Annotated in this window: 113 protein-coding genes, 1 tRNA gene and 4 pseudogenes (1 of these 118 running past the window's edge); 68 read left to right on the top strand and 50 right to left on the bottom strand. The window is 63.4% G+C overall.

The features are described 5' to 3' along the window. Positions 1-817, top strand: partial view of a GMC family oxidoreductase gene (locus tag LB558_RS24900; protein ID WP_224699978.1) — the 3' portion only. Its footprint begins 746 nt before the window's first position; the window shows 817 of its 1563 coding nt (coding positions 747-1563); the start codon falls outside the window, past its left edge; the stop codon is at positions 815-817. A 177-nt stretch (positions 818-994) separates the two neighbouring features. Here LB558_RS24900 and LB558_RS24895 read toward each other — a convergent pair whose 3' ends face one another. From LB558_RS24895 to LB558_RS24860, 8 genes are all read right to left on the bottom strand, one after another. After that, positions 995-2521 (bottom strand): aldehyde dehydrogenase family protein, encoded by a 1527-nt coding sequence (locus tag LB558_RS24895; protein ID WP_224699977.1) that lies wholly within the window; start codon positions 2519-2521, stop codon positions 995-997. After that, the gene (locus LB558_RS24890) at positions 2521-3327 is read right to left on the bottom strand and encodes a creatininase family protein (RefSeq protein WP_224699976.1); all 807 of its coding nucleotides are present in this window, start codon (positions 3325-3327) and stop codon (positions 2521-2523) included. Before LB558_RS24890 ends, LB558_RS24895 begins: the two co-directional genes overlap by 1 nt. After that, a complete protein-coding gene (locus LB558_RS24885; protein WP_224699975.1) occupies positions 3324-4298 on the bottom strand; it encodes an ABC transporter permease in 975 nt (324 codons plus the stop codon). The genes LB558_RS24890 and LB558_RS24885 overlap by 4 nt, the downstream gene beginning before the upstream one ends. Positions 4299-4308: 10 nt before the next feature. After that, the gene (locus LB558_RS24880) at positions 4309-5331 is read right to left on the bottom strand and encodes a Gfo/Idh/MocA family protein (RefSeq protein WP_224699974.1); all 1023 of its coding nucleotides are present in this window, start codon (positions 5329-5331) and stop codon (positions 4309-4311) included. Between the two features lie 11 nt (positions 5332-5342). After that, positions 5343-7886 carry an ATP-binding cassette domain-containing protein gene (locus LB558_RS24875; protein ID WP_224699973.1) on the bottom strand — a complete coding sequence of 848 codons (2544 nt, stop codon included), beginning with the start codon at positions 7884-7886 and terminating at the stop codon, positions 5343-5345. A 116-nt stretch (positions 7887-8002) separates the two neighbouring features. Next, the gene (locus LB558_RS24870; RefSeq protein WP_013530435.1) at positions 8003-9022 is read right to left on the bottom strand and encodes a sugar ABC transporter substrate-binding protein; all 1020 of its coding nucleotides are present in this window, start codon (positions 9020-9022) and stop codon (positions 8003-8005) included. 153 nt (positions 9023-9175) lie between these two features. Next, positions 9176-10120, bottom strand: coding sequence for a threonine/serine dehydratase (locus LB558_RS24865; protein WP_224699972.1), 945 nt, complete (start codon positions 10118-10120; stop codon positions 9176-9178). Then, positions 10110-11177: a succinylglutamate desuccinylase/aspartoacylase family protein gene (locus tag LB558_RS24860; RefSeq protein WP_224699971.1), complete on the bottom strand. Its 1068-nt coding sequence runs from the start codon at positions 11175-11177 to the stop codon at positions 10110-10112. Before LB558_RS24860 ends, LB558_RS24865 begins: the two co-directional genes overlap by 11 nt. Before the next feature lie 130 nt (positions 11178-11307). Between LB558_RS24860 and LB558_RS24855 the strand changes: the two genes are divergently transcribed. From LB558_RS24855 to LB558_RS24830, 6 genes are all read left to right on the top strand, one after another. Next, the gene (locus tag LB558_RS24855) at positions 11308-12093 is read left to right on the top strand and encodes an IclR family transcriptional regulator (RefSeq protein ID WP_224699970.1); all 786 of its coding nucleotides are present in this window, start codon (positions 11308-11310) and stop codon (positions 12091-12093) included. 128 nt (positions 12094-12221) lie between these two features. Next, entirely contained in the window at positions 12222-12971 is a 750-nt protein-coding gene (locus LB558_RS24850) for a GntR family transcriptional regulator (protein ID WP_127256098.1), read from the top strand. Between the two features lie 68 nt (positions 12972-13039). Further along, a complete protein-coding gene (locus LB558_RS24845; protein ID WP_224699969.1) occupies positions 13040-14602 on the top strand; it encodes a putative N-acetylmannosamine-6-phosphate 2-epimerase in 1563 nt (520 codons plus the stop codon). Between the two features lie 52 nt (positions 14603-14654). Beyond that, positions 14655-15980 (top strand): ABC transporter substrate-binding protein, encoded by a 1326-nt coding sequence (locus LB558_RS24840; protein ID WP_412033499.1) that lies wholly within the window; start codon positions 14655-14657, stop codon positions 15978-15980. A 56-nt stretch (positions 15981-16036) separates the two neighbouring features. Beyond that, positions 16037-16903 (top strand): carbohydrate ABC transporter permease, encoded by an 867-nt coding sequence (locus LB558_RS24835; protein WP_224699967.1) that lies wholly within the window; start codon positions 16037-16039, stop codon positions 16901-16903. Positions 16904-16905: 2 nt separating this feature from the next. Then, the gene (locus tag LB558_RS24830; RefSeq protein ID WP_224699966.1) at positions 16906-17727 is read left to right on the top strand and encodes a carbohydrate ABC transporter permease; all 822 of its coding nucleotides are present in this window, start codon (positions 16906-16908) and stop codon (positions 17725-17727) included. Here the strand turns inward: LB558_RS24830 and LB558_RS24825 are convergent. Beyond that, positions 17724-18851, bottom strand: coding sequence for an NAD(P)/FAD-dependent oxidoreductase (locus LB558_RS24825; protein WP_224699965.1), 1128 nt, complete (start codon positions 18849-18851; stop codon positions 17724-17726). The two genes, LB558_RS24830 and LB558_RS24825, sit on opposite strands and share 4 nt — an antisense overlap. A 565-nt stretch (positions 18852-19416) precedes the next feature. After that, positions 19417-19542, bottom strand: a pseudogene (locus tag LB558_RS33255) (acetylornithine deacetylase); the annotation flags it as partial. Here LB558_RS33255 and LB558_RS24815 point away from each other — a divergent pair. The 10 genes from LB558_RS24815 to LB558_RS24770 all read left to right on the top strand — a co-directional run bounded on the left by LB558_RS24815 (position 19541) and on the right by LB558_RS24770 (position 33024). Next, the gene (locus LB558_RS24815; protein ID WP_224699963.1) at positions 19541-21610 is read left to right on the top strand and encodes an NAD(P)-binding protein; all 2070 of its coding nucleotides are present in this window, start codon (positions 19541-19543) and stop codon (positions 21608-21610) included. The pseudogene LB558_RS33255 and the gene LB558_RS24815 sit on opposite strands and share 2 nt — an antisense overlap. An 80-nt stretch (positions 21611-21690) precedes the next feature. Next, positions 21691-22293: an ANTAR domain-containing response regulator gene (locus LB558_RS24810; RefSeq protein WP_224699962.1), complete on the top strand. Its 603-nt coding sequence runs from the start codon at positions 21691-21693 to the stop codon at positions 22291-22293. A 2-nt stretch (positions 22294-22295) separates the two neighbouring features. Continuing rightward, entirely contained in the window at positions 22296-23534 is a 1239-nt protein-coding gene (locus LB558_RS24805; protein WP_224700046.1) for a CmpA/NrtA family ABC transporter substrate-binding protein, read from the top strand. A gap of 356 nt (positions 23535-23890) precedes the next feature. Continuing rightward, positions 23891-25207: a CmpA/NrtA family ABC transporter substrate-binding protein gene (locus LB558_RS24800; protein WP_224699961.1), complete on the top strand. Its 1317-nt coding sequence runs from the start codon at positions 23891-23893 to the stop codon at positions 25205-25207. Between the two features lie 66 nt (positions 25208-25273). Beyond that, positions 25274-26164 (top strand): nitrate ABC transporter permease, encoded by an 891-nt coding sequence (gene ntrB / locus LB558_RS24795; RefSeq protein ID WP_224699960.1) that lies wholly within the window; start codon positions 25274-25276, stop codon positions 26162-26164. An 11-nt stretch (positions 26165-26175) separates the two neighbouring features. Then, positions 26176-26973: an ABC transporter ATP-binding protein gene (locus LB558_RS24790; protein ID WP_224699959.1), complete on the top strand. Its 798-nt coding sequence runs from the start codon at positions 26176-26178 to the stop codon at positions 26971-26973. Between the two features lie 4 nt (positions 26974-26977). After that, the gene (gene nirB / locus LB558_RS24785) at positions 26978-29428 is read left to right on the top strand and encodes a nitrite reductase large subunit NirB (protein ID WP_224699958.1); all 2451 of its coding nucleotides are present in this window, start codon (positions 26978-26980) and stop codon (positions 29426-29428) included. A 64-nt stretch (positions 29429-29492) separates the two neighbouring features. Continuing rightward, the gene (gene nirD, locus LB558_RS24780; protein WP_224699957.1) at positions 29493-29822 is read left to right on the top strand and encodes a nitrite reductase small subunit NirD; all 330 of its coding nucleotides are present in this window, start codon (positions 29493-29495) and stop codon (positions 29820-29822) included. 4 nt (positions 29823-29826) lie between these two features. After that, complete coding sequence (locus tag LB558_RS24775; RefSeq protein WP_224699956.1) at positions 29827-32661, top strand: nitrate reductase; 2835 nt, start codon at positions 29827-29829, stop codon at positions 32659-32661. Positions 32662-32757: 96 nt separating this feature from the next. Next, positions 32758-33024: a BrnA antitoxin family protein gene (locus tag LB558_RS24770; RefSeq protein ID WP_224699955.1), complete on the top strand. Its 267-nt coding sequence runs from the start codon at positions 32758-32760 to the stop codon at positions 33022-33024. 17 nt (positions 33025-33041) lie between these two features. Here LB558_RS24770 and LB558_RS24765 read toward each other — a convergent pair whose 3' ends face one another. The 9 genes from LB558_RS24765 to LB558_RS24725 form a co-directional block, all read right to left on the bottom strand. Next, a complete protein-coding gene (locus LB558_RS24765) occupies positions 33042-33398 on the bottom strand; it encodes a cupin domain-containing protein (protein ID WP_224699954.1) in 357 nt (118 codons plus the stop codon). Between the two features lie 55 nt (positions 33399-33453). Continuing rightward, positions 33454-34836, bottom strand: a complete 1383-nt coding sequence (locus tag LB558_RS24760) for an NAD(P)/FAD-dependent oxidoreductase (protein WP_224699953.1) — start codon at positions 34834-34836, stop codon at positions 33454-33456. 29 nt (positions 34837-34865) lie between these two features. Next, positions 34866-35975 (bottom strand): ABC transporter ATP-binding protein, encoded by a 1110-nt coding sequence (locus LB558_RS24755; RefSeq protein WP_224699952.1) that lies wholly within the window; start codon positions 35973-35975, stop codon positions 34866-34868. 1 nt (position 35976) lies between these two features. After that, the gene (locus tag LB558_RS24750) at positions 35977-36765 is read right to left on the bottom strand and encodes an ABC transporter permease (RefSeq protein ID WP_127256040.1); all 789 of its coding nucleotides are present in this window, start codon (positions 36763-36765) and stop codon (positions 35977-35979) included. Continuing rightward, positions 36762-37670, bottom strand: a complete 909-nt coding sequence (locus tag LB558_RS24745; protein ID WP_224699951.1) for an ABC transporter permease — start codon at positions 37668-37670, stop codon at positions 36762-36764. Before LB558_RS24745 ends, LB558_RS24750 begins: the two co-directional genes overlap by 4 nt. 24 nt (positions 37671-37694) lie before the next feature. Next, positions 37695-38774: an extracellular solute-binding protein gene (locus LB558_RS24740; protein ID WP_224699950.1), complete on the bottom strand. Its 1080-nt coding sequence runs from the start codon at positions 38772-38774 to the stop codon at positions 37695-37697. Positions 38775-38777: 3 nt separating this feature from the next. Continuing rightward, the gene (locus tag LB558_RS24735; RefSeq protein WP_224699949.1) at positions 38778-39470 is read right to left on the bottom strand and encodes a helix-turn-helix domain-containing protein; all 693 of its coding nucleotides are present in this window, start codon (positions 39468-39470) and stop codon (positions 38778-38780) included. Positions 39471-39600: 130 nt separating this feature from the next. Then, a complete protein-coding gene (locus LB558_RS24730; RefSeq protein ID WP_224700045.1) occupies positions 39601-40695 on the bottom strand; it encodes an ROK family transcriptional regulator in 1095 nt (364 codons plus the stop codon). A 57-nt stretch (positions 40696-40752) separates the two neighbouring features. Then, a complete protein-coding gene (locus tag LB558_RS24725; RefSeq protein WP_224699948.1) occupies positions 40753-41403 on the bottom strand; it encodes an SGNH/GDSL hydrolase family protein in 651 nt (216 codons plus the stop codon). Positions 41404-41747: 344 nt separating this feature from the next. Between LB558_RS24725 and LB558_RS24720 the strand changes: the two genes are divergently transcribed. From LB558_RS24720 to LB558_RS24700, 5 genes are all read left to right on the top strand, one after another. Continuing rightward, entirely contained in the window at positions 41748-42827 is a 1080-nt protein-coding gene (locus LB558_RS24720; RefSeq protein ID WP_224699947.1) for a substrate-binding domain-containing protein, read from the top strand. 80 nt (positions 42828-42907) lie between these two features. Beyond that, positions 42908-44419: a sugar ABC transporter ATP-binding protein gene (locus tag LB558_RS24715; RefSeq protein ID WP_224699946.1), complete on the top strand. Its 1512-nt coding sequence runs from the start codon at positions 42908-42910 to the stop codon at positions 44417-44419. An 8-nt stretch (positions 44420-44427) separates the two neighbouring features. Next, positions 44428-45390: an ABC transporter permease gene (locus LB558_RS24710; protein ID WP_224699945.1), complete on the top strand. Its 963-nt coding sequence runs from the start codon at positions 44428-44430 to the stop codon at positions 45388-45390. A 3-nt stretch (positions 45391-45393) separates the two neighbouring features. Further along, positions 45394-46347, top strand: coding sequence for an ABC transporter permease (locus LB558_RS24705; protein WP_224699944.1), 954 nt, complete (start codon positions 45394-45396; stop codon positions 46345-46347). Between the two features lie 64 nt (positions 46348-46411). Continuing rightward, on the top strand, positions 46412-47095 hold the full coding sequence (locus tag LB558_RS24700) for an SGNH/GDSL hydrolase family protein (protein ID WP_224699943.1): 684 nt from the start codon (positions 46412-46414) through the stop codon (positions 47093-47095). 146 nt (positions 47096-47241) lie between these two features. On the opposite strand, the gene LB558_RS24695 is transcribed toward LB558_RS24700, so the two are convergent. Further along, the gene (locus tag LB558_RS24695; RefSeq protein ID WP_224699942.1) at positions 47242-47595 is read right to left on the bottom strand and encodes a hypothetical protein; all 354 of its coding nucleotides are present in this window, start codon (positions 47593-47595) and stop codon (positions 47242-47244) included. A gap of 85 nt (positions 47596-47680) precedes the next feature. Beyond that, positions 47681-48796, bottom strand: coding sequence for a histidinol-phosphate transaminase (locus tag LB558_RS24690; protein WP_412033498.1), 1116 nt, complete (start codon positions 48794-48796; stop codon positions 47681-47683). Between the two features lie 130 nt (positions 48797-48926). Here LB558_RS24690 and LB558_RS24685 point away from each other — a divergent pair, with 130 nt between their 5' ends. From LB558_RS24685 to LB558_RS24650, 8 genes are all read left to right on the top strand, one after another. Further along, positions 48927-49700: an SDR family NAD(P)-dependent oxidoreductase gene (locus LB558_RS24685; RefSeq protein ID WP_224699940.1), complete on the top strand. Its 774-nt coding sequence runs from the start codon at positions 48927-48929 to the stop codon at positions 49698-49700. Positions 49701-49900: 200 nt separating this feature from the next. After that, entirely contained in the window at positions 49901-51223 is a 1323-nt protein-coding gene (gene hisD, locus LB558_RS24680; RefSeq protein ID WP_224699939.1) for a histidinol dehydrogenase, read from the top strand. A 15-nt stretch (positions 51224-51238) separates the two neighbouring features. Then, a complete protein-coding gene (locus LB558_RS24675; protein ID WP_224699938.1) occupies positions 51239-52261 on the top strand; it encodes a zinc-dependent alcohol dehydrogenase in 1023 nt (340 codons plus the stop codon). Positions 52262-52293: 32 nt separating this feature from the next. Continuing rightward, positions 52294-53025: a histidine utilization repressor gene (gene hutC / locus LB558_RS24670; protein WP_224699937.1), complete on the top strand. Its 732-nt coding sequence runs from the start codon at positions 52294-52296 to the stop codon at positions 53023-53025. Positions 53026-53134: 109 nt separating this feature from the next. Beyond that, positions 53135-54433: a hypothetical protein gene (locus tag LB558_RS24665; protein ID WP_224699936.1), complete on the top strand. Its 1299-nt coding sequence runs from the start codon at positions 53135-53137 to the stop codon at positions 54431-54433. 199 nt (positions 54434-54632) lie between these two features. Next, entirely contained in the window at positions 54633-55640 is a 1008-nt protein-coding gene (locus LB558_RS24660; RefSeq protein WP_224700044.1) for an ABC transporter substrate-binding protein, read from the top strand. 100 nt (positions 55641-55740) lie between these two features. Beyond that, a complete protein-coding gene (locus tag LB558_RS24655) occupies positions 55741-56508 on the top strand; it encodes an ABC transporter permease (RefSeq protein ID WP_224699935.1) in 768 nt (255 codons plus the stop codon). A gap of 10 nt (positions 56509-56518) precedes the next feature. Beyond that, a complete protein-coding gene (locus LB558_RS24650; protein ID WP_224699934.1) occupies positions 56519-57310 on the top strand; it encodes an ABC transporter ATP-binding protein in 792 nt (263 codons plus the stop codon). A gap of 158 nt (positions 57311-57468) precedes the next feature. Here the strand turns inward: LB558_RS24650 and LB558_RS24645 are convergent, their stop codons facing one another. Both LB558_RS24645 and LB558_RS32965 read right to left on the bottom strand, forming a co-directional pair. Continuing rightward, positions 57469-58326, bottom strand: coding sequence for an alpha/beta fold hydrolase (locus LB558_RS24645; RefSeq protein ID WP_224700043.1), 858 nt, complete (start codon positions 58324-58326; stop codon positions 57469-57471). A gap of 117 nt (positions 58327-58443) precedes the next feature. Beyond that, positions 58444-58623: pseudogene (locus LB558_RS32965) on the bottom strand (ATP-binding cassette domain-containing protein); the annotation flags it as partial. Positions 58624-58668: 45 nt separating this feature from the next. Here LB558_RS32965 and LB558_RS24635 point away from each other — a divergent pair. The 4 genes from LB558_RS24635 (at position 58669) to LB558_RS24620 (ending at position 60922) form a co-directional block, all read left to right on the top strand. Continuing rightward, a complete protein-coding gene (locus tag LB558_RS24635) occupies positions 58669-59691 on the top strand; it encodes an LLM class flavin-dependent oxidoreductase (RefSeq protein ID WP_224700042.1) in 1023 nt (340 codons plus the stop codon). 43 nt (positions 59692-59734) lie between these two features. Continuing rightward, positions 59735-60382 carry a ThuA domain-containing protein gene (locus LB558_RS24630; RefSeq protein WP_224699933.1) on the top strand — a complete coding sequence of 216 codons (648 nt, stop codon included), beginning with the start codon at positions 59735-59737 and terminating at the stop codon, positions 60380-60382. Positions 60383-60512: 130 nt separating this feature from the next. Beyond that, entirely contained in the window at positions 60513-60758 is a 246-nt protein-coding gene (locus tag LB558_RS24625) for a hypothetical protein (RefSeq protein WP_224699932.1), read from the top strand. Next, positions 60755-60922: a hypothetical protein gene (locus tag LB558_RS24620; RefSeq protein ID WP_224699931.1), complete on the top strand. Its 168-nt coding sequence runs from the start codon at positions 60755-60757 to the stop codon at positions 60920-60922. Before LB558_RS24625 ends, LB558_RS24620 begins: the two co-directional genes overlap by 4 nt. A gap of 10 nt (positions 60923-60932) precedes the next feature. Here LB558_RS24620 and LB558_RS24615 read toward each other — a convergent pair whose 3' ends face one another. Beyond that, positions 60933-62954 (bottom strand): amidase, encoded by a 2022-nt coding sequence (locus LB558_RS24615; protein ID WP_224699930.1) that lies wholly within the window; start codon positions 62952-62954, stop codon positions 60933-60935. Between the two features lie 142 nt (positions 62955-63096). Here LB558_RS24615 and LB558_RS24610 point away from each other — a divergent pair, with 142 nt between their 5' ends. Then, complete coding sequence (locus LB558_RS24610) at positions 63097-63372, top strand: hypothetical protein (RefSeq protein ID WP_224699929.1); 276 nt, start codon at positions 63097-63099, stop codon at positions 63370-63372. Between the two features lie 35 nt (positions 63373-63407). Here LB558_RS24610 and LB558_RS24605 read toward each other — a convergent pair whose 3' ends face one another. Further along, positions 63408-63551 carry a hypothetical protein gene (locus LB558_RS24605; RefSeq protein WP_224699928.1) on the bottom strand — a complete coding sequence of 48 codons (144 nt, stop codon included), beginning with the start codon at positions 63549-63551 and terminating at the stop codon, positions 63408-63410. 618 nt (positions 63552-64169) lie between these two features. Between LB558_RS24605 and LB558_RS24600 the strand changes: the two genes are divergently transcribed. The 3 genes from LB558_RS24600 to LB558_RS24590 all read left to right on the top strand — a co-directional run bounded on the left by LB558_RS24600 (position 64170) and on the right by LB558_RS24590 (position 67082). Then, complete coding sequence (locus tag LB558_RS24600; protein WP_224699927.1) at positions 64170-64367, top strand: hypothetical protein; 198 nt, start codon at positions 64170-64172, stop codon at positions 64365-64367. A 398-nt stretch (positions 64368-64765) separates the two neighbouring features. Further along, positions 64766-65509, top strand: a complete 744-nt coding sequence (locus LB558_RS24595; protein ID WP_224699926.1) for a hypothetical protein — start codon at positions 64766-64768, stop codon at positions 65507-65509. Then, positions 65499-67082, top strand: coding sequence for a GH3 auxin-responsive promoter family protein (locus LB558_RS24590; RefSeq protein ID WP_224699925.1), 1584 nt, complete (start codon positions 65499-65501; stop codon positions 67080-67082). Before LB558_RS24595 ends, LB558_RS24590 begins: the two co-directional genes overlap by 11 nt. A 78-nt stretch (positions 67083-67160) precedes the next feature. On the opposite strand, the gene LB558_RS24585 is transcribed toward LB558_RS24590, so the two are convergent. Further along, positions 67161-68363, bottom strand: a complete 1203-nt coding sequence (locus LB558_RS24585; RefSeq protein ID WP_224699924.1) for a cytochrome P450 — start codon at positions 68361-68363, stop codon at positions 67161-67163. Positions 68364-68437: 74 nt separating this feature from the next. Between LB558_RS24585 and LB558_RS24580 the strand changes: the two genes are divergently transcribed. From LB558_RS24580 to LB558_RS24570, 3 genes and pseudogenes are all read left to right on the top strand, one after another. Continuing rightward, positions 68438-69499 (top strand): hypothetical protein, encoded by a 1062-nt coding sequence (locus tag LB558_RS24580; RefSeq protein WP_224699923.1) that lies wholly within the window; start codon positions 68438-68440, stop codon positions 69497-69499. A gap of 222 nt (positions 69500-69721) precedes the next feature. After that, positions 69722-69826 (top strand): annotated as a pseudogene (locus LB558_RS24575) (short-chain dehydrogenase); the annotation flags it as partial. Further along, a pseudogene (locus LB558_RS24570) lies at positions 69826-70590 on the top strand (sigma factor-like helix-turn-helix DNA-binding protein); the annotation flags it as partial. The pseudogenes LB558_RS24575 and LB558_RS24570, both read left to right, overlap by 1 nt. A 57-nt stretch (positions 70591-70647) precedes the next feature. Here LB558_RS24570 and LB558_RS24565 read toward each other — a convergent pair. Beyond that, complete coding sequence (locus LB558_RS24565; protein WP_224699922.1) at positions 70648-71211, bottom strand: TetR/AcrR family transcriptional regulator; 564 nt, start codon at positions 71209-71211, stop codon at positions 70648-70650. 102 nt (positions 71212-71313) lie between these two features. Between LB558_RS24565 and LB558_RS24560 the strand changes: the two genes are divergently transcribed. Further along, positions 71314-72129, top strand: a complete 816-nt coding sequence (locus LB558_RS24560) for an oxidoreductase (RefSeq protein WP_224699921.1) — start codon at positions 71314-71316, stop codon at positions 72127-72129. A 66-nt stretch (positions 72130-72195) separates the two neighbouring features. Next, positions 72196-73197, top strand: a complete 1002-nt coding sequence (locus tag LB558_RS24555; protein ID WP_224699920.1) for an NADP-dependent oxidoreductase — start codon at positions 72196-72198, stop codon at positions 73195-73197. A 20-nt stretch (positions 73198-73217) separates the two neighbouring features. Here LB558_RS24555 and LB558_RS24550 read toward each other — a convergent pair whose 3' ends face one another. From LB558_RS24550 to LB558_RS24540, 3 genes are all read right to left on the bottom strand, one after another. Then, complete coding sequence (locus tag LB558_RS24550; protein WP_224700041.1) at positions 73218-73691, bottom strand: VOC family protein; 474 nt, start codon at positions 73689-73691, stop codon at positions 73218-73220. A gap of 41 nt (positions 73692-73732) precedes the next feature. Further along, positions 73733-74881: an amidohydrolase gene (locus LB558_RS24545; protein ID WP_224699919.1), complete on the bottom strand. Its 1149-nt coding sequence runs from the start codon at positions 74879-74881 to the stop codon at positions 73733-73735. A gap of 157 nt (positions 74882-75038) precedes the next feature. After that, positions 75039-75482, bottom strand: a complete 444-nt coding sequence (locus LB558_RS24540; protein WP_224699918.1) for an SRPBCC family protein — start codon at positions 75480-75482, stop codon at positions 75039-75041. 391 nt (positions 75483-75873) lie between these two features. On the opposite strand from LB558_RS24540, the gene LB558_RS24535 reads away from it, so the two are divergent. Next, complete coding sequence (locus LB558_RS24535) at positions 75874-76017, top strand: hypothetical protein (RefSeq protein WP_224699917.1); 144 nt, start codon at positions 75874-75876, stop codon at positions 76015-76017. 31 nt (positions 76018-76048) lie between these two features. Here LB558_RS24535 and LB558_RS24530 read toward each other — a convergent pair whose 3' ends face one another. Both LB558_RS24530 and LB558_RS24525 read right to left on the bottom strand, forming a co-directional pair. Next, positions 76049-78256, bottom strand: coding sequence for a cation:proton antiporter (locus LB558_RS24530; protein WP_412033500.1), 2208 nt, complete (start codon positions 78254-78256; stop codon positions 76049-76051). A gap of 207 nt (positions 78257-78463) precedes the next feature. Continuing rightward, complete coding sequence (locus tag LB558_RS24525) at positions 78464-79156, bottom strand: DUF2270 domain-containing protein (RefSeq protein ID WP_224699915.1); 693 nt, start codon at positions 79154-79156, stop codon at positions 78464-78466. Positions 79157-79312: 156 nt separating this feature from the next. Between LB558_RS24525 and LB558_RS24520 the strand changes: the two genes are divergently transcribed. From LB558_RS24520 to LB558_RS24510, 3 genes are all read left to right on the top strand, one after another. Beyond that, on the top strand, positions 79313-80041 hold the full coding sequence (locus tag LB558_RS24520; protein ID WP_224699914.1) for a gamma-glutamylcyclotransferase: 729 nt from the start codon (positions 79313-79315) through the stop codon (positions 80039-80041). Between the two features lie 285 nt (positions 80042-80326). Continuing rightward, complete coding sequence (locus tag LB558_RS24515) at positions 80327-80620, top strand: hypothetical protein (RefSeq protein WP_224699913.1); 294 nt, start codon at positions 80327-80329, stop codon at positions 80618-80620. Continuing rightward, a complete protein-coding gene (locus LB558_RS24510; RefSeq protein WP_224699912.1) occupies positions 80620-81369 on the top strand; it encodes an acyltransferase family protein in 750 nt (249 codons plus the stop codon). The genes LB558_RS24515 and LB558_RS24510 overlap by 1 nt, the downstream gene beginning before the upstream one ends. On the opposite strand, the gene LB558_RS24505 is transcribed toward LB558_RS24510, so the two are convergent. The 5 genes from LB558_RS24505 to LB558_RS24485 form a co-directional block, all read right to left on the bottom strand. After that, entirely contained in the window at positions 81356-83335 is a 1980-nt protein-coding gene (locus LB558_RS24505) for a glycoside hydrolase family 127 protein (RefSeq protein WP_224699911.1), read from the bottom strand. The genes LB558_RS24510 and LB558_RS24505 overlap by 14 nt on opposite strands. A 14-nt stretch (positions 83336-83349) precedes the next feature. Continuing rightward, positions 83350-84207, bottom strand: coding sequence for a carbohydrate ABC transporter permease (locus LB558_RS24500; protein ID WP_224699910.1), 858 nt, complete (start codon positions 84205-84207; stop codon positions 83350-83352). After that, on the bottom strand, positions 84207-85133 hold the full coding sequence (locus LB558_RS24495) for a carbohydrate ABC transporter permease (RefSeq protein ID WP_224699909.1): 927 nt from the start codon (positions 85131-85133) through the stop codon (positions 84207-84209). The genes LB558_RS24500 and LB558_RS24495 overlap by 1 nt, the downstream gene beginning before the upstream one ends. A 191-nt stretch (positions 85134-85324) precedes the next feature. Continuing rightward, positions 85325-86572, bottom strand: a complete 1248-nt coding sequence (locus LB558_RS24490) for an ABC transporter substrate-binding protein (protein ID WP_224699908.1) — start codon at positions 86570-86572, stop codon at positions 85325-85327. A gap of 63 nt (positions 86573-86635) precedes the next feature. Next, positions 86636-87679 (bottom strand): LacI family DNA-binding transcriptional regulator, encoded by a 1044-nt coding sequence (locus tag LB558_RS24485; protein WP_224699907.1) that lies wholly within the window; start codon positions 87677-87679, stop codon positions 86636-86638. A gap of 455 nt (positions 87680-88134) precedes the next feature. Between LB558_RS24485 and LB558_RS24480 the strand changes: the two genes are divergently transcribed. From LB558_RS24480 to LB558_RS24470, 3 genes are all read left to right on the top strand, one after another. Next, positions 88135-88210: transfer RNA gene (locus tag LB558_RS24480), tRNA-Cys, on the top strand. A 201-nt stretch (positions 88211-88411) separates the two neighbouring features. Beyond that, complete coding sequence (locus LB558_RS24475; protein ID WP_224699906.1) at positions 88412-88615, top strand: hypothetical protein; 204 nt, start codon at positions 88412-88414, stop codon at positions 88613-88615. A gap of 5 nt (positions 88616-88620) precedes the next feature. Continuing rightward, positions 88621-88812 carry a hypothetical protein gene (locus LB558_RS24470; protein WP_024503908.1) on the top strand — a complete coding sequence of 64 codons (192 nt, stop codon included), beginning with the start codon at positions 88621-88623 and terminating at the stop codon, positions 88810-88812. Positions 88813-88840: 28 nt separating this feature from the next. On the opposite strand, the gene LB558_RS24465 is transcribed toward LB558_RS24470, so the two are convergent. Both LB558_RS24465 and LB558_RS24460 read right to left on the bottom strand, forming a co-directional pair. Beyond that, complete coding sequence (locus LB558_RS24465) at positions 88841-89107, bottom strand: DUF1488 domain-containing protein (protein WP_024503907.1); 267 nt, start codon at positions 89105-89107, stop codon at positions 88841-88843. Continuing rightward, the gene (locus tag LB558_RS24460; RefSeq protein ID WP_013530532.1) at positions 89104-89352 is read right to left on the bottom strand and encodes a hypothetical protein; all 249 of its coding nucleotides are present in this window, start codon (positions 89350-89352) and stop codon (positions 89104-89106) included. Before LB558_RS24460 ends, LB558_RS24465 begins: the two co-directional genes overlap by 4 nt. A gap of 250 nt (positions 89353-89602) precedes the next feature. Here LB558_RS24460 and groES point away from each other — a divergent pair, with 250 nt between their 5' ends. The 3 genes from groES (at position 89603) to LB558_RS24445 (ending at position 92359) form a co-directional block, all read left to right on the top strand. Then, complete coding sequence (groES, locus tag LB558_RS24455; RefSeq protein ID WP_127255946.1) at positions 89603-89941, top strand: co-chaperone GroES; 339 nt, start codon at positions 89603-89605, stop codon at positions 89939-89941. Positions 89942-89974: 33 nt separating this feature from the next. After that, a complete protein-coding gene (groL, locus tag LB558_RS24450) occupies positions 89975-91600 on the top strand; it encodes a chaperonin GroEL (protein WP_224699905.1) in 1626 nt (541 codons plus the stop codon). A 261-nt stretch (positions 91601-91861) separates the two neighbouring features. Next, complete coding sequence (locus LB558_RS24445; protein ID WP_224699904.1) at positions 91862-92359, top strand: GAF domain-containing protein; 498 nt, start codon at positions 91862-91864, stop codon at positions 92357-92359. Between the two features lie 65 nt (positions 92360-92424). Here LB558_RS24445 and LB558_RS24440 read toward each other — a convergent pair whose 3' ends face one another. The 3 genes from LB558_RS24440 to LB558_RS24430 form a co-directional block, all read right to left on the bottom strand. Beyond that, positions 92425-93480 (bottom strand): YeiH family protein, encoded by a 1056-nt coding sequence (locus tag LB558_RS24440; protein ID WP_224699903.1) that lies wholly within the window; start codon positions 93478-93480, stop codon positions 92425-92427. A 143-nt stretch (positions 93481-93623) separates the two neighbouring features. After that, entirely contained in the window at positions 93624-94001 is a 378-nt protein-coding gene (locus LB558_RS24435) for an ester cyclase (protein ID WP_224699902.1), read from the bottom strand. A 149-nt stretch (positions 94002-94150) separates the two neighbouring features. Continuing rightward, positions 94151-95044, bottom strand: a complete 894-nt coding sequence (locus tag LB558_RS24430) for a LysR family transcriptional regulator (RefSeq protein ID WP_224699901.1) — start codon at positions 95042-95044, stop codon at positions 94151-94153. A gap of 140 nt (positions 95045-95184) precedes the next feature. On the opposite strand from LB558_RS24430, the gene LB558_RS24425 reads away from it, so the two are divergent. The 15 genes from LB558_RS24425 to arsK all read left to right on the top strand — a co-directional run bounded on the left by LB558_RS24425 (position 95185) and on the right by arsK (position 106270). Continuing rightward, positions 95185-95580, top strand: a complete 396-nt coding sequence (locus LB558_RS24425; protein WP_224699900.1) for a cupin domain-containing protein — start codon at positions 95185-95187, stop codon at positions 95578-95580. A gap of 57 nt (positions 95581-95637) precedes the next feature. Next, a complete protein-coding gene (locus LB558_RS24420; RefSeq protein WP_224699899.1) occupies positions 95638-95973 on the top strand; it encodes a carboxymuconolactone decarboxylase family protein in 336 nt (111 codons plus the stop codon). A 5-nt stretch (positions 95974-95978) separates the two neighbouring features. After that, positions 95979-96968, top strand: coding sequence for an aldo/keto reductase (locus tag LB558_RS24415; RefSeq protein WP_224699898.1), 990 nt, complete (start codon positions 95979-95981; stop codon positions 96966-96968). Between the two features lie 41 nt (positions 96969-97009). Further along, entirely contained in the window at positions 97010-97150 is a 141-nt protein-coding gene (locus tag LB558_RS33075) for a hypothetical protein (RefSeq protein WP_318011673.1), read from the top strand. A gap of 294 nt (positions 97151-97444) precedes the next feature. After that, the gene (locus LB558_RS24405) at positions 97445-97924 is read left to right on the top strand and encodes a GNAT family N-acetyltransferase (RefSeq protein ID WP_224699897.1); all 480 of its coding nucleotides are present in this window, start codon (positions 97445-97447) and stop codon (positions 97922-97924) included. 15 nt (positions 97925-97939) lie between these two features. Next, positions 97940-98323: an ACT domain-containing protein gene (locus LB558_RS24400; RefSeq protein WP_224699896.1), complete on the top strand. Its 384-nt coding sequence runs from the start codon at positions 97940-97942 to the stop codon at positions 98321-98323. A gap of 159 nt (positions 98324-98482) precedes the next feature. Continuing rightward, entirely contained in the window at positions 98483-99916 is a 1434-nt protein-coding gene (locus tag LB558_RS24395; protein ID WP_224699895.1) for an aldehyde dehydrogenase family protein, read from the top strand. A 146-nt stretch (positions 99917-100062) separates the two neighbouring features. Beyond that, positions 100063-100491 (top strand): MbcA/ParS/Xre antitoxin family protein, encoded by a 429-nt coding sequence (locus tag LB558_RS24390; protein ID WP_224699894.1) that lies wholly within the window; start codon positions 100063-100065, stop codon positions 100489-100491. Further along, complete coding sequence (locus LB558_RS24385; protein ID WP_224699893.1) at positions 100485-101183, top strand: RES family NAD+ phosphorylase; 699 nt, start codon at positions 100485-100487, stop codon at positions 101181-101183. Before LB558_RS24390 ends, LB558_RS24385 begins: the two co-directional genes overlap by 7 nt. A gap of 74 nt (positions 101184-101257) precedes the next feature. Further along, positions 101258-101590 (top strand): ArsR/SmtB family transcription factor, encoded by a 333-nt coding sequence (locus LB558_RS24380; protein ID WP_224699892.1) that lies wholly within the window; start codon positions 101258-101260, stop codon positions 101588-101590. A 61-nt stretch (positions 101591-101651) separates the two neighbouring features. After that, positions 101652-102761, top strand: coding sequence for an ACR3 family arsenite efflux transporter (gene arsB, locus LB558_RS24375; RefSeq protein WP_263495397.1), 1110 nt, complete (start codon positions 101652-101654; stop codon positions 102759-102761). Continuing rightward, positions 102758-103180 (top strand): arsenate reductase (glutaredoxin), encoded by a 423-nt coding sequence (gene arsC, locus LB558_RS24370; RefSeq protein ID WP_224699891.1) that lies wholly within the window; start codon positions 102758-102760, stop codon positions 103178-103180. The genes arsB and arsC overlap by 4 nt, the downstream gene beginning before the upstream one ends. A gap of 63 nt (positions 103181-103243) precedes the next feature. Beyond that, positions 103244-103564 carry an ArsR/SmtB family transcription factor gene (locus LB558_RS24365; RefSeq protein ID WP_224699890.1) on the top strand — a complete coding sequence of 107 codons (321 nt, stop codon included), beginning with the start codon at positions 103244-103246 and terminating at the stop codon, positions 103562-103564. Positions 103565-103608: 44 nt separating this feature from the next. Further along, entirely contained in the window at positions 103609-105036 is a 1428-nt protein-coding gene (locus LB558_RS24360) for an NAD(P)-binding domain-containing protein (RefSeq protein WP_224699889.1), read from the top strand. Next, a complete protein-coding gene (gene arsK, locus LB558_RS24355) occupies positions 105029-106270 on the top strand; it encodes an arsenite efflux MFS transporter ArsK (protein WP_224699888.1) in 1242 nt (413 codons plus the stop codon). Before LB558_RS24360 ends, arsK begins: the two co-directional genes overlap by 8 nt. A gap of 11 nt (positions 106271-106281) precedes the next feature. On the opposite strand, the gene LB558_RS24350 is transcribed toward arsK, so the two are convergent. The 8 genes from LB558_RS24350 to LB558_RS24315 form a co-directional block, all read right to left on the bottom strand. Then, positions 106282-107025 carry an amino acid ABC transporter ATP-binding protein gene (locus LB558_RS24350; protein WP_318011672.1) on the bottom strand — a complete coding sequence of 248 codons (744 nt, stop codon included), beginning with the start codon at positions 107023-107025 and terminating at the stop codon, positions 106282-106284. Positions 107026-107051: 26 nt separating this feature from the next. Further along, positions 107052-107726, bottom strand: a complete 675-nt coding sequence (locus LB558_RS24345) for an amino acid ABC transporter permease (RefSeq protein WP_224699887.1) — start codon at positions 107724-107726, stop codon at positions 107052-107054. Next, positions 107723-108394 carry an amino acid ABC transporter permease gene (locus LB558_RS24340; RefSeq protein WP_224699886.1) on the bottom strand — a complete coding sequence of 224 codons (672 nt, stop codon included), beginning with the start codon at positions 108392-108394 and terminating at the stop codon, positions 107723-107725. Before LB558_RS24340 ends, LB558_RS24345 begins: the two co-directional genes overlap by 4 nt. Positions 108395-108508: 114 nt before the next feature. Then, on the bottom strand, positions 108509-109315 hold the full coding sequence (locus tag LB558_RS24335; RefSeq protein ID WP_224699885.1) for an ABC transporter substrate-binding protein: 807 nt from the start codon (positions 109313-109315) through the stop codon (positions 108509-108511). Positions 109316-109425: 110 nt separating this feature from the next. Continuing rightward, positions 109426-110589 carry a saccharopine dehydrogenase family protein gene (locus LB558_RS24330; RefSeq protein ID WP_224699884.1) on the bottom strand — a complete coding sequence of 388 codons (1164 nt, stop codon included), beginning with the start codon at positions 110587-110589 and terminating at the stop codon, positions 109426-109428. Beyond that, entirely contained in the window at positions 110586-111086 is a 501-nt protein-coding gene (locus LB558_RS24325; RefSeq protein WP_224699883.1) for an Lrp/AsnC family transcriptional regulator, read from the bottom strand. The genes LB558_RS24330 and LB558_RS24325 overlap by 4 nt, the downstream gene beginning before the upstream one ends. Positions 111087-111216: 130 nt before the next feature. Continuing rightward, positions 111217-112089: a LysR substrate-binding domain-containing protein gene (locus LB558_RS24320; protein WP_224699882.1), complete on the bottom strand. Its 873-nt coding sequence runs from the start codon at positions 112087-112089 to the stop codon at positions 111217-111219. Positions 112090-112109: 20 nt separating this feature from the next. After that, a partial coding sequence (locus LB558_RS24315) for a hypothetical protein (RefSeq protein ID WP_224699881.1) occupies positions 112110-112391 on the bottom strand: 282 nt, incomplete at its 5' end.

The raw sequence follows: 112391 nt of genomic DNA, 5'->3' as shown, positions 1-112391 counted from the left end.
GGCGCCGCTGGTTATCGTCTCGGCCGGCGCCATCCACTCTCCGGCCATCCTGCAGCGCTCGGGCATCGGTCCGGCGGCTCTCTTGAATCGAAAGGACATCGAGGTGCTTGCCGACCTGCCAGTCGGCGAAGGTTTCTTCGACCATCCTTATTGCCGCATCGAACTGAAGCTGAAGCCGGAATTCAAGGCGACCGATGTCGACACGCGGCATACCAACTGCTGTGTGCGGATGAGTTCCGGCGTGCCGGGTGCCGAGCGCGACGACATTCTGTACGTCGCCATGAACCATGGCGGTATCGGCGTGGAATCCGACAGCGCCCAATTCGGCGAGGCCATGGTCAATCTGATCCTGATGGAGGCCAAAAGCCGCGGCACCGTGCAACTGCGTTCCGCCAATCCCTTCGACCAGCCGATCGTAGAAGAGAACATGCTGGACGATCCAATGGACCTTCAGCGCATGCGTATCGCCTATCGCCACCTCGGCGAGATTGCCCGGCAGACGCCGATCCAGGCGATCGCCGAGCGCGTGCTGCTGGGGGATTCCAATCTGCCTTTGTCATGGCTCGAAACGGCAAGTGACGAAGAGGTCGACAATTTCCTGCTGGCGCAGTCTTCCGATGCGCAGCATGGGATCGGCGGCTGTTGCATGGGCCGGCCCGGCGAGGCCGTGGTCGATCCGGAATGCCGGGTCTACGGTTTGGAAGGACTGCGAGTTATCGATGCATCGATCATGCCACTCGATTGCCAGGCAAACACCAATCTCACCTCGATCATGATTGGCGAGAAAATGGCTGACAGCCTGCGCCGGTCCATCTGACAGGTCGCTGCCGAACGGCATACGGTCGCGCGGGGAGGCCCGCGCACAAGAGCATGATGCCGAAAAGTGTGAAGCGGTTTTCGGACGGCATCATGCTCTATGTCTTTGAGTTAGAGCCGGATAATTTCAGGTCGTATCGACCTGAAATTATCCGGCTCTGGGCGCGGGCCTTGAATGTCAGCGAGTGACATCCACGGTAATCGTCTTCAGGTCGCACATTTCCATCAGCGTGTGCCGACCCCCGGTGCGACCGAGGCCGCTCTGCGTACCGGCGGCGCCGCCGGCAGGGATGTGCGGCTCCCAATAGCAGCTCATCTCGTTGATGTTGACGATGCCGACCTTCAGGCTTTCAGCAAAGGCAAAGGCGTTCTTGATGGTGCTCGTGAAGACCGCGGCCGACAGTCCGTAGGGGCTGGACGCCGCAAGTTCCATCGCCTCCTCGTCGGTCTCGAAGGTCAGCACGGGTGCAATTGGCCCGAAGGATTCCTCGACATTGAGCAGGCTTTCCCGGGTCAGTCCTGTGACGATCGACGGCTCGAAATAGAGATTGGTGGCAAAACCCGACGCCACATTGCCGCCGGTGACGATATCGGCCCCACGGGCACGGGCGTCCGCGATGTGGCTGAGCACCTTGTCGACGGCCACCGCATTGTTGATCGGACCCATCGTCGTCGCCGGATCGAAAGGGTCGCCCATTTTCACCTTCGAAGCCGCTTTCACGAGACCTTCGATGAAACGGTCGTGGATGGATTTGTGCACCAGCACGCGTTCGGTGGCCGTACAGATCTGCCCGGCATTGGCAAAGCAGCCGGCTCCCACCTGGGCGGCAGCCATGTCGATATCGGCATCGGCCAGGACGATGGTCGGACCGTTGCCGCCCATTTCGAGCAGAAGTGGCTTGCCCGCGCCACGCCGGGCGATCGTCGCGCCGGTGGCGGAACTGCCGGTGAAGCCGATGGCATGGGTGCCCGGATGAACGACCGCCTCGTCGCCTACCTCCGCACCGTCACCCAGAACGAGATTGATGACGCCATCCGGCAGTCCCGCCTCGATGAAGCATTCGACGAGTGCCGTTGCAATCAGCGATGTCGTCGGCGCGGGCACCCAGACGACGGTGTTGCCCGTTGCGACGGCCGGTCCGAGATAATAGAGACAGGGCAGGGCGAGCGGGAAATTCCAGGGTGTGATGATGGCAAAGACGCCCTTCGGCTGCAGGAAGCTGAAGGCGCGCTTGTTGGCATCGGCAAGCGGAAACGCCGCCGTCTCCAGCCACTTCATCTGCTCTGCTGCATTGCGGAACCCGAGAGCTGCTGCCGACGCTTCGGCCTTTGCCTCGCTGTGGAAGGGCTTGCCCTGTTCCAGGCAGAGCAGGCGCGCAAGCTCCTCGGCGCGCCTGTCGATCGCGTCGGCAATGCGCATGCATAGCTGAGCGCGCGCGAAGGTTCCCATCTTGCGCATGGCCTCGCGTGCGCCTTCGGCTGCTTTCACCGCGCGGCCGACATCGGCGCGGGTGGAAAGGGAGAGATAGCCGAGATGCTCGCCCGTCGAAGGACTGTCGATTTTCAGGAACTTGCCGGAACTGCCCGCGATCCACTCACCGCCGATGCGGTTGATGCCGATGCGGGCGGCCGCCTCCGGCTCCGAGACGATCGCCATGCCGCGCAGGTTGGGGCCTTCGAGAGAAGATTTGAAATGGACTGTCATCATGCGTTCCTTTGGCCGAATTCGGATTGGATGTTCAAAATGGCGGCGCGGCTGCGCTCCACGGCTGCGATGAAAAGTCTGCTGCCGGCCTCCGCGCTCGCCTCCGACGGCGTACCGATGACGCCGTTGTCGCGGATGGCTTCGAAACGGCGCCAGACGGTGACAGCCGGCGCGGCGTAAAGGTGAGGATCCGGCCAGGATGGCGGGGTGCCGCCTGGCGGGATGAGATCGCGGCGAACGCTGTCGCCAAGCACATGCATCATCAACGAGGTTTCAAGCGCGCAAGCGTGACCGGTGCCCCTGGCGGCATCGGGCAGGGCCTGCGCCGCCACGTCGGCGATGAGATCGAAATACGAGAACCCCGCCGTGACGATGCCGCGCTGGCCAAGGGTGGTGATCGCCACCTGGATGGCGGCGCGGTTTCCGCCGTGGCCGTTCAGCATGACCGGTAAATAGCCGTCTTCGGCAAGGCAGCTGCAGAGATCGACGAGAACGGCGATGAAGGTCTGTGGGCTGAGGCTCATCGTGCCGGAGAAGGAGCGATGATGCTCGGACGAACCATAGGCGAAAGGTTCGGCAACACGGATGGAGGCCTGTCCTTCCGCCGCGGCGAGAGCAACCGCTTCCGCAAGCCAGCAATCGACGCCGAGCGGCAGATGGGGGCCATGTTGCTCGACGGCGCCGAGCGGCAGAATGACGACGGGTTTGTGCACGCCGGCTGCCGCGTGTCTTTCCGTATCCGGCGAGGTCATCAACGCAAAGCTGGACCTGGGCGGGATCGGCAAGGCCGGAACTGGCTCGCTCATCGTGCTGCCTCCACAAGCCGGGCCTTGACGTAGGTCATGCCGGAATCGGCCAGGAGAGCGACCATGATGATTGCCCCCTTGTAGAGTTCGAGGCTGGACGGGTCAGTGCCGAACACCCGAAGCGCCGTCGTCAGCAGGCTGACGATCAGGGCTCCGACGACCGCGCCCCACACCGTTCCCCGTCCGCCGAAAATACTGGTGCCGCCAAGCACGGCAGCGGCGATCGCGTCCAGAAGCAGCGAGGTACCGCCGATATTGGGCGTCACGACCGGCACCCGGCTGATCATGATCACAGCCGTCAGGAAGACGAAGATACTGGAGGCGCAATAGACGAGGATCGTGTGTTTCGTCACCGGGATGCCGGCAAGTTCCGCGGCTCCGGCATCCGACCCGAGCGCATAGGTACGCAGCCCGAAACGGCTGTGCCGCATCAGGATTGCTGCTACGGCAACGATCAGGAGCGTTGCGAAGATGACATTGGGAATGCCGAAGCTGCGCTCGATACCGACCGCGCGAAGCGTCGGATCCTTCAGCATCAGGACGCCTTTGGAGGCAACAGCAAGCGTTGCGCCTTGCAGCGCGACCATTGTGGCCAGTGTTGTCACGAAGGGCGGTATCTTCAACAGTGCGATAACGGCGCCGTTCGCGAGGCCGATCACCACCATCACGGCAAAGCCGACAAGCAGGGCAAGCGGCAGACCGGCGCCGCCGTCGATCAGGCTGGCGATGAAGACGGCACAGAAGGCGACGCCGACGCCGGCGGACAGGTCGATGCCTGCCGTCAGCAGAACGATCAGGGCGCCAAGCGCCAGTATGGCGATCGGGGTCGCCTGGGCGACGATGTTGATGAGGCTGGCGGTTGAAACGATGCGGGCGTCGATGAGCGCGAAGATCGCCAGCAGGATGACCAGCAGGATCAACGGCGAGAGATCGAGAAAGCGCCTGCACCAGATGTTCTGTTGGCGGGTCATGAGGGTTCTCTCATCGGATGTGCCAATCTTCGACCGGTTCGCGCAAACCTGATTTGACGCTGCGCAGGATTGCGTCATTGACGGCGACGGCGCGCAGGGCGTCGCCGAGCGGCATCACGAAGGGGGTGTCGTCGCGAACCGCCGTTATGAAATGGTGGACTTCCTCGAAGAGATCCCCGGTGATACGACCATTGACGGTCGGCCAGTGCAGGGCGTCGGGTTGCGACCACTGTCCACGCGACAGGATGCGTAGCCCGTGGTCGCGCACGTCGAGGTCGATCATGCCTTCGGTGCCGATGATTTCTGTGCGTGCCCAGATGCCGGTCGGAACGGTCGGTGGCAGTGTCCAGCCGAAGTAGAGCTGTCCGCTCATTCCGTTCGCCAGCTCGACGGTGGAGAAGATCGCATCTTCGGAGCGAACCCCGAGCGAAGGCATGAGCTTGGCGACGGGCCGGGAGTAGACGGCGGTGATGTCCGAACCCGAGATCCATTGCAGCGCATCCACGTCGTGCACGCCGAGGTAGAAGCAGACGCTCGAGTTTCCGTTCATGCGAAGACCGACTTCGCGATTGGTGAAACGGCCGCTGCTGCCGTGGATCGGCTCACCGATCCGCCCGGATTTCACCGCTGCCGCGGCCTCGCAATAGCGCGGGTCGAACCGCAGGATGTGGCCGACCAACAGGCGTGCGCCGCTTCTTTCAGCTGCTTTCGCGATCGCCTTGGCGGCGGAAAGATCATGAGCCATCGGTTTTTCGAGCAGCACCGGCTTGCCGGCATCGAGCAGCGTGCGGCAAACGTCTTCATGCAGCGTGTCGGGTGCCGCCACTATGAAGGCGTCGGCGGCATTGGCGGTCAGCGCGGCGGCGGCATCGGTGAAATGCCGGACGCCGAAATCGGACGCGGCCTTGCTTCCCGTGGCAGCATTCGGATCAACGAATGCTGACAGTTCCGCGACAGGGCTGGCGGCAACCACCTGCGCATGCAGGAGGCCCATGTAGCCGGCACCGACGATGGCGATCTTCAGCTTGCTCAAAGGGTTTCTCCTTACAGGCATGGTGCAAGGTTGGATGCTGGCCGGGGTGCGCAGGCTGGCGGTGTGATCGTGCGATCACCGAAGGCCAGCGTCATCACGTCTTCTTCCGTCGCCCCACGCGCCAGCGTGCCGACAGAGTGGCCTTCGCGCATGACGACGATGCGGTCGGCCACGCCGAGGACTTCGGGCAACTCGCTCGACACCATGAGGATCGCCGCGCCCTCGGCCTTCAATCTTGCGATCAGGTGATGGAGTTCGGACTTTGCGCCGACGTCGACGCCGCGTGTCGGCTCGTCGAGCAGGATGATCTTCGGCTTGGTGGCAAGCCATTTGCCGATGACGACCTTCTGCTGATTGCCGCCCGAAAGCTCGATGGTCATCTTGTCGGGCTGGGCTGGCCGCACGCCTAGCGAGCCGATGAGATCGCGCGCGAGAGCCAGGATGCGGCGAGGTCTCAGCAGGCCGAAGCGACTGTTGTCGCGAATCCAGGCGAGGGACAGGTTATCCCTGATCGACATCGTGCCGACGAAGCCTTCCAGATGCCGATCTTCCGGTATGTAGACGATGCCGGCGCGATTGGCGGCCTTGGTGTCGCCGCCGGTCTGCTGCCCGCCGAAAATTCTGAGCGTGCCGCCGTGCATGGTCTCGAGGCCGGCAATCAGCCTGAGCACTTCGGAGCGGCCGCTGCCCATCAGGCCGGCGAGCGCGACGATTTCGCCCCTGCACACGCTGAGTGTCGCCGACTTCAAGAGCTTGCCATCGGAGATGTTGCTGATCTCGATCGCGGTTTCGCCGACTTGCGCTTCGAGATAGGGGAAGATGTCGCCGACATCGCGCCCGACCATCATGGAGACGATCTCGGCCTCGTTGGTCTGGCGGGTCTGGCGCTCGCCGATGAAGCGTCCGTCACGCAGAACGACGACGCGGTCGCACTGGCTGAAGATCTCTTCCATCTTGTGGGAGATGTAGAGAATGCCGGCGCCGCGAGCTCTCAGTCTGTCGATCAGGTCGTAGAGCTGGTCGCGCTCGCGGTTGGAGAGCGCGCTGGTCGGCTCGTCCATGATGAAGAACCAGGCATCGGACAGAACGGCACGGGCAATTTCCACCATCTGCCGGTGCCCGACCGAAAGCGTTCGCAGCTCCGCGCCAATGTCGATATCAAGCGACAGCTCGTCCATGATGGTTTTCGCATCGCGCCGCATTCGGGTCCGGTCGAGAAATCCCAGGCGGGTGTGCGGTTCGCGGCCGATGAAAAGATTCTCAGTCACCGTGAGGTCCGGCGAAAGGCTGAAATGCTGATGGATGACGCTGATGCCCTTGGCGTCGCTGGGGGAGTGGAACTGGACGGCGTTGCCGTCGATGACGATCTCACCCTCGTCCGGGCGATGCAGACCGGAAATGCACTTCACCAGCGTCGATTTCCCGGCCCCGTTCTCGCCGGCAAGTCCCACCACCTCGCCGGCCGAGACGGCAAAGCTGACACCGTCGAGTGCCTTGACGCCCGGAAAAGACTTGCCAAGCCCGCGCAGCGCTATGCTGTGTTTGCCGGCCGGTGTTGTGGCGGCGTTGCGGGGCGACGGGGTGGACCCGCGGCCACCGGTCTTGAACAAGGCGGCGACACTCTCCGGCTGGCTGGTGAGAACGGCCACCAGAATGAGGCTCGCGGTGACGAAATAGATCAGGATCTGCGGCACCTGGAGGAAGGACAGGCCGGTGTTGATGACGCCCAGCAGCAGCGCCCCGATGGCCGTTCCCCAGATGGAGCCCTGGCCGCCGGACAGTTTCGTGCCGCCGATGATCGCGGCTGTGATGGCCGTAAATTCAAGGCCGGTTCCGGCAAGCGGCTGGGCCGAACCAAGTCGGCCGATGGTGAGGATTGCGCCGAGCCCGGCAGTCGCGCCGGCAATCAGGTAGACGGAGATGCGCACGAGGTCGACGGGAACCAGAGAGGCCCGCGCCGCTCCCGCATTGCCGCCGATCGCATAGATCCAGCGCCCATACACCGTGCGATTGAGCACGAACCACCAGAGACCCAGACAGATGGCGGCGATGATGACGGAGACCGGCAGGAGGCCGATCGTCTCGCGTCCCGCGAAAAGCAGGACCGGATCGGCGACCGCGATGCTGGATGCGCCGGAGAGACTGAGCGCCAGGCCGCGTGCAAACGCCATGGTGGCGAGCGTTGCGATGAAGGGAGAGATGCCGGCAAAGCCGATCAGCGCTCCATTGAGCAGACCGATTGCGGCACCGCCGCCGATCGCGGCGACAAGGCTCAGGCTCGCCGAGCCGGTTGCCGTGTAGGCAAGACCCGCGGCGATGCCGGAACAGGCGAGGTTGCTGCCGACGGAAATATCGATGCCGCGTGCAATGATCACGGCCGTCATGGCAAAAGAGACGAGGGCGATGACCGCACTCTGCTGCGCGATGCTGACAAGATTGCCGGTCGACAGAAAACGCGGATCGATCCAGCCAAAGACGGCGATGGCGACCAGCAGCACCGCGATGAGAACCGGTTCGTTGCGCCGCAGTAACGGAGAGGTCCAGGACTGGAACATGGGTCGGTCCTCTTGTCGAGCATCATGCGCGGCCACCACGGAAGCGGCGACGGCGATCGTCAGGAAAAGGGGACGCCGGATGATATGTCATCCGGCGCTTGAGCCGCTTTAGGCTGTTACTTTGCCAGGGTCATGGCGGTCGCCGGAACCTTGGGACCGAGTTGCTCGGTATAGTTCTTGGCTTCCACCGCCTCTTTGTCGGTGTTGATGTATTCGAAGGTGAGGCCATCCGCCTTGAGCTTCGCCGCCGTCGCATCCGAGGTCACGAAATAGGTCGGCATGTAGAGATCCTGCGGCAGCTTTTCGCCGTTGGCCAGGCGAGCGGCAACGGCGATGTTCCAGTAGCCGACACGATAGGCGCCGGTCAGCACGTCCATCACCATCTTGCCGTCATCGATCAGCGGCTTCATCTCGGCGTCGCCGTCGTAGCCGCCGTAGAGCAACTGGGTTCCCATCGAGCTGGCAACGGAATCGGCTGCCAGGCAGAGGCTGTCGGAGATGCAGCCGATGGCCTTCAGGTCCGGATAGGTGGTGAGCCATGTCTGGGCGGCATTGGTTGCCTTGGCTGCGTCCCAGCCGGTCGGCTCGATCCCGACCACCTTGATGTCCGGAAACTCCTTTTTCAGGGTCTCGACAAAGCCTTTTTCGCGCGTGTCGGACACGAAGTTGCCACGCGACCCGACAAGCAGGGCGACTTCGCCCTTGCCGCCAAGCGACTTGCCGAGCGCGCGAGCAACCATCGACATGTTGTCGTAGTCGGGATAGAGCGTCGAATAATTCGAGCCGGCCTCGACCTTGTTGCCCATGGTGATCACCGGAATGCCGGCGGCAGTGGCTTTCTGGATGACCGGAATGACCGCATTCTTGTCGATCGGATCGATCAGGATCGCACTGACGCCCTGATTGATGAAATTCTCGATGATGCTGACCTGTTTTTCCAGACTGCCCTCGGCGCTCTGCCAGGTGGATTTCACCCCATAGTCGGCGGCAGCCACGTCGCCCGCTTCCTTCATGCGGACGAAGAAGGAGTTCTGCAGGTCGATTGCCGCAAGCCCAAGAACCTTTTCCGCGGCAAGCGAGGGCGTTGCGATGGCGAGTGCGAGCAGAGCAATGGATGCTTTCAAGGAAATGCGCATGTTTCAATTCTCCTCTTGTTGCGGCAGGGCGATTCTTCGCCTCTTTTTCATGTTCCGCACGACGACCGTCCCAGCGACAGGCATTCCGGCGGTATTCCGCGGCACTCGTGCCGTATCCATGTCAGGGCCGCGTCCTGCGTGGACCGGCCTTTCTCAAGCTCGGCCGTTCAGGCCTTCGACACCGGCGCCACAGACAAGCCCGGCGATGCGGGCGCCGCGCGGTGGCTTGAAAGCTCCGCTCATCAACGCGGCCAGCGATGCCGCGCCGCTGAGGTCGGCGGCGATGCCGAACTCGAACCAGAGCAATTCAGCGGCCTTCTCCATGTCGGCATCCTCGACAAGGACGATGTCGTCGACGTGCTTGGCGACGATCGCATAGATGCTTTCGTCCGTTCGGCCGCAGGCCATGGTCGCCACCTTCGTCGTTATTTCGGGCAAGCGAACGACATGGCCGGCAGCCAGGGAGGCGTGAAGGGTCGGTGAACCGGTCGGCTCGACACCAATGATCCTGGCGTCGGGTTTGACGTGCTTCAGGACTTCGGACATGCCGCTGATGAGGCCGCCCCCGCCGATCGCGACGATGTAGATGTCGGCATCGGGAATCTGATCAACCATCTCCAGCGCCACAGTGCCCTGACCGGACACGATCTGCGCATCGGCGAAGGGATGCATGTAGAAGGCGCCGCACGCCTTTGCCTCGGCCAATGCCGTCTCATGCGCTTCATCCCAGACATTGCCTGCAAAGCGAACGTCAGCGCCCCATTTGCGCAGTTTTTCCGCCTTCAGCGGGCTTGCATTGTTCGGCAGGTAGATGGTGGCGGGAACGCCGGCCTGGGCGGCCACATAGGCGGTGGCCAGGCCGTGATTGCCACCGGATGCGGCGACCAGTCCGTTTTCGATCCGGTTCGGCTCGAGCGTTTTCACCCGATTCGTGGCGCCCCGGATCTTGAAGGAGCCGCTCACCTGGAGGCATTCGAGTTTCAAATAAACGTCATTTTGAAGGTCTGCGCCCGTGGCATGATCGAGCTTGACGACCGGGGTGCGCCGTATGAAGGGGGCAATGCGCCGGGCAGCCGCCATGATGTCTTCATGGCTCATCGGTCAGTGCCTCCGGATATTCGTTGGCAAGCACGAAGCAGCAATTCCCCGGGCGCACGCGGCCGGGCTGACGCTTGGCGAAAACGATGCCGTCGATGGGGTGAAGGAGATCGATTGGCGCGCGTGACGGCGTGTGGAGGAAGTGAATGCGTCCGGCAAGGTCGCCCTTGCTGACGGCACCGCCGAGCGGGCTCAAGGGTTCGAAGACACCGTCCTCCTCGGAAAGCAGATAGCCTTCGCTTCCTGGCACCTTGAGCACGCGTGCGTTGGCGCCAGGGGCAATGTCAGGCGCGCCTTTCAGGACGCCTGCATGTTTCAGCACATTGCGGATGCCCCTGCGGCAGATGCCCAGCGCATCCTGACTGACAAGGCCGCCGCCGGCCATCTCACTGCCGATGACGATCAGCCCCTGGTGGTTGGCGGACGCGGTCGAGGTCCGGGTTTCACCGAGATTGTCGACCATGACAACGGTCGGCGCCCCGAAGGCGAGCGTCGCCTTGATGTTCTTGCGATGCCCTTGCGCGGTGGGGGAGGGCTCGATGATCGCGCTCGGCAGGATCATCAGGGACGAACCGCCGGAGTGGAGATCCAGGAAGTAGTCGGCCTTCGGGAACAGGATGTCATGCACATAGGCCGCGATCTGGCTTGTCAGCGTGCCGTTGAAATCGCCCGGAAAACTGCGGTTGAAATTCAACCCGTCGACCGGGGAGGTGCGGGTGCCGGCCTCGACGGCCCGAATGTTGATGGCCGGAATCGCAATGATACGACCGGCAATATCCCGTGGATCGATCTCGCGCAAAAGCTCGCCGAGCGCGATCGGCCCCTCATATTCGTCGCCGTGGTTGCCACCCTCGATCAGGACCGTCGGACCGTCGCCGTTCTTGATGACGGCGAGCGGAACGCGGACCGTGCCCCAGGCATCGTCGTGCGGCGATTGGGGCACATGGAAGAAGCCGATCTGCTTGCCCTCGCGATCGAAATCGACCGACGTGTAAACACTGTTGTTCCGGGGAGTGATGGTCGCGCGGACAGTGTTTGCAGGTCTCTGTACGGTCATCGGGTTGGCCTCGAAATTCATTGTCCCGTCATCATGTCAGTTTTATATATGGTGTCAAGTTTGGATATAAAACCAATGGCAATTCCGATTTCTTGTCTCTATCGTGCGTGGACCACCGGGGATTCTTTGAATGGCAGACGACGCAAAAGAGAGTGGCAAGCCGACCTATTCGGCCCCGGCGCTGACCAAGGGACTGGATGTCCTGGAGCTGCTGGCGGAGGCGCGGGCGCCCTTGACGATGAAGGAGATCGCGGAAGGCCTCGGCCGTTCGAAGAATGAAATATTCCGGATGCTGATCGCGCTGCAGGAGCGACAATATATCGAGCGCAACGCCGAGACCGACGCCTATTCGTTGACCGACAGGCTTTTCAAGCTGGGACTGCACACGCCGAGCGCTCAGGATCTCATGTCCGCCGCCATGCCCGAGCTGACGCAGATTGCCGAGGACTCAAATCAGTCGCCGCACCTGGTCGTCTTCAATCATGGCTTGACCGTTGTGACCGCGGCCGTTCCCGGCGGCGAGGACATGGCGTTCACGCTGCGCCTCGGCTACGGCCGCCTGGCTACGGACGCGACTTCCGGCCATGTGATTCTTGCCTTCCAGCCGCCAAAGGTCGCGGCGCGGATGATCGATGAATGTGCGGTGCATTCGCCGGCGCCGCTGGATCGTGACGCGCTGGAAAAGCAGCTTTGTATCATCCGCGCGGACGGCTACTGGATGCGCGAGAGCCGTGACTTCGTCGGCATCACCGATATCTGCTGTCCGGTCATCGGACCGGACGGCAGCGCCGTCGCCTCCATTATCGTCGCCTATATCAATCGCCATACGCGTGAAAGCCGCCATGCCTATACTCTGGAGGTCCTGCGTGCTGCCTGCGATCGCATCTCAATGAAGCTGTCGCCGCGGGTTCGCTGAGGGATCGTGGTGCGCTGAGGGCGGACGAGGCACCGTCCGCGGGCCGTTTGCACCGGATTGATAATACCAGTATAGGTCCAGTCGGGAATGTTTTGATCCTGGGTGCTTCTCGCGCGGGAGGAAAGGCAATGACAACCGTGAACCTGATCGGGCTTGTCAGTCGGGAAATGGAAGCGACAGCGTCCGATGTGCCGCTTTACAGACGGTTGAAATCGGCGATCGAGGCAGCGATCCGCTCCAATGCGTTGAAGGCCGGCGCGGTTCTGCCGGGCGAACGGGTTCTGGCGGAAGCCCTGTCGATCTCGCGTGTCACTGTGAGAAAAGCTCTGGCGCTGCTCGAAGAGGAAGGGCAGCTCAATCGCCGGCATGGTTCCAAAACCGAGATCGGGTCGCGGGTCGAAAAATCGCTTTCGACGCTGACGAGTTTTTCGGAGGATATTCTGGCGCGCGGCCTGAAGCCTGGATGTCTATGGCTTTCCAAGCAGATAAGCCGTCCATCCCCAGCCGAAATGATGGCTTTGGGTATTGCGGGCAATACCAATGTGGTTCGCATGCGTCGTGTGCGGACAGCCGATGGCGCGCCAATCGCCGTCGAGGTCTCGGCCGTGCCGGTTCGCTTCCTTCCTTCGCCCGAGATGGTTCAGGACTCCCTTTATGAAGCGCTTGATGCACGCGGCCTCCTGCCTCAGAGGGCAATCCAGCGCATGCGCTCGCGCGGCGCATCGCTGGAGGATGCAAAACACCTTCACTGCGAGGCGGGGGCACCGCTGCTGATGACCGAGCGCCGCTGCTTTCTCGCCGACGGACAGATCGTCGAATACTGCGAGACACGATACAAGGGCGACGTCTACGATTTCGTCTTCGAGCTGCAAAGGTAATACCAGTTCTGAACTGGTTGTAATCTGGTATTTTCCATTTATCGTGATGGCGACAGGGGAGTGCCGACGTGCAGCGACAAGACATCGCCAACAGTCTCATCGTGTCCTGCCAGCCGGTTCCCGGCGGCCCGATGGACAGTGCGCAATTTGTGACAGGTTTTGCCAGGGCCGCTCTTGAAGCCGGAGCCAAGGCCCTGCGCATCGAATCCGTGCCCTATGTCGCGGCCACCCGCCTGGCCGTCCGCGTGCCGATCATCGGTATCGTCAAGCGCGATCTCACCGACAGCCCCGTGCGCATCACACCCTATCTGGCCGATGTCGAGGCCCTGGCCGAGGCGGGCGCCGATATCATCGCTTTCGATGCGACGGACCGTGTCCGTCCCGTTCCTGTCGAAGCGCTTGTGAAAGCCGTCAAGGCCAGGAACAAGCTGGCCATGGCCGATTGCTCTTGCCTTGACGACGCGCGCCGGGCCCTTGCCGCAGGTGTCGATTTCGTCGGCACGACGCTTTCCGGCTATGTCGGCGGGCCGGAGCCGAAAGATCCGGACATCGCCCTCATCGCTCAAATGCGAACCCTGACCCCCTACGTCATCGCCGAAGGGCGTATCCGGTCGCCGGAGCAGGCGGCTGCCGCCGCGCGCGCCGGCGCCTGTGCCGTGGTTGTCGGCTCGGCGATCACCCGTACCGAGCATGTCACCTCATGGTTCCACCAGGCGATTTCCGACGCCTATGCGGCAAGAGGCGCGCAAACCGTTCTTGGCCCAACCGTGCTGGCCCCAACAGTGCTGGGCCCAACCGTGCTGGGCATCGACATCGGTGGAACCAAGACCATGGCCGCGCTGGTCAGCGGCGGCAAGGTGACCGAGGACATGATCGTGCCGACCGCGCGAGAGGCTGGGCCCGATACCTGGCTGGCTTCCCTGGCGGAAAGCACGTCGGCATGGTCCGGCCGCTTCCGTCGCGTCGGCATCGCGGTGACCGGACTGGTGCAGGATGGACGTTGGTCGGCGTTGAACCCGGCGACGCTTGGCATTCCCGATGACTACCCGCTGGTCGAAAGGGCATCAGCTGTTTTCGGCAAGCCGGTCTGTGCGTTCAACGATGCCCAGGCAGCTGCCTGGGGCGAACACAAATTCGGCGCCGGGCAAGGCCGCGACATCGTCTTTCTGACCATCTCGACCGGAATTGGCGGCGGCATCGTTTGCAACGGCCGATTGCTGTCCGGTCTAGCCGGTCACTTCGGTCTGATCCGTGGCCTGTCTGAAGACCGGGCTCCGCTCGAAGACGGCACCTCCGGCCGCTGGATCGCCTCGCAAGCCCTCAAGGCCGGCTTCAAGGCCGATGCCGCCGATGTGTTCGGGCATGCGCTGAAGGGGGAGGCCTGGGCCGGCGCCATCGTCTCGCAGAGCGCCTCGCGGGTCGCAACGCTGTGCCGGGACATTCAGATGATGTTCGATCCGAAATCGATCGTCATCGGCGGCAGTATCGGTCTTGCCGAGGGTTATCTCGACCGGGTGCGCGCGCATCTGGGCGAGGTTCCACCGCGCCTTTCCTCCGATCTCGTTGCGGCGAAGCTCGCAGGCCACGCCGGCGTCATCGGCGTGGCCGACCTTGCCGAATGGGCAAGGTAACGGCGCCCCCGGTCATGCCATGTAAAGATCATCAAAAAAGAAGGGAACGATCATGAAATTGAGCAGGACGTCTTTTGCGCTTATGGCCACCCTCCTTGCGGGGACGGCTTTGCCGACCTTTGCCAACGCAACCGTGACCGTGCTCGGCTGGCCTGGCGGCTCCGAGGAAACCGCACTGCGGGCAACTGTGGAAACCTACAACAAGCAGGCAAGCGATGCCGACAAGGTGGAGCTGCTGTTCTTCAACCGCGAAGGCTTTTACGACAAGCTGCAGGCCGACATGGCGGCCGGATCCAGTGCCTTCGACGTGAACCTCGTCGCCACCTACTCCCTCGGTCGCTACGCGCCCTATATGGAGCCGGTCGATCTTGGCGCGGACGCGGCCAAGGTTTTCGGCGAATCCGTTCTCAAGACGATGCAGTTCGACGGCAAGCAATACGGCGTGCCGACAGACCTTTCGTTGCACTTCATGTACTACCGCAGGGATCTCATCGACGCCTTGATGAAGGATGATGCCGCAAAGAAGACCTATGGTGAAATCGCCCAGAAATATCTCGGCAAGCCGCTGCAGCCGAAAGACCCGGACAGCTGGACCTGGGACGACTGGGCGGCCACCGCCCTGTATTTCACCAAGCAGGTGAATCCCGACAGCCCGGTGCGTTACGGCACGGTCCTGCAGATGAAGAACCTGCTGTTCAACATGATGGTCTTCCAGTCGCTGCCGCGCTCCTACGGCGGCGACTGGATGGACAAGGACGGCAATGTCACGGTGGATTCCGATGCCTACAAGACCGGCCTCGAGCTCTACAAGAAACTCTATGATGCCGGGTCTTCGCCCAAGGATTCGCTGAGCTACGAATATGCTGAAACCAACGCGGCCTTCGCATCCGGTCAGGCGGCGACGGCGCTGCAGTGGAATGCCGCGGCGGCGGATCTGACCAGCACCGAAAAATCCCCGGCCGTCGCCGAGGCGACGGGGATCGTCGCGCCGCCGGCAGGTCCCGACGGACGCGCTGATCATATCCACGGCCTTGGTTTGGGCCTCAACAAGAACGCCAAGAACAAGGAAGGCGCCGTCAAGTTCCTGAAGTGGCTCGCCACCGAGGATGCGGCCTTGCTCTATGCGCGCAGCGGCGGTTCGCCGGCATTGTCTCCCGATGTCGTCGCCAAGGTTGCGAAGGAACGTCCCGACCTCGTCAAGCTCGGCGAATTCGCCAGCAAGTACGGCTATGTCATGACCGGAGCGACGTCCGCGGGTGCGCTTCCAGTCTATGAGCTGCAGGCAAAGGAGTTTACCGGCTACTGGTCCGGCCAGCAGAGCCTCGAGGATGCGCTCGCCCACACCAAGGCGGGCATGCAGGACCTTCTGAAAAAATGAACCATTTGCCGGACGCCGGGTCGAGGCTCGGTGTCCGGCGCGTTTGGCGGATCGACATGGCCCTTGTGACACGTGCCGAAGGCAGGATGTATCTGACGCCGCTGGTCGGCTTCCTGCTGCTGTTCCTCGGCTTTCCGGCGATCGTCAATCTGATCTATTCCGTTTCGACCGTCACATTCGAGACGCTGCGCAGTCCGGTGTTGAGCGGCTTCGGCAACTATGTCGCGGTGTTGAACGACCGCGAATTCTGGAGCTCGGCCTGGTTCTCTCTGCGCTTCGGTATTCTTACCGCATCGGCGGAATGTCTGATCGGTCTTTTCCTTGCCATCTTCCTGGCGCCGCTTCTGAGCAAGCGCCCAGTCCTGATGGCGCCGTTGATGCTGCCGCTGATGGTCGCGCCGGCCATGGTCGGTCTCATGTACCGGCTGGTGCTGCATGAATTCGCGGGGCCCGTCCCCCACTATCTCTTCGAATGGTTCGGCGACAGCCCGGCCTTCCTCGATATCAACAATGCCTTCCGCACCCTTGTCGTCGTGGAGACGCTGCAATGGACGCCTTTCGCCTTCCTGCTCTTCTACATGGCCTATTCGGCCATACCGCTCGACGTGCGCGAAGCCTCCTCGCTCGATGGCGCATCACCGTTTGAGATCGTCCGCTGGATCGACCTGCCGTTGATGAAGCCGACGCTGGTCATCGCGTTTTTCATCCGTTTCATCGACGGTTTCCGAGTGTTCGACAATGTCTACGCACTGACAGGCAGTGGTGCAGGCGGCTCGACAACCTCCTTGTCGATCTACATCTACCAGGCCTTCTTCAAGGAAGGGGCAATCGGCAAGGCGGTCGCCGCCTCGGTTGTCCTGTTTGTGGCGTCGTTCATCGTTCTCCACGGGCTCAACCGGCTTGCCGGCCGCGGGAAGCTTTGACGATGGTCAGGGTACTGCGCTGGATCGTTTTTGCCATCGCCGTGCTGGCGATGAATTTCCCCATTATCGTGACGCTGATCACATCGCTCAAAAGCCAGCGCGAGCTTTCGACGAACCCGGGTTTGTGGATCAGCCAGCCGACGCTCGACAACTATCTGGAGGTTCTGACGCAGACCGGCCGCTTCAACATCTATGCCTATCTGCTGAACAGCACAGTGGCGGCGCTGATCGGAACCGGTCTTGCGATCGTGCTCGCGTTCCCGGCTGCCTATGCGATCGCGCGTAGCGAGGCGGGAAAGCGCTTGGTCCTGCCGATCGTCATCAACCTTCGCGCCGTGCCGCTGATCATCTTCGCGATCCCGCTCTACATGATGTACCAGTGGCTGGGTCTGCTCGATACGCGGATCGGGCTCGGGCTCATCCTGACCATCGTCAACGCGCCGCTTGCGCTCGTCATCCTGGTGAACGCGATTTCAGATGTGCCGGTCGAACTCGACGAGGCGGCGAAAGTCGATGGCGCAAGTTCCTTGCAGGTGATGATGATGATCGTCCGGCCCGTCATCCGACCGGCGCTGGTCACAACCTTCATCTTCGGCTTCATCACCGCCTGGAACGAATTCCTCTTCGGCCTCATGCTGACAACCAGCCGTGCCGTGCCGATGACGGTCGGCGCATCCTTCTTCTTCGCCGCGAGCGGCGGTGGCGTAAAATGGGGAACCGCTTCCGCCGTCATGATGCTGGGCGCTTTGCCGCCGGCCTTGCTGGGGCTTGTGATGTATCGGCAGATATCGGGATCCATGACCGCTGGAGCGGTCAAAGGCTAAAGCAAGAAGAAGTTCGTCTTTCTGACAAGCTGGACAACCCTATCCGACAGCGCGAGCGCACTCGTCAGGCCAGGTGACTCGATTCCGAAAAGACTGATCAGCCGTCCGGACGGATCTGCCAGAATGTCGAAATCACCGAACTGCAACCCGTTCGTTTTAGGCCGCAGCCCGCAATAGCTCGGCTCCAGTTCCCCGTCTCTCAGCCCCGGCCAATAGCGTCGGATGGCCGCGTAAAATGGTGTGGCCCGAGTTGGGTCGACCGCGTAGCCGATCTCATCGACGGGCTCGACGTCCGGCCCGAAACGGACGGATCCGGCCATATCCAGCGTCAGGTGAACTCCGAGGCCGCCTGGTTCCGGAACCGGATAGACAAGATGGTTGATGGACGGGCGGCGTCCAAGCGCAAAGTAATTGCCTTTGACGTAGGTGACATCTGGGATTTTGCCGCCATGACCGCCCGCAAAGCCCCGGGCAATGAGATGGGCTGACAATCCCGCCGCGTTGATGACGAGATTCGCAGCAATCCGATAGCCTTCCATATCGCCACCAAACTGGAGTTCGCAGCCCGTTTCGGCGACGCTGCCGCCGAGAACCGGCGCGCGAAACGCAAAGGTGGCACCGGCATTCTCGGCATCACCCTGTAACCCCAGCATCAGCGCGCGGCTGTCGACGATCCCCGTGCTGGGGGACAAAAGCGCGCCGGCGACATCGAGTTCAGGCTCAAGCCGTTCGACATCCGTGCGGCTGAGCATCTCCAGGTCCGCAACACCATTGTCCGCAGCCTTGGTCCGGATCCCCTCCAGGATCGGCAATTCCGCGTCGCCGGCAGCGACAATCAGCTTGCCGATGCGTTTGTGCGGAATCCCGCGCGCTTCGCAATAGCGGTAAAGCGCGTTCTTTCCTTCGACACATAGCTGCGCTTTCAAGCTGCCCTTCGGATAGTAGATCCCGGCATGGATGACCTCGCTGTTGCGGCTCGACGTGCCCAGCCCGGGGCTGGCCTCGGCCTCCACGACAAGAACCTCGCGTCCGTCGAGCGCCAGCCGCCGCGCAATCGCCAGGCCGACGACGCCGGCGCCGATGACGATGCAATCGACTTTCTCGTCGGGGATTCCCATCGTCATTCGCCAGGTCCCAGGGAACAATGCAGGACGTGCAAGCAGGCCTCACCAGAATTGCGGGCCCACCGAAGGAGCCACGAGCGTGACATGTCACTCCACCGGCGAGCAATGTCCAGGCCATTGAGCGACAAGCACGAAGGCCCACGATCAGGCTGCCCAATATATCCGCACCAGGGCTGATGGGAAAATTGCCGAGGCTCCCACCCCTTTCACCGTTACCAACACCGGCGCGGTGGAAGGCACTGAGACCCGCCAGCTCTATGCCCGTTACGGCAAGCCCCGCCTCAAGCGGCGTCAAAGTTGCGCTGCTCTTTCCCGGAGTTGCACAGCAGATATCGGGGTCCATGATCGCCGGGCGCGGTCCAAGGCTGGAGTCTGGAATAGATCCGCGGTGCTCCCAAGCTGACCGAGCAAGAAATGGTGCGGCTTGCTGATGGCGAGATCGCGATGGCGCAGACGCAGCGCGGGCTGGTTAGGTCCAGCCTAAGCCGAACTACTGAAAATCATAATTTGTGCAGCGCACCCAACGTGCTTTGCTCCGACATCGGCTGAAAGAGAACAAGAAAAGAACGATGTCGATCAGGCTGCGCACACCGATGCAGCCGATCTCCTCGTCGTAGGAGAGTGCCAGGTGCAGCGGTGTCCGCAGCGTCACTTTCGAGGCCTTGAGGCAGGCCGCAAGCGCGCAGGCCATGCGCGATCCGCGCTATGACATTCTGTTCGAGCCCGTGAAGATCGGTCCGGTGACCGCCAAGAACCGCTTCTACCAGGTGCCGCATTGCAATGGCGGCGGCTATCGCGATCCTTCGGCCGCGGCCGAGATGCGCCGCATCAAGTCGGAAGGCGGCTGGGGCGTCATCTTCACCGAGCAGACCGAGATGCACCACACTTCGGAGATCACGCCCTTCATCGAGCTCAGACTGTGGGACGATGCCGATATCCCGGCCCTGGCGAAGATGGCCAAGGCCATGCACCAGCATGGCGCGCTGGCCGGCATCCAGCTGGCCTATTCAGGCATCAACGGGCCGAACCTCTACACCAAGGAAGTGCCGCGCGGGCCGTCGGCTTTGCCGATCCGGACCTTCACCAACGATCCGGTGCAGGCGCGCGCCATGGACAAGCAGGATATTCGCGACCTGCGCCGCTGGCACCGCAATGCGTTCAAACGCGCCAGGCTGGCGGGCTTCGACCTGGTCTGCCTCTACGGCGCGCATGGCTTCGGCATTATCCAGCACTTTCTGTCCACGGCCACCAACCAGCGCAGCGACGAATATGGCGGCTCGCTGGAAAATCGCTCGCGGCTGATGCGCGAGCTGATCGAGGAGGGCAGGGATGCCATCGGCGACACGTGCGGCCTGACGCTGCGGCTGTCGCTGGACGAGATGATCGGCGAGCTCGGCTTTGCCAATTCCGAAGTGCGCGACATGATCGAGATGCATGCCGACCTGCCCGACCTCTGGGATCTGGCGCATGGCGCCTGGGAGGACTGCTCCGGGCCGTCGCGGTTCAAGGAGGAGGGCGCGCAGGAGAGCCTGGTGTCCGGCATCAAGAAGCTGACCTCGAAGCCGGTCGTCGGCGTCGGGCGGTTCACGTCGCCTGACGTGATGGTGAAGATGATCAAGTCCGGTGCGCTCGATTTCATCGGCTGCGCGCGGCCGTCGATTGCCGATCCCTTCCTGCCGAAGAAGGTGGAGGAAGGGCGGATCGAGGACATTCGCGAATGCATCGGCTGCAACATCTGCATCACCGGCGACATGACCATGTCAATCTCGCGCTGCACGCAGAACCCGACCTTCATGGAGGAGTGGCGCAAGGGCTGGCATCCCGAACGCATGCAGGCCAAGGGCGACAGCGACAGCGTGCTGATCGTCGGCGCCGGCCCGGCCGGGCTGGAGGCCGCCCGCGCGCTTGGCCTGCGCGGCTATCAGGTGGCCATCGCCGAAGCCGGCACCGAACTTGGCGGCCGGGTGGCGCGCGAATGCCGCTTGCCCGGCCTCTCCGCATGGGGTCGCGTCCGCGACTACCGCCAGTACCAGATCAGCCAGATGTCCAATGTCGACGTCTATTTCGAAAGCCGATTGTCGGCCGACGACATACTCGCCTTCGGCTTTCAAAACATTGCCATCGCCACCGGCTCGACATGGCGCCGCGACGGCGTGGCGCGCGCGCATGTCGTGCAGATGCCGGTGGACCCGGCCATGCCGGTGTACACGCCGGACGATCTGATGGGCGGCAATGTGCCGACCGGCAGTGTCGTGCTGTTCGACGACGACCACTATTACATGGGCGGTGTTCTGGCCGAGCTGATGGCGCGCCAGGGCGCAAGGATCACGCTGGTGACGCCTTCGGCCTATGTGTCCGACTGGACCCGCAACACGCTGGAGCAGGGCGCCATCCACCGCCGGCTGGCAGAACTCGGCGTCGAGATCGTGCTGAACCGGACTGTGACGCGCATCGTGGCTGGTGGGGTTGTCACTGCCTGCGCCTATACGGGCAGCCAGCGTGACATCGCCGCGGATGCCGTGGTGCTGGTGACGTCGCGCCAACAGGATGACGGCGTCTGGCATGAGCTCAAGGCGCGGCGGGACGAATGGGCCGACAGTGGAATCCGCTCGATCAAGGTCATCGGTGACGCCGAAGCTCCGGGTCCGGCCGCCTGGGCAACCTATGCCGGCCACCGCTTCGCGCGCGAGCTGGACGAAGCCGATATCGGCGACGCACTGCCCTTCCGCCGCGAGGTGACGGCGCTGGCGGCGGATTAGGCTCCTGCGGCGGTCAGCGAATATCGGGTTGTTCAACCATACCGCATTGCACAATTCCTTCGCTTGGTCACAATGCTGGCATGGTTCGAACCACACTCGCCGTCCTGGTGATCGATGAAAACCGCATCCGCGCCGCGATCATCGAGGCGGGGCTGCGCGAGGCCGGTCATGAGCGGGTCACCGTCATCCATGACGTGACCGGCATTGCACGGCGGATCGCCGAGATCGAGCCCGATGTCATCGTCATCGATCTCGAAAACCCGAATCGCGACATGCTGGAAAACATGTTCCAGCTTTCGCGTGCCGTAAAACGGCCGATCGCCATGTTCGTCGACCGCTCCGACCAGGCCTCGATCGAGGCAGCGGTCGATGCCGGCGTTTCAGCCTATGTCGTCGACGGTCTGCGGCAAGAGCGCGTCAAGCCGATCCTCGACATGGCGGTCAGCCGCTTCAACGCCTTTTCGCGCATGGCGCGCGAACTGGAAGAGGTTCGCGGCGAGCTCGAGAGCCGCAAGGTGATCGACCGTGCCAAGGGCATCCTGATGAAATCGCGCGGCCTCTCCGAAGAGGCAGCCTACACGCTGCTGCGCAAGACGGCGATGAACCAGAACCGCAAGATCGGCGACATCGCCCAGAGCCTGGTGACTGCCGCCGGGCTGCTCGGACCGGCGGAGGACGAATGAGCATGACTGCCGCGCACCAGGTCACCGCCGGCTTCATGCCGCTTTTCGACAGCGCAGTGCTGGTCGCGGCCGGCGAGCTCGGCTTCGCGGCACGGGAAGGCATCGATCTCACCCTGCACCGCGAGACGTCCTGGGCCAACATCCGCGACCGCATCGCCATCGGTCACTTCCATCTCGCGCATATGCTGGGACCGATGCCGCTCGCCTGCAATCTCGGGCTGACGCCGCTCGCTTCGGAAACCATCGTGCCGTTCTCGCTCGGGCTCGGCGGCAATTGCGTCACCGTCTCCAACGCCGTTTGGGCTGGGATGGCGGCGCATGGCGCAGAGGCCGACCTCGATCCGGCGCGCGCCGGCGCCGCCCTTGGCGCGCTCATCCGCGAGCGCGCCGCGGCCGGTGGCGATCCGCTGCGTTTTGCCGTGGTGCATCCCCATTCCGGGCATAATTACGAATTGCGCTATTGGCTCGCCGCCTGCGGCATCGATCCGACGCGCGAAATCGAGATCGTCATCGTGCCGCCGCCCTTCATGGCGGATGCGCTGGCCACGGGCCGCATCGACGGCTACTGCGTCGGCGAACCCTGGAACAGTGCTGCGGTTGCCGCCGGCACCGGGCATATCGTCACCGTCAAGGCGCGGATATGGCGCAACAGCCCGGAGAAGGTGATCGGCGTGCGCAAGGCCTGGGCGGATGAGAATCCCGAGGCCTTGGCGGCGCTGCTGCGCGCGCTGCATCATTCGGCGCGCTGGTGCCAGGATCCGGCCAACCATGGGGAATTGGCTGCCGTCATGGCGCAGCCCGGCTTCCTCGGCCTGCCGCAGGCCGTCCAGATGCCGATCCTGACCGGCCATCTCCGACTGGGCGGCGGCGCGGAGCGGACCATCGACGACTTTTTCCTCCCCTTCGACAAGGCGGCGAACTTTCCGTGGAAGAGCCATGCGCTGTGGTTCTACACGCAGATGGTGCGCTGGGGGCATGTGGCGCACACGCCGGAAAACCTTGCCATCGCCCGCGACTGCTACCGTCCCGACCTCTACCGCTCGGCCCTGGGGCCGCTTGGCGTGGCACTTCCCGGCGCCAATTCGAAAGTCGAGGGCGCGCTCAAGGTTGCAACCGCGGTCGGCGCGACAGGGGCTGGCCTCGTGCTTGGCCCGGACGGGTTCTTCGACGGCCAGATCTTCGATCCCGACGAGATCGACGCCTACATCGCCAGCCAGAAATCGGCCCGCGGGGAAGCCTGATCATTTTCGCGTCATTCTTGTGCATTGCACAAAAATTGTGCGCCCGATTGCCCTAATGAACAATCTTTGGCCCGCCAGCCATAGGGCCCGACGTGTCGGTGACCGGCATGCATTGGTGATTTCATTGATCTTTTTCATCTCTGTCGAAACTGGCACGGTTCCTGCTTTGAAATAGACAGGCCCTTCGCGGGTCACGGAACAGGCGTCCAATGGCGGGCGCCACAGGCAAAGCTGCCGCTCAGGTTAATGCGCGCTCCCGGTCACCCGGACGCGAAGACCTGGCTGGCGGCTTTTTTGTTTTGATCAACACGCAATCGACGACGCGGATCCCAAGCCGCGCCCAACCGGAGACGACGATGACGAAACGGATCAGGACTGGAACGACTCTCAAAGACATGACGCGCCGCGATTTTCTGGTCAGCAGCGCGATGACGGCGGCACTGTTCGTGGCGGCCCGCAAGCTTTTCCCTTCCGGCGCCTATGCTGCGACCGCTACTCCGGAGGTCACCGGCGCCAAGCTCGGCTTCATTGCGCTCACCGATGCGGCACCGCTGATGATCGCCAAGGAGAAGGGGCTGTTCGCCAAGTTCGGCATGCCCGATGTCGAGGTGCTCAAGCAGGCCTCCTGGGGTGCGACACGCGACAATCTGATGCTCGGCGGTGCGGCCAACGGCATCGACGGCGCCCATATCCTGACGCCGCTGCCTTACCTCATGCACACCGGCAAGGTGACGCAGAACAACCAGCCGATGCCGATGGCGATCGTGGCGCGGCTCAACTACGACTGCCAAGGCATTTCGGTCGCCCAGGAATATGCCGGCACCGGTGTCGGCCTCGATGCCTCCAAGCTGAAAGACGCCTTCGCCGCCAAGAAGGCGGCCGGTAAGGAAATCAAGGCCGCCATGACTTTCCCGGGCGGCACCCATGATCTGTGGCTGCGCTACTGGCTGGCCGCCGGCGGCATCGACCCCGACAAGGACGTCTCGACCATCGTCGTGCCACCGCCGCAGATGGTGGCCAACATGAAGGTCAGCAACATGGACGTGTTCTGCGTCGGCGAGCCGTGGAACGAGCAACTCGTCCACCAGGGCGTCGGCTTCACCGCCGCCACGACGGGCGAGTTGTGGAAGGGTCATCCGGAAAAGGCGCTCGGCCTGCGCGCCGAATTCATCGAGAAATACCCGAACGCCACCAAGGCGATCCTGATGGCCGTCATGGAAGCGCAGCAATGGTGCGAGGCTGCTGAGAACAAGGACGAGATGGCCGCCATCATCGGCAAGCGGCAATGGATGAACGTGCCCGTCGCCGACATCATCGGTCGCCTCAAGGGCGACATCAACTACGGCAATGGCCGCGTCGCCAACGGCACCGATCTCTACATGAAGTTCTGGAAGGGCGGCGTCTCCTATCCGTTCAAGAGCCACGATACGTGGTTCCTCGCCGAGAACATCCGCTGGGGAAAGTTCGCGGCGACCACCGACATCAAGGCGCTGGTCGACCAGGTCAACCGCGAGGATCTGTGGCGCGAGGCGGCCAAGGATCTCGGCGTCGCGGCAGCCGACGTTCCGGCGTCGTCGTCGCGCGGCGTCGAGACCTTCTTCGACGGCAAGATCTTCGATCCGGCCAACCCGTCCGCCTATCTCGACAGCCTGAAGATCAAGGCCTCGGCGTAGCCTAACAGCAAGCGGCGCCCTGCGCCGCTTGCGATCACTACCTGCCCCAAGGAGTTTTCCCCAGACATGTCGATCCAGACTATCGAGGACACCAAGGTGAAGGCCTTTCCTGCGAAGCCGGCAGCGGTCATCGCCTTCACCGCCAGGGCGCGGCGGCGCTTCGATCCGCTCGCCATCGCCGGCAAACTGGCGAGCGCGCTGATGCCGCCCATCGTCGTCATCGCGCTGATGCTGGTCGTCTGGCAGATCGCCTGTTCGTCGCCGACATCAAGCCTGCCGCCGCCGACCCAGGTGTGGAACGAGGCCTACGATCTGATCGCGCATCCGTTCTTCGACAATGGTCCGCAGGATATCGGGCTGGCATGGCGCGTGCTGATCTCGCTGCAGCGCGTTGCCATCGGTTTCGGCCTGGCGGCGGTCGTCGGCGTCGCTCTCGGCGCGCTGGTCGGCCAGTCGATCTGGGCGATGCGCGGCCTCGACCCGGTGTTCCAGATCCTGCGCACGGTGCCGCCGCTGGCCTGGCTGCCGCTGTCGCTAGCGGCGTTCCGCGATTCCAGCCCGTCAGCGATCTTCGTCATCTTCATTACGTCGATCTGGCCAATCATCATCAACACCGCGGTCGGCGTGCGCAACATTCCCGAGGACTACCGGAACGTCTCGCGCATCCTGCGGCTCAACCAGTTCGAATTCTTCGTCAAAATCATGGTGCCGGCCGCCGCGCCTTACATCTTCACCGGCTTGAGGATCGGCATCGGCTTGTCCTGGCTCGCCATCGTCGCCGCCGAAATGCTGACCGGCGGCGTCGGCATCGGCTTCTTCATCTGGGATGCGTGGAACTCGTCGCGGCTGCCCGACATCATCGTCGCGCTTGCCTATATCGGCGTCACCGGCTTCTGCCTCGACCGGCTGGTCGCGGCAGTCGGCGCCTTCGTCACCCGCGGCACGGCGGCAAAGTGAGGAGAGGGGCGATGACGGCCTATCTGAAGCTCGACCATATCGACAAATCCTTCACGCGTGGTGCCCAGGTCAGCGAGGTGTTGAAGGACATCCGGCTGACCATCGACAAGGGCGAATTCGTCTCCATCATCGGCCATTCCGGTTGCGGCAAGTCGACCTTGCTCAACCTGATCGCCGGGCTGACCAAGGTGTCCGCCGGCGCCGTGCTGCTCGAGGACAAGGAGGTCGACAGCCCCGGTCCCGAACGCGCCGTGGTGTTCCAGAACCATTCGCTGCTGCCGTGGCTGACCGTCTACGAAAACATCAATCTGGCGGTGTCGAAGGTCTTCGGCCGGACCAAGAGCAAGGCTGAGCGGCATGACTGGATCATGCGCAATCTCGACCTCGTGCAGATGGCGCATGCCAAGGATAAACGCCCGGCTGAAATATCGGGCGGCATGAAGCAGCGCGTCGGCATCGCCCGGGCGCTGGCGATGGAGCCGAAGATCCTGCTGCTCGACGAGCCGTTCGGTGCGCTCGATGCGCTGACGCGTGCCCATCTGCAGGACGCGGTGATGGACATCCATTCCAGGCTCGGCTCAACGACGATCATGATCACCCATGATGTCGACGAGGCGGTGCTGCTGTCCGACCGCATCGTCATGATGACCAACGGCCCGGCGGCGACCATCGGCGAGGTGCTTGCCGTGCCGCTGGCGCGGCCGCGCCGGCGCGTCGAACTCTCTTCCGACCGGACCTTCCTGCGCTGCCGCGAGGCGGTGCTGAAGTTCCTCTACGAACGCCACCGCTTCGTTGAAGCCGCGGAGTAGCACCATGAGCGAAAGACTTGTCATCATCGGCAATGGCATGGCCCCCGGGCGCATGCTGGAGCACCTGCTGGAACAGGCTCCGGGCCGCTACACCGTCACCATCTTCAACGCCGAGCCGCGCGTCAATTACGACCGCATCATGCTGTCGCCGGTGCTGTCGGGCGAGAAGGCCTATGAGGAGATCATCATCCACGGCGACGGCTGGTACATCGCCAACGACATAACCCTCTACAAGGGCCACAAGATCGTCGCCATCGACCGGGCGGCGAAGACCGTCACCTCCGATCATGGCGTCACCGAACCCTACGACAAGCTCGTCATCGCCACCGGCTCGGTACCGTTCATCATTCCGGTGCCCGGCCATGACCTGCCGGGCGTGCTGACCTATCGCGATCTCGACGATGTGCAGGCGATGATGCTCGCCGCGCAGTCGCGGGCCAAGGCGGTGGTCATCGGCGGCGGCCTGCTCGGTCTGGAGGCGGCAGCGGGCCTCAACGCGCAAGGCATGGACGTCACCGTGCTGCATGTCATGCCGACGCTCATGGAGCGCCAACTCGATCCGGCCGCCGGTTATCTGCTGCAGCGTGCAGTGGAGCAGCGCGGCATCAAGGTCATCACCAAGGCCAACACACAGGCGATCACTGGCAACGGCAAGGTGGGGCAGGTGGAACTGGCCGACGGCACCATCATCCCGGCGACGCTGGTGGTCATGGCCGTCGGCATCAGGCCGAATTCGGCTTTGGCCAAACAGGCCGGCATTGCCGCTAACAGGGGCATCGTCGTCGACGCCGGCATGCGCAGCAACGATCCCGACATTTACGCGCTCGGCGAATGTGCCGAGGTCAACGGCCAGGTCTATGGCCTCGTCGCGCCGCTCTACGAGATGGCGCGCGTTACAGCCAGCCAGCTTGCCGGCAACGAAGCGGCGGCCTTCGTCCATATGGACACGCCGACCAAGCTCAAGGTCACCGGCATCGACCTGTTCTCGCTCGGCGACTTCGCCGAGGGCGAGGACCGCCAGGAAATCGTGCTGCGCGATGCGGCGGCCGGCGTCTACAAGCGCCTTGTCCTGAAGGACGACCGCATCATCGGCACCGTGCTCTACGGCGAGACGGCCGACGGCGCCTGGTTCAACGACCTGAAGAAGAAGCAGACCGATATTTCCGAAATGCGCGATACGCTCATCTTCGGCCAGTCCTACCAGGGGGGTGCCCCGCTGGACCCTATGGCGGCCGTTGCAGCCTTGCCGGATGATGCGGAAATCTGCGGCTGCAACGGCGTTTGCAAGGGAAAGATCACTGGCGCGATTACGGGGAAGGGCCTGACCTCGCTGGACGATGTGCGCGCCCATACCAAGGCGTCCGCCTCCTGCGGCTCCTGCACGGGCCTGGTCGAGAAACTGATGGTGCTGACCCTCGGCGACACGTACAATCCCGCCGCCGTGCAGCCGATGTGCTCCTGCACCACCCTCGGCCATGACGAGGTGCGCCGGCTGATCAAGGCCAAGAGCCTGAAGACTATTCCCGCCGTCATGCAGGAACTGGAGTGGACGACCTCCTGCGGCTGCGCCAAATGCCGGCCGGCGCTGAACTACTATCTCGTCTGCGACTGGCCGGACGACTACGCCGACGACTACCAGTCGCGCTTCATCAACGAGCGCGTTCATGCCAACATCCAGAAGGATGGCACCTATTCGGTGGTGCCGCGCATGTGGGGCGGCGTCACCAATGCCGCCGAACTGCGCGCCATCGCCGATGTCGTCGACAAGTTCGAGATCCCAATGGTCAAGGTCACCGGCGGCCAGCGCATCGACATGCTCGGCATCCGCAAGGAGGACCTGCCGGCGGTGTGGGCCGATCTCGGCCAAGCCGGCTTCGTCTCCGGCCACGCCTATGCCAAGGGCCTGCGCACGGTGAAGACCTGCGTCGGCTCGGACTGGTGCCGCTTCGGCACGCAAGATTCGACGGGCTTCGGCGTCCGCATCGAAAAATTCATGTGGGGCTCGTGGACGCCGGCCAAGGTCAAGATGGCGGTGTCGGGCTGTCCCCGCAACTGCGCCGAGGCGACCTGCAAGGATGTCGGTGTCATCTGCGTCGACTCCGGCTACGAGATCCATTTCGCGGGGGCAGCCGGCCTCGACATCAAGGGCACCGAGGTGCTCGGCCTGGTCAGGACCGAGGACGAGGCGCTGGAGCATATCGTGGCGCTGACGCAGATGTACCGCGAGCAGGGCCGCTATCTCGAGCGCATCTACAAATGGGCCAAGCGCATCGGCATCCCCGAGATCAAGCGCCAGATCATGGAGGATGGCGAGAAGCGCAAGGCCTTCTACGAGCGCTTCGTCTTCAGCCAAAAATTCGCCCAGGTCGACCCGTGGTCGGAACGCGTTTCCGGCAAGGACAAGCACGAATTCCGGCCGATGGCCTCGGTCGGGTTTGCGCAGGCGGCGGAGTGAGCGCGTGTTCCCGAAAAGTGGAAACCGGTTTTCGGTCAAGAACACGCGCAAAAAGGAAATCTAGATGAACTGGGTATCAATCGGCTCCATCTCCGACATCCCCCGCCGCGGCGCGCGCTGCGTCGCAACGCCCGAGGGGAAAATCGCGGTCTTCCGCACCCAGGACGATCAGGTCTACGCCATCGACGACCAATGCCCGCACAGAGGCGGACCGCTCAGCCAGGGCATCGTGCACGGCACGGCGGTGACCTGCCCCTTGCACAATTGGGTGATTTCGCTGGAGACGGGCAAGGCGCTCGGCGCCGACGAGGGCGCGGTGCGCACCATTCCGGTGCGGGTCGAAAGCGAGCGTCTGTTCATTGCGCTGGAAGCGCTGGCCAGCCGCGCGGCCTGAACTCATGGAGATCGACGAAGCGCGCGAGGTGAGGACCACCTGCCCCTATTGCGGGGTGGGCTGCGGCGTGCTGGCGAAGGTCGCCGCGGACGGGCAGGTGTCCGTCCGCGCCCCCCCCGACCACCCGGCCAATTTCGGCCGGCTCTGCTCCAAGGGCTCGGCACTGGCCGAGACCATTGACCTCGACGGCAGGCTGCTCCATCCGGAGATCCACGGCCGCCGCGCCGGCTGGGACGAGGCGCTCGACCTCGTCGCCTCGACCTTCTCGCAAACCATCGCCGAGCACGGCCCGGATGCGGTCGCCTTCTACGTCTCCGGCCAGTTGCTGACCGAGGACTATTACGTCGCCAACAAGCTGATGAAGGGCTTTGTCGGCTCAGCCAACATCGACACCAATTCGCGGCTGTGCATGGCCTCCTCGGTCGCTGGCCACCGCCGCGCCTTCGGCGCCGACACCGTGCCGGGAAATTACGAAGACCTGGAGCTTGCCGACCTGATCGTGCTGGTCGGCTCCAATCTCGCCTGGTGCCATCCCGTGCTCTACCAGCGCATCGCCGCGGCCCGGGAAAAGCGGCCTGACATGAAGATCGTGCTGGTCGATCCGCGCCGCCCCATGACCGCTGACATTGCCGACATGCACCTGGCGATCGCGCCGGATGGCGATGTCGCTTTGTTCACCGGCCTGCTCGCCTGGCTCGGCCAGCACAATGCGGTCGACCGTGCCTACATCACGACGCACACCACCGGCTTCGGGCAGGCGCTTTTCGCTGCATCGGCGCTCGACCTGGCCAGCGTTGCCGCCGCCACAGGCCTGAGCGAGGACGAGCTTGGCCGTTTCTACAGCCTGTTTGCGGCGACGGCCAAGACAGTGACCGTCTACAGCCAGGGGGTGAACCAATCGTCTTCGGGCACCGACAAGGTCAACGCCGTCATCAACTGCCATCTGGCCACAGGCCGCATTGGCAAGCCCGGGGCAGGGCCGTTCTCGGTGACAGGCCAGCCAAACGCCATGGGCGGACGCGAGGTCGGCGGCATGGCCAACATGCTGGCCGCCCATATGGAGATCGAAAACCCCGACCATCGCGACCGTGTGCAGCGCTTCTGGAACGCACCTGGTATCGCGCAGAAGCCCGGCCTGAAGGCAGTCGAGATGTTCCAGGCGTTGGCCGACGGCCGCATCAAGGCGCTGTGGATCATGGCCACCAACCCGGTCGATTCGATGCCGGATGCCGGCGCCGTCGAAGCGGCGATCAAGGCGTGCCCGTTCGTCGTGGTGTCAGACGTGTTGGCCCAGACCGACACCGTCCGCCACGCCCATGTCCGGCTGCCCGCCGCCGCCTGGGGCGAGAAGGACGGCACCGTCACCAATTCCGAGCGCCGTATCTCACGCCAGCGCGCTTTTTTGCCCGTGCCCGGCGAGGCAAGGCCCGACTGGCGGATTGTCGCCGAGGTGGGCAAGCGGATGGGGTTTGGCGAGGCGTTTTCCTATGCGTCGCCGGCGGAGGTGTTCGCCGAGCACGCCGCGCTGTCGGGGTTCGAGAATGACGGCGTGCGGGATTTCGATATTGGTGCTTATGCTCGGATTGTTGGAGAAGACTACGACGCATTGAGGCCTTTCCAATGGCCGGCGCCGAGCCCAGTCACCCCCCTCTGGCCTGCCGGCCATCTCCCCCGCAAGGGGGGAGATCGGCTGTCATCACGGCCTTCGCCAGGCACCAACGGTAGAAGCGAGGTGTCGTCGCCAAAATTGCCGATCTCCCCCCTTGCGGGGGAGATGGCCGGCAGGCCAGAGGGGGGTGTCCAGGCTGGGCGTCAACCGGTTCGCTTCTTCGCCAACGGTAATTTCTACACGCCCGACCGCAAAGCGCGCTTCATCGCCATCCGCCCGACCACGGAAGTTCGCACCAGCCCCGACTATCCGCTGATCCTCAACACCGGCCGTATCCGCGACCATTGGCACACCATGACGCGGACGGGGAAAAGCCCGCGGCTTTCGCAGCACATCGCCGAACCCTTCGTCGAAATCCACCCGGCGGATGCGCAGCGCTTCGGCATCGGCGACGCCGACATCGCACGCGTTTCCAGTCCGCGCGGCGACGTGCTGGTGCGTGCGTTGGTGACGGCGCGCCAGCGCCAGGGCAGCCTGTTTGCGCCGATGCATTGGACCGATCAGTTTGCGGCAAGGGGCCGGCTCGACACGCTGACCGCGCCGCTCACCGATCCGATTTCCGGCCAGCCGGCGCTGAAACATGTCGCTGCCCGTATTGAGAAATTCACCGCAAAGGCCTTCGGTTTTGCTGTGACGCGGCAGAGACCGGCGCCTGATACCGCAGCCTACTGGGCCGTGGCCAAATGCAAGGGCGGCTGGCGGGTCGAACTGGCCTTTGCCGACGACCAGATCGACTGGGCCAGCTTTGCCGGGTCGCTGTCCGGCGCGTCACCGGGCGCGGAAATGCTTGCCTATCACGACCGCGACGCCGGCCAGCATCGCATCGCCGCCTTCCACGGGGATCAACTGTCCGCGGCCTTGTTCGTCGCACCCGGCCCGGTGGCCGTGTCGCGCGGCTGGGCGGCGGAACAGTTGAGCGCCGATCATGTCGACCGGCGCGGCAGGCTGGCGATTGTGGCCGGGCGGCCGGGCGGGATCGACGTCGATCGCGGCGCCATCGTCTGCTCCTGCTTCGGCGTCGGCGCTAACCAGATCGCGGAAGCGGTGCGCGGCGGCTGCGGCAGCGTCGCGGCAATCGGCGCGGCCCTGCATGCCGGCACGAATTGCGGCTCCTGCCGCGCCGAGATCAGGATCATCGTCGACGCACAGAGCCTTCAAGCAGCCGAGTGATTGCCCATCAAAGGGCCTGCGCGACGGCGCTGGTTGGGCTATGGTGGTGCAAGCTTGCAGTGTCGAGCACGAATCGTCTTCAGTCAGGGTCACCCAATGGCAAATCCTCCCCGCCGACCGACAAATCCGATGACGGCCGCCGAGGCGGCTTTCAAGCCGGTGAAGAAGCCGGCGGCTCCAGTTCGTGAGCCCTCCGCCGCTCCAGGCGTCAGGGAGCTTGTTTCGATCCGGATCGACCGCGCCGTGCTGGACCACTTCCAAGAGGATGGACCCGGCTGGCAGGATCGCATCAACGACGCCTTGCGGCAGGTGATAGAAGGCAAGCCTGTTGTCACTGAGGGCAATCGTTCAGACGACGAGTAGCGGCTGTTCCAGCCAGATCACGCCTCGAAGTGCATGATATAGAGCTTCCGCGTCTTCTCGTGGATCGTCCATTCGCCTTTCCAGCCTTTCGGCAGCACCAGCATTTCGCCCGGGCCGACGTCCTCGCTGCGGCCATCGGGACCATGCAGCGAGACGCGGCCCGAGACGATGTGGCAGGTTTCGGAATTGCTGTCGCGCGAGGCCGTGAAGCGGCCTGATGTGCACTCCCAGACGCCAACTTCCAGCGTGCCGTCCGGCGAGGTCCACAGCGTCTTCGACGCTTCGAGCTGATCGCCGCTGATGGAGGTCGGCTTGGGCTCGGGCTCGCCGAGATCGATGGAGGCGAGGTGGGCGAAGGTCTGGAAGTCGGTCATGGCGGTCTCCGGGCAGGCACTGAAAATGCAGAAGGATTTGGAATCGCTCCGAGGCTCAATGCCCGGTGATGCGGTCGGCGATCGCGGCCAGTTTCGACGTGTGCTGGAGGCCGGCTTCCTCGCGCTCGTCGGCGACGCGGTAGAGCTGATACATCGAGTGGACACCGAGCCAGCGCATGGGCTCTGGTTCCCACTTGCTGACCTTTCGGTTGACCCAGGGCAGGCGGGTCAGTTCGGTGTCGCGGCGCAGGATGAGGTCGCGCAGCGTGCGGCCTGAAAGGTTCGAACTCGAGACGCCGAGCCCGACATAGCCGCCGGCCCAGCCGATGCCGGTTTCAAGGTCGAGGCCTGATGTCGTGCACCAGTCGCGCGGCACGCCAAGCACGCCGCACCAGGCGTGGTCGATGCGAAGCCTGGCTGTCTGCGGCAGCAGCCGGGTGAGGATGGCATGCAGGCTCTCGATGGTCGCCTGCTGCGTCTGGCCGCGCACATCCGTTTGCGATCCGTAGCGATAGGGTACGCCGCGTCCGCCCATGGTGATGCGGCCTTCCCTCGTGCGCTGGGCATAGCAATAGGCATGCGCTGCATCGCCCAGAAGCTCATGGCCTTGCCAGCCGATCTCGTCCCATAAGGATTGCGGCAGCGGCTCGGTGATGATCTGCGCGCTGTTGAGCGGCAACCAGAGCCGCTCATTGCCTGATATGCCGGCCGTGAACCCTTCGGTGGCACGGATGATGATCGGCGCGCGCACGGTGCCGCGGTTCGTCGTGACCTTGCCCTTCTCGATGCCGGTCACGGTGGTCTGTTCGTAGATCGGCACGCCAAGCCGTTCGACGGCTTCGGACAGGCCGCGCACCAGCTTGGCCGGCTGCACGCGCGCGGTGCCGTGGTGGATGTAACCGCCAAGCACATTTTTGATGTTGATGCGGGCCTTGGCCTCTGCCCGGCCGATCAGGCTGACGCGGTCCTGCGGCACGCTCCAACCGATCGCATCGGCATAGGCGGCCTTGATCCGTTCGAGCTGCGGCGGGTTGGTGGCAACCGTCAGATTGTCGACACGGCGGATGTCGGCATCGATGCCTTCGGCCTCGGTCACCGCGATCACTTCGTCGACCGTGCCATGCATGGCGGTTTCCATGTCGATGACGGCGCCGCGCGTCGAGGTCTGCAGATATTTCTCGCGCGACCAGCTGAAGCCGCCGGACAGCCAGCCGCCATTGCGGCCCGACGCGCCGAAGCCGGCGAACTCCCGCTCGACGATGGCGATGCGGATCGATGGATCGGCCTGCTTGAGATAGTAGGCCGTCCACAGCCCGGTGTAGCCGGCGCCGACGATGCAGACATCGGCTTCGAGGTCGCCCGGGAGCGGGGCGCGATAGGCCGGCAGACCAATGTCTGCATACCAGAACGAGACGTTGCCGTTGACTTTGGCGTCCATGTCTAAAAATCCTGCGGGGAAAGGAGCGATCAGGTCATCGTCATGTCGGCGCGATCGTCGTCGGCAAGAAGTTTTGCATCGACGACCGACCAGCGCAGATCGACCGTGTCACCAATCGAGAACGGTGTGGCTTCCAGCGACGAGCGCACGATGGCGACCGAGCCATCGCGAAGCGTCACCTGGTATTTCGAACCCGATCCCAGATAGATCGCTTCGCTGACCTCACCGGTGAGGCTGTTCTGTCCGGCAGCGGGCGGCGTGTTGGTCCCGGCAAGCGAAAGCTTTTCCGGGCGCAGCAGGAGCACCGGATTGCAGCCGCCGGCAAGCTTGCCGTTGGCCACGATCTTCTGACCGGCGATCGTCAGGCTGGTCTCGTTTCCGGACGTCTGGGCCTCCCCGCGCAGGCTGGTCGATTCGCCGATGAACTTGGCTACGAACAAGGTCGTCGGCTCGTCGTAGAGCTGGCGGCCGGTTCCGACCTGTTCGATGCGTCCCTGGTTGAAGACGGCGATGCGGTCGGACAGGACCAGCGCCTCTTCCTGGTCATGCGTGACATAGACAAAAGTGGTGCCGAGTTCGCGGTGGATGCGCTTGATTTCCAGCTGCAGCCATTCGCGCAGTTTCTTGTCGAGCGCGCCGAGCGGCTCGTCCATCAACAGCAGCGGCGGATCGAACACGATGGCGCGCGCCAGCGCCACGCGCTGCTGCTGGCCGCCTGAGAGCTCTGAGGGATAGCGATGCGCGAAGTCGGCCATCTTGACCATGTCCAGCGCGCGTACGACGAGACGGTCGCGCGCCTGCTTGTCCATGCCGCGCAAGGTGAGGGGATAGGCGACGTTCTTGCCGACAGTCATGTGCGGAAACAGCGCGTAGTGCTGGAAGACGACGCCGATGTTGCGCTTGTGCGCCGGCAGGGCGACGATGCTTTTGCCGCCGACGGCAAGATCGCCTGATGTGAGGTCGGTGAAGCCCGCAACGACGTTGAGCGTGGTGGTCTTGCCGGAGCCGCTAGGCCCCAGCAGCGTCATGAACTCGCCCGGCTCGATATGCAGGCTGACATCGGCGAGCGCGGTGAAATTGCCGTAGCGCTTGATTGCCCCCTTGATGTCGATGGCCGCGCCACGTTCCCTCGCAGTCATCTCAACTCCTCGTCGATTTCGAGCTGATGATCAGCCCCGCGCTGATGATCAGCGTCGTGGCAATGAAGATGATGGTTCCGACGGCCGTCACCGTCGGGTCTGCGTCGCGGGTGATGCTGGTGAAGATCTGCACGGGCAAGGTCTTCAAATACGGGCTGGTGATGAACAGCGCGACGATGATTTCATCGAAGGAGGTGACGAAGGCAAACAAAAGCCCGGACAGGATGCCGGGCGCGATCAGCGGCAAGGTCACGGTGCGGAAGGCGGTGAAGCGATCGGCGCCGAGGCTAGCCGCCGCCGTCTCCAGCCGCACGTCGAAGACTTCGAGGCTTGCCGATACGGCGATGATGACGAAAGGGATCGCCAGCATCGTGTGCGCGATGACGAAGCCGGTGGTGGTGCCGACCAGCTGGTAGTCGAGGTAGACGGCATAGATGCCGATCGCCAGCACCACGCCGGGCACGATCATCGGCGTGATCAGGATGGCACGCAGCAGGCCGGCGCCGGAGTGTTTCATGCGGCTCAGGCCGAGTGCGGCCAGCGTGCCGATCAGCGTGGCGGCGACGGCGACGAGGCCCGCGACCCTGAGCGAATTGAAGAAGCTCGACAGCCAATCTGGGTTGGTGAAGAAATTCTCGTACCATTGCCAGGAGAAGCCGGAGGGCGGGAAGGCAAGCGACTTCTTCTCGTTGAACGACATCGGGATGATGACCAGCGTCGGCATCACCAGCCACACGGCGACCAGCAGGCAGAACAGGCCGAGCAGAATGCGGAATGGTGCCAGTCTCATGATCTGGACGCCTGCTTGTGGCGCTGGCGCATCAGCGGGGCGGCGAGCGCCAGAAGCACGAAGGTCGCGACCAGCAGCACGACGCCCATAGCGCCGCCGCGGCCCCAGTTGAGCAGGCTGAGTACCTGGCTCTGCACCAGCGTCGACAGCATGGTGCTGCGCGGGCCGCCGAGCAGGGCCGGCGTAATGTAGAAGCCGAGCGACAGGATGAAGACGATGATGGCGCCGGCGAAAACGCCGGGCAGCGACAGCGGCAGATAGATCTGCAGGAAGGCGCGTGCCGGGCGCGCACCGAGGCTGCGCGCCGCCTGCACGAGGCGCAGATCGATGCCGCGCATGACCGAATAGAGCGGCAGGATCATGAACGGCAGCAGCACCTGCGCCATGCCGATGACCACGCCGGTCTGCGTGCGGATCAGCTTCACGCCGTCAAAGCCGAACAGCCTGATGACCGAATTGATTATGCCGGAATCCTGCAGCAGGATGACCCAGGCCAGGGTGCGCACCACGCCGCTGACCCAGAATGGCACCAAAACGCACAGGATGAGGACCAGCCGCAGGCGCGGCCCGACGGCCGTCATGAGATAGGCATAGGGATAGGCTGCGATCACGCAGACGATGGTGACCCAGGCGGCGATAGAAAAGGTGCGCCACAGGACGGTGACGTTCACCGGCGTGGAAAAGAACCAGACATAGTTCTGCAGGCCCCAGGCCGGGTCCGAAAAACTGCGCAGCGTGACGGTCAGCAAGGGATAGCCCATAGCCGCGATAAGCAGGAGCAGGGCCGGCATCGCCAGCAGCGATGGATAGGCGGCAAGGCGCAGGCGCCGCTGCGGCCTCTGCACGGCACCTGACGGCCGGGGATGATCACCCCCGGCCGTCGGCGTATGCGATGTCTGGCTCACGCCGTCACCTCTGTGGTAGCCGGCTCAATTGCCGGCCATCAGCGCCGTCCACTTGTCGGACGCGGCGGCGAAGTTGGCGACCCAGAACTTGATGTTCTGCTGGTAGCCGAGCTTGGCGTGGTCCGGCGTGTTGGTCAGGAAGGCGGCGACGGATGCGTCGACATTCGGCTGTGCCTCGTTGTTGATCGGCGAGTAGGAAGTCTGCTCGGTCAGGATTTCCTGTGATTTCTTGCCGAGATAGGCGTTGATGAGCGCGTAGGAGGCGTCGGTGTCCTTGGCGCCGACCGGGATGGTCAGTTGGTCCATGACGACCAGCCAGTCCTTCCACACCGGCGTGTAGGCAGCGCCATTCTTGACCGCCGTCATGGCGCGGCCGGTCCACATGATGATCATGTCGGCCTCGCCGGATTCGGCAAGCTGCTGGGATTCTGCGCCGGTCTTCCAAAAGATGGTGTCGGGACCGATCGCCTTGATCTTGGCGATGCCCTTGTCGATGTCGGCGGGCGTCATGGCGTCGACCTTGCCGCCGTCGGCCAGGATGGCCTGTTCGATCAAGCCGCCGAGCGGGCTGCCGCTGCCGTCGATGGCGCGGGTGCCGGGGAATTTCGCGGTGTCGAAGAAATCCTTCCAGTCCTTCGGCGGATTGTCCTTGTACTTGTCGTTCTTGTACATCAGGACCATGCCGTAGTTCATCGCCGGCACGCTGCACTCACCGACCTGGCCCGCCGGGATGTGCGAGATGTCGAGCTTGGTCAGGTCGAGTTTCTGGAACAGTTTGCCACAATGCACGAAGGGCGGAAAATCGTCCGTATCGACGACATCCCAGGTAACATTGCCCGATTCGACCTGCGCCTGGAGCTTGGCGATTTCGGTCGGCCCGTCGTTCAGCAGCTTGACGCCACTCTTGTCGACGAATTCCTTGAGGGCGGCGACCTGGCCGTCCTGGTAGATGCCGCCATAGGAGACGAAGGTCAGCGTCTTGCCCTTCAGCGACCCGTCCACCACGGTCCCGGCCGGCGGTGCGTTCTGCGCGTGAGCGGCTGCTGTAAGCAAGGCCAGTGCGGCGGCGCCGACGAACCCGGCCAATCTTGATCTGCTTCCCATTTTCTAACCCTCCGATGGCTCGCTGTTTGATTTTGGCAGACCGGTCGCGAGCGTTTTCCGGGCTACATATTGGTCGAGGTCGACGGCGCCGCTTGTCGGCGGCGCAATGATCCACAGCACTTCGGCCACCGTATCGCCGACATTGATCGTCCGGTGGGGCGTCGAGGTCGAATATTCGATGCTGTCGCCCTCTTCGAGGGTGAAGCTCTCGTCGCCGAGCGTCAATTGCACGCGTCCGCGCAGCACAAGGAACATTTCGCTCGCGTTGCCGTGCGTGTAGGGCACGTCGCCGGTCGAGCCGCCGACGGCGAACTCGCCGCAATAGACTTCCATCTCGCGGATCGGCCGGCGCGACAGCAGCGTCTTGCGGTAGCCCTCGCTGGTCGGCAGCGCCGGCCGCTCGGCGCTTGTCAGCACCGCGTGCGGCGACACTTCGCATTCGTCGAAAAGATCGGCGAGGCTGATGCCGAGCGCGTTGGCGATGAGCATCAGCGTACTGGTGTTGGCTCCCGAAAGGCCGCGCTCGAGTTGGCTCAGGAAACTGGCGGTGGTGCCGATCATGTCGCCGAGCTGGCGCAGCGTCAGGCGTCGCGTGGTGCGATAGGCCTTGATGCGATTGCCCAACACCGTCGAGCGGCGTGCTTCGGCGCTGGACGCGGCATTGTCGTTGAGAGCGTGATCCGCAGCGATTTTCATGGCGATCTCAGGGCTCACTTAACATGCTATTAAGTGATGCCTCCTGGCAAGCGGAATCGCTCGGTCACCTGAAAATCATCGATGGACCTGCAGGGGGCATGGTCGGACCGGCAATCCCGGTTCGGCTCGATCACTGGATCATGAAGCGCGAACTGAATGGCAGGCTTGCCGCGCCGACGGCCTTCGGGCTGATGGTGACGCGCGCCGGCAGCGCTTCGATGGCGGGGAATTCCCGGCCGATGTCGTCGCACAGGGCCTCGGCGATCTTTTGCGGGGCATAGCTGGACAGGACGACCGTCCTGAATTCGACAAACTGGGTCAGCGCGGAGATCGACGCTTTCAGGCGATTGGAGCATTCCCCCAGCCATGCGCCGTAGGCCTCGCCAAGGTCGGGCCATTCAGGGCTGCTGCTCCAGATGATTTCGGACGGTCGCCCGCGCATGGCCAGTTCGCTCTCCAGGCGCATCAGGCCGTGATCGAAGCTGGCGCTGGAGTTTCCCTTGTAGATCTGGTGGTTGAGGATGAGCCTGCTCTGCAGCCGTGCACCGAGATAGAAGAACAGATAGTCGTTGAGCGGCTTTGCGACGCCGAACATGCTCTCGCCGCCGGCTGCCGCGGTGATGTCGTTCTGCACGAAAACCGGCAGCTTGATCTGTTCCTCGATCTCAGCCTGCAGGGTCTTCAGCGAGGTGCTCGATCCGTTGCGGGTTGCAGCCATCGTGTCGACATCGTCGGGGACGGCCAGCCCGATGCCGGCGACCCGGCTGCGCGCCTCGACCGGCAGGCTGGTCATGGCTTGCCTGATCGCACCCAGCAGATCGCTGCTTTGCGGAAAGGGATTGGCTTCATCCGCCGGCAACTGCGTGTGGAAGCGCACGGTGCCGATGAAATCGATGAGCGCGATGTCGATCCTGCGCCGGCTGAAGCCGACGCCAACCGCATAGGCGCCTTCCGGGTTGAGTGAAAGCGGGATGGTGGGCGGTCCGACGCGGCCACGCTGCGCCTCGCCCTGCGAGACCAGGCCTTCCTGTTCCAGCGAGCGGACGATGACCGAGGCCGTCTGCGCCGAGAGGCCGGTCTTCTCGCCGATTTCCATTCGCGAAATGCCTTCGTTCTGAAGCAGCAGGGACAGCACCAGCCGCTCATTGTAGCTGCGGACGCTCAACGCATTCAGCCCGCTCGCACGATCGGCGATGCGCAAGGGATTGGGTGGTGCGAATCTCATGTCAGGCAAGGGTCGCCCCGTCGGTAAGAGCGCGTTGCCTGGCGGCGCTATGGTCGCTCATGTCGAGCGGCTCCAGCCGATGGCATCGACCGCGCGGGCAAGTGCGGTGCCCAGCAATCTGTGCGCCTCGGCATCGATGTGAAAGCCGTCCGCTTCGCTGCAGGACACCACCGAGCCGGCATCGAAAAAATGCAGTTCGAGCGAATCCGCCAGGACCTCGAACTCGAGCGCCAGCAGGCGCGATTTCTCCGGCGCGCCGGCGAAGATGGACTTCCATTCCTTGACGTCGTCCTGCATCGGCGGCGGCGCCACGATCATGATCTCGGGCGTCGAGCCGCCCGGCCCGGGCGCCAGCTCCTTGATGTCGTAGACGAGGCAGCCTATGCCCATGGCCACTTCCGACGGCGGTTTGTTGAAGCGGACCTTCAGGTCGTTGGTGCCGAGCATGATGATGACGAGGTCGAGCGTCGCATGGCTCTGCAGGCATGGGCGAAGATAGGTTCGGCCGTTCTTGTGTGCGCCCTCGATCGGGTCGTCGTGGACGGTGGTCCGGCCGCTCAATCCCTCCTCGATGACATACCAGTCGGGACCTAGCTGAGAACGCAATATGCCCGGCCAGCGCTCACCTGGACCATAGCGCTCGAGCGGCCCCCTGCCAGGGATCTGGCCGTGTGTGTTGGAGTCGCCGTAGCACAAGACTGATCGCATGGTTTTCCCGCCGGGACTGACAGCGCGCCGATGCCGGCGAGCGCCATTCATGATGGATAGAGGAGCGGTGAAAGGCAAGCAAGGGGATAGTCATTCAACATGACTAACTATTGACAGGTCGAATCCACTGTGCTTCTAAGGTGGCCGGAGGAGTTCTCAACCGTCATCATCGTCCAGCCCGGGTTGGGCCTCGCCACGCATGTGTTCGGGGGCGGGAGAATTGCGTGCATCGGTCGGTTTGCGACGACGAGCATGCATTGGGAGAGCGTCTCGCGGCCCGTACGCATTCGTACCGCCGGCCATACGAATTCGTAGGCCGGGGCAACCACAAGGAGGAGAGTTCAATGTTAGGATTGCTGAAAACCGTCGGTCTGGGAGTGCTCGTCGCATCAGCGCTCGCCGCTACGTCCCTGGCGCATGCGGAAGACATCAAGCTGATGGACGGCGTCGCGCCGCGCCCCGACGACACGCGCATGACCGCGGCCGGCGCGTTCAAGAAGGATCCGCCCTGGATCATTGGCATGAGCGACTTCGGCGTCAACGCAAACACCTGGACGGTGCAGGTGGCGCATGAGGCGGAGAACGCCGCGGCCAAGGACAAGCGCATCTCGAAATTCATCCTGCTCGATGCCGGCTTCGACCAGAAGAAACAGGTGGCCGACATCGAGGACCTGATCGCACAGCATGTCGACGCGATCATCGTTCAGCCGGTGACCAGCACGTCGGCCAATGCCAGCATCGCCAAGGCGGTCGCCGCCGGCATCCCGGTCATCCTTCACACCGGCCGCATCGATTCCGACGCCTACACCACAGAAATCCAGGGCGGCGCCGAGCATTTCGGCAAGGTGATGGGCGACTGGCTGGTGAAGACCGTCGGCGACAACGGCAAGATCTGGGTCCTGCGTGGCCTTGCCGGCCATCCGGAAGACACCAACCGCTACAACGGCCTGCTGGAATCGCTCAAGGGCACGCATGTGCAGATCCTCGCCGAGGAGCATGGCGACTGGCAGTACGACAAGGCCAAGAAGCTGTGCGAGACGCTCTATCTGAACAATCCGCAGGTCGATGGCATCTGGTCGTCCGGCGCCGACATGACGCGCGCCTGCGTCGATGTCTTCAAGCAGTTCGGCACGCCCATTCCGCCGATTTCGGGCGAGGGCAACAATGGCTACTTCGGCCAGTGGATCACGGATGGGTTCAAGTCGATCTCGCCCGAATACAGCCCCGCCCAGGGCGCTGCCGGCGTGCGCGCCGCTGTCGCTTTGCTCGAGGGTCAGCAGCTCTACAAGCGCTATGTCTACAATCCCGACGGATGGGACCAAGACAAGGCCAAAAAATACTATCGCGACGACCTGACCGCCAACGTCTGGTGGCCGAGCGAATTGCCCGAGGACAAGCTCAAGGAATATTACGGCAAGAAGTGACGGCGCCGTGGCTGGCGTGGAGTGCACAAGCCTTCCCGTAGGCCGTTCCATCTGTTGAATCCGGTTCGTTCGAGGGCTTCGTGACCAATCTTATCGAGATGTCCCACATTTCGAAGGCGTTCGGAGGGAGCAAGGCGCTCCATTCCGTTTCCCTCGATCTCAAGGCGGGCAGTGTTCACGCCCTGATGGGGGAGAACGGCGCCGGCAAATCGACGTTGATGAAGATCCTGGCGGGCGTGCATCAGCCCGATTCCGGCGAGATCTTCATGAACGGGGAGAAGCTCGATCTGAAATCGCCGCGCGCCGCGCTCGATGCCGGCATTTCGACCGTTTTCCAGGAGCATTCGCTGCTGCCCAATCTGTCGATCGCCGAGAACATGTTTCTCGGCCGGGAGCCGACGACACGGTTCGGCTCGATCGACTATCCCGCGATGTACATCCAGACCGCCAGGGCGCTTGGCGAACTCGGCCTTACGCTCGACCCGTCGCAGCTCGTTTCCAACCTGACCATAGCCGAGCGGCAATTCGTCGAGATCGCGCACTGCATCCAGGCGGACGCCGGCGTGCTCATCCTCGACGAGCCGACGGCGGCGCTCAACGCGGCCGATGTCGATGTGCTCAACCGCAACATCCGCCGCCTGCGCGATAAGGGAAAGGCCATCGTCTACATCTCGCATCGCATGGAGGAGATCTTCGAGCTGTGCGACACGGTGACGGTGCTGAAGGACGGCGCACTGGTCGGTACCAGGATGGTGCCCGAAATCACCACCGACGAACTCATCGCCATGATGGTCGGACGCGAACTCCAGGACCTTTTTCCCGATCGCACGGGCGAAAAGGGCGACGAGATCCTGCGCGTCGAGAACCTCAGGATCACCGAGACATCGCAGCCGCTGTCGCTGACTTTGCACAAGGGCGAGATCGTCGCCCTGGCCGGGCTGGAGGGGCAGGGCCAGCAGCGCTTCCTGAGATCGCTGATCGGCCGCTATCATCCCTTCGCCGGGACGATTTCCATCAACGGCAAGGCGCTGAAGATGCCGCTCCCGGCATCATCGGGCGTTCGCCATTTGCAGCAGCTGAAGGTCGGCTTCGTTCCCGAGGACCGCAAGGAAGAGGGGCTCTTTCTCGCTTTGCCGATCGCCCACAACATCGCCATCGGACTGCATTCGAGGCGACCCGAACTTGCGCCGGCGCGGCCGTATCGAAACGTCATCGCCCGCATGATGGAGGTCATGAATATCAAGGCGGCAGGGCCATCGGCGCCAGTCGGCTCCCTGTCGGGCGGCAACCAGCAAAAGGTTCTGCTCGGCCGGTATCTGGCCGCCGATCTCGATCTTCTGCTGGTGGAGGAGCCGACGCGCGGCGTCGACATCGGCGCCAAGTCCGAAATCTACCATCTGCTGCGCGACTTCACCCGCAAGGGCGGCGCCGTGCTGGTGCTGTCGCGCGAGACGATCGAATTGATCGGGCTCTGCGACCGCATCTACGTCGTCCATCACGACACGATCGTTGCCGAAATGCCGGCAGCGCAGGCGACGGAGCACAATATCCTCGACGCGGCCCTGATGGGCGGCTCCACGCGCCAGCATTAGGGGCCTCCATGCATCGTTCGCTTTTCAACATCCTGAGTGGCCGGAATACGCGGCAGGGCCTGTGGGGCCTGCCGCTGCTGGTCGCCTTGCTCATCTCGCTGTGGCTGACCGTCGAGACGACACAGTTCGCCACGGCCGAAAATCTCTTCAACCTGGTTGCCCAGGCGATGCCGCTGATCATCGCGGCCATCGGACAGCTCGTCGTCGTGCTCATTGGCGGGCTCGATCTATCGGTCGGCTCGGTCATCAGCTTCACCACCGCGGTGCTGGCGCTCGACCAGCCGGCGATCGTGTTGATCCCGGCGGTCTTCGTGCTGGCGGCACTCATCGGGCTGATCAACGGCCTGGCGATCACCCGCTTCAACGTCCATCCGATCATCGCGACGCTGTCGACGCAGTACATCGTGCTCGGCATCACGCGCATCTTGCGGCCTGTCTCCGGCGGCACGGTGCCGGAGATCGTCATCAATGCCGTCTCCGGCAGTTTCCTCGGCATTCCCTATCCGGTTTTCTGGGGCATCATCGTGATCCTGGCAGCGTGGAAACTGCTCTACGGATCCCGGTACGGGCTGCATCTGTTTGCGATCGGCGGCGGCATCTCGTCCGGCGCCGAGAGTGCTGCCCGCAACTTCGGCGTCTCCGACCGTCGCAACATCATCCTCGCCTATGTGGTCTGTTCCTGTTTCGCGGCCGTTGCCGGCGTCTTCCTGGCCGGGCGCATCGTGTCGGGCGATCCGAATGTCGGGCTGCTTTTCGAACTCGACACCGTCACCGCCGTCGCCCTTGGAGGCACCCAGCTCTCCGGCGGCATAGGCAGCCTGCACGGCACGGTGATCGGCGCGCTGGTCATGGCGCTGCTGGCCAATGGCATGAACCTCGCCAACGTCTCGCCCTTTGTCCAGACGGCGATCAAAGGCGGCATCCTGCTGGCGGTGGTCGGGCTGCAATCCCGCAAGAAGATGGGGCTCTGAAAGATGGCTGCCGTTCTCGCAAATCCGATCGCCCGGCGCCTGCTGCGCATACCGCCGTCCTATTTTGTCTTTCTCGTGCTGCTGGCGACGCTGTGGATCGCGCGGCCGAACATGCTCAACCTCAACATCATGGGTATCTTCGTCAGGCAGATCGTTCCGCTCGGCATCCTGGTGCTGGGGCAGCTTGTCGTCATGCGGGTGAAGTCGATCGACCTCTCCGGCGGCGGCATCATCCTGCTCATCAACTATTTCATCTCGTCGGGCACTTTCCCCGGCGCGTCGATGCCTTTCTTCGTCGTGCTGGCGCTCGCCACCGGCCTCGTCATCGGCCTGTTCAACGGCTTCATGATAGGGAGCCGGCGCGTGTCGGCGGTCATCGTCACGCTGGCGGTCAGCATCATCCTGGTCGGGCTGGTGCAGTTCCTGTCCAGCGGCAATCCGCCCGGCGATGTGCCGAAGCTGTTCAACGACCTCTACAACACGAAATTCCTGTCGGTTCCGACGCCGGTTCTGTTCTGGGTCCTGCTGACCGCTTTGGTGTGGCTGCTTCTGTCGCGGACCGTCTTTGGCCGCTACGTCGCCTCGGTCGGGGAGAATGCCGAAGCCGCGCATTTTTCCGGCGTGCCGGTCCAGCGCACGGTGATCCTTGCGCATACGCTGGCCGGCCTGATCGCGGCGATCGCGGCCTTGGTGCAGACCGGTTCAATCGCCGTCGGCAGCGTCCGTGTCGGTCTCGACCTGCCGATCCTGGCGGTCGCGGCAACCATCCTCGGCGGCGTCGTCTTCGGTCGTGGCGACGGCGGCGTCTGGGGGCCTTTCTTCGGGGCGCTGTGCTTTGCGCTGCTGTTCGTGGTGATGACGGTGCTCGGCATCGACGAGCCCGGCAAGCTCATCGCGCAGGGCGTCATCATTCTCGGCGCGGCAATCTTCTACGGAGTGCGCGTGCGAAACCCCTGACTTGAGACGGCGAAAAGCAAGTGCGCCAGCGTTCAGACAATTGCAAACAGATGGAGAAACATGGATGTCACCGCCAAAAAACATCATGTGCTACGGCGACTCGCTGACCTGGGGCTGGGTTCCGGTCAAGGAGGGGTCGCCGACCTACCGCTACCCCTATGACCAGCGCTGGACCGGTGTGATGGCGGCGGCGCTGGGGGAGGGGTACCACATCATCGAGGAAGGCCTGAGCGCGCGTACGACCTCTCTTGACGACCCCAACGATCCGCGCCTGAACGGCGCCAATTACCTGCCGTCGGCCATCGCCAGCCATCTGCCGCTGGACCTGGTCATCGTCATGCTCGGCACCAACGACACCAAGTCTTATTTCCGCCGGACGCCTTATGAGATCGCCAATGGAATGGCGAAACTGGTCGGGCAGATCTTGACCAGTGCCGGCGGCATCGGCACCCCTTATCCGGCCCCCAAGGCGCTGGTTATTGCGCCGCCGCCGCTGACCCCGATGCCCGATCCGTGGTTCGAGGGCATGTTCGGCGGCGGGCACGAAAAATCCAGGGATCTTGCCAGGCAGTACAAGGCGATGGCGGATTTTATGAAGATCGATTTCCTCAATGCCGGCGATTACCTCACCACGGACGGTGTCGACGGAATTCATTTCACCGCCGCAAACAACGCCGATCTGGGACGCGCGGTGGCCGGCAAGGTCAAGTCGATCCTCGAACCGGGCCAGGTCAGCACCGCCGCCTGAATCCGCCACGCCCGTAGGCTTGCGGCACACAGGCCCACGGCGCAGGTGTATCGCAGGTTCCTCCGGCGATACAAATCGATGCGGGGCCGAACGATGCGTTTGGCCCCGTATTGATGTGGCCAAGCCTCCGGCGGATGTGCGTCGATCTAGGGCTTTGGCGCCAGAGGGATATCATCGGCGGACGCTTTGGTTTGGCGATCGAAAACGACCGCCAGCCCGTTCTTGACGGCAAGCGAGGCGACCATGTTGTCGAGTTCGCGATCGGGAATGGCAGGTTTGAGGACGTGCCGGATGGCCTGATAGGCCTGCTCGGTCGACACATAGTCGTGGCGCTTTTTGCGCGCTTCCATATATTGCTCGATGAGAATGCCCAATCGGCGGGCGGCGATGTCATCTGGTTGCTGCAAGAGAGCCTCCTCAAGCGTCGATCGTTTGCAGACCCCAAAGATGTAAAAACCCACGCTACGAAAGTTAAGACCTGCGGTCGGCTTGAAGCTCAAAAAGATCCACCGCCTTCGTTGGACCAACCACGCCGCAGAGTGACTGGGGTGTCCGGACTGGTACAGCGCAGCCGCAAGGGGCAGGTCAATTGGTCAGTCCGTCCCGAATCCCGAGGGCGGCCATGAAGTGGTCGTTCTCCGAAGCCGAGCCGATGCTGACGCGCACATAGGTGTCGAAGCCTTGCTGCTTCCACGGTTTGACGATGACGCCTTGGCGCAGCAGGCTCTCGACGAAGACGGAAGCATCTTGCCGGCAGTTGAAGAACAGGAAATTGCCCCTGGAGGCGGCGACGTCGAGCCCCTTGCTCCTGAGGAAAGTCTTGACACGTGCTCTCTCCGCCGTGGCCAGCGCGACGACCCTGGCAAGATGATCCTCATCGGCCAATGCCGCCAGTGCGGCGGCCTGGGCCATGGCGTTGGCGTTGAAAGGTGTTCGGACACGGTCGAGCAGCGCGCGCAGTTCCGGGTCGCCGACGATGCCGAAGCCGATCCGCAATCCGGCCAGGCCGAATGCCTTGGAAAAGGTCCGTAGCACGATCCATGGCCGGTCGCATCGGCGTAGGTAAGGCAGGGACGACGTATAGTCGTCGCCCACGGCATATTCGGCATAGGCTTCATCGATGACGATCAGCGTCTCGTCGCTCGTCGCATCCAGAGCCCTCGACAGATCGCCGCCGGAGAGCCAGCTGCCGACCGGGTTCATCGGGTTCGAGAACAGCAGCATGCGCGGCCGTTCGCGCACCGCCTCGACCAGCGCATCGACATTGATGGTGAGATCGTCGTTGACGACAACGCGCTTGACGGTCGCCCCCATCAGCGTCGCGTAGTCCTCATGCAGCGGGAACGACGGATAGAGCGTGACGACGGCGTCGCCCGGCCGCAACACGGCACGGCTGATGATGGAGAGAAGGTCTTCGGAACCGTTGCCCAGGATAATCTGGTCCTCGGTGACGGCATATTTGTCGCCGATCGCCTGGCGCAGCTTGCGCCCGGCAGGGTCCGGATAGAGGCGGAACATCTCGGAGCCGGCATGCATCATCGTGGCAAGGGTCGGGCTGGGTCCGAGCGGATTTTCGTTCGAGCCCAGTTTGGCAATCCTGGCCGGCGCGTATCGTTGTTGCACCTCGTCAATGGTCAGCCCCGAATTGTAAGGCGACAGGCGGTTGACTTCGGTGCGGACCATATCCGAGGCTTTCGACACGGGCGGGCTCCTCTGCGGTGGATTCGTCATCCCGTACCCTAGCTGAGATAGTTTGTATATGCTTGTATATGTAACCTGATCTGGTAGTCTCGACGTTGAAGCGGAAATCGACACCGGCAAGGAGGATCACATGCGCAATGCTTCTCTCTTCGATCTCTCCGGCAGGAAGGCGCTTGTCACCGGCGCAAGCCGCGGCATCGGGCGCAGCATCGCCGAAGCGCTGAGTGCTGCAGGCGCCGACGTCGCGGTCACGGCGCGCAGCCTGGCCTCATTGCAGGACACAACGACAGCCATCCGCGCCGCCGGCGGGGTGGCGCACGCCATCGCTCTCGATGTCACCGATGTCGGCCGCTGCCGCGCAGCCACCGACGAGGCGGCCGGCCTGCTTGGCGGCCTCGACATTCTCGTCAACAATGCCGGGATGGAAGAGGTGCGGCCCTCGCTCGATGTCGACGAGGCGCTGTGGGACAGGATCGTCGACACCAATCTGAAGGGAGCGTTCTTCTGCGCCCAGGCCGCCGCGCGGCAGATGCGCGACGCCGGCCGGCCTGGCGCCATCATCAACCTGTGCTCGCTGACATCCGAAGTCGGCATTCCGACCGCGGTGCCGTATGGCTCGTCGAAGTCGGGCCTGCTCGGCATGACGCGGGCGCTGGCGGCGGAGTGGGCGGAGCTTGGCATAAGGGTCAACGCCATCGCGCCGGGCTATTTCAGGACCGCGATGACTGACGTTTTCTACAGCAACGAGGCATGGCAGCAGTCGATGCTGGCCAAGATCCCGCAGCGCCGTTTCGGCGATCTCTCCGATCTGCACGGCATCGCGGTGTTCCTCGCTTCGGATGCGGCGGCCTACATAACCGGCCAGTCCATTCCGGTCGATGGCGGCTTTCTCGCCTCGATCTGATGACGCGGTTTGTCTCCGCAGTTTCGACGGGAAGGACGATGGAAAAATTGCTGGCGACCGTCATACATACATGTATATACTTTTACCCCAGTGAAGCCTCTCGACGGCTTTGATCCTTGTCCGGGTCGGCCTGTCGGCCGATATGGCCGACCTGCGCCAACCGTCCTTGCGTTCCAAGAGTTCCAGGAGAACGAGCAGCCATGTCCGACATCAGTTTCCACGATTTGTCATCCGTCGATGCCGACCAGCGCGCCGGTCTGCTGAAGCGCGCCGAGGCCGATCTGACGGTCTTCGTCGAGAAGGTCCGGCCGATCATCCAGGCCGTCAAGGACGAAGGCGACGCCGCCTTGATCCGCTTCGCCAGGGAACTCGACAAGGCCAATGTCGCCGAGGGCGAACTGCAGGTGTCGGAAGCCGAGTTCGACGCGGCGTTCGACAAGGTGGAAAAAGACGTCGTCGAGAGCATCCAGTTCGGCATCGACAATATCAGGCATTTCCACGAAGAGCAGAAGCCGGAAACGATGTGGCTCAAGGAAGTCCGGCCGGGCGCCTATGCCGGCGACCGGTACACGCCGATCGCGTCCGTTGCGCTTTACGTTCCGCGCGGCAAGGGCGCTTTCCCGTCGGTGACGATGATGACGTCGGTGCCGGCGGTGATTGCCGGCGTGCCGCAGATCGCCATCGTGACGCCGCCGACATCGGATGGGTCAGTGGATGCTGCAACGCTCGTCGCCGCGCGCCTCGCCGGCGTCGGGACTGTCTACAAATGCGGGGGCGCGCAAGCCGTCGCCGCCGTCGCCTACGGCACGGAGACGGTGAAGCCCGCGCTCAAGATCGTCGGCCCCGGCAGCCCGTGGGTGGTGGCGGCCAAGAGCGTCCTGTCCTCGGTAATCAACACAGGCCTTCCGGCCGGCCCGTCGGAAGCGATCATCTTTGCCGATGACAGCGTCGACGGCGGCCTTGCCGCGCTTGATCTTCTCATTGAAGCAGAGCACGGGCCGGATTCCTCGGCCTATCTGGTGACGCACAGCCGCAAGGTCGCCGAAGCCGCCTTGGCTGCACTTCCGGAGCACTGGTCGCGGATGACCGAGCAACGTGTGGAGTTCTCGCGGGCGGTGCTGACCGGGAAGCGTGGCGGCATCGTGCTGACGGCGTCGCTGGAAGACAGCTACCGCTTCATCAACGATTATGCGCCCGAACATCTCGAGATCCTGTCGAAGGAGCCGTTTGCGCACCTTGGGCGCATCACCGACGCGGCCGAGATCCTGATGGGTCCGCACACGCCGGTGACGCTGGCCAACTTCGTGCTTGGACCCAATGCCGTGCTGCCGACCAGCCGCTGGGCGCGAACCTACGGGCCGCTTTCGGTGACGGATTTCGTCAAGCGCTCGTCGGTCGGCTATGTCACCTCGACTGCCTATCCGGAACTTGCCCTGCACGCCCGCAGGCTCGCCCGCTACGAGGGCTTCAGCTCGCATGAGAACGCGGTCTCGGAAATCCGCGACCGCTATCTCGCCGGCTGAGCGGAAACGATCGCGATGAAGGCCGCTCGACTTTATGGACCCGGCGATCTGCGCGTCGAGGAGATCGCCGCGCCGGGCGCGCCGGATGCGGGCTGGGTGAAACTCAGGGTCGACGCCGCCGGCATCTGCGGTTCGGACCTGCACAATTTCCGCACGGGCCAGTGGATAAGCCGGTCGCCTTCGACGGCCGGCCATGAGCTGACCGGCACGGTGACTGCCATCGGCGCGGGCGTCGATACCGTCGCCATCGGCGACAGGGTGGTTGCCGATTCCCGGTTCTGGTGCGGAGACTGCGCGCAATGCCATGCCGGCAGGCGGCATCTCTGCGCGTCACTGGGCTTCGTGGGAGAGATCTGCGACGGCGGCTTTGCCGAACAGGCGGTGCTGCCCGCACGGCTTTTGCATGTCATCGATGCCGCGCTCGACGAGCGGGTAGCGGCGATGGCCGAGCCGCTGGCGGTGGCGCTGCACGCAGTGCGGCGGCTACCGAAAATGGCAGGCGCCGTGCTTGTCGTCGGTTGCGGGCCTATCGGCGGTCTCGCCGCTCTGCTGCTGTCGCGGACCTTTGCCCCCGTGCTCGTCGCCGACCGCAACCAGGCTCGCAGCGCCCGCGTGGCGCGGGTGACGGGTGCCACGATTGTCGATCTGAACCGGGATGCCATTGCCGCCGCAACCGCCAATGCCCCGCTGCTCGCGTCCATTGAGGCGACGGGCAGCGTCGCGGCCCTCAATCAGCTGCTCGGCGTTCTCGATCCCGGCGGCACGGTCGCCATGGTCGGAATCTTCCATGACCGGCTCGACATCGATCCCAATAGTCTGGTCGAACGCGAGATCGGGTTGCTGGGATGCCACGCCTTTGCCGACGAACTGCCCGAGGCCGTTCGGATGCTGGGTGAATTGAGCGGGCCGCTGCTGGCGCTGATCGACCAGGAGATCAGCCTGGACGACATTCCGACTGCCTATGAGCGGCTGTTGGCGGGGCGCAGCGACGGATTGAAAACAATCATCCGCATGCGGCAACCTGTCGAGCAGTCGTGATTTCCGATGAATCGCCGGAAAGGACTTTTGACATGATCACTTTGCCCGACACGGCCAGCCCTCTCTACGAGAAGGTAAAGGACTACATCCTGGCGAACATCGGAACGGGCCGGTGGGGCAAGGATCGCAAGCTGCCGTCCGAGAATGAGTTGGTGGCTTCACTCGGCGTGTCGCGGATGACGGTCCATCGGGCTCTCAGAGAGTTGACCTCGGCGGGGTTCCTGATCCGTCTGCAAGGTGTGGGAACCTTCATCGCGCCGCCGCGGCCGCAGTCGACGCTGATCGAGATCAACAACATCGCAGCCGAGATCGTCGAGCGCGGCAACAGGCATCGTTCCGAAGTCCTCGTCCTCGAAACCATCATGCCGACAAAGGAGCTGGCGCTGTCGTTCGAGTTCGCAAAGCGTGTCTCGATCTATCATTCCGTCGTCGTCAATTTCGAGAATGATTTGCCGGTGCAGCTCGAAGAGCGCTTCGTCAATCCGAGCCTCATCCCCGACTATGACAAGCAGGATTTTTCGAAGACTGCGACCTATGACTACCTCATGCAGAAAACTCCGGTGACCGAGGTCGAGCATATCATCTCGGCAATCCCGGCCGACGCCGAGACGGCGCGGCATCTGGGCATCGATGTCGGCGCCTGCTGCCTTTTCCTGCACCGCCGGACATGGACGGGCGCGGTGGTGGCGACGATCAGCAAGCTGACTTATGCCGGCAGCCGCTATTCGCTCGGCAGCCGCTATTCCCCTTCAAAAAGCAGCTAGCGGAAGCAGGTCGAATGCAAGTCGGAGCGGTTTCGCTGCTAGTGTATATACATGTACTGATGAGAACGGCTCCGCCCTCGGCGGACGAACTGGCCGGAAGGAGCGACAGATGACGCCGACACCGAGCCGCACGGCGCGGATCCGGGCACTCGCGCAGCATGATGTTACCGAAGCACAAAGCGCGCTGGCGGCATTGCTGGGCGACCTGTTCGCGATGCGCCCCCGCAATGTCCGCATCAACTTCGATAAATACAGCCTCAATTCGTTGAACGGCTTCTTCGAAGACGACGGCAACCCCTACTTCTTCAAGTTCCATCAGGAGGAGCGGGAAGAGGCGATGACGGGCGAGTATTACCGCGCCGAGATTCTGTCGCGCGCCGGCCTGCCGGTCGACCAACCCGTGCATATGTCGGCCCAGCCTGGCGAGCAGATCCTTGTCTATCGCCGCCGCACGGATCCGAGATTTTCGGATGTGCTGTTCGCGCTGGATGCGCAGGACGATGCCGGCAAGCGGCAAGAAGCCGTTCTTGCCGAGCGCGACCTGTCAGCCAGGCTGCTCAAAGTCTATCTCGAGACGCTGCACCCGGTGACTGTCGAAGACGTAGCGGCGGAGCCGATCCACAGGCTGTTTCATGAGCGGCTGATCGATGCCGGGACACGCTTGTCGCCAGGCGGCCGGCTGGCCGATTTCTACGTCGGCAAGCCGTTCGTCTTTCCCGGTGCGGAACTGGATTGGGATCGGTTTTCCCGGCTGAAATTCGTCATCAACGGCCAGCAGTACACCGATAGCGTTGGTGAGCTTTTCGATGGCGCGGCGGTGCGCTTGCGGCCGGACCGGCTTGCCGATGCAGGCGGCGTGGTCGCGCATGGCGACGCCCACAACGCCAATGTCTGGTACACGGCGAAGGCGGGGAGGGCGGAGCTGTCCTTCTTCGATCCGGCCTTTGCAGGCTCGCATATCCCGACGCTGCTGGCGGAGGTGAAGGCGACGTTCCACAACATCTTCGCCCATCCGTTCTGGCTCTATGATCCGGCGACCGCGACAGAGGCTTTTCGCGCCCAGGCGCGGCTGGACGGAAACCTGCTACATGTCGACACGGACTGGGACCTGAGCCCGGTTCGTCGCGATCTGCTGGAAGTCAAGGCGATCGCGCTGTGGCTGCCATTGCTGCTGGAACTCAAACGGCGCGGCATGCTGCCGGCCGATTGGCGCTCAGTGCTGCGGGCAGGGCTTTTCCTGTCGCCGACGCTGGTCATGAACTTGCGCGCCGGTGCGCGCAGCCACACGCCGGTCTCTTCCCTCATTGCCTTCTCAGTCGCGGTCATGGTCGGCAGCGAACCCGTTGCCGGGGCCGATCGGGTGACAAGTTTCCTCGACCGGATCGATCCGGAAAAGGGCGAAAATTGAGTCCTTCCAACTTGTATATGCATGTATGTATTTTAGCCTTGACATCCGCGCCCGCTGACGCTGAAATATGTCAGCACTTCACCATGAAGTGGCAGGTAAGACGCCGAGGCACAGTGCCGCAAGAGCAGAAACCCGCAGTCTCACCAGACCGGCTACCTCAGTTGGAAAAGCGGTCTGATCATCAAGGGGAACAAAGATGATGCGTAACCTAACAGGACAATTTCGCGCGCTCGTGATGGCCGCCGCCATCGGGCTCGCCGCCGCCCCGGCAGCCTACGCGGCCGATGCGGCCATTCCCACCACGCCCGAGGCAGGAGCGTTCAAGATCGGCATCGAGCCCTGGCTCGGCTATGGCCAGTGGCATGTCGCCGAGGCCAAGGGCCTGTTCAAGACAAACGGGCTGAACGACGTCCAGATCGTCAACTTCGCCGAGGACAAGGACATCAATGCCGCACTTGCAAGCGGCCAACTCGACGCCGCCAACATCGCCACCCACACGGCGATGGGCATGGTTGCGGCCGGCCTGCCGGTGAAGATCGTGCTGCTGCTCGACGTCTCCATGACGGCCGACGCCATCATCGCCGGCAAGGACGTCACCTCCATCGCGGACCTCAAGGGCAAGCAGGTCGCCTTCGAGGAAGGCACGACGAGCGACATCCTGCTCAAATACGCGCTCGCCAGGAACGGCATGTCGATCGACGACGTGAAGCCGGTTCCGATGCCGGCTTCCGATGCCGGCAGCGCCTTGATCGCCGGCCAGGTACCGGTCGCGGTGACCTATGAACCGTACCTCACCGTCGCCATGGCGCAGAACAAGGACCTCAAGCTGCTGTTCACCGCCGGCGAGGATCCCGGCCTGATCAGCGACGTGCTGGTTGTGCGTGACGAGGTGATCAAGTCGCGGCCCGGCCAGGTGCTGGCCATGATCAAGAGCTGGGACGCGGCGCTCAAGGATTACAATGCTGATACGCCCGGCGGGCGCGCCATCATCGCCAAGGCTGTCGGTTCGGACGTCAAGGACCTCAACACCGCCTTTGACGGCGTGCGCTACTACTCACTCGCCGAAAACAAGACGGCGCTGATAGGCGACTTCACCACCAAGACCTTCGCCGATGTCGAAGCCGCCGCCAAGAACGCCAAGCTGCTGCAGGCCGATGTGACGCCGGAGCAGATGATCGACCCGGCCTTCGTCAAGGCGGCGGAATGATCAAGGCCGGATCGCGGTGGTGACGCGGATGCCCGGGGAGCGACCGGCGCCAGGACCGATCGCGAAACCGGCGAGGCGCCGCCGATCCTCCGGGATCGGCGTGCCCATCGCCAGGTCGCGCTTCCTGACGATCGCGGTGGCCGTGTTCGTTGGGCTGGGCCTTGCCTGGTGGGCGGCGACCGGACTGGGGTTGGTAAAGCCGATCTTCCTGCCTTCGCCGGGCAGCGTCGCGACGCAGATGGCCAAGCTCGCTGCCGACGGCACGTTGTGGCTGGACCTCAAAGCCTCGATGTATCGCATCTCCATCGGCTTCCTCATCGCCTCGGCACTGTCGATACCGATCGGCGTGCTGATCGGCAGTTTCCGTTCCTGGGAAGCGGCCATCGAGCCGCTGGTGGATTTCATCCGCTACATGCCGGTCGTCGCTTTCGTGCCGCTCTCCATCCTTTGGGCCGGCACAGGCGATTCGCAGAAATTCCTGATCATCTTCATCGGCACCTTCTTCCAGCAGGTGCTGATGATCATGGACAATGTGAAACGGGTTCCCGCCGATTTCATCGGCCTTGGGCGCACGCTCGGCCTGCCGGATCGCAAGATCCTGACGCGCATCGTCGTGCCCAGCGCCTTGCCGGGCATCTGGGATACGCTGCGCATCAGCCTGGGTTGGGCATGGACGTGGCTGGTGCTGGCCGAACTCGTCGCCGCGACTTCGGGGCTTGGCTATCGCATCACCGTGTCGCAGCGCTATTTCCAGACCAACACCATCATCGGCTACATCCTGCTGCTTGGCTTGCTCGGCCTCATCACCGACCAGGTGATGAAGGCACTGGAAAAGGTGCTGTTCAAGCAAGAGGGCCGCTCGCAATGAGGTCCAGCCGATGAGCCCCCCCAAATTGCGGATCGCCGGTCTCCACAAGAGCTTCGGCACCGGCGAGCGGCGCGCGGAAGTGCTGCGCGACATCAACCTCGATCTTGCCGACAATGAGTTTGTCTCCCTGGTCGGCACGTCGGGTTGCGGCAAGAGCACGCTGCTGTCGATCGTGGCCGGACTGCAGGACTTCGATGCCGGCGATCTCAGCATCGATGGCGCGCCGATCCTGCAGCCTGGTCTCGACCGTGGCGTCGTCTTCCAGTCCTACACGCTGCTTCCCTGGCTGACGGCGCGGCAGAACATCGAATTTGCCCTCAAGGCCGCCGGCTACGATCGCGCGACCTGCCGCAGGATCGCGCTGGAACATCTCGAACTCGTCAAGCTGTCGGACAGCGCCGACCGCTATCCGGCCGAACTCTCGGGCGGCATGAAACAGCGCGTCGCCATCGCGCGTGCGCTCTCCTATCGCCCCAAGATGCTGTTGATGGACGAGCCCTTCGGCGCGCTCGATGCCTTGACCCGGCATCAGATGCAGGAACTGCTCACCCAGATCTGGGAGGAACACAGGTTGACCGTCCTGTTTGTCACCCATGACGTGGAGGAGGCCGTCTATCTGTCGGACCGCATCGTCGTCATGGGGATCGGCCCGGGACGCATCACGCGGACCTTCAACGTCGATATCGAGCGCCCGCGCCGCGAAGAGGTGATGGAAAGCCCGGTATTCATGGATCTGCAGCGCGGCGTGCACAAGGCCATCCGCGAAGGGTCAAAACGCCCCGAAATGGCATCGGTGGGGTGACGCATCCGCGCCCCGGAACGATTGCGTGCCTGTGATGACTCGGGACGTCGTGTCTATGGCGCGGAGTTCTCAGGTCGGATAGGCTGCAGATTGATTGCGCCAAGGGCGGGAGCATGCTTTCCAGCTGACCGAGGCCGGGGCCGCCCTCGGAGTCGGCTTTAAGGACGCAAGAAAGCCAGGATTTCTGTCGCGAGCGCATCTGGCGCCTCCTCAGCCATATGGTGTCCACAGGCGATGCCTTTCCCCTGCAAGCTTGTCGTCCACGGGCGCCATACGCCGAGAACATCGCCATAGAGTCGTTCCAGATCATCGCGCATCGACCATAGAACCATGGTGGGACATTGGACCCGTCGGCCGGCCGTTCGGTCATCCGCGTCGTGCAGATGGTCGATCGAGAGGCCGGCCCTATAATCCTCGATCATCCCATGGATGACACGAGCGTCGAGAATTGCGGCTGTGTAGTCAGCACACGCCTCCGCGCCCATCTGATCGCCGGAACCGCCATACCAGGCTTGCGGGTTGGCCATGATCGCCTGTTCCGGCTTGTCGGGCTGTGCAAAGAAGAACCAGTGCCACCACTCGGCAGCGAAGCGGGCGTCGCATCGCTCAAGCGCCTCCAGGATAGGAACGCCGTCCAGAACGATGAGATGCGTTATCGCGGCCGGGTGATCCATTGCCGTGCGGAAAGCGGTGTAACTTCCGCGATCGTGCCCGGCGACGGCAAAGCGGTCAAAACCGAGATGGCGCATGAGCGCGACACAGTCTCTCGCCTTGGCGCGCTTGGATGAGCCTGCATGGTCATCAGTGTCCTCGGGAATCGAGGACTGCCCGAAACCGCGGAGATCGGGGCAAACCACCGTATGGTTTTGCGCGAGCAGCGGCGCAACCCGGTGCCAGGTGGCATGTGTACGCGGGTGACCATGCAGAAGCAGGATCGGCGGTCCGGACCCGCCGTGCCTGACCCGAAGCGCCGCTTCGGGCAACTGAATTGTCTCAAGTCGAAAACCGTCGAACATCAAGGTGTTAAACCGTGGCCGTTGTCGGAAGTTCCAGTGTCCTGAGAACGGGCGACATCCATCAGGCAGGTAACCAGACGGGGCCTCTGGTCATGTCGCCTTGCCGGCCGCCGCGTCCGTGGCCTCGTCGAGCACCAGGATCTTGGCGTCGGCCACCAATGCGCGCGCAAAACTGATCAGCTGGCGCTGGCCGAGCGAGAGATTGCCGCCGCGCTGCTCGAGTTCGGTATCGATGGCACAAGGCATCGGCGCCTTCGAGAACATCGATGCATGAGCCTTATCGGGCGCGTCGAAAATCTCTTTTCCATTGAAGCCTGACGCGCATCCTTATATCGCATGGCTATGAAGAAAATCGGTTTCCTGTCATTCGGGCACTGGACGCCCTCGTCGCAATCGCAAGTGCGCTCGGCTTCGGACGCGCTTTTGCAATCCATCGACCTCGCCGTCGCCGCCGAGCAACTGGGCGCGGACGGGGCGTATTTCCGCGTGCATCACTTCGCCCGCCAGCTCGCTTCGCCATTCCCGCTGCTGGCAGCCGTCGGCGCCAAGACCAACCGCATCGAAATCGGCACCGCCGTCATCGACATGCGCTACGAGAACCCGCTCTACATGGCCGAGGATGCAGGTGCGGCCGACATCATCGCTGGCGGGCGCCTGCAGCTTGGCATCAGCCGTGGCTCGCCCGAGCAGGTGATCGATGGCTGGCGCCATTTCGGCTACGCGCCGCTGGAAGGCAAAAGCGACGCCGACATGGCGCGGCATCATGCCGAGGTCTTTCTCGAGACGCTGCGGGGCGAGGGGTTTGCCCAGCCCAATCCGCGGCCGATGTTCCCCAACCCGCCCGGCTTGCTGCGGCTGGAGCCGCATTCGGAGGGTTTGCGCGAGCGGATCTGGTGGGGCGCGGCCACCAACGCCACGTCGGAATGGGCGGCGAAGCTCGGCATGAACCTGCAGAGTTCGACGCTCAAATTCGACGAGAGCGGCAAGCCGTTCCACATCCAGCAGGCCGAGCAGATCCGCATCTATCGCGAGGCCTGGAAAGCCGCCGGCCACAAGCGTCAGCCGCGCGTCTCGGTCAGCCGCAGCATCTTCGCGCTGGTCGACGATCGCGACCGTGCCTATTTCGGGGGCGGCAACGAAAGCCGCGACCAGATCGGCTTCATCGAGGAGAACACCAAGGCGATCTTCGGGCGCAGCTACGCGGCCGAGCCGGATGTGCTGATCAAGGAATTGGCGCAGGACGAGGCGATCGCCGAGGCCGACACGCTGCTGCTCACCGTTCCGAACCAGCTCGGCGTCGACTACAATGCGCATGTCATCGAGGCGATCCTGACCCATGTCGCTCCGGCGCTGGGCTGGCGCTGACGCCGGATCGATCGAAGCGGAGTGCTACCAAGGGAGGTACACCATGCCAAGGAAGGCCTTGATCGCCTGGGGCGGCTGGGAGGGCCATACGCCGGGGCAGAGCGCGAAGATCGTTCGCACCTTGCTTGAGCGAAACGGCTTCGACGTCACGCTGGGCGAGGGCACGGCGATGTTCGCCGATCCGGAGCTTGCTTCCTTCGATCTCATCGTGCCTGTCATCACGATGTCAAAGATCGAAAAGACCGAACTGCAGAACCTGATGCATGCGGTTCGCGGGGGAAGCGGGCTCGGCGGTTTCCACGGGACGATGGGCGACAGTTTCCGCAACGAGCCCGACTATCAGTTCATGACCGGCGGCCAATGGGTCGCGCATCCCGGCAACATCATCGACTATCACGTCGCCATCACCCGGCCGGACGACCCGATCACTAAAGGCATCAGCGATTTCGCCTACCGGTCGGAGCAATATTACATGCATGTCGACCCAAGCAACGAGGTGCTGGCGATCACCACCTTCACCGACGCGCATTTTCCTGGGATAGGCGGCGTCGTCATGCCGGTCGTCTGGAAACGGCGCTATGGGGCGGGGAAGGTTTTCTACAGTTCCCTTGGTCACACGGCAGGTGAGTTCGCGGTGCCGGAAATGGCGCTCATGGTGGAGCGCGGTTTGCTTTGGGCGGCGCGGGACTAGCCTTTGTCAGTCACCAAATTGCGAAAGGCGAGCGGCGAACCGTGGAGGCAGCGGTGTCTGAGTCCCTGCAATGGCTAGAAAGCCGGCCGCTGTCGAACTACCATTCGGTGAACAACAAAGGGGGGATGGAATGGATCATCAGCGGACAGTATTTTTGGTCGGAGGGGGCACGGGCGGAGACGAGGAAGCCGTGTTTACACTGCATGTAGAGGGCGCCGTCTGCAGCCTGACATGCGGCTACCGGGACAAGGTGATCAGGGCCGAAGAGGAAGACTTTTTCGAAGCTCTGTTCCAGATTCGTCAGGGCCTCGAAGCCGATGGTTTGCTGCCCTCTGCTACGGGGCGAGTGCCAATGTCTATCCCGAAAATACAGTGATGGAGAAGAGTCGCGGATTGATGGCCTGCAAGGTGAAAATGGGACAATTTCCCCAAGAGACGGATCTGGTCGATATATTTGACGACGGCGTCGACGTGGTTCCGGTTTTCGTCAAGATGCAGCAGGAATTTTGGGAAGAATGGCTGGCATCTCTGCCCTCCTAGTGCCCAGCACTCACTTTATCCCGCCGGTGACCGCAAAGGCGCCAGTGGTGCGCCCATCCTCCAACCGCACCACCGCCGTCACGATCGAACCGTACGAGCCGCGCCAGGCGCTGTGCAGCCGCTGATGCTCTGCGGCCGGGACGAGTGCGCGGCCGCTGAAGCGCGCACCGCTTCGATGCAGCGCAACGGCCTCTCCGTTGACATGCACCCTGACGCTAGCCGTTTCGGCGGCCTCGCCGGGCAGGTTTAGCGTGATGACGATCTCGTCCTGATCGCCGGAAGCTTGCGTCTCGGCAGCAAGCACTATTGCAAGCGGAGGCGCCTTGCTGTCGCCGGCTCGGGCGGGGCGGCCTGAAAATATATCGTCGGCAAGTTCTGGCGTGCGCGGCGGGCTGGCGCGGCGCTGCGTGGCACGTTCGAAATCACCGGCCATGCGCAACAACCTGACATCATCATAGGCCTTGCCGGCGAAAGTCAGGCCGACCGGCATGCCGATATCGGCCATGGTGCCCATCGGCACGGTGACGGTGGGGATGCCGAAATGGCGCCAGACCAGATTGCCGTTGGCGACCCAGGTGCCATTGCGCCAGGCAAGGGCGGCGGACGCCTCGTCGATGTCTGCATCGGCCGGTCCGACATCAGCGGCGGCGGGCAGCACCACGGCGTCGATGCCTTGCGCGTCCAGCCAGTCCTCGAAATCGATCCGCCTTGTTGCTTCGAGGCCCTTCAGGCCTTCTTCAATCGTCGGGATTTCCGTGATGGGCGTGACGCCGGACCGCGCCCGCTCAACATACTCCGCCAGGTCGAAGCCGCCCTCATAGCGGTCGGCCAGCGTGCCTGGCGGCTGCGGAAAGATCTTTGGGCCATCGACCGAAACGAGATCGGGCAGCGCCGGGTCGGCATTGGCGCGCAGGAAATCGTCCCAGCCCCAGATGCAGAGATCCCAGAGTTCGCGCTCGGCGAAGTCCTGCGGCACCAGCCCGCGCTCGACCATGGTGCGCGCGCCGGGGCGGTCGCGCTCGTAGTTGGAGACGACGGGGAAATCGACCTCGATCACCTCGGCGCCAAGCCGCGTGAGATCGGCCGCCGCCTGTTCCCACAGGGCAAGCACCGACGCGCGGGTTTCGATCGTCGCATCCGCCTCGCTGTCGTGGCCGATATACATTCTGGGCACGCCCAGGCGCTTGCCTTTCAGCGATCCTGCCAGCGTGAGATCGGTATAGCGCGGCGGCCGCACGTCGGAGCTTTTCGGTAGCTTGATCCAGGGCTGCGCGCGCCAGAAATCGCCTCGCGTCTCGGGGTCGTCGGCGACGATGATGTCGAGCAGTTCGAGCACGTCGGGTACGCTGCGCGTATGCGGCACGACGACATCCATGGTCGGCACCAGGGGCCAGTTGCCGCGCACCGAAATGACGCCGCGCGACGGCGTGTAGGCGACCAGCGCGTTGTTGGTGGCCGGCGCGCGCCCGGACGACCATGTTTCCTCGCCAAGCCCGAAGGCGCAGAAGCTGGCCGCTGTCGCCGTGCCGGAGCCATTGGACGAGCCCGATGCGAAGGCGGCGGTGAGATAGTCGCCATTGTACGGACTTTCGGCGCGGCCATAGACGCCGCGCTGCATGCCGCCATTGGCCATCGGCGGCATGTTGGTCAGCCCGATCAGCACGGCGCCACCGGCCCGCAGCCGGGCGATGGTGAAGGCGTCCTCATTGGCAATGAGATGCTCGAAGGCCGGCGAGCCGGCGGCCACCGTCAGGCCTGATACCTTGTAGCTGTCCTTGGCGGTGTAGGGGATGCCGTCGAGCGGCCCGAGCACGGTGCCGTTGCGGCGGCGCTGGTCGGAGGCCGCCGCCTCCTCAAACATGTGGGGGTTGAGCACTGGGACGGCATTGAGGCTGATGCCGTGCCGGTCGAAATGCGCGATGCGCCTAAGATACGCCCCGACCAGTTCGACGCTGGTGACGGTGCCGCCATCGAGCGCGAGGCGCAGTTGGTCGATCGTCGCCTCGACGAGATGAAGGCTGGCATCGGTCATCACGGATCCCACATTTCCACGCGCCATGGATGAGCGAGGCCGCTGGCTTAGGCAAGAGGCTATCGCGGTCTTCTCCGGAACTTTTGTCCGGCTGGCGGTTTTGGATGTATGGTGTGATTCCGATGGCCAGGAGGGTGTGCCGATGACCACGAAATGCGTTGCGATCCTAGCTCTCGCGGTTGCCACGGGCGCGAGCCTTTGCGCCCCGGCCTTGGCTGGCGACCGGCATCCCGACCGCCGGGTCCACTCCGAACGCTACGTTCCCGCCGAAGGCGATCTCATTGACATCCTGTTCGGCGGCCCGCGCTACTACGATCAGCAGTTGGTGACGACGGCGGCCGGCGCGTGCTCCTATCATCGCGTCGGACCCGACGCGAATGCGGTGAACAAGATCAACGATCATCACTGTGGGAAGTAGGCGGCAGGCAGCGCCTCAGAGCCCGCCACTCTCCTTCATCTTTCGGCCATCAGCGCCAGGTCGCGGTGTGAATCGGCGAGGTCGGTCAACGGCTTTGTGCCTTCGGTGATGTTGCGGTGGGAAATGTCGAGTTCATTCGAGAAAGCATCGCCGTAGAGAGGCCCGAAGGTTTTCGTCACCGGGCCAAGCGGGCCGGCATCGGTGACCTCCAGCCGCGTCGGCAGCGGATATAGGGCGTGTCGTAGATGATGCGCACGCGCCTGGTGTTGGAGCGCACCTCGATCATGGCGTCGAACAGGCCGAGATTTTGACTGTGCGCCCTGCGGGCATGACTGTCCTGCCGGCATGCGCTACAACCAAGGCGGGAAAAAAGTGCCGGCCTCAGGGAACCGCTTGGGGGATGTCCGCGTTGGTCGCTACTTTTGTGCAGAGGGAGGTTTCGGGTGGAGCGTTTCGAAATCGTGAAAGAACCAACGGGTACGTTTTCGATTTTCGACACAATCACGGAATAGCCGGCAACGGTCGAAGGGGGCGTGTGCATTGGGCTTTATCGGCACGAAGTGCCGCTGGCGCTGCTTGCAGCGGTTGAAACGATCCAGCCCGGCCATTTTTCGCTGCTGCCCTGCTTGTCGGTGTTGAACGACTGGCGGGCTCATCGAGACGATCTGCTGGCATGAGCAAAGCTGCCCGATGTCGCATCGAAAATCATACCGTATGGAAAATCATGCCCTGTTGTCGAAAGCGGCGGTGAGGCATGGAAAGCAAGGGGAGGTTGCAGTGCGTCCGGAGGTGAAGCAATGTCTGATCAGGACGACCTGATCCGAGATGCCATCGGACGGCTGCTCGCCGAGAAGACAGGCGCCGCCGTCATATCGATGAGAGAGAGCATCACCGAGCTTCTGGCGCTGACCGGTGCCGCGCTGGATGAAAGACTGCAGGACCTGCTGCTGGAAATGGCCGAAGTCCGAGGCATGATGGTCGCTCTCGACGTCTGAGCAATATCGGCTGGGATGCCGCTGCATGCACCGGCATGCGCTTTCATCGCCTGCAGCCTCTAACCTTAATGCGTCTCCGATATCGGGCGTAGCATTTAGGCCGAAAGAGGCAGCTTTGGACCTCTGATGAAGATAGCAGACCAAAGCCGAGAGTAGCGGTCGAACAATTTCGTGGGCGACCGGCAGTGTGATCGCCGGCCGCCGTCCAACGCACTATGCCATGGCGGCCGAATGCGGCCGCTTTGACCGACAGTGTCGGGTTGGGACGGCGACCCTCTCAAGGGGCATTGCCCGGAATGCCGAGACAAATGTTCATAAGATTCGAGTTGGTGCGGGTTGAACTACTGAGCCCATGACTGATATTCGATTTGCTGGGGTGACATAGGCGGCAAGACTGCGTGCAAAGTGCTGCGGATGAGATCGGTTCCATTGACTCGACAACCACGCCGGTGCGGGAACTGACGCCTGACGATCGCGACCGGATGTTTGCCTTGTACGAGACCTACTACGAGGCAGTCGATCGCAATGTCTTCGAACGCGATCTCGCCGAAAAGAATGCTGTCGTGATCATCCGGTGCGACCGGGAGATTATCGGCTTTTCAACTTATCTTGTCAGGCCGCAGACCGTCGGCGGGGAGACCGTCCACTATCTCTTCTCCGGCGATACCGTTCTCCATTCCGCGCGTTGGGGCGACCCCGTGTTGCTGCGTGGTTTCTTTCGCGCGGCCGGCGCCGCCAAGGCCGCGGTGGCAGGCCGGTTGTTCTGGTTCTCCATCATCGGAGGGCATAGGACGTTCCGCATTCTCCCCAATTTTTTCTGCGACTTCGTTCCAGCCGTCGATGGCCCGGTTTCAGCCCGCCTGCAGACGATCCGCGATGCTATCGCAACTGCCCGGTACGGGCGTCAATTCGAGCCGTCGACCGGACTGATAGACTTCGGCCTGTCGCAAGGCCACTTGCGGGAGCAGTGGGCAAATGTCGAGGAAACAGCATTCCGCAACCGTTTTGCAGCCTTCTTTCTTCGGGCCAATCCCTTCTACTTCCGAGGTGTCGAACTTGCCTGCCTCGCGGAATTCGAACTCGGCAATCTGAAGCGCTATGCTGCCGCGAGTTTTGCCGAAGGGCTGCAAGATGGGCGCTGAAGCCTGGGCACGGATTGCCGGCGCGACCGCGGCCGGGGATGCCGGTTTTCGGGCGCGGCTCGGTCAGCTCGAGGCCACGCAGCGCTCCCTCTTGCGGCGGCTTGTAGAAGCCAATCCTGGGACTGTGTTTGGTGGTGACCACAACTTTGCCAACGTCGCTTCGGCCGAGTCCTTTCGGGATCTCGTGCCGGTCTGCGGCTACGAAGCCTTGTCGCCATACATCAATCGCGTCATCGCCGGGGAGGAGAATGTGCTGACTGCCGAGCCGGTCCGGTTTATCGAGCAAACCGGCGGCAGTTCCGGTGGCGCGAAATACATCCCTTATACCGACACGGGCCTGCAGGCCTACACCGATTGTCTCTATCCTTGGATGTCGGAACTGATACGGCGCCGGCCGGGCGTTGCGCAAGGGCACAGCTATTTCGCGCTAAGCCCGGTAGGCCGCGGCGCAAGCGAGCGCGTCGGTGCGCGCAGGTTGGGCAGTCCCGTTCCCTTTGCCTATTTCGGGGCCTTGCGCGATAGCCTGATCCAACTTTCGGCGGTGCCGATGGATTTGAGGCTGCTCAGCGATTTCGCCGAGTGGCAAAGGCAGACCTGCCTGCTCCTGCTGGCGGCCGAGGACCTGAGTCTGATCTGGGTCTGGAGCCCGACCTATCTTACCGAAATCCTGCGCGCGATGCAGCGCGATGCCGGGAGCCTGTTGCCGGAGCTCGCGGACAGGCTGGGCGCCGTGCGGCCGGCGGACGTGGTGCGCCGCCGCATTGCTGCCCTGGAGGGCGCGCTTGGAAGTTCGCAGTTGTCGGCGATCTGGCCTCGCCTCGACACGATCAGCTGCTGGACAGACGCCTCCAGCAGTGGCTTTGCCGCCGCATTGCAAGCGCAATTTCCGCATGTCTTCATCCAGTCCAAAGGGCTGATGTCTACCGAAGCTGCCGTTTCGTTTCCCTATGGCGACGGGTCCGGGTGCATCCTGGCATCGCAAAGCGGGTTCTTTGAATTTGTCGATGAAGGCGGTGCCAATCTTTTCGCGTGGCAGTTGGAAACAGGCCTGACCTACCGGCTTATCGTGACCACAGGCTCCGGCCTCTATCGCTACGATACGCAAGACATGGTCGAAGTCACCGGGTTCACCGGCGACACGCCGCGCCTGCGCTTCTGCGGGCGTGCCGGCATGGTGTCCGATCTCTGTGGCGAAAAACTCACGGAAGCCTTTGTTGTGCGCTCGCTGGCCGAGGCCGGTCTCGACCATCGTACCTATTCGCTGCTGGTGGCGGTCGCAACGCCGCACCCGCACTACCGGCTTTTCGTCGAGACCGGTCCGGGGCGGGCCGTTGAGGTGCTTGGCGGCGGCCTCGACCATGCGCTCAGGGCTAATCCGCAATATGAGTATGCCCGCCGCATCGGCCAGTTGGGACCGCTGAGGACGACCGGCGTGGACGACCTCTATGGCAGGCTCAAGCGCCACCGCATGAAGGGCGGCACGAGCATTGCCGGAATGAAGGCGCCGGTTCTGCTCACTCGATCGGACGCAGCGCTTCTCGCGGCACTCGGGGCGGACAAGGAGGACGCTTAGGATGATGCGGCATCCCCTTGTCGCGAAAAATCCCGGCTTGCCACGTAAAGGCATGGAAACGGATAGGCGACCATCCGGTCAGGCTGTCAGCCGCAACGTCAGCGCATCCAGGCCGCGGATCGAGGAATTGTCCATCCAACGTGCAGCAACAGGCTCGACGGTTCTCCATTGGGTGAGTGCGGCTTCCAGCACCGCGACACCTTCCATTTCGGCCAGCGCCCTGCCGATGCAGACATGCGCGCCCCGGCCGAAGGCCAGGTTCGGCCTGCCGGCCCGGTCGAGGTCGAAACGCGATGCGTCGGCAAACTGGGCCGGGTCGCGATTGGCGGCGCCGACAAGCAGCACCATCAGCCGGTTCTTTTCGATTTCCTGGCCGCCGATGATTACAGGCTCGAGTGGCCAGCGGCAGATTTTCTGCACTGGGCTTTCCAGCCGCAGCGTTTCGGCAACGGCCCTGGCAGCAAGCCGGCGGTCGGCCCGCAGGGCCGCCCACTGGGCGGGCTGGTGAGCAAGATGGAACAGCATGTTGCCGATGAGGTGCACCGTGGTCTCGTGACCGGCGAAGGCCAGGAAGGCGATGTTGCGACCGGCAGCCGTCAGCCCCATCGCATCGACCAGGCCGGCCAGCCCGGTCAGCAGCGGTGGCATTCGCCCAGTGGCAAGCAGATGGCGCAGATGCTCGACGAAGTAGCAGGACATCTCGTCGGCGGAGTTGGCGCCGCCGAAGGCATCATCGAAACCAGTATCGAGAAGGGCGCGGATCGAACCCGACCATGCCCGGACCATCGGCATGTCCTGGTCCGGTACGCCAAGCAGGCGGCAGATGACACGTTCGGGCACGGCGCGCGTGAAGGCGGCCACGACTTCGGTCGTCCCGGACAAGCCGGAATCGCCCATGAGATCTTCGATCGTTTCAGCTACAATGGGACGCAAAGCCGGCATGCCCTTGCCGACAAAGGGCTGCTGCAGAGCCTGGCGCAGGGCGGCGTGGGCGCTGCCCTCCTGGTAGATCAGCCAGTCGTGTATCGCGCAATGCGGATCCGCCATTACATCGGCTGGCGGCACGTGCGAAAGCTTGCGATTGGCGAGGCTGCTCGAAACGAGATCGTAGCCGGTGAGATAGACATCGCCCCACGGCGCCTGCCAGACTGGAGCGCGCCGTCGCATTTCATCGTGGATAGCATAGGTGTCCGCGGCACCTTCGAAAGCACCGGCGCGAATCCCTTGCCAGGGATGCCGGCCGGATTTGAACAGAGCATTGGAGGGGGATTCGGTATGCATTGCCTTGCGGGAAGTCCAATCTTATCGGCTAAGACAGTCGTGTGCCGTGCACGCCCGGATATCAACACCCGGCCATGACCAACAATCAGGGGCCGGTCTACTATTTCTGCACGCGCCAACACGCTTACACGATGGGCGTACTGCTTGGCTATTACCAGCATGGGCTTGGTGATCTTGTCCGGATCATTCCCTACGAGTTGGCCGCGAGGCTCGGCCCCCTCGCTCCAGGCACCTTTATCTTTACGGATTTTGAAAGGCTGGCGCCGGCGCAATTGCAGGCGGCGGTCTCCCTCCATGAGCACATCGCCTCGCTCAACCCAGGCCTGTTGCTGCTCAACGATCCAGCAATCGTGCCACGCCGCTTTGACTTGCTGAAACGCCTGAAGGCCGCGGGCCTGAACCATTTCGATGTGCATCGGCTGGGTGAGCGCAAGTCTGTACGCCGGTTTCCAGTTTTCGTGCGCTGGGAAAGCCAGCATGAGCCGCCGCTGACAGGGCTGGTCGACGGCGCGGATGCGCTGGAAGCAGCGATTGCCCGTCTGCCGGGCCATGTCCGTCAAGACCCGGACCTGATGATCGTCGAATACGGCGCGGCTCCCTCGGCCGATGGGCGGTTCCGCAAATACTCGGCTTATAAGGTCGGCCCAACCGTCTATCCGCAGCACTGCTTCATCAATGAGAACTGGTACATCAAGTTTCCGAGCACCCGCTTTACCGAGGCCGACAGGGCCGAAAGCCGCGCTTACGTGGACGACAATCCGCATGCCGAGCAGATCGGGCGTGTCTTCGCACTGGCCGGCATCGACTATGGGCGCATTGATTACGGCATCGTCGACGGCCAGGTCCAGACCTTCGAAATTAATAACAACCCGTCCGTCCTGACGCGACCGCCCGGCTGGGAGGCAGGGGTGGATTACAGCCGCTACGCCGAGATGCATGAGCGGGCTCTGCGTGGCATCATGCGCCCGGTCTCGGGCCCCGACCTTCTGCTTGGCGACGGCACCATGAGCGTCGATGCCATCCACGCCGATGCCATGCATGCGGTGCGGCAGAGGATCGCGGGATTCTCCCGGCGTCGGCGCCTGTCCCTGCGACCGCTCAAGAAGCGGTTGGCGCGGCTCTTGGGCTGGGGGTGACATGAGCGCAAGTGGGCTTCACACTTCAAGTGGGACACTTAATGCAATGCAGCCCCTAATCGCTCCACTGCCCACGCGGCGCGGCATGATGCTTCTTCCGCCTTATCGCCAGCATTGCCGGCATGTCGCGGATCGCCGCCGCGACAGCGCGCCTCGCCGAACCCTGGCTCTTTTTCCGACCCTCAAACGTCTTAGCTACAGTTAAGCTGTGGAGCAGGGTCAATGAGCCTTAGGGACAAGAAAATCGTGGTCACCGGTGGCAGCCGTGGGCTTGGCCTCGGATTGGTCGAGGCGCTGGTCGAACAGGGCGCCAGCGTGACCGTCGTCTGGACGAGCTGTGCGAGGTGCCGCAGCTCAGGCCCTGGCTGTTCCGCATCGCCCACAACCGCGCGCTGGACCTGCTGCGCAGCCGGGCAATCCGCGGGGCGGAGCCTATCGAGGCGGTGCTTGAAATTGCCGACGACACCAAAGCCGACCCGGTGGAGACGCTGATGCGCAGGCAAGCTGTACAGACCGCCGTGTCGCGCTTTGCAGAGCTTCCTGTGCTCCAGCGCAGTGTCGTCATCCTCAGCGATGTGCTCGACGAGCCGCTGGCCGAGATCGCCACCCTGCTTGGCACCACGGTCAATGCGGTGAAGGGGCATTTGGCGCGTGGTCGTGCCCGGTTGAGGGAGATCAACGCCACTGCGCCCGCACTTCCCGGTGCGCGCATCGCGTCGGCCGCCGTGGTCCGTTATGCGACCCTGTTCAATCAGCGCGACTGGAACGGTCTGCGCGCGTTGCTTGCCGACGACGTCAGGCTTCATCAGTCCTTGCACCAGCCGCGCTCGGGTGCGGCGGATGTCGGCATGTTCTTCACGATCTACGCCAAAAGCGACCGCGTGTGGCTGACGCCGGCCTGGCTCGATGGCCGCGAGGTGGTCGCTGTGTTCGAAAGCCAGGCCGACCAAAAGCCGCATCACTTCATGTGGCTGGAGTGGCGGGAAGGGCGGATCAGCTTCATCCGGGACTACCGCTATGTTAGCTATATCACCGACGACGCTGAGCTGGTGCTGGCCAGGGATGGTGGATCTTTCGGTCGCGGACCCTGACCATCCCACAGCGAGTCGTCGTTTGATCGAAGCGGAACCGCTTTGCACACTGCCGCGCTAACGCTGCTCGACCAGCGTCTTCGCCGCGTCTTTCCCCGCCGCGAGGATGCGATCGGACAATTCCGTTCCGCCCACGGCGCGGGCCATTTGCAGCGTGCCGAGGAGCGTTGCAAAGACAGCCAGCGCCACGCCCTCCGGATCCTTGGCCTGCGGTAGCGCTTGCGCCAACCGGCGCACCAAAGCCAGCAGGTGATCTGTATAGGCTTCACGCGTTTCAGGCGGCTGACGGGCGAGCTCCGGCAGCAGCGCAGCTGACGCGCAGCCCTTTCCGGGATTGTCCCGGTGCTCGGCCGACAGATACGTGTCGATGGCCGTCTCCACGCCCGAAGCCAATGCTTCCGCCAGTTGCTGCGCCTGAAGCTCCATCGCCGCCGCCACGCTTTCGCGGACAAGCTGCGCCTTGGATTGAAAGTGCGGATAGAAGGCGCCGTTCGTCAGCCCGGCGTCGCTCATGATGGTCGCCAATCCGGACGCGGCTATGCCGTCGCCGCGAAAGCGTTCCGCTGCGACCTCCATGATCCGTTCGCGCGAGGCGTCCTTCCGGCCCTTTTCGTAGCGCATGGCTGCTATTCCTTTTTGCTATTGAATTATGATCATAATCTGATATTACGACTGTAATTCAACGAATGCAAAAAAGCCAGCCCCCATAAGTTTGGAGCACGAATGAAAACGAATTCCGGAAAAACCGCTGTTGTGACCGGAGCCTCTTCGGGCATCGGCCGCGCCAGCGCCGAGGCTCTGGCGCGGGCTGGGTTCACCGTCTTCGGAACCAGCCGGCGCAAGGCCGGCAAGGATCCGGACGGGGTGACCATGCTGGCTTGCGATGTGACCGACGGTGAAGCCGTTGCCGCACTCGTTTCGACGGTGCTGTCGCAGACCGGCCGGATCGACCTCCTGGTCAACAATGCCGGCGTCGGCCTGCTTGGAGGCGCCGAGGAATTTTCGATTGCACAGGTGCAGGCCCTGTTCGACGTCAATCTGTTCGGCGTCATCCGCATGACCAATGCGGTGTTGCCGTCGATGCGGCGGCGTGGCGAAGGGCGCATCGTCAATATCGGCTCGGTGCTCGGCCTGGTGCCGGCGCCGTATTCAGCGCACTATTCGGCGGTCAAGCACGCGCTCGAGGGCTATTCGGAATCGCTCGACCACGAGGTTCGTGCCTTCAATATCCGCGTCTCGGTCATCGAGCCGGCATTCGTTCGTACTGTCTTCGACCAGAACGGGATCCAGCCGGATTCGCCGTTGCAGGAATACGATCAGGCCCGAGCTACGCTGGAAGCGCTGCTTCGCGACGTGATGCCCGTAGCCGACCGGCCGGAAGTGGTGGCGCAAGTGGTCGTCAAAGCAGCGACCGATGCCCGTCCGCAACGGCGCTACACCGTCGGCAAGGCTGCGCGCCAGGTTAGCCTGCTGCGCCGCTTTGCCCCTGCGGGGATATTCGACAAGAGCCTGCGCAAACAGTTCCGCCTGCCGGTCTGAACAACAGCGAGCAGAGGATTTCACGCACATGCGACACACCAAAATCACTTTCAGAAAGTCACTGCCATGAAGGCATTCGTCGTCGACAAATACAGCAAGAACGGCACTCTGCGGCTGGCCGAAATGCCGGAGCCGAAACTCGGGGACAGCGATGTCCTGGTCGAGGTCCACGCCGCGGCGGTGAACCTGCTCGATTCCAAGGTCAAAACCGGAGAGTTCAAGCTTATCCTGCCCTATCGCCGGCCCTTCATCCTGGGTCACGACGTGGCCGGGAGGGTTGTCCGCGTGGGATCGAAAGTCCGCAAATTCAAACCCGGCGACGACGTCTATGCGCGGCCGCGCGATGGCCGGATCGGGACGTTCGCCGAGTTCATAGCCATGGATGAAGCCGACGTGGCCCTGAAGCCCGGGAACCTCAGCATGGAGGAGGCGGCCTCGATCCCGCTGGTCGGCCTAACTGCCTGGCAGGCGCTCATCGAAAGGGCCAACCTGAAGAAGGGACAGAAGATCTTCATTCAAGCCGGCTCCGGCGGCGTGGGGACATTCGCCATCCAACTAGCGAAGCATCTCGGCGCGACCATTGCGACCACCGCCAGCGCGGCGAGTGCCGGTCTGGTCAAGGGACTCGGCGCCGATGTCGTCGTCGACTACAGGAAAGACGATTTCGAGAAAGTCCTTTCGGGCTACGACGTCGTCTTGAACAGCCAGGACGCCAGGACACTTGAAAAATCACTGAATGTGCTGAAACCAGGTGGCAAGCTGATCTCCATCTCCGGCCCCCCGGATCCGGAATTTACCAGGGAAAAGGGACTGAACTTGGTGCTGAAGCTGGTGCTTCGCCTGCTGAGTCGCGGTATTCGAGCGAAAGCCAAGCGGCGTGGCGTGACGTTCTCGTTCCTTTTCATGTGGGCGCAGGGCGAGCAGTTGAGCAAGATCGCATCGCTCATCGAGGCCGGTGCGATCCGCCCGGTCGTCGACCGGATATTTCCCTTCGAGGCGACCAATGAGGCGCTGGCGTATGTCGAAAAAGGACGCGCCAAGGGCAAGGTGGTCGTCAAGGTCAGATAGCAACTCAGCTGCGATCGAGGTCAGCCGCGCCGGGCTGCGTCGATCGCCGCGACGTCGATCTTCGTCATCTCCATCATCGCATCAAAGGCGCGTTTGGCTTCGTCGCCGCCGGCCGCCATCGCCTCGGTCAGCGTGCGCGGCGTGATTTGCCAGGACACGCCCCATTTGTCCTTGCACCAGCCGCACACGCTCTCCTGGCCGCCATTGCCGACGATGGCGTTCCAGTAGCGGTCGGTTTCCTGCTGATCGTCGGTGGCGATCTGGAACGAGAAGGCCTCGCTCTGCTTGAATGTGGAGCCGCCGTTCAATCCGATGCAGGGAATGCCGGCAACGGTAAATTCGACCGTCAACACGTCGCCTTTCTTGCCGGACGGAAAGTCGCTCGGCGCACGGTGAACGGCGCCCACGCTGGTGTCGGGAAAGGTCTCCGCGTAGAAGCGCGCCGCAGCCTCGGCGTCCTTGTCGAACCAGAGGCAAATCGTGTTCTTTGGCATCTTTGGCATTGCGTGTTCCTTTCGGGGTCGGAGTTGATCTGTCAGCCCAGAAGATTGCGTGCCGTGCGCATGAAGATCCTCGACCCGATCGGGATCAGGTCGTCGGGAAAGTCATAGTCGGGATTGTGCAAGGCAGGGTGCCGCTCGCCTGCACCGAGGAAGAACATTGCCGACGAAGCACTGTGGCCGAACAGGCCGAAATCTTCCGAGGCGCGCATCGGCAGGGCCTCTTCGCCGTGCGATACGCCCTCCTCATCGAGCGCGCGCCGCAGATGCTCCACCGCGTCCGGCGCGTTGACGCTGGCGACGAAGATCTCGTGATAGTCCCAGCGGGCGGAAAGGCGATGCTCGCCCGCGATCCTGGCGACCAGTGCTTCGGCAGCAACGCAAAGGTTTGCCATGCGCTCGTCACGCCGGGTGCGCAGCGTTGCCCACACCTCGGCGTGAGCCGGCGCAATGCCGAACACGGCTTCGCCCATCGCGGCGTGGGTGACGGTGACCATTGAGAACTCGTCATCGGCGAAGGTTCCGCGCCCGAGCGCAGGCAGCGCCGGCATCAGCTCACTGATCGCCAGCATCGGCGAGATGCCGGTCTCCGGCATGGACGAATGGGCGGTCTTGCCCTCCAGCATGATGCGCATGCCGCGTGAAGCACAGTTGACCACGCCGGGCTTGAGCCGCACCTCGCCGAACGGCACGCCAGGCAGGTTGTGCAGCGAGAAAGCGAAATCCGGCGCGATCTCGCCGAAGCGGGGATCGGCGACGACGCCAGCCGCACCATTGCCGGTTTCCTCCGCCGGCTGGAACATCAGCACGACGCGGCCGCTTGCAGGCCGCTCGCGCCCCAACTGCCGGCCGAGGGACGCCAGGATCGCGGTGTGTCCGTCATGGCCACACATATGCGACTTGCCCGGCACGTGCGACGAATGCGGCACGCCTGAGAGCTCTTCGATAGGCAAGGCATCGAGTTCCGAGCGGAACAGCACCGTCGGCCCCGCTTTGCCGCTGTCATATATGGCCGCGACCCCGTGCCCGCCGAGCTGTGTCAGCACCTTGTCCGGCCCCGTATCGGCGAGGAAGGCGACGACCTCCTTTGCCGTCTTCTCCTCTTCATTCGAGATTTCCGGATTCTGGTGCAGCTGGCGCCGCCACGCCGTCAACTCGACGATGTCTCGGTTGGTCAGAGTCATGCTTTTTCAGCCTCCGCTGCATTCTTCATCGACACGTCCAGTCACAGGGGGTGTCAAACGCAATGATGAATTGCTAGCGATAAAGGGCAGTTTCCGCCACAGTCCAGGTTTCAGGCTTCGGCGGGCCAGAAACGACCGTTCTCCCAGCCCTTCCCGCCTATTGATTGATCTCGGGCTCGACGAGCTTTGCCAAGTTTCTGAGCGACTCCTGCCAGCCGAGATAGCAGGCCTCGACCGGAATGACGTCCGGAATGCCGGCCTGGGTGATGTCGATTTCTGTGCCGACCGACACTTTTTTCAAGACCACGGTCACCCGTATCTCGCCGGGCAGGTTGGGATCGTCGAACCTGTCGGTGTAGAGCAGGCGCTCGCCCGGAACGAGTTCGAGATACTCGCCGCCGAAGGAGTGGCTGTCGCCGGTGGTGAAATTGCGGAACGACATCTTGAACGTGCCTCCGACCTTTGCCTCGAAATCATGGACCGTGCAGGTGAAGCCGTTTGGCGGAAGCCACTTGGCCAGCGCGTCCGCTTCAACGAAGGCGCGATAGACCTTTTCCGGGCTGGTCGTCAGAACGCGGTGCAAACGTACGGTGCCGGGCATATGCTGGATCCTTTCATAAATGCCTGTTCGATACCCCAAGGACGAACGAGGCGTAACCGGTCCGACATTGGTTTGCGAATTTTTTGACGGGATGCGCGGCCTGCCTGCGCCGCGGGCCTGCCGTTCGACCCCGCGCCTATCAACACGAAGCTCGGGCGGCCCTTCGCGCCGATCGGTAAAACCGCGCCTGAACAACAAGATGGCTCAGGAGCAGGTGAACGCCAGCTTCAGAGCCGGTGCGGTTCGTCCGCCGCCTCCAGCGCGTGTTTGCCGTCCATGTGCCGATCATTAGAATTTGCATCTGATCAGAGTTAATTTCCTATCAGGCCGTTAATGCGGCCATGCTGTTAATCAGCATTTGCTAATGAGTCTTTCGAACCTGAGGCAAGCAATGACCAAGAATCTCGGCAATGCACGCTATACGCCGGCGAAGGACCAGCAGGCCTCCCTTCTAGGCAAGGCCGCGCCGGCGCTGTTTCCGCTGGTCGTGGCGGCACTGGGTTACATGATTGGCAAGCAGTTCTTCGGTATCTAGGCCGAAAATCGGTCTCCTGTGAAAGGGCAGATCAGGCGCCGATCACCGTCTCTGCGCTGGCCTCCGCGGAACGGATACGCTCGCTTGCCAGCAGCACGACGGGGCAGGTAACGACGTCAAGCACTGCCGTCGCGGTATCGCCGAAGAACAGCTCTTCGCCCGGCCTTTGCGTGACACCCATCACCACCATGGCAGCGCCCTTGGCGACCTCCCTGGCGATCGCCTTGTCCGGCGTGGCGCGGGTGCGGATGGCGGTGTCGACCTGCACGCCATAACGAACCGCCAGATCGGCAATGTCCTTCAGCATGGCTTCCTCGCGCCGATGCGAGACCGAGGTGGTCTTGCCGCCTTGCCGTGCCGCCTGCGACACGTAGAAGACCTTGACCCGCGCCCGGTGCGGGCGCGCCAGCGCCAGGGCCAGATCGGCGGCGCGGCGTGACACTTCGGTGCCGTTGACCGGAACCAGTATGGTGGTTCCCGTCCGTAGCACCGGCATCTTGCCGGTGGACCTGGCGCCATTCAGCACCAGGCATAGTGGACCGTCGAACCCCTCGGTGATGTCGTTCAGCGCCGGTGTGAACGACCCCTTCGCCGTGAACGCGTTCTCCAGGCCAAGCAGCAGCAGGCCGTAGCCCTTGCGGGCTTCCACAGCGATCATCGCAGCGGTGGCCTCGGATTCGGTGCGGGTGGTCAGATGGACTTTCTCGACCAACGTGTCCTCGGCCTTGCTGACGGCTTTTGCGCTCTTCTGCGCACCCTTTTTCACTTCCTTCACTGACCGCTCCGGGCCCTTGTCACGGGTCGGGCCGGCGAGCTTGCCATCCTTGAGATGGAGCAGAGTGGTCGGCATGCCGCTGCCGCCGCCAACCAGTCCGGCGAGATAGGCGGTGAATTTGCCGACCGGGCTGTCGTCGACCAGCAGCAACAACCGCTCCAGCTTCGAGACGAAACCGCGCTCGTCGAGCAGTTCGCGGTCGACGCGCTGCTTCTCGCCATCGTTGACAGGCAGGCGGCCGAGCGCCCAGCGCAGCATTGGCGGCATGGCGAGCGTGGTGATGACGGCCATGGTGACGATCATGGTGAAGAGGTTGTGGGAGAGGATGTTCATCGACAGGCCGATGCTGGCGACGATGACCTCGGTCGAGCCGCGCGCGTTCATGGCGCTGCCGACGGCGGTCGCCTCCTTCAGCGACATGCCGGCAATTCTGCCGCCGAGGAAGGCGCCGGCGAACTTGCCGATGCTGGCGATGACCACCAGCTCCAGTGTCAGCAGCGCCAAGGCCGGATCCGCGAGCACGGTGAGGTCGGCCGACAGACCGGCCATGCCGAAGAAGATCGGCATGAACAGTGCTGTGATGACGCCGCGCAACTGGCCCTCGATGTGGGCGGACAGGATCGGCGATTCGCCGACAAGAATGCCGGCAACGAAGGCGCCGAGCACGGTGTGGACGCCGATCAGATTGGTGATCAGGGCCATCACGCCCATGATGATGAGGATGACTGATATGACGGCGTATTCGCTGCGGAAAGAATCGTTGCTCCAGCGGATCAGCGTGAACACCAGGCGGCGACCGATGGTGAAGGAGACCACCATGAACAGCGCCACCTCGGCGACCGTGGTGAGCAGCGGCAGCAGCTGCAGGCTGCCATTGGTGGCGATGCCGAAGGTGACAGCGATGATGAGCCAGCCGATCGTGTCCTCGATGATCGCCGAGGAGATGATGACCTGGCCGAGATTGCGGCGCATGAAGTTCATCTCGCGCACCACCATGGCGACGATCTTGACCGAGGAGATCGACAGCGCGGTGCCGAGAAACAGCCCGGCGACGATGCGCTGCGCCGGATCGGGCAGCAGCGCGTCGGGCAGGAACTGCGCCAGTGCGAAGCCGCAGACGAAAGGCACGACGACGCCGGTGATCGAGATCGAAAAGCAGGCAGCACCGACCCGGCGTACGAGGCGCAGGTCGGTCTCCATGCCGGTCAAGAGCAGAAGCAGCAGAATGCCGAGCTGCGAGACCGCGTCGATCATGCTTTTTTGCGCCGGGTCGGTCGAGAAGATCAGGTGCTGCGCCTCGGGCCATAGCCAGCCGAACAGAGAAGGCCCGAGCAAGATGCCGCCGATGAGCTGGCCCATGATCGCCGGCTGGCCACAACGCTGGAAGATCTCACCCAGGCCGCGGCCGACCAGAAGCAACAAGACGATCTCGGCGACGAACAGCCCCTCCGCCGAGCCGCCCATGCCAGAGGCGTGGCCGACCGGCTGCGCGGCTAGGGCCTGGCCTGCCGACGCCATGCCGAACACGGCCAGCATAAGGGCCAGCGCAATGTTGCGTGACGTCGTTGCCGATCGACAGGTCATGGGTTCCCTCAAACGCCGCGGCGGACTGACCATCACAACGCACGGGCGTCCATTTGCGTTGCAGCCGCCTGTCGCCAGACATTGCTGTCAGACATGGACGTCGCCGAAGGAAAGTTCGCCGTCGTCGCCGGCCGCGAAGAAGGCGAAGGCGAGCAGCCCGACATAGAAAGCCGCCACAAAGACCACGATCGCCACACCGGGAATCGGGCCAAGGGCGGCGCTGTCGACGGCCTCGCGAAGCGAGACGACAAAGCCGGTCCTGGCACCTGCGGCCTGAAGGCTGGGGGTCGATATCTTCAGCACCCAGGCCAGCAGCAGGATCAGGAAGAGATAGAGGTAATTTCGCCGCAGGCGGCGCGCCAGCGCGACACGCTGCGACAGCAGGAACTTCGGCGCGCGCAGGCCTTCGCCGACGATGAGCAGCCAATCCGAGGCGAAGTCGGGTTGCGGAGAGAAGATCTGCGCGAAATAGTGGCGCTCGAACTGCCGCACGCGAGCCCGATAGAAATCGAAGAACCGATAGCGGCGCGCCTCGATCCACAGCAGGAGCAGGATGAGCAGCATAGCGAACAGCAGCACGCCGTGATGCGCACTGGCTGTCGACAGCGACACAGAAAGCAGCGCCGCCACCACGGTGATCGCCCAGTTGGTCGTCCTGTCGAGCCGATCGCGCCATCCCGCCATGCGCGCGATCTCGGCACGGTGAAAATGCGACAGCGTGTTCACGCGCTCCGCCGATGAAAGGACGGGGCCCGCGGGCTTTGCCGACGCATCGTTCATGATATCCTCCGGCAAAGAAAAGAACAGTTTGCCGTCAACATTGTTCCCTATCGCGTCGCGCGGAGCGGCATCGGCCGGTCGACCTATGTCGGCTGCACGGCCCCTTGAGAATCCTCCGGCCTTCGGCAACATGGCGGTGAGGCTGGGAGCGTGAGGATGAGCAAGGCCATTTCCGCCGCATCGTTGAGGACTCCGCGCAAAGCGCCGATGGCGCTGACCGAGGCGCTGGTCGCCCGGACCATGCGTGCTGTCGAGGATGCCGGGCCTACGCCGGGCATGGTTCACATGACCGATGCCGACTATGCGCGCATCCGCGACGCGGTGCTGGCCGGCGCTCCGGCCGGGCCGCTGAAACTCTTCGCCTATGGCTCGCTGCTATGGAAACCCGCCGGCGAGGTGAGAGGCGGAGAACGCGCGGTGGCCAGCGGCTGGCATCGTTCGTTCTGCTTCACGGTGCAGCGTTTTCGCGGCACGGTCGAGCGGCCCGGCTTGATGATGGCGCTCGATCGCGGCGGCCAGTGCCAGGGCATGGTGTTCGAGATCGCGGAGCCGGTGGCGGCTAACCTCGAAGCGCTGCTGCGCCGCGAAATGACCATCCTGCCCGCCGTCAACGTGCCGCGCTGGCTGCAGGTCAGGACCGAAGGCGGCGCATGTCGCGCGCTCGGCTTCGTCGTCGATCCCGCCAATCCGCGTTATGCCGGCAAGCTCGACAAGCAGGCGATCGCGGCGACGCTGGTGACAGCCGTCGGTCATTGGGGCTCGGGCGCGCAATATCTTTTCGAGACGATCCGTCACCTCGAAGCCTGCGGCATCCGCGACCGCAATCTGTGGCGGTTGCAGGAAATGGTGGCCGAGGAGATCGGGCTGACCGTCGCCCAGAAGTGATCCGCACAGACGCGGCACTTCAGTCGTGTTTGGCCCCGGATGCTTGCAGGCCACGGCACCTTGCGAAGCAAATCTCTGATTTCGGAAGTCTCCGCAGTGAGGATTTAATGAATTGAAAACAGTTCTGGCCCAACGATGACCTGAACACCGGCGCAGGACACGGTGCGCGTGGGCAAATCATGAAATCCTCGACCGGAGGGCATTATCCAGCGTTGGATCATATTCGTGGCCTGGCCGCCTTTCTAGTCTTTAGCTGGCATTCCTTCATGCTTCTCCTGAAGGCCCGTGCCTTATGACTTCGTGCCGGCTCTTCCCATCTTCAGCGTTCTGGATGAAGGCCATACTGGCGTTTCCCTGTTCATGGCCCTTTCCGGCTACCTGTTCGCCAAGCTGCTCCATGGAAAACAGATCAACTATCTGCCCTTCTTTGCCAACAGGGCACTCAGGCTGCTTCCGCTACTGCTGGTCGTGATATGGATCGAGGCTTGCCGCAGGTACCTGGCCGGCCAGTCCCTCGACGGGTATTTCACGGGCGTCGGCTTGGGTGTTCTTCTTCCCACCCTTTCGAATGGAGGCTAGTGGATAACGATCGAAGCGCACTTCTACCTGTTGCTGCCGTTTTTGCTGATGGCATCCAGGCGGTTGTGTTCGCCCCCTTGCTGTTCATCGCGGCAGCCATTGTGCTGAGGTCCGTCCTCTATCTGCAGATGGGCGAAGTGCAGTCAGCGGCGTCCGTGACCATCATAGGCCATGCGGATCAGTTCCTGGCCGGCATCCTTGTCTTCCACCTGCGTGCCCACGCGAAGAACCAGCACTGGTTGGCGCTGGCCGTTCTCATGGCTTTTTCGGGGGTCTTCTGGTGGTTCGATGCAGCCGGGGGGATTTTACCACCTGGGCCGTTATCCGTCGCCTCATTGGATATGGATCATCCTGCCACCCTGGAGGCGGCAGCCTATTCATTCGGCATCGCCTACTACGACACGAGCTTTTCGAGAAAGCGAACAAGCCCGCCGTTCAGGATACTGGAGAAGGCGGGGGCCTACAGCTATTCGATCTACCTTCTGCACCTGTTCTTCGTCATGCAATGGGCGGCGTTCATAGATACGAATATCATGAGCATCAGCAATTTCTACGTCGCATGTCTCTGGTCCGCATTGTGCTTCGTGGCGACGATCCCGATCGGTTACCTTAGCTACACCTGCGTGGAGGCGCCATTCCTGCGCCTGCGAATGCGCTATGTGGCCCGAAAGCCCGGAACCGCGGCATCGATCGCGGCCGAGATTGGATCGGTCATCGCCGATACACCGACCTCGCTCAGCCGTCCCTGAGCCACACCAGCATCTCGCCGGGCTCGCGGTTGTCCCAGGCGAAATAGGGAATGGCGGTCAGGCGCGTCTCGGCGGTGGCCGGTGGCTCGGGCCTGTAGAGCCCGTCCTGCCAGCCGTCGGAGACATCGGCAAGTGCCGCGGTCGACAGCGTCACCACGCCGCCGAGAAGTTCCGGCCGGTGCTGCGCTTCGATGGTGGCCGTCCGCGGCAGCGTCAGGCGATGCGGCTGGCTGTCATTGTCTGATGCCTCGACGCAATAGATCAGCGGGCCGCGCGACAGCGCGACGCGGCCGGCATCCTGGCGCACCTGCGGGTTGGCATAGAGCCGCTCGATCGGCATTTCGAGATCGAGCCGGACACTGTCGCCGTTTTTCCATGTCCGCTTGATCGCGGCGTAGCCGTCGCTGGTGATTTCAGCCAGCTTGATGGCTTCGCCGTTTACCTTCAACCCGGCACTGGCGCTCCAGACGGGAATGCGCAGGTGCAAGGTGAATTCGACCGGCGCCTGCGGTTCGAGAGTGATCTCGACGGCGCCGTCCCAGGGATACCGGCTCGCCTGGGTCAAGCTGACCGGGACGCCCGATATGTCGAAACGGGCGGTCGAGTCGCCATAGAGATGAACGGCCAGCGCATCGTCGGCCAGGGCGTAGAAATAGCTGCCGATCGAGGCGACCATGCGCCCGATATTGGGCGGGCAGCAGGGGCAGCGGTGCCATTTCCATCTGTTGTGCTTGCCCCGGCTTTCCAATGGGTTCTCGTAGAAAAACAGCGAGCCGTCGAGCGACAGGCCGGAGATCGAACCGTTGTAGAGCGCGCGCTCCATCATGTCGGCGTAGCGGGCGTTCGGTCCCATGCCGAGCATGCGGCTGGCCCAGAACACCAGGCCGACGGCGGCGCAGGTCTCGGCATAGGCGCTCTCATTGGGCAGGTCGTAGTCGCTGGTGAAGCCCTCATTGTGCGCCGACGGTCCCAGTCCGCCGGTGATGTAGAGGCTCTTGGTGGTGAGATCGTCCCACAGAAGGTCGAGTGCTGTGCGCAGCGTGTCGTCGCCATATTCGGTGGCGATGTCGGCCATGCCGGAATAGAGGTACATCGCCCTGACAGCATGGCCGACGACCTTGTCCTGTTCTCGCACCGGTATGTGCGACTGGCTGTATTCATAGGTCTTGAAATGATAGGCCTTCGGGTCGGCGCCGCGGGCGCGAGCCTCCTCGTCGAAATAATGCGGCTGCTGACCGCGCTGGTCGATGAAGTATCTGGCCAGCTCCATATATTTCCGCTCGCCGGTCACCCGTGCCAGCTTGACCAGCGCCAGCTCGATCTCCTCATGGCCGCAATAGCCCTTCTTCTTGCCGGGCTCGGGACCAAGCACGGACGCGATATGATCGGCATAGCGGCACATGATATCGAGCAGCTTGCGTTTTCCCGTCGCCTGGTAGTAGGCGACCGCGCCCTCGATCAGGTGGCCGGCGCAATAGAGCTCGTGGCAGTCGCGCAGATTGGTCCAGCGCTTGCCGGGCTGGATGCGCTGATACCAGCTGGAAAGATAGCCGTCCTCCTGCTGCAGCCTGCCATACATCTCGATGACGGCATCGATCTTCTTCTCCAGTTCGGGATTCTTGCGCCGGTAGAGCGAATAGGCCGCGGTCTCGATGGTCTTGCCGAGATCGGAATCCCAGAACATCTGCGTGGTCACCGTCGATCCGGTGAATTCCGCGCCCTGGCGGTCGGCTTCGTCGGGAGAGGGCGAGTGGAAGGGGATGACTATGCCGGGCGAGGGGCGGTCCGGATCGATCTGCTCCAGCATGCGGGCCTCGACGCAGCGCTCGTAGAGGATGTCGGCGGTGCGCGTGGCCACAGCGTCGGCGCGGTCGCCCCAGAAGCCGTGCACGTCGACCTGCGGCACCGGTAGCGGGCGGAAGGCGAGCTTTGACTTGGCCGATTTTGTGGATGGCGATGCGGTCATGAACTTACTCCATTCTATTTGACGGCCCCGGCCATTAGGCCGCGGATGTAAAAGCGCTGCAGCGCCAGGAACAGGATGAGGCAAGGCACCATCATCACGGTGACGCCCGCCTGCACCGCGCCCCAGTCGATGGCGCCGAAGCGGCCCGACTGCAGTGCGGTCATCATCACCGGAAGCGTGAACTTGGATTGATCGGTCATCAGCACGAGAGCGGCGAGGAATTCGTTCCAGGCGCCGAGGAATGCAAACAGGGCGATGGTGACGACGCCCGGCCAGACCAGCGGCAGCATCACCTTTAAAAGCATGGTGAGATTGCTGGCGCCGTCCATGCGAGCGGCCTCCTCGATCTCGCGCGGCACCGCGTCGAAGGCGTTGCGCATCATGAAGATCGAGAACGGCAGTTGCAGCGTCACATAGACGCCGACCAGGCCGGTCAGCGTGTTGTGCAGGCCAAGCTTGGTCAGCACCAGGAAGATCGGCGTCAGGATCGACTGGAACGGGATCATGATCGTCGACAGGATGAGGATGAAGAACAGGTTCTTGAATGGAAACCGGAACCGCGAAAAGCCGTAGCCGGCCAGCACGCTGACGGCGACCGACAGCACCACGGTCATCACCGAGACATAGATGCTGTTTTGCGCCGAGACCCACAGCCCGTCGCCGAAGCTGTTGAGCGTGGCGTAGTTCTCCAGCGAGAAGCCTGATGTCGGCCAGGGCGGCAGCGGCGGCTGGCGTGCTTCCTGCGCCGGCTTGAACGCCGACAGCACCGCCCACACGATCGGCGCGGCAAACAGCACCGAGGCGACGATGCCGGTCGAATGCTCGCCGATGCGGGCGGCGAGCTTGCGGTTGCGGGAGGCGGCCTGCGCCATCAGTCGAGGCCCTCCGGTTTGCGCAACAGCCATAGCTGGACGAGGCTGAGCGCCACCAGGACGACGAGCAGCACCATGGAGAGCGCCGCGCCGTAGCCGAGTTTGAACGACACGAAGGACTGGTTGAAGATCCAGTAGACCGCCGTCAGCGTCTGGTTGCGCGGGCCGCCGCGTAGGATGATGTAGAACTGGTCGAAGGCGAGGATCGAGCCGGCGACCGACAGGATCAGCGCCAGCGCCAGCGTGCGGCGCATCAGCGGCAAGGTGATGGCCCTGAACCTCGCGAACGGACCGGCGCCGTCGATGACGGCCGCCTCCTGCAGATCCTGCGGGATCGATTGCAGGCCGGCCATCAGGATGATCATGGTGAAGCCGGCGACCTTCCAGACGACCATGGCGATGATCGACCAGAAGGCCGGCTGGAAGGTGGCCAGAAGGTTGAACTTCTTGTCGATCAGGCCGAGGTCATAGACGGCCGGGCTGAACAGGCCGGAATCGACGTTCAACAGCCATGACCAGAGCAGGCTGGCCGAGGCGAAACCGACAACCGCCGGCATGAAGAACATGGTCCGATAGAGATTGGTCAACGGTCGTGGCCGTTCGACGAACAGCGCCAGCGGAAACGCCACCACGAAGATCGCGATGGTGACGATCACGGTGTAGTAGCCAGTGAAGCGCAGCGCGTTCCAGAACCTGATGTCGCGCAGGATGGCGACATAATTGCCGAGGCCGATAAAGCTGTGCTCGCCCATCAGGGGCCAGTTGTGCAGCGACATCCACGTCGTCATGCCGAGCGGGATCAGGAAAAAGACGACGACCAGCGCGACAGCCGGCGCGACATAAAGCAGGCCGATCCATTGTTGGCGGCCGGCGCCGAACAGTTTTCTGGCGCGCGGTGGTGCGGTGGTGGTTGTGATGGTCGTCATGGCTTGCCTGTTGTTCTGTCGAATCCGGTTGACCGCTCTACCCCCCCTTGTGGGGAGGTCGGACCGCAGGTCCGGGTGCTGGCGCTACCCCCACCCCGCTGCTTTGCAGCGACCCTCCCCACAAGGGGGAGGGTAAAGAACGCGCCGGCCACCCACCCAGGGAGACGGGCGGATGGCCGGGTAGGCGGCCGCTACTTCTGCGGCGCCTGGTCGATGATCGACTGCATCGTCTCTTGTGCGTTGGCTATGGCGCCGTCGACATCGTCGCCGAAGAAGACCTCGTTGATCATCTGCGTCCACGGCCCGTTGGCGGAGTTGATCAGGTCGTTGAACACCACCGAATAGGGTGTCTTGCCCTTGGCCATGGCCTCGGCGGCGACCTGGTAGCGCGGATCGAGATCCTTCAGCGCCTCCTTGGCGATGTCGCCGCGTACCGGCAGGCTGCCGTATTTGGCAAGGATTGTCTGGCCTTCAAGCGAATAGGCGAAGTCGAGGAATTCCTTCACCACGGGCAGTTTCGGGGTGCCCTTGGTGACGACAAAATTGTCGCCGCCGGCAAAGGACGACCAGCCGCTGTCCTTTCCCGGCAGGAAGGTGACGCCGTAGTCGATATCGGGATACTGGGTGTTGAGCGCGCCGATGGCGAAGGCGCCGGACGGCGAGATGCCGATATTGCCGGCGGCAAATGCCGCAAAGAAGTTGGCGCCGGTATCGGTCTGCGCGCCCGCCGGCACCAGATCCTTCTTGACCATCGAGCGGTAGAGATCTATGGCGCCGCGCAGCTGCGGGCTGTCCAGCGTTGCTTTCGAGCCGTCCTCCGAGAGGATGTCGCCGCCCGACGCCCAGATCAGCGGCGTGAAGGTGAAGATGTTGCAGCCGCCGCAATTGCCGGAGAAATAGAAGCCCTTGATGTTGCCGCCGAGCGCGTTGACCTTCTCGGCATCGGCCGCGATCTCGGCCCAGTTGGCCGGGCCTTTTTCGGGGTCGAGGCCGGCCTGCTTGAACAGCTTCTTGTTCCAGATCAGCACCGAGGCGTCGGCGGAGAAGGGCAGGCCGTAAATGTGGTCCTTGTAGGTGCCGGTCTTCACATGCGCCGGCGACAGGCTGGCAAAATAAGGCAGGGACTTTGCCCAGTCGGTGATGTCCTCCAATTGGCCGGCTGCTGCGAAGGAGGGCGTGTAGATCAGGTCGAGCGACAGCGCGTCGGGCGCCGTGCCGCCGGCGGCCGCGGCACCGTATTTCGGGATGATCTCGGCATTGGGGATGATGTCGAGCTTGACCTGGTTGGTGTGCGCCTTGTTGTAGGCATCGACGATCCTCGGCATGAAATTGGAGCCGTCGGCGCGCACCCATATGTTGGCCGTCTCGGCGGCGGCAGTGCCGAGACCGCCACCCAGAACGGCAGCGGCCAGGGTCAGTTTGGCAATCAGGTTCCTCATGTTCTCCTCCTCCAAGGTTGGCCGCGGTCCGCGGCTTGGCGCCGATTGCGCGGCGTTTCGTTTTCAGCCACCCGGCGGATGGCCGCATGACTGCCGCACCACCAGCCGGCACGGCAGTTTTCGAATGCCCGGCGCGGCGGGCTTGCCGCCGACCAGCGAAAGCAGGGTCAACCCGGCCTCGCGCCCGAGCGCGACCAGGTTCATGTCGACAGAGGTCAGCGGCGGGCGCGTCGCCTCGGCCACGATCTCCCAATTGTCGAAGCCGATGACGCCGACGTCCCTGGGTACGTCGAGGCCGCGTTCGCGCAGAGCATCGATGACGCCGCGCCCGATCTGGTCGTTGCCGCAGAAGACCGCGTCCGGCCTTTCGCTTTTGCCGTCGAACAGTTGCGCAACCGCCTGGTGACCCCACGCTTCCGACCAGGGGCCGAGCAGCGGCTCGCTGACCGTGAGGCCGTTTTCGACGAGCACGTCGCGGTAAGCCTGGACGCGCGCATGCACCACGGCAAAGCTCGCCGGCCCGGTGACGTGGGCGATGCGCTTGCGGCCAAGCCGGCAGAAATGCTCGACGGCCAGCCGCGCGCCGCCAACATCGTCCGAGACGAAGGCGACGGCGTCGGCGTCGGGCTGCGTGAAGGCATAGATCACCGGGACGCGCAGATTGGAGAGGTCGACAGGGAGATGGCGATCGATGCGCTTGCCGGTGGCGATGATGCCGTCGACGCGCTTGTCGAGCATGGCGTCGACATGCATCTGGCCCAGCCGCGGATCCTCCTCGACATTGCACAGGAACACCGAAACGCCATTGTCGACCAGCGCGTCCGAAATGCCCGACATCAGCGGCAGCGAGAAGCGGCCATAGGTATCGTTGGTGAGCAGGCCGACGGTGAAGCTGCGGCGCCGGAGCAGGCTTTGCGCCAGGCTGTTCGGCCGGAAGCCAAGCCGCCGGGCGGTCTCGCGAATGCGTTCGCGCGTCTCGGCTGTCATCCGGCCCTGGCTGTTGAGCGCCTTGGATGCGGTGGCGACGCTGACTCCGGCCTGCGCGGCCACGTCACGCAAGGTGACGGGCTTGGAAAAGACCGGAGCAGGCAGATCGTCCGATGGCATCGCGCCGAGAGTCCCTTAGTTGGGAAAAGGTTTTCTCTTGCCGACCTGAACGAAGCCCGGCACGTGGCCGAGCCCGATCGAAATTGTTTGGGAAAACCTTTTCTCATCCGAAGCTAGGCCAGATCGGATCGCCGTTCAAGGGAAAAAGTTGGTTGGGCCTCGGCTCCTCTTCCTCCGAATGCAACGCGGGATAAAGTGCAGGCAGCCTAGCTCAGGGGAAGAGCGCCGGTCGCAGTGCTGGATGCCCTCGGTCGAGACGGGGCGGGCTGCCGCCTGAGGGGTGAAGGATCGCCGCGTGCGCGGAAAGCGAGGTCCGGCAAAGGGTTGGCGCGGCCGGGCTGCAAATCTGGCCGCCACATGTGCTGGCGGACGCTCTGAAGATCGTGCCGAAAATTCTGCACAATCCCTCGGGATTAACCTTTCCGTAAATATTTGGCCGCTACTTCAACAGCCATGGCCTCGTGGCGGAGCGGCTACGCTGGAGACGGCAAATCTCTGAAGCCTCGGTTCGATCCCGAGGCGAGGCCTCCAAAATTTCGCGTCGAACAGCAGTCCCAATCTGCCCCAAGGGCACTTAGTCCCCACGAATAGATTTGTGCGTTACCAAGGCGGTGCGGACCGGCCGTTAAAGCAGTCCTGTCTTGCATTTGGCATGCCGGCACCCGCGAAAAGAGTGCTATGGAAGGAGCCGAGCGTTCTTGCTTCGCTTTTCCCTGACATTCGAGGCCTTTCGTGCGTGAACCGTCGCTGCTGCCTGTCTTTGGAAAACTGGACCTTAAGGCCCCTGTGGCCTTGGCAGCGCCGGTCCGATCGGCGGGTGTCGTGTCGCGCCTGCGGGAGGTTCTGGCCGCGCATGGCGGCATGGTGCTGAAGCTGTCGATCGTCGCCTGGACGGCGCTGATCCTGGGCGCCGTGTTTTTCATGATGCAGGGCTGACCGGGATGGCCAACCGCTACACGCTGCGCATGGAGCTTCCCCAGAGCTGGAGCATCATCGATGTCTTCACCGGCCAGCCTGCGGTGGTCCGGCAAAAGGTGATGGTCGGGATGGGGCCGCGCGAGGCTGAGGACATGGTCGTGCAGATGAATGTCCGCGATGTCAAACGGCGCGAACGGGCCGAGCGCAAGACCTGATCACGGTCAGCGCCAACTCGCCGCCGTTTCAGCCGAAATCGGCAGCCGTCAGGACATACATGCTCTTGTGGGTGCGGTCGTAGGCCTTCGACGCCACCTCGCGGATGGCGCTGCTCTCGGTGTCGAATGTCTGGAGATAACCGGCTTCATCGGCAGCAGTGCCCGGCCGCATCTTGGCCATGGCGTCGGCAGCGACGGAAAAGGAGATCTGGAACATGCCGTCATGGCCGACGAAACGAATGCGCTGGCCCGCTTCGTCATAGCTGCGGCTGCGGTTGGGGAAGGTGAGGCTCATGTCTTGGCCTCCGTGACTTTCTTGGTCACCCGCTTCTTCTTGGGCGTCGGATTGAGGGCCTCGGCGACGCGGTCGGCCTCTTCCTTGGCCAGCCGAAGCTCCCTCAGCCTTGCCGTCTTGATCTCCCTGGCCCTTGCCTCGGACATATATTCGGCGGTCGCCTTGTTTTTCTCCGCTGTCTTCTTCTGCTTGTCGACAAAGCGAGCTTCAGCTTTTTCCATGATCGTCTGATTGCCTTCGGCCATCGAAGAAATCTCCCTTGTGCCTGAAATCGTGAAAGTGAACTTGTCCGATAAATAGGCACTCGATCGGCAAAATTCAATCTTTTGAATTATTTGACATTCTGCGGATATCACAAAACGGCCAGCCGAAATAATACTTTTGAATATTTAATGTGGTCCGCGAATAATTTTTGGCACTCCTATCTATCGAGTGCCAACGCGTCTATAGAGGAGGGGCGTGGCCGCCTGTGCCGGCCCCAGAAAGAAAGTTCCCATGAAATTTCGGCCACTCCACGACCGCGTCGTCATTCGTCGCGCCGAAGGCGATATCAAATCCAAGGGCGGGATCATCATCCCCGACACTGCCAAGGAAAAGCCGCAGGAGGGCGAAGTCATCGCTGTCGGCCCTGGCGCACGCGACGAAAACGGCGCGCTTGTTCCGCTCGACGTCAAGGCCGGCGACTTCATCCTGTTCGGCAAATGGTCGGGCACCGAGGTCAAGATCGACGGCGAGGACCTTCTGATCATGAAGGAAGCCGACATCATGGGCATTATCGACAAGGGCGAGACGGCTGCAACCGACAAGACCGTGGCCGCCAAGAAAGCTGCCTGACCTCATTTTCTCCGAACGAACTGGATAAAAATCATGTCTGCCAAGGAAATCAAATTCTCCACCGACGCGCGCGACCGCATGCTGCGCGGCGTCGAGATCCTCACCAACGCTGTGAAGGTCACGCTCGGCCCCAAGGGCCGCAACGTCATCATCGACAAGGCCTATGGCGCGCCGCGCATCACCAAGGACGGCGTCACGGTAGCCAAGGAAATCGAGCTTGCCGACAAGTTCGAGAACATGGGCGCCCAGATGGTGCGCGAAGTAGCTTCCAAGACCAACGACCTCGCCGGCGACGGCACCACCACCGCCACGGTGCTGGCCGCCTCGATCCTGCGCGAAGGCGCCAAGCTGGTCGCGGCCGGCATGAACCCCATGGATCTGAAGCGCGGCATCGACCAGGCGGTTTCTGCCGTGGTCAAGGAAATCCAGGCGCGCGCCAAGAAGGTCAAGTCGTCGGCCGAGATCGCACAGGTCGGCACCATTGCCGCCAATGGCGATGCCAGCGTCGGCGAGATGATCGCCAAGGCGATGGACAAGGTCGGCAATGACGGCGTCATCACTGTCGAGGAAGCCAAGACCGCAGAGACCGAACTCGATGTCGTCGAAGGCATGCAGTTCGACCGCGGCTATCTCTCGCCCTATTTCGTCACCAATGCCGACAAGATGCGCGTCGAGCTGGAAGAGCCCTACATCCTCATCCACGAGAAGAAGCTCGGCAATCTGCAGGCGATGCTGCCGATCCTCGAAGCGGTGGTGCAGAGCGGCAGGCCGCTGCTGATCATCTCCGAGGACGTCGAGGGCGAGGCTCTGGCGACGCTGGTCGTCAACAAGCTGCGCGGCGGCCTCAAGGTCGCGGCCGTCAAGGCGCCGGGCTTCGGCGATCGCCGCAAGGCGATGCTGGAAGACATCGCCGTGCTGACATCAGGCCAGATGATCTCCGAGGACCTCGGCATCAAGCTTGAAAACGTCACCATCGAGATGCTCGGCCGCGCCAAGCGCGTGCTGATCGAGAAAGACATCACCACGATCATCGACGGTGCCGGCACCAAGGCGACGATCCAGGCGCGCGTCGCCCAGATCAAGGGCCAGATCGAGGAGACGACCTCCGACTACGACAAGGAAAAGCTGCAGGAGCGGCTGGCCAAGCTCTCCGGCGGCGTTGCCGTCATCCGCGTCGGCGGCGTCACCGAGTCGGAAGTCAAGGAAAAGAAGGACCGCATCGACGACGCGCTGAACGCGACGCGCGCGGCGGTTGAAGAAGGCATCGTGCCCGGCGGCGGCGTGGCTCTGCTGCGTGCCCGCTCGGTGCTTGGCGGCCTGACCGGCGCCAATGCCGATGTCACGGCCGGCATTACGATCGTGCTGCGGGCGCTCGAAGCGCCGATCCGCCAGATCGCCGAGAATTCCGGCGTCGAAGGCTCGATCGTCGTCGGCAAGCTCACGGACAGCAAGGACCACAATCAGGGTTTTGACGCCCAAAACGAGGTCTATGTCGACATGATCAAGGCAGGCATCGTCGATCCGGCGAAAGTGGTGCGCACCGCACTGCAGGACGCCGGCTCGATCGCGGCCCTTCTGATCACCGCCGAAGCGATGATCACCGACATCCCGGCCAAGGATGCCGCGCCTGCGGGTGGCGGCGGCATGGGCGGCTACTAAAACCCGGGACTTGTCCGATCTGTTTGAGATGTGGATGGCGGCCCCGATCGGGGCCGCTCTGATTCTCAAGATGATCCATCGCAAAGTTTACGCATAGCTGCCTCGCCGCCCGGCTCAGCGCCGGGAGGCACTCCTGATCTTGCGGCTTTCGGAGGGGACGCAATCCACGCTAGACTGTCCAGGCGGCCGTCTGGTTGCGGAGCTCGCCCGACTTTGGCAAGCGATCGGACGAACCGCTATCCTCGATACGGAGACACGTTCATGTTTGCGGCCAAGCCCATCAACACCTCAGACAAGGCCGCGTTCTACCGCGACCTCGCCACTCAGCTTAAGGCGCTGCTCGACGGCGAGCGCGATTCGATCGCCAATGCGGCCAACACCGCAGCACTCATCTTCCAGATGGTGCCGGACCTCAACTGGGCCGGTTTCTATTTCCTGCAGTCGGACGAGGAAATGGTGCTCGGGCCGTTCCAGGGCAAGCCGGCCTGTGTGCGCATCGCCGTCGGCAAGGGCGTGTGCGGAACCGCGGTCGAACTCGGCACCTCGATGCTGATCCAGGACGTGCACGATTTTCCCGGCCATATCGCCTGCGATGCCGACTCGCGCTCGGAACTGGTGGTGCTGCTGGAAGACGATGAAGGCGTCTTCGGCGTGCTCGATCTCGACAGCCCGCTGCCCGGCCGCTTCGACAAGGCCGACCAGGCCGGCATCGAGACCCTCGCCGCGATCTATGCCGCGGCGAGTTCCTTCGAGGATTAAGGCATGCTGATATTCAGGTGGGGCCGGCCTGGCCTGAATCTCAACATGCGCTCGCCCGGTCCGGACTAGGCGAACTTCACCAGCATCAGGCTGAAGCAGCCGATGAACAGGAAGGCCGAGAAGGCGAGCGCCAGCGGGCGCAGGCCGCGCGAGCGCAACTGCGAGATGTCTGCCTGCAAGCCCATGGCGGCCAGGCCCATGGTCAGCATGATGGTGGTGGCGAGCGCCATTGCCGACTTCACCTCAGCTGGCACCGTGACGAGGCTGTTCAGCGCCACGACGGCGACGAAGGCGGCAACGAACCACGGCATGGGCGGCCGCGCCGCCACCTCACTGCTGCTCCTGCGGCGCGCCATCAGGCCGAGCGCGACGACCATCGGCGCCAGCATGGCGACGCGGGTCAGCTTGGCAACGGTGGCGATCTCGCCGGACTGGGTGCCGTTCTGAAAGCCGGCGCCGATCACCTGCGCCACTTCATGGATCGAGGCGCCGGCCCACAGGCCGAAAGCGTGCTGGTCGAGGCCGAGCATGGGCGCCATGAGGGGGAAGCCGAGCATGGCGACGGTGCCGAACAAGGTGATCGAGGCGACGGCGTAGGTGACGTCCTCGTCGCGCGCATCGGTGACGATGTTGGTGGCGACGATGGCCGAGGCGCCGCAGATCGAGGTGCCGGCGGCAATCAACTGTGCCAGCTTGGCGTCGACGCCGATCAGCCGGCCAAGCGTGATGGTGAAAACGAAAGTGGTGCCAAGCGTCGCCGCGACAATGCCGACGCCGCCGGCGCCGATCGAGACGACCTGGCCCAGCGTCAGCTGGAAGCCGAGCAGCACGATGGCGAAGCGCAGCAGGCGCTTTTGCGAGAATGCGATGCCGGCCTTGGCGTGCACCGGCGTGCCCAGCACGTTGGAGTAGATCATGCCGGCGACGACGGCGAGGATCATTGGACTGAACAGCGCAAAGCCGGAAACATTGCGGGCCGAGAAGGCGACCGCAGTGATCATCGTCACAAGGACGATGCCGGGGACGATGCCATTCCAATTGAGGGATTTTCGCCCTTTTGTCAGATCGGCAGGAAACGCGCTTTTCGGAATATTGTTCGCGAAGTGGGAAACGGAAGACAATGCAATGCTCCAGGCGGGTAGGCGAGGAGAATGTCATTCCTATACCAATCTTTCCAACGAATTATTTTCGTTGGAACGATCGATTTTTACGAACGATCGATCGGGCATTGGCTGCGCAGACGTCGCCTTCTCGCCAACCTGGATTAAAGCTGCGCTTCGATGGCCGCCTTGTCGATCACCGACCAGACGTTCCTGATCCTGTCGTCGAGGAATTCATAGAAGACGTTCTCGCTGAAGGAGACTTTCCGGCCGTTGATAGGCAAGCCGAAGAAGGTTCCCTTCGGCGTGCAGTTGAACTGAAGGCGGCTGGCTATGAACGGTGGTTCGGCGATCAGCAGTTGGATGTCGAAATAGAGGTCCGGGATTTCCCGAAAATCGCGCTCCAGCATTTCCTGGTAACCCGACAGCCCGACGCGGTCGCCATTGTAGTGCACCTCGTCATGAACGAAGCGATGCAGCTTCTGCCAGTCCTGGTTGTTGAGGCAGACGATGTAGCCTCGATAGAGGTCGGTCACGGTCACGGCGATGGCTCCGGATTTCGTCAGATCTGGTCGATCCGGAAGATAGAACGACTGCGGGCGCAGTCCAGATGGAGAGCCTGTTCCCGAATCCGGATGGGGCTCTATCTGCTCGTTTTGAGCATGATTTTTCCGGAAACCCGGTTCCTGTTCTAGCCGCGGTAGCGCAAGGCGTCGACCATCAACGAGAAGGCCGGCGTGGCTTGCCGGCGGCTGGGGTAATAGAGGTGGTAGCCGGGGAAAGGCGCGCACCAGTCGGCGAGCACACGCACCAGCCGGCCGTCGGCCAGATGGGCCGTCACCTGTTCCTCCGGCAGATAGGCAAGGCCGAGGCCGGCGAGCACCGCGTTCATGCGCAGCGCAGCCGTGTTGAACACCAACTGGCCTTCGACCCGCACTTTCAGCTCGCGCCCGGCCTTCTCGAACTCCCAGGCGTAGAGCCCGCCATAGGTCGGCAGCCGCAGATTGATGCAATTGTGGGTGGTCAGGTCCTGCGGCGTGCGCGGCTGCGGCCACTTGGCGAAATAGGCCGGCGATCCGACCACCGCCATGCGCATGTCGGGACCGATGCGCACCGCGACCATGTCGCGCGCCACCTGTTCGCCCAGCCGCACGCCGGCGTCGAAACGCCCGGCGACGATGTCGGTCAGGCTGTAGTCGACGATGATCTCGACCTTGATGTCGGGATAATCTGGCAGGAATTTCGCCAGGGCAGGCCACAGGATCGCATCGGCGGCATGCTCACCGGCGGTGATGCGGATAGTGCCGGCGGGTTTTTCGCGCAAGGCGCTCAAGGCGGTGAGCTCACTTTCGATCTCGTCCAGCCTCGGTCCGATGGTGCGAACCAGTCGCTCGCCCGCTTCGGTCGGCGAGACGCTGCGCGTGGTGCGGGTCAGAAGCCTGACGCCCAGCCGTTCCTCCAACGCCCGCACCGTGTGGCTAAGCGCCGATTGGGAAACCCCTAGCTTGGCCGCCGCCCTGGTGAAGCTTTCCTCGCGCGCGACAGCGAGGAAGGCGGTCAGCTCATTCAGATTGTCACGCGGCATTCATGAGCTCCTTTCATAAGATCATGCTGGATATAGCACCTAATCGGCACCAATCGCAGACCCTAGATAGGCGTCATCACACCGGGCGCCTCTGAAGACCGGCGGTCGTGTCATGCCTGTCGCCAGGAAGAGACAAAACCATGGACATCACGCGAAACGGCTCTCAAGCCTCGGCCAAGGGATCGGCCGATTATTTCACCGGCGCGGTGCGCATCGACGCACCGTTCAAGGGCAGCGAGCCCGCTAGGGTCAGCGGCGCCACCGTGACTTTCGAGCCCGGTGCGCGCACCGCCTGGCATACGCATCCGCTTGGCCAGACGCTGATCGTCCTCTCGGGCGCAGGCCTGGTGCAGCGCGAAAGCGGCCCGATCGAACCCATCCTTCCCGGCGACATCGTCTGGTTCGCGCCCGGAGAGAAGCATTGGCATGGCGCCGCGCCGACCACGGCGATGAGCCACATCGCTATCGCCGAAGCGCTCGATGGCAAAGTCGTCGACTGGTTGGAGCATGTCAGCGACGAACAATACGGGATTTGACCAGGCATCGGCGCGTGGCGCCGAATTCAACGCCCGAACTCTACGAAGGAGACCACCATGACCGATGTTCCAAGGCTAAAAAGCCCATTCTCCGATATCGCTCCCGCGCTTGGCAGGTACACCGACGAGGTGTTGTTCGGCGACGTTTGGGAGCGCCCCGGCCTGTCGCCGCGCGACCGCAGCCTCATCACCGTCACCAGCCTGATTTCGGGCTACCGGATCAATGAAATGCCTTTCCACATGAGGCGCGCGCTCGACAATGGGGTCACCCGCGACGAACTCATCGAAACCATTACGCATCTCGCCTTCTACGCCGGTTGGCCAACGGCAGCCACGGCTCTGGGCATTGCCCGCAAGGTCTTCGAACAAGCCGACGCCGAGAAGAAGGGATAACGACAATGCAGAAGCGCACACTTGGAAACAGCGGTCTCGAAGTTTCGGCCATCGGGCTCGGCTGCATGGGAATGAGCCAGTCATACGGACAGCCGATGGAGACGGCGGATGCAGTCCACCTGATCAGGGCGGCGTTCGAACGTGGCATCACCTTCTTCGACACGGCGGAGGTCTATGGACCGTTCACGAACGAGGAGGTCGTCGGCGAGGCGCTGCAGCCGATCCGCGACCAGGTGGTGATCGCCACCAAGTTCGGCATCGACATCGCCGGGACAGCCGGACACGATGGCATGGACAGCCGGCCGCAGCATATTCGTGACGTCGTCGAGGCCTCGCTCAGACGACTGAGGACCGACCACATCGACCTGCTCTACCAGCACCGCGTCGATCCGGTCGTGCCGATCGAAGAAGTGGCGGGCGCTGTGAAGGACTTGATCAGCCAAGGCAAGGTGAAACATTTCGGTCTCTCCGAGGCGGGCGTGCGCACGATCCGGCGCGCGCATGCGGTACAGCCGGTCGCCGCAGTCCAGAGCGAATATTCGCTCTGGTGGCGTGAACCGGAAGAGGCGATCCTGCCGGCGCTTGAAGAGCTGGGGATCGGCTTCGTGCCCTTCAGCCCGCTGGGCAAGGGGTTCCTCACCGGCGCCATCGATGCCAGCACGACATTCGACAGCAGCGACTTCCGCAACACCGTGCCGCGTTTTGCGGAAGACGCTCGCAAGGCGAATCAGGCGCTGGTCGACGCGATCGGCGTGATCGCGTCCGAGAAGAAGGCGACATCAGCACAGGTCGCGCTCGCCTGGTTGCTGGCGCGGAAGCCCTGGATCGTTCCGATCCCCGGCACCACCAAGCTCAATCGCCTCGAAGAGAACATCGCATCGGCCACTGTCGCGCTGACGGCGAACGATCTTGCCGACATCGAGAGCGCGGTCTCGGCGATCGCCGTACAAGGAGCGCGCTATTCTCCGCAACAGGAAGCGAGGATTGATCGCTAGAGCCGGGCGCAGGAGAGCCTCAAGACGGGTAACTTATAATAGTGCTTGCATTGCCACTGGGTGCCGGACTGAATGCCGGATCGAGCTTGCCCGCGGGCGTCACCGAGGCCGATGTCGCCGACGGCGTGCGGGCACTCTACGACAGGGTGGCCATCCAGCCGATTCCTTTGCCGGGACGGTGATGTTCGCCATGAGCCAGCCTGACGAGGTCGACATCAACGAGATCCTGTTCAGGCCGACGGCGCAGGAGTATTAGAAGCCGTTGTAGGTGTCTTGACGCGCCGCTCTTCCTGTTCCAGCTTGGCGCTATGTTCGTCCTCGCGCCCGCCATCACCAAGCGACGCCGCCCCTGCGCAGTGCGGAGCGGCAAGCTGATTGCGCGACGACAAAAGCCGGCAGAATAGACCCGGTTCGTTCGTTTCCAGCCCCGCCCACCTGAACAGGTCGGCGGGGTTTTCCATATCTGGAGCTTTGTTATGTCCAATAATTCTTCGATTCGGCTTCGTCCGGCCGCGCCGACCGATGCCGCCGCGATCAGGGATACCGTTCGCGCTGCCTATGCCAAATGGGTGCCGGTGATCGGCCGCGAGCCGCTGCCGATGCGCGCCGATTACGACAAGGCGTTGCTGGAACATCAGTTCGATGTTGCCGTCGAGGATGGCCGCATCGTCGGGATGATCGAAACCATGCTGGCCGACGATCACCTCTGGATCGAAAATGTCTGCGTGGCGCCGCACGCGCAGGGCAGGGGGATCGGCCGGCTGTTGCTGGACTTGGCTGAGCGGAAGGCGGTCGAAGCAGGACGTGCCGAGCTTCGCCTGCTGACCAATGGCGCCTTCGAGGCGAACGTGTCGCTCTACAGGAGGCAGGGCTATATCGTGGACCGGGAAGAGCCGTTCATGGGCGGCATGACGGTCTACATGAGCAAGAAGCTCGCGGGATCACCGGCGATCTGAGGAAGGAGTTCGATAATGGCTGCCAAGGTCAGGCTTAAGCAACTCTCAGGGTTTTACGCGGTTTCCCGGTTGGCGGCGGGCGAGATCATTCCCGGTTGGGCGGACGGGCCAGGCTTCGTCAGCATCACAAGGACTGACGACGAGCTTTCGATCGTTTGCCTGCAGGACCGCGTGCCGCATGCCGTCAAGCAGGATATCGACTGGGTGGCCTTCAAACTTGAGGGCCCGTTTGCCTTCGACGAAACGGGTATCGTGCTGTCAGTCATCAGGCCGTTGTCGGAAAACGCATTGGGCATCTTCGTGGTGTCCACTTTCGATGGCGATCATCTGTTGGTGAAAGCGACGGATCAGGCCGCCGCGAGGCGGTTTCTAGTCGAGGCCGGGCATACCTTGCTGTAGTCCATCCTCACCAAGCCGGTTGCTGGCCCAAGCGCTCTGGCTCAATCACTGCGCACTGGCTCAAGCACTTCGGGGGTTGCGTTTGACAGCGGCGTTTGTGCATCGTTATCTCCACCCAGATATGACGGCCCGGCGCGGCCATGCGGCCAAGGAGAAACCATGTCACACAATCTGCAGTTCTACATTGATGGCGCGTGGGTCGATCCTGTTGCGGCCAACACATTGGACGTCATCGATCCCTCGAATGAGGACGCCTTTGCGCAGATTTCGCTAGGCTCCAAGGCCGATGTCGACAAGGCGGTGGCCGCCGCCAAGCGCGCCTTCAAGAGCTTTGGTTTCAGCGAGGTCGGCGAGCGGCTCGAACTCTTGAACCGCATCATCGCTGTCTACAAGAAGCGCAGTGGCGATCTTGCGGTTGCCGTGTCACGCGAGATGGGCGCGCCGCGCCAGATGGCGTTGGACAGCCAGGTCGGCATCGGGCTGGCGCATCTAACCAAAATGGCCGAGACGTTGAAGAGTTTCGAATTCCGCCACGTGAAGGGCAACCATCTCGTGGTCAAGGAGCCGATCGGCGTCGTCGGCCTGATCACGCCGTGGAACTGGCCGCTCAACCAGATCACCTGCAAGGTCGGTCCGGCGCTTGCCGCCGGCTGCACGATGGTGCTCAAGCCCTCCGAGATCGCACCGCTCGACGCAATCATCTTCGCCGAAATTTTGGACGAAGCCGGCGTGCCGAAGGGCGTCTTCAACCTCGTCAATGGCGACGGACCGGGCGTTGGCCAGGCGCTGTCCAGCCACCCCGACATCGACATGATGTCGTTCACCGGTTCGACCCGCGCCGGCATCCTGGTGGCCAAGGCCGCCGCCGACACGGTCAAGCGCGTGCATCAGGAGCTTGGCGGCAAGTCGGCCAACATCCTGTTCGGGGACGTCGACCTCGCAAGCGCCGTCAGCAAGGGCGTCGCCGGCTGCTTCAGCAACAGCGGCCAGTCCTGCAACGCGCCGACGCGCATGTTCGTGCCGCGCGATCGCCATGACGAGGCGGCTGGCTATGCCAAGGCGGCCGCGGATAAATTCACCGTCGGCCCCGCCGACGCTGCCGGCACCAAGCTCGGCCCGGTCGTCAGCCAGGTCCAGTTCGACAAGATCCAGGACCTGATCCAGGCCGGCATCGACGAAGGTGCGACGCTGGTCGCTGGCGGCCCCGGCCGTCCGGCCGAACTCAACCGCGGTTACTATGTCAGGCCGACGGTGTTCGCCGACGTCACCCACGACATGCGCATCGCGCGCGAGGAAATCTTCGGACCGGTGCTGGCGATCATGCCCTACGACAGCGTCGACGAGGTGGTCGAGACCGCCAACGACACCGTCTATGGCCTCGCTTCCTACATCCAGGCCAAGGATATGAAGAAGGCGCGCGAAGTGGCGGCGCGCATGCGCACCGGCAATGTCTACATCAACTATCCCACCTGGGACGCCGGCCTGCCGTTCGGCGGCTACAAGCAGTCGGGCAACGGTCGCGAATATGCCGAATATGGGCTCGAGGATTTCCTCGAGATCAAGGGCATCGCGGGGTATGAGGCGGCGGAGTAGGCACGTCACAGTGTGATGCAATAACGGGGTGCGGTCTGCGGTGTGGGCCGCGCCCTTTTCATTTTGTAGCCAAGCCTTGCCACTCCCGCACTCTTGCCAATTGGCAAATTCATGCTATATATCTGCCAATCAGCAAGGTGAGCGCAATGCAGCTTCAGTCCATAGTCACCACGCCGGCCACGTTCGGAGCCGCTATCTCGGATGAAGAAGCGGGCGCTCTGGCGCGCACCACGGTCAATCTGTTCAAGGCCTGGAACCTCACCGACCTGGAGGCCTGCATCCTGCTTGGCGGTATGTCGGCGCGCACCTGGGCACGTTGGAAGATTGGGGCACGCTGGAAGGAAGGCGGCGTCGGCAGGATCGACCGCGACCTGCGCACCCGCATGGCGCACCTGATGGGCATCCATAAGGGCCTGCGCTATCTGTTCACGGAGCCGGCGCGCGGCTATGCCTGGATCCGCAAGCCCAATGCCACTTTTGGCGGCCAGTCCGCGCTTGACCTGATGTTGCGCGGCGAAATTTCAGATCTCTCGGCGATGCGCGAATGGCTCGATGCGGAGCGTGGTGCATGGTGAGTGGGCTTGCGGTCCGGCGCGGCGTCCATTGGCACCAGACCTTCCGCATCATCCGCTCCATCCACCCGCCGATCGACCTGTTCGAGGACATTGCTGATCCGCGCGACTGGGAGGCGCTTGCCTCCGTCGAGGCGAAGACCAACCCGCGTATAAGGTTCGAGATCGGCGACCTCGGCAAGGTGGCTGCCGCAAGGCGGATTTCCGGCCCCGGCGCGAGCTTCGTGATGGCGCCCTTCGTGCATTGCTCGACGCTCAGGCCAGGCCGCTTCTCGGATGGCAGCTACGGGATCTACTATGCCGGCGACAGCGAAGAGGTGGCGCTGGCCGAGACCATCCATCACCACCAGAAATTCATGCGGGCCACCAACGAGGGGCCGGGCTGGACGGCGGATTTCCGCGTGCTGATCGGCAGTGTCGACCGCGACCTCGATGACGTCAACGCCGTGCCCGGCGTGCTCGACCCGGACGACTATTCCGCCTCGCAGGCGGAAGGGCGGGCGCTGCGGGCAGGAGGCAGTGACGGGCTGGTGTGGAACAGCGTGCGCATGCCGGGCGGCGGCTGCATCGGCATCTTCTGGCCCGATGTCATCACCATTCCAGTTCAGGGCCGCCACTACAGCTACCACTGGGACGGCGCCCGCGTGGACTTCGTGCGCCAGCACGATACGGGAAAGGTGCTTGCCGTCACGTGATGGTGGGCGGACACCCTTTACAGATCGTGGGGGAGCCGATATTCACGAATCCATAAATCCAAGGATTCGGATATATGGATAAGAAGGGCACTTTGAACGCGCTGGCCGCACTTGGCCAGGAGACGCGGCTGGATGTCTTCCGGCTGCTCGTGCGTGCCGGCCCGGAAGGCATTCCGGCGGGCGAGATCGCAACGAGGCTGGACACGGTCCAGAACACCATGTCGGCGCATCTGAAGGTGCTCGCCCATGCTGGGCTGATCCGTCCCGACCGCGACGGAAGGACCGTGCGCTATGTCGCCGACATGACCGGCTTGCGCGACCTTTTGGCCTATCTGATGGAAGATTGCTGCAACGGCGCGCCGGAGCTCTGCCGTCCCGTCATCAATGCCGTGACTTGCGACTGCTGAGCCGCGCATGGCTTGCCGGATATTTAACATCTGTCGCGCGCCGTCCAAAAAGGAAACCATCATGACCGATCACGCTCTGACCGCGAGTGAGGCGGTGCGGCCCGGCATCGGCTTCGTCGAGAAATATCTGACGGTGTGGGTGGCACTGTGCATCGTCATGGGCATCGCGCTTGGCCATCTGCTGCCGGGCGTGTTCGGCGCCATCGCGTCGGCCGAGATCGCCAGGGTCAACATTCCCGTCGCCGTGCTGATCTGGCTGATGATCGTGCCGATGCTCTTGCGCGTCGATTTCGCCTCGCTGGCCAGGGTCGGCACCTATTGGCGCGGCATCGGCGTGACGCTGTTCATCAACTGGGCGGTGAAGCCGTTCTCGATGGCGCTGCTGGGCTGGCTCTTCATCGGCTGGCTGTTCCGGCCGTGGCTGCCCGCCGTGCAGATCGATTCCTACATTGCCGGGCTGATCATCCTTGCCGCGGCGCCCTGCACGGCGATGGTTTTCGTCTGGTCGAACTTGACGCGCGGCGAGCCGAATTTCACGCTTTCGCAAGTAGCGCTCAACGATGCGATCATGATCGTCGCTTTCGCGCCGATCGTCGGCCTGCTGCTCGGCCTGTCGGCGATCACCGTGCCATGGGGCACGCTGATGTTGTCGGTCGCACTCTACATCGTCGCGCCGGTGATCGTCGCGCAGCTGATTCGTGGCCGGCTGCTGGCAGCGAGGGGGCAGGCCGGGCTCGATGCCCTGCTTGCCACGCTGCAGCCCTTGTCGCTGATTGCCTTGCTGGCGACGCTGGTGCTGCTGTTCGGCTTCCAGGGCGAGCAGATCATCGCACAGCCGTTGGTGATCGTGCTGCTGGCCGTGCCGATCCTGATCCAGGTCTATTTCAACTCCGGTCTTGCCTATCTGCTCAACCGTCTCAGCGGCGAACGGCACTGCGTGGCTGGGCCATCGGCGCTGATCGGAGCGTCGAACTTCTTCGAGCTGGCAGTGGCCGCCGCGATCGCGCTGTTCGGGCTGAATTCGGGCGCCGCCCTTGCCACCGTCGTTGGGGTGCTCATCGAGGTTCCGGTCATGCTGTCGGTGGTGTGGATCGTGAACCGCAGCAAGGGTTGGTACGAGAAGAGCGGCGCTGTCCGGAATACCATGTCGACTGAGAGGGCCTCGAAATGACCATCACCATCTACCACAATCCCGATTGCGGCACGTCGCGCAACACGCTGGCCATCATCCGGCAGTCGGGCGAGGAGCCGGAGGTGATCGAATATCTGAAGACGCCGCCGTCGCGACAAAGGCTGGTCGAACTGATCGCGGCGATGGGCATCACGCCGCGAGACCTGCTGCGCGAGAAGGGCACACCCTATGCCGAACTCGGCCTTGCCGACCCGAAATGGTCCGACGAGCAGATTCTCGATTTCATGCTGGCACATCCGATCTTGATCAACCGGCCGATCGTGGTCAGCCCGCTCGGCGCCGTCCTGGCACGGCCGTCGGAAAAGGTGCTGGACATCCTGCCCAACCCGGAGATCGGCGCGTTCACCAAGGAGGATGGCGAGGTGGTCATTTATGCTCCAGGGAAGCGAGACGTCTGACACTATTTCCATAATTTTCGAAATTGAGTTGACGGCGCGAAAAGTGTCGCGTAGCTTATTTCCATGAAACTCGAAAAAGCAGCCGCCCAACTCGAAGCGCTCGGCAACCCGACCCGGCTTCAGCTCTATCGCATCCTGGTGCGCGCCGGCGATGACGGGCTTGCCGTCGGCAGTGTCCAGGGCAAGCTCGACATTCCGTCCTCGACGCTGTCGCACCACCTCAAGCGGCTGGTCGACACCGGGCTTGTCACGCAGGAGCGGCAAGCGACGACGCTGATCTGCCGCGCCAACTATCCCGGCATGAACGCGCTGATCGGCTATCTCGCCGACGAGTGCTGCGCTGACGCCGTCTGCGCGCCTGCCATCGGCAAAGCACTGGCTTGATTTTTTTGCGCCTTTAATTCGAACATACCGGAAGGATCGAACCTATGGACATGATGGCAAACCTTCCCGTCGCGGTGATCGGCGCCGGCCCGTGCGGGCTGGCCGCCGCGGCGCATCTGGTCGAGCGCGGCATCGCTCCGCTCGTCCTGGAACGCGGCGAAAGCGTAGGCGCCGCGTTGCTCGAATGGGGCCATGTGCGGGTGTTTTCGCCGTGGAAATACAACATCGATGCGGCGGCGCGGGCGCTGCTCGACCGCTCCGGCTGGACGGCGCCGGACAGCCAGGGCCTGCCGACCGGAGGCGAGATCGTGCGCGATTATCTGGCGCCGCTTGGGCGGCTTCCCGCGATCGCCGCCAATTTGAAGCTTGGCGCCGAGGTGACCGCGATCACCCGTCAGGGACACGACAAGGTCGCCAATGACGGCCGCAAGGACGCGCCCTTGGTCATCCGCTATCGCGATGCCGGCGGCGAACACCGCGTTCTCGCGCGCGCCGTCATCGACGCGTCCGGAACATGGTGGCGGCCAAATCCGATCGGCGTCGACGGGCTGCCGGTTGCCGGCGAAGGCGAGGCGTCGGCACGCATCGCCTATGGCATTCCCGACGTGGTCGGCAAGGCGAGAGAAGACTATGCGGGCAAGCGCGTCCTGGTCATCGGCGGCGGGCACTCGGCCATCAACGTCGCCCTGGCGCTGATGGAGTTGCAGGATGCGGCGCCGGGCACCGCAATCTTCTGGGCGCTGCGCCACGCCAGCATCGAGAGATTGCTCGGCGGCGGGCTGAACGACCAGTTGCCGGAACGCGGCGCGCTTGGGCTGGCTGCCAGGCAGGCGATGGCGGATGGAAGGCTGAACATGCTGGCGCCTTTCGCCGTCAACCGCATTGAGGCCCAAGGCGAGGGGCTCGTCATCGACGCCAGCCTGGGTGGCAAGCCGTTCAACCTGGCCATCGACCGCATCGTCGTCACCACGGGCTTCCGGCCCGATCTGTCGTTCCTCAGCGAAATCCGCATTGCGCTCGACCCCGTCGTCGAAGCGCCGCCGGCGCTGGCGCCGCTGATCGATCCGAACTTCCATTCATGCGGCACGGTTCCGGCGCATGGCATTGCAGAACTCGCGCATCCCGAACCCGGCTTCACCATCGTCGGCTCGAAATCCTACGGCCGTGCCCCGACCTTCCTGATGGCGACCGGCTACGAGCAGGTCCGCTCGGTGGTGGCCGATATTGCCGGAGACCATGCCGCGGCCCGCGAGGTCCGGCTGGTGCTGCCGGAGACCGGCGTGTGCAGCGCCGTCGGTGTCGTGACGGTATCGGAAAGCGCCGGCTGCTGTGGCGGGCCCGCGCCCGCCACTGTCGGTGCCTGCTGCCTCAGGGATGCGGACGCCAAGGCAATCGGCGCATCGGGTTGCGGCTGCGCCACCGCGCCGGCCACCGAGACGCGAGAGAATATGGCGGCCGGCGTCGATGCCTGACCGATCCGTCCTGCGCAAGGCGATATGGGCGCTTGGGCTGACCCAGATCATCGGCTACGGCACGCTCTATTACAGCTTCTCGATCCTAGCGCCGGCAATGGCTGGGGAGTTCGGGCTCACGGAAGGCTGGGTGTTCGGCGCCCTGTCCGCCTCGCTGTTTGCCGGCAGCCTGTTCGCGCCGACTGCCGGTCGGTGGGCCGACCGCTTCGGCGCCGGCCGCATCATGACCGTCGGCTCGGTCGCGGCCGCGATGGCGCTGGCGCTGTGCGCCGTCGCGCCCGGCCGCGTGACCTTCGTCCTGACATTGCTGGCAATGGAGCTGGCCTCCAGCTTCGTTCTCTACAGCGCGGCCTTCGTTGCGATCGTGCAGATCGGCGTTCCCCGGCCGCAACGCAGCATCACCCATCTGACGCTGATCGCCGGGTTCGCCTCGACCCTGTTCTGGCCGCTGACCTCGGCACTGCATGCGCAGCTGACATGGCGCGAGGTCTATCTTTTGTTCGCCGCGCTCAATCTCGGGCTCTGCCTGCCGATCCACGCTTGGATGATGCGCCTGTCGAGCCGTCACGCGACGGCCGCGAGCCAAGAGCGCTGGTCGTCCCATGAAGCGGGCGCGCCGCTCGATCCGCGGCGCGGCCGGGCCGCGTTCCTGCTCATGCTGGCGGGGTTCGCCACCGAGGGCTTCGTGCTGTCGGCGATCCTCATCCACATGGTGCCGCTGACGGTGGCCCTTGGGCTCGGCACCGCCGGCCTCTTCGTCTCGACGCTGTTCGGGCCGGCGCAGGTCGCCAGCCGGCTGATCAACATGCTGTTTGGCGGCCGCCTGCAGCAAACGCACCTCGCCGTCATCGCGGCGTCGCTGGTCACAGCCGGGCTGTGCGCACTGCTGCTGACCACGCCATGGCTGCCCGGCGCCTTCCTGTTCGTGTTCTTGTTTGGCCTCGGTTCCGGCCTCACCAGCATCGTCGGCGGAACCTTGCCGCTCGAACTCTTCGGCCGCGACGGCTATGGCGCGCGGCTCGGATGGACGAGCGCTGCCCGTCAGTTCACCTCGGCCTTCGCGCCGTTCGCGCTCGCCTTCATGATGGCGCGGATATCCGTCGCCAATTCGCTATGGGTGCTGGTGGTCGTCGCCGCGAGCGGCGTCATCGCCTTCCTCGCCATCGTGCTGCTTAGACGGCGGGGCGGCCGGGTCGCGTTCGCGATTGGCGGCAGCCCGGAAGAGGCGACCTGACCGATCCTGCTTCAGTGCCGCAGAATCTTGCTGAGAAAAGCCCGGCTGCGATCGGTCTTGGGGTGCGAGAAGAATTCGTCGGGCGTGCCGCTTTCTACGATGGCGCCGGCGTCCATGAACACCACGCGCTGGGCGACCTTGCGGGCAAAGCCCATCTCATGCGTCACCACCATCATGGTCATGCCTTCCTCGGCGACCGCGACCATGACGTCGAGCACTTCGGAAATCATCTCGGGGTCGAGCGCAGAGGTTGGTTCGTCGAACAGCATGATCTTGGGCCGCATGCCGAGGCAACGCGCGATCGCCACGCGCTGCTGCTGGCCGCCGGAAAGCTGTGCGGGATAGGCGTTGACCTTGTCGGCCAGCCCGACCTTGGCCAGCAATTCGCGGCCGGCCTTTTCGGCTTCAATGCGCGGGATCTTGCGGACATGGATGGGGGCGAGCGTCACGTTCTCGAGCGCAGTCTTGTGCGGGTAGAGGTTGAACGACTGGAAGACGAAGCCGATCTCGGTGCGCAACTGCGTCATGTTGGTGGCCGGATCGCCAAGGCGCTGGCCGTCGACGACGAGGTCGCCGTCCTTGATCGCCTCCAGGCCGTTGACGCAGCGGATCAGCGTGCTCTTGCCGGAGCCGCTCGGGCCGCAGACGACGACCACTTCTTTCGGTTCGACGCTGAGCGTGATGTCCTTCAGCACATTGAGCGAGCCGAACCATTTGTTGACGCCGCGAAAGTCGATCATGCCGGTTTTGGTCATGGCGGTTGGCCCTTTGCGATTGGCTGTCACAACTGTACCTCGCCATGTGCGGCACCCATGCGGCGTTCGAGCCGGCGGGCCAGCATGATCAAGGGATAGCAGACGATGAAATAGCCGACGCCGACGAGGAAGAAGACCAAGAGGCCGTTGGGCACACGCTGCACCACCAGCCAGCCGACGCGGGTGAGGTCGGTGAGGCCGATGGCGGAGACAACGGAAGAATCCTTGATCAGCAGCACATATTGCCCGACCAGCGGCGGCAGCACGATGCGCATGGCCTGCGGCAGCACCACCTGGCGCATGCGCTGCCAGCGCGACAGGCCGGACGCAAGTGCCGCCTCGACCTGGCCGGTCGGCACCGAGCGGATGCCGGCGACGACGATCTCGCAGATGAAGCAGGCAGCCAGATTGGTCAGCGCGATGATGCCCGCGGTGAAGGCGTCAAGCTCGATGCCGAACTCCGGCAGGATGAAGAAGATCAGGAAGATCTGCACCAGGAACGGCGTGCCGCGGATCAGATCGACCCAGGCCCCAATAACGCTTGATATCAGCCGGTTGCCGCCGGTGCGCAGGATGCCGAGGCCGAAGCCGAGCAGCGTGCCGAGCACCAGGCTGATCAGCGACAGCATCACGGTCATGCCGAGGCCGCGCAGGGCCAGCGGATAGGAGCCGGCGAGGCTTTGCAGTTGTTGCCAGATCATGTCCGCGCCCCCGCTGTGCCGAGCCAGCGGATGGAGAGGCCAGCCAGTCCCTTCAGTCCGTAATAGAGCAGCAGGTAGAAGGCGGCGATGGTGAGGAAACCTTCCGCCGGCATGAAGCGGTCGGAGGCGAGCAATTGGCCAGCGCGCGTCAGTTCGGAAACCGAGATCAGCGACAGAAGGGCGGAATCCTTGACCAGCACGATCGCCTGGCCAAGCAGCGGCGGGATCGTCACCTTGAAGGCTTGCGGCAGGACGACAAGGCGCATGCGCTGGACATAGGTCATGCCCGAGGCGACGCTGGCTTCGACCTGGCCGCGCGGGATCGACAGGATGCCGGCGCGAATGATTTCAGCGATATAGGCGCCGCTGTTCAGCGACAGCGCGAGGATGCCGACGACCAGTTCAGGCAGGACGAAGCCGAGCCGGGGCAGGCCGAAATAGAGGAAATAGAGCTGCGCCAGCAAGGGCGTGGCGCGCACGGCGTCGATATAGGCCTTGGCCGGCACGCGAAACAGCCGGCCGCGCTGCAGATTCATGGCGCACAGCACGATGCCGACGATGAGCGCGCCGACAAAGGACAGCGCCGACAGCCAGACGGTCGTGATCAGGCCCTGTCCGAACAGCGGCAGGTATTCGACGATGGTGCGGAAACTGAAATTTTCGAGCATGGGCGTGGCGGTGAGAGGGGCGAATAGCGAGTAGTAGGAAGTAAGGAAGTAGGGAGCGGCAAAGCTTGGCCGGAACAGCCACTCCCTATTCGCTACTCCCTACTCGCTAATTCCTCAGTGATCCTTCTTCCAGGCGTCGGAATTGACCCAGTAGTCGAGGTTCTTCTGCAGGCGGCCGTCGATGGTGACCTGGTTGAGGAACAGGTTCATCCAGATCAACAGGTCCGGCTCGTCATAGCGGGTGGCGAAGGCAAGCGGCTCCTTCGACAGAAGGTCCGGCATGATGGTGAAGCTGCCGGCCGGATAGGCGGTCGACTGGCCCTTGACCGCCGAGACGTCGTTGACGCCGCAATCGGCCTGGCCGTTGTTGACGGCGTCGAGCAGCAGCGGACCGCCCCCCTTGTAGCTCTTGATGTCGGCGTCGGGGAAAGCGTTCTTGGCTTCCTTTTCCCCGGTGGCGCCGAGCAGCACGGCGATCTTGGTGCCCTTGGCCTTGCAGTCCTCGGTGGTCTTGAACTTGCTGTCGGCCTTGGTGAAGACGGTGCTGCCCGTGTACATGTAAGGCGTGGTGAACGCGACCTTCATGCCGCGCGCCAGCGTCGGTGTCATGTCGGCGACCAGAAGGTCGGCCTTGCCCGACAAGAGCGCCGGGATCAGGCCGTCCCAGTCGAAGTCGAGGAAGGTGATTTTGACGCCCATTTCCTTGGCCATCAGTTCGGCCAGTTCGACCGAACTGCCGGTGCGTTCGCCATTGGCGCCGACCAGCGAGAAGGGGGGACCCTGGGTCTGCACGGCGACGCGCAGTTCGCCGCGCTTGGTGATGTCGTCGAGCGTTCCGGCACTGGCAGCAGTGGTAAGCCCGGCGAGTGCAAGTCCGGCGATGAAAAGTCTTCCGGCGATGAAAAGTCTGGCAATCTTCATTTCGGTATTCCTCCTTGTTTTATTGTTCCACGTTGTTTTTCACCCCTTGGGGTGCTTTTTGAGCGGCAGCGCCGTTGCCGGCGGCAGCCACCGTTCGAAAATCTTTCTCCTCAGTCCCGTGCCACCGTCTCGGAAACCGTGATGCCACGCTTGGCCAATTCATCGAAGAACCTGATGTCGGGCACATCCAGCAGCGGGTTGAGCAGGCCGGGTTTGGTGATCTCGCCGCGCGCCAACATCTGCGCCACGATGCTGGCGGGATAGCCAACGCCGAGGCTCATGCCGAACAGGCCGGAAACGAGATCGCGTTCGATGATCAGGTCCGACGTCACTGTTTTGGCGCGGCCGCCTTCGAGGCCGGAAAAGACATTGCGCATCACGCAAAGATCCTTTTCGCGGGGGCCATATTGCAGTTGCGGGCCGAGCAGCCGGCCGAGGAATTCGCGCGGGCTGTTGGAGGTGCCGGGCACCTTGTCCTCAGAGAGGAAACCAAGCTCCTTCAACGGCGCCCAGAAGGCCGACCACCCCGGCCAGCGCAGCGTGTAGCGGCCGGAGCGGCGCAGCCCTTTTGCGGCGTCCAGCATCTCGACATAGTGCAGCGCGTCGCCATTGGGGAAGGCTTCGAGTTTGCCCAGACCCGCAACCTCGATTTCATGGATGAATGGATTGTCGTGCTGCTGGCCGGCCGGCACCGCGACACGTTTCCCGTTCTCGATCATCACGCTGTCGCGGTTCTGGCTGACCAGGACCATGTCGAAATTCCAGCTCACCTTGTAGCACAGCGGCTTGGCCATCGCCTTCGGCTCGGGGATGCCGCCGCAATAGGAGTCGATCGAAGAAATCGAAGAGAACTGCCTTGCGGCGCGCGCGTAGAGCACGAGGTCGATGCCGGGATCGAGCCCGCATTCGGTCATGATCGAGACGCCGGCCTGTTCGGCGGCCGGGGCCAGGTCGGCGATCGACTTGGCGTAGTTGGTGGTGACCAGCGGCGTGCGCGTGGCGATCGCGGCCTGCACCGCCTCGCGCATCAGCGGCTGCGGCAACAGGTCGATGACGGCGTCGACATCGTCAAGCACAGCGGCCAGCGCCGGGCCGATCGCGCCTTCAGGCACGACGAAGCGCACACGGGCAAGATCGGTCAGGCCGGCAAGCCGGGCCGGGCCATCCGGCGCGGTGTCGACGCAGACGATTTCCTCGACGCCGTCGCTGGCGACCAGGTCGGCGATTGCCGCCCGGCCTTGCAGGCCGAGGCCGCCGAGTACCGCGATCTTCATGCCGGCTCCTTGCGGTCGTCCGACCAGCAGCCTTCCGGCAGGCTGACCCATTTATTGCAGGACGCCATGACGACGAAGGTCTCGCTGCGCACGACTTCGCCCGGTTCGCCGGCGCCCGGGATCAGTTCGCTGGTGACGCGGTAGAGGTCGGCGACGTCACCGGCCACCGTCACGTCGACGATGATGTCGAAACGCCCGGTGACCACCGAGGCCGAGTTGACGAAGGGCAGTTCGGCAATGCGCTCCGCCAGTTCGCGAGCCCGGCCGCGCCCCTGGGCATTGATGCCGACAATGGCCGAGATCAGCTCGGGCCGCTCGGTCAGGTTCAGCAGTCCGACGATCTTGACCAGGTTGCGGTCGAGCAGATTGCGCAGCCGCGTGCGCACCGTCGGCACCGAAATCGCCAACATCTCGGCGAGGCGATTGATGCCCGGCTGTGCATCGTGCGACAGCTGTTTGACCAGCCGCCGATCGGTCAGATCGAGATGTTCTCGCAAAGTCCCCGTCTTTCACAAAAGGAAAAAACTTTGGCTATTTTTTGCCAATATGCAAACAAGCTACGGCACGGATATTTGAAAAGCAAGGCCATGATTCAGCCTGCTGGGATAGATGGTCGCTGTCGGGGGCTCAGACCAGCGCTGCCGCCACCAGTTTTGCCTGTGGCGTCAACTCATCGAAGCGGCGGGCGCAGAGGTTGAGCTGGCGCGTCGCCCAGTCGTCGGTCAGCCGCAGTGTGCGCAGCGTCCGCGCCGAGCGGCGGGCGGCACTTTCCGGCACGATGGCAATGCCGGCACCTTGCGCGACCAGCCGGCAGACATTGTCGAGGCCGGGCACGCGGATGCGGACATGCAGATGGCCGCCAAGGCGGGCCGCCTGGCGGGCGATGTGCTCCTGCAGCGCATGGCCGGTGCTGAGGCCGACGAAGGATTCGCCGAGAATTTCGGTGAGGCGGATGGTGCGGCCTTCAAGGCCGGGCCGGTTCCGCGCGGCGATCACCACCAGCCGGTCGATGAAGAATGGTTTCTGCTCGAGGTGTGCAAGGCCGGCCCAAGTGGCGGCGATGCCGAGATCGGCCGCACCACTGGCGACGGCTTGCGCGATTTCATGGCTGGGCCGCTCGTCGAGATCGATGTCGATCCCTGGGTGGGCGACAAGGAAAGCCGGCAGGAAGTCGCGCAGCAACTCGGCTGCGGCGGCGGTGTTGGCCAGCAGCCGGACGCGGGCGCGAAGGCCGGCGGCATAGGCGGCGAGGTCGCCGGCCATCGCCTCAATCTGGTTCTGCACGGCGCGCGCATGATGCAGCAGCGCCTGTCCCGCCGGCGTCGGCACCACACCACGGCGGCGGCGCTCCAGCAGCGGCGCGCCGAGCCGGTCCTCCATGCCCTTGATGCGGGCGCTGGCCGACGCCAGGGCCAGACCGGCAAGCTCGGCGCCATGGGTGATGCTGCCGCGTTCGGCCACCAGCAGGAACAGGCGGAGATCGACCAGATCGAAGCGCATTCTTTTGCTCCTGCGAATATTCAGCGCCGGGGAAGGCGATCGGCCCTCCAGCCTTCGTCTTGGCCGAAGGCTGGCAGCGCAACTTCCACATTGTGATCGGCCGGGATCTTCGTCAAACAGTTTCGAAGGAGAATTGTGATGGACGAACGAACATCAGGCCGGCCCGGCAGTCTTGAAAGCACGGCGATCATGCTGGCCATTGCCGCGGCTGGCCTTGCCATGGCAAGAGTATCCGTCTTGGTCAAGGCATCTGAGGTGACCATTTGCGGTCGTCCCTGATGAGAGCGTTTGCGAGAATGAGG

The organism is Mesorhizobium sp. CO1-1-8 (assembly GCF_020164875.1).
Taxonomy (GTDB): domain Bacteria; phylum Pseudomonadota; class Alphaproteobacteria; order Rhizobiales; family Rhizobiaceae; genus Mesorhizobium.
Note: the sequence above shows the minus strand (reverse complement) of the source record. Positions and strands in the feature narration are given on the sequence as shown.

Excerpts from the sequence above, each read along its gene's own strand:
- LB558_RS24540 (WP_224699918.1), bottom strand. The coding sequence starts at position 75,482 with ATGCCCGGCACCGTACGTTTGCACCGCGTTCTGACGACCAGCCCGGAA.
- LB558_RS24895 (WP_224699977.1), bottom strand. The coding sequence starts at position 2,521 with ATGACAGTCCATTTCAAATCTTCTCTCGAAGGCCCCAACCTGCGCGGC.
- LB558_RS24875 (WP_224699973.1), bottom strand. The coding sequence starts at position 7,886 with ATGTTCCAGTCCTGGACCTCTCCGTTACTGCGGCGCAACGAACCGGTT.
- LB558_RS24430 (WP_224699901.1), bottom strand. The coding sequence starts at position 95,044 with ATGCCGCGTGACAATCTGAATGAGCTGACCGCCTTCCTCGCTGTCGCG.
- groL (WP_224699905.1), top strand. The coding sequence starts at position 89,975 with ATGTCTGCCAAGGAAATCAAATTCTCCACCGACGCGCGCGACCGCATG.
- LB558_RS24550 (WP_224700041.1), bottom strand. The coding sequence starts at position 73,691 with ATGCCAAAGAACACGATTTGCCTCTGGTTCGACAAGGACGCCGAGGCT.
- LB558_RS24460 (WP_013530532.1), bottom strand. The coding sequence starts at position 89,352 with ATGGCCGAAGGCAATCAGACGATCATGGAAAAAGCTGAAGCTCGCTTT.
- LB558_RS24790 (WP_224699959.1), top strand. The coding sequence starts at position 26,176 with ATGACGGCCTATCTGAAGCTCGACCATATCGACAAATCCTTCACGCGT.
- LB558_RS24565 (WP_224699922.1), bottom strand. The coding sequence starts at position 71,211 with ATGCGCTACGAAAAGGGCCGGAAGGACGCCTCGCGCGAACGGATCATG.
- LB558_RS24560 (WP_224699921.1), top strand. The coding sequence starts at position 71,314 with ATGAAAACGAATTCCGGAAAAACCGCTGTTGTGACCGGAGCCTCTTCG.
- LB558_RS24835 (WP_224699967.1), top strand. The coding sequence starts at position 16,037 with ATGGCCCTTGTGACACGTGCCGAAGGCAGGATGTATCTGACGCCGCTG.
- LB558_RS24775 (WP_224699956.1), top strand. The coding sequence starts at position 29,827 with ATGGAGATCGACGAAGCGCGCGAGGTGAGGACCACCTGCCCCTATTGC.
- arsK (WP_224699888.1), top strand. The coding sequence starts at position 105,029 with ATGCCTGACCGATCCGTCCTGCGCAAGGCGATATGGGCGCTTGGGCTG.
- LB558_RS24865 (WP_224699972.1), bottom strand. The coding sequence starts at position 10,120 with ATGAGCCATGAAGACATCATGGCGGCTGCCCGGCGCATTGCCCCCTTC.
- LB558_RS24860 (WP_224699971.1), bottom strand. The coding sequence starts at position 11,177 with ATGACCGTACAGAGACCTGCAAACACTGTCCGCGCGACCATCACTCCC.
- LB558_RS24850 (WP_127256098.1), top strand. The coding sequence starts at position 12,222 with ATGACAACCGTGAACCTGATCGGGCTTGTCAGTCGGGAAATGGAAGCG.
- ntrB (WP_224699960.1), top strand. The coding sequence starts at position 25,274 with ATGTCGATCCAGACTATCGAGGACACCAAGGTGAAGGCCTTTCCTGCG.
- LB558_RS24545 (WP_224699919.1), bottom strand. The coding sequence starts at position 74,881 with ATGACTCTGACCAACCGAGACATCGTCGAGTTGACGGCGTGGCGGCGC.
- LB558_RS24365 (WP_224699890.1), top strand. The coding sequence starts at position 103,244 with ATGAAACTCGAAAAAGCAGCCGCCCAACTCGAAGCGCTCGGCAACCCG.
- LB558_RS24340 (WP_224699886.1), bottom strand. The coding sequence starts at position 108,394 with ATGCTCGAAAATTTCAGTTTCCGCACCATCGTCGAATACCTGCCGCTG.
- LB558_RS24765 (WP_224699954.1), bottom strand. The coding sequence starts at position 33,398 with ATGACCGACTTCCAGACCTTCGCCCACCTCGCCTCCATCGATCTCGGC.
- LB558_RS24660 (WP_224700044.1), top strand. The coding sequence starts at position 54,633 with ATGCGTAACCTAACAGGACAATTTCGCGCGCTCGTGATGGCCGCCGCC.
- LB558_RS24415 (WP_224699898.1), top strand. The coding sequence starts at position 95,979 with ATGCAGAAGCGCACACTTGGAAACAGCGGTCTCGAAGTTTCGGCCATC.
- hutC (WP_224699937.1), top strand. The coding sequence starts at position 52,294 with ATGATCACTTTGCCCGACACGGCCAGCCCTCTCTACGAGAAGGTAAAG.
- LB558_RS24535 (WP_224699917.1), top strand. The coding sequence starts at position 75,874 with ATGACCAAGAATCTCGGCAATGCACGCTATACGCCGGCGAAGGACCAG.
- LB558_RS24590 (WP_224699925.1), top strand. The coding sequence starts at position 65,499 with ATGGGCGCTGAAGCCTGGGCACGGATTGCCGGCGCGACCGCGGCCGGG.
- LB558_RS24485 (WP_224699907.1), bottom strand. The coding sequence starts at position 87,679 with ATGCCATCGGACGATCTGCCTGCTCCGGTCTTTTCCAAGCCCGTCACC.
- arsB (WP_263495397.1), top strand. The coding sequence starts at position 101,652 with ATGACCGATCACGCTCTGACCGCGAGTGAGGCGGTGCGGCCCGGCATC.
- LB558_RS24390 (WP_224699894.1), top strand. The coding sequence starts at position 100,063 with ATGCAGCTTCAGTCCATAGTCACCACGCCGGCCACGTTCGGAGCCGCT.
- LB558_RS24585 (WP_224699924.1), bottom strand. The coding sequence starts at position 68,363 with ATGCATACCGAATCCCCCTCCAATGCTCTGTTCAAATCCGGCCGGCAT.
- LB558_RS24805 (WP_224700046.1), top strand. The coding sequence starts at position 22,296 with ATGACTGCCGCGCACCAGGTCACCGCCGGCTTCATGCCGCTTTTCGAC.
- nirB (WP_224699958.1), top strand. The coding sequence starts at position 26,978 with ATGAGCGAAAGACTTGTCATCATCGGCAATGGCATGGCCCCCGGGCGC.
- LB558_RS24320 (WP_224699882.1), bottom strand. The coding sequence starts at position 112,089 with ATGCGCTTCGATCTGGTCGATCTCCGCCTGTTCCTGCTGGTGGCCGAA.
- LB558_RS24665 (WP_224699936.1), top strand. The coding sequence starts at position 53,135 with ATGACGCCGACACCGAGCCGCACGGCGCGGATCCGGGCACTCGCGCAG.
- LB558_RS24705 (WP_224699944.1), top strand. The coding sequence starts at position 45,394 with ATGGCTGCCGTTCTCGCAAATCCGATCGCCCGGCGCCTGCTGCGCATA.
- LB558_RS24405 (WP_224699897.1), top strand. The coding sequence starts at position 97,445 with ATGTCCAATAATTCTTCGATTCGGCTTCGTCCGGCCGCGCCGACCGAT.
- LB558_RS24870 (WP_013530435.1), bottom strand. The coding sequence starts at position 9,022 with ATGCGCATTTCCTTGAAAGCATCCATTGCTCTGCTCGCACTCGCCATC.
- LB558_RS24635 (WP_224700042.1), top strand. The coding sequence starts at position 58,669 with ATGAAGAAAATCGGTTTCCTGTCATTCGGGCACTGGACGCCCTCGTCG.
- LB558_RS24335 (WP_224699885.1), bottom strand. The coding sequence starts at position 109,315 with ATGAAGATTGCCAGACTTTTCATCGCCGGAAGACTTTTCATCGCCGGA.
- LB558_RS24740 (WP_224699950.1), bottom strand. The coding sequence starts at position 38,774 with ATGGGAAGCAGATCAAGATTGGCCGGGTTCGTCGGCGCCGCCGCACTG.
- LB558_RS24330 (WP_224699884.1), bottom strand. The coding sequence starts at position 110,589 with ATGAAGATCGCGGTACTCGGCGGCCTCGGCCTGCAAGGCCGGGCGGCA.
- LB558_RS24470 (WP_024503908.1), top strand. The coding sequence starts at position 88,621 with ATGGCCAACCGCTACACGCTGCGCATGGAGCTTCCCCAGAGCTGGAGC.
- LB558_RS24810 (WP_224699962.1), top strand. The coding sequence starts at position 21,691 with ATGGTTCGAACCACACTCGCCGTCCTGGTGATCGATGAAAACCGCATC.
- LB558_RS24385 (WP_224699893.1), top strand. The coding sequence starts at position 100,485 with ATGGTGAGTGGGCTTGCGGTCCGGCGCGGCGTCCATTGGCACCAGACC.
- LB558_RS24495 (WP_224699909.1), bottom strand. The coding sequence starts at position 85,133 with ATGACGACCATCACAACCACCACCGCACCACCGCGCGCCAGAAAACTG.
- LB558_RS24360 (WP_224699889.1), top strand. The coding sequence starts at position 103,609 with ATGGACATGATGGCAAACCTTCCCGTCGCGGTGATCGGCGCCGGCCCG.
- LB558_RS24840 (WP_412033499.1), top strand. The coding sequence starts at position 14,655 with ATGAAATTGAGCAGGACGTCTTTTGCGCTTATGGCCACCCTCCTTGCG.
- nirD (WP_224699957.1), top strand. The coding sequence starts at position 29,493 with ATGAACTGGGTATCAATCGGCTCCATCTCCGACATCCCCCGCCGCGGC.
- LB558_RS24650 (WP_224699934.1), top strand. The coding sequence starts at position 56,519 with ATGAGCCCCCCCAAATTGCGGATCGCCGGTCTCCACAAGAGCTTCGGC.
- LB558_RS24645 (WP_224700043.1), bottom strand. The coding sequence starts at position 58,326 with ATGTTCGACGGTTTTCGACTTGAGACAATTCAGTTGCCCGAAGCGGCG.
- LB558_RS24525 (WP_224699915.1), bottom strand. The coding sequence starts at position 79,156 with ATGAACGATGCGTCGGCAAAGCCCGCGGGCCCCGTCCTTTCATCGGCG.
- LB558_RS24345 (WP_224699887.1), bottom strand. The coding sequence starts at position 107,726 with ATGATCTGGCAACAACTGCAAAGCCTCGCCGGCTCCTATCCGCTGGCC.
- LB558_RS24700 (WP_224699943.1), top strand. The coding sequence starts at position 46,412 with ATGTCACCGCCAAAAAACATCATGTGCTACGGCGACTCGCTGACCTGG.
- LB558_RS24720 (WP_224699947.1), top strand. The coding sequence starts at position 41,748 with ATGTTAGGATTGCTGAAAACCGTCGGTCTGGGAGTGCTCGTCGCATCA.
- LB558_RS24555 (WP_224699920.1), top strand. The coding sequence starts at position 72,196 with ATGAAGGCATTCGTCGTCGACAAATACAGCAAGAACGGCACTCTGCGG.
- LB558_RS24600 (WP_224699927.1), top strand. The coding sequence starts at position 64,170 with ATGTCTGATCAGGACGACCTGATCCGAGATGCCATCGGACGGCTGCTC.
- LB558_RS24425 (WP_224699900.1), top strand. The coding sequence starts at position 95,185 with ATGGACATCACGCGAAACGGCTCTCAAGCCTCGGCCAAGGGATCGGCC.
- LB558_RS24855 (WP_224699970.1), top strand. The coding sequence starts at position 11,308 with ATGGCAGACGACGCAAAAGAGAGTGGCAAGCCGACCTATTCGGCCCCG.
- LB558_RS24465 (WP_024503907.1), bottom strand. The coding sequence starts at position 89,107 with ATGAGCCTCACCTTCCCCAACCGCAGCCGCAGCTATGACGAAGCGGGC.
- LB558_RS24395 (WP_224699895.1), top strand. The coding sequence starts at position 98,483 with ATGTCACACAATCTGCAGTTCTACATTGATGGCGCGTGGGTCGATCCT.
- LB558_RS24400 (WP_224699896.1), top strand. The coding sequence starts at position 97,940 with ATGGCTGCCAAGGTCAGGCTTAAGCAACTCTCAGGGTTTTACGCGGTT.
- LB558_RS24610 (WP_224699929.1), top strand. The coding sequence starts at position 63,097 with ATGACCACGAAATGCGTTGCGATCCTAGCTCTCGCGGTTGCCACGGGC.
- LB558_RS24770 (WP_224699955.1), top strand. The coding sequence starts at position 32,758 with ATGGCAAATCCTCCCCGCCGACCGACAAATCCGATGACGGCCGCCGAG.
- LB558_RS24445 (WP_224699904.1), top strand. The coding sequence starts at position 91,862 with ATGTTTGCGGCCAAGCCCATCAACACCTCAGACAAGGCCGCGTTCTAC.
- LB558_RS24815 (WP_224699963.1), top strand. The coding sequence starts at position 19,541 with ATGCGCGATCCGCGCTATGACATTCTGTTCGAGCCCGTGAAGATCGGT.
- arsC (WP_224699891.1), top strand. The coding sequence starts at position 102,758 with ATGACCATCACCATCTACCACAATCCCGATTGCGGCACGTCGCGCAAC.
- LB558_RS24825 (WP_224699965.1), bottom strand. The coding sequence starts at position 18,851 with ATGACGATGGGAATCCCCGACGAGAAAGTCGATTGCATCGTCATCGGC.
- LB558_RS24530 (WP_412033500.1), bottom strand. The coding sequence starts at position 78,256 with ATGGGCGGCTCGGCGGAGGGGCTGTTCGTCGCCGAGATCGTCTTGTTG.
- LB558_RS24735 (WP_224699949.1), bottom strand. The coding sequence starts at position 39,470 with ATGAAAATCGCTGCGGATCACGCTCTCAACGACAATGCCGCGTCCAGC.
- groES (WP_127255946.1), top strand. The coding sequence starts at position 89,603 with ATGAAATTTCGGCCACTCCACGACCGCGTCGTCATTCGTCGCGCCGAA.
- LB558_RS24675 (WP_224699938.1), top strand. The coding sequence starts at position 51,239 with ATGAAGGCCGCTCGACTTTATGGACCCGGCGATCTGCGCGTCGAGGAG.
- LB558_RS24505 (WP_224699911.1), bottom strand. The coding sequence starts at position 83,335 with ATGACCGCATCGCCATCCACAAAATCGGCCAAGTCAAAGCTCGCCTTC.
- LB558_RS24755 (WP_224699952.1), bottom strand. The coding sequence starts at position 35,975 with ATGACTGCGAGGGAACGTGGCGCGGCCATCGACATCAAGGGGGCAATC.
- LB558_RS24380 (WP_224699892.1), top strand. The coding sequence starts at position 101,258 with ATGGATAAGAAGGGCACTTTGAACGCGCTGGCCGCACTTGGCCAGGAG.
- LB558_RS24890 (WP_224699976.1), bottom strand. The coding sequence starts at position 3,327 with ATGAGCGAGCCAGTTCCGGCCTTGCCGATCCCGCCCAGGTCCAGCTTT.
- LB558_RS24490 (WP_224699908.1), bottom strand. The coding sequence starts at position 86,572 with ATGAGGAACCTGATTGCCAAACTGACCCTGGCCGCTGCCGTTCTGGGT.
- LB558_RS24500 (WP_224699910.1), bottom strand. The coding sequence starts at position 84,207 with ATGGCGCAGGCCGCCTCCCGCAACCGCAAGCTCGCCGCCCGCATCGGC.
- LB558_RS24830 (WP_224699966.1), top strand. The coding sequence starts at position 16,906 with ATGGTCAGGGTACTGCGCTGGATCGTTTTTGCCATCGCCGTGCTGGCG.
- LB558_RS24725 (WP_224699948.1), bottom strand. The coding sequence starts at position 41,403 with ATGCGATCAGTCTTGTGCTACGGCGACTCCAACACACACGGCCAGATC.
- LB558_RS24710 (WP_224699945.1), top strand. The coding sequence starts at position 44,428 with ATGCATCGTTCGCTTTTCAACATCCTGAGTGGCCGGAATACGCGGCAG.
- hisD (WP_224699939.1), top strand. The coding sequence starts at position 49,901 with ATGTCCGACATCAGTTTCCACGATTTGTCATCCGTCGATGCCGACCAG.
- LB558_RS24730 (WP_224700045.1), bottom strand. The coding sequence starts at position 40,695 with ATGAGATTCGCACCACCCAATCCCTTGCGCATCGCCGATCGTGCGAGC.
- LB558_RS24750 (WP_127256040.1), bottom strand. The coding sequence starts at position 36,765 with ATGAGACTGGCACCATTCCGCATTCTGCTCGGCCTGTTCTGCCTGCTG.
- LB558_RS24615 (WP_224699930.1), bottom strand. The coding sequence starts at position 62,954 with ATGACCGATGCCAGCCTTCATCTCGTCGAGGCGACGATCGACCAACTG.
- LB558_RS24630 (WP_224699933.1), top strand. The coding sequence starts at position 59,735 with ATGCCAAGGAAGGCCTTGATCGCCTGGGGCGGCTGGGAGGGCCATACG.
- LB558_RS24350 (WP_318011672.1), bottom strand. The coding sequence starts at position 107,025 with ATGACCAAAACCGGCATGATCGACTTTCGCGGCGTCAACAAATGGTTC.
- LB558_RS24685 (WP_224699940.1), top strand. The coding sequence starts at position 48,927 with ATGCGCAATGCTTCTCTCTTCGATCTCTCCGGCAGGAAGGCGCTTGTC.
- LB558_RS24520 (WP_224699914.1), top strand. The coding sequence starts at position 79,313 with ATGAGCAAGGCCATTTCCGCCGCATCGTTGAGGACTCCGCGCAAAGCG.
- LB558_RS24420 (WP_224699899.1), top strand. The coding sequence starts at position 95,638 with ATGACCGATGTTCCAAGGCTAAAAAGCCCATTCTCCGATATCGCTCCC.
- LB558_RS24800 (WP_224699961.1), top strand. The coding sequence starts at position 23,891 with ATGACGAAACGGATCAGGACTGGAACGACTCTCAAAGACATGACGCGC.
- LB558_RS24760 (WP_224699953.1), bottom strand. The coding sequence starts at position 34,836 with ATGGACGCCAAAGTCAACGGCAACGTCTCGTTCTGGTATGCAGACATT.
- LB558_RS24580 (WP_224699923.1), top strand. The coding sequence starts at position 68,438 with ATGACCAACAATCAGGGGCCGGTCTACTATTTCTGCACGCGCCAACAC.
- LB558_RS24885 (WP_224699975.1), bottom strand. The coding sequence starts at position 4,298 with ATGACCCGCCAACAGAACATCTGGTGCAGGCGCTTTCTCGATCTCTCG.
- LB558_RS24625 (WP_224699932.1), top strand. The coding sequence starts at position 60,513 with ATGGATCATCAGCGGACAGTATTTTTGGTCGGAGGGGGCACGGGCGGA.